Annotated in this window: 95 protein-coding genes and 1 pseudogene (1 of these 96 running past the window's edge); 48 read left to right on the forward strand and 48 right to left on the reverse strand. The window is 72.2% G+C overall.

The features are described 5' to 3' along the window. The 4 genes from ASC99_RS39410 to ASC99_RS15465 form a co-directional block, all read right to left on the reverse strand. Positions 1–1,033: hypothetical protein (locus ASC99_RS39410; protein ID WP_057232391.1), on the reverse strand; the 1,033-nt coding region annotated here is incomplete at its 3' end. Positions 1,034–1,036: 3 nt separating this feature from the next. Continuing rightward, positions 1,037–3,823 (reverse strand): HAD hydrolase family protein, encoded by a 2,787-nt coding sequence (locus ASC99_RS15455; RefSeq protein ID WP_057232393.1) that lies wholly within the window; start codon positions 3,821–3,823, stop codon positions 1,037–1,039. A 195-nt stretch (positions 3,824–4,018) separates the two neighbouring features. Continuing rightward, a complete protein-coding gene (locus tag ASC99_RS15460; protein ID WP_057232396.1) occupies positions 4,019–4,876 on the reverse strand; it encodes an alkaline phosphatase family protein in 858 nt (285 codons plus the stop codon). 243 nt (positions 4,877–5,119) lie between these two features. Further along, the gene (locus ASC99_RS15465; protein ID WP_057232398.1) at positions 5,120–6,073 is read right to left on the reverse strand and encodes an NmrA/HSCARG family protein; all 954 of its coding nucleotides are present in this window, start codon (positions 6,071–6,073) and stop codon (positions 5,120–5,122) included. 212 nt (positions 6,074–6,285) lie between these two features. Between ASC99_RS15465 and ASC99_RS15470 the strand changes: the two genes are divergently transcribed. Continuing rightward, positions 6,286–6,657, forward strand: coding sequence for a hypothetical protein (locus ASC99_RS15470; RefSeq protein WP_057232400.1), 372 nt, complete (start codon positions 6,286–6,288; stop codon positions 6,655–6,657). 489 nt (positions 6,658–7,146) lie between these two features. On the opposite strand, the gene ASC99_RS38560 is transcribed toward ASC99_RS15470, so the two are convergent. Further along, positions 7,147–7,368 carry a hypothetical protein gene (locus ASC99_RS38560; protein ID WP_057232402.1) on the reverse strand — a complete coding sequence of 74 codons (222 nt, stop codon included), beginning with the start codon at positions 7,366–7,368 and terminating at the stop codon, positions 7,147–7,149. A gap of 267 nt (positions 7,369–7,635) precedes the next feature. Here ASC99_RS38560 and ASC99_RS15480 point away from each other — a divergent pair, with 267 nt between their 5' ends. Further along, positions 7,636–8,094, forward strand: coding sequence for an SRPBCC family protein (locus ASC99_RS15480; RefSeq protein WP_057232404.1), 459 nt, complete (start codon positions 7,636–7,638; stop codon positions 8,092–8,094). 79 nt (positions 8,095–8,173) lie between these two features. Here the strand turns inward: ASC99_RS15480 and ASC99_RS15485 are convergent, their stop codons facing one another. The 7 genes and pseudogenes from ASC99_RS15485 to ASC99_RS38565 form a co-directional block, all read right to left on the reverse strand. Then, complete coding sequence (locus tag ASC99_RS15485) at positions 8,174–10,024, reverse strand: complex I subunit 5 family protein (protein WP_057232406.1); 1,851 nt, start codon at positions 10,022–10,024, stop codon at positions 8,174–8,176. 9 nt (positions 10,025–10,033) lie between these two features. Further along, positions 10,034–10,353: pseudogene (locus ASC99_RS15490) on the reverse strand (NADH-quinone oxidoreductase subunit K). Then, positions 10,350–11,117: an MnhB domain-containing protein gene (locus ASC99_RS15495; protein WP_057232407.1), complete on the reverse strand. Its 768-nt coding sequence runs from the start codon at positions 11,115–11,117 to the stop codon at positions 10,350–10,352. Before ASC99_RS15495 ends, ASC99_RS15490 begins: the two are co-directional and overlap by 4 nt. Beyond that, on the reverse strand, positions 11,114–11,371 hold the full coding sequence (locus tag ASC99_RS40490) for a DUF4040 domain-containing protein (protein WP_235502681.1): 258 nt from the start codon (positions 11,369–11,371) through the stop codon (positions 11,114–11,116). The genes ASC99_RS15495 and ASC99_RS40490 overlap by 4 nt, the downstream gene beginning before the upstream one ends. A gap of 44 nt (positions 11,372–11,415) precedes the next feature. Further along, a complete protein-coding gene (locus ASC99_RS40495) occupies positions 11,416–11,724 on the reverse strand; it encodes a monovalent cation/H(+) antiporter subunit G (protein WP_057232409.1) in 309 nt (102 codons plus the stop codon). Continuing rightward, positions 11,721–12,011: a monovalent cation/H+ antiporter complex subunit F gene (locus ASC99_RS15510; RefSeq protein WP_057232411.1), complete on the reverse strand. Its 291-nt coding sequence runs from the start codon at positions 12,009–12,011 to the stop codon at positions 11,721–11,723. Before ASC99_RS15510 ends, ASC99_RS40495 begins: the two co-directional genes overlap by 4 nt. Next, on the reverse strand, positions 12,008–12,481 hold the full coding sequence (locus ASC99_RS38565) for a hypothetical protein (protein ID WP_057232412.1): 474 nt from the start codon (positions 12,479–12,481) through the stop codon (positions 12,008–12,010). Before ASC99_RS38565 ends, ASC99_RS15510 begins: the two co-directional genes overlap by 4 nt. A gap of 212 nt (positions 12,482–12,693) precedes the next feature. Here ASC99_RS38565 and ASC99_RS15520 point away from each other — a divergent pair, with 212 nt between their 5' ends. From ASC99_RS15520 to ASC99_RS40500, 5 genes are all read left to right on the forward strand, one after another. After that, positions 12,694–14,484 (forward strand): thiamine pyrophosphate-requiring protein, encoded by a 1,791-nt coding sequence (locus ASC99_RS15520; RefSeq protein ID WP_057232414.1) that lies wholly within the window; start codon positions 12,694–12,696, stop codon positions 14,482–14,484. An 8-nt stretch (positions 14,485–14,492) separates the two neighbouring features. After that, the gene (locus ASC99_RS15525; protein ID WP_235583037.1) at positions 14,493–14,891 is read left to right on the forward strand and encodes a hypothetical protein; all 399 of its coding nucleotides are present in this window, start codon (positions 14,493–14,495) and stop codon (positions 14,889–14,891) included. Between the two features lie 2 nt (positions 14,892–14,893). Beyond that, positions 14,894–17,245: a GMC family oxidoreductase gene (locus ASC99_RS15530; RefSeq protein ID WP_082598356.1), complete on the forward strand. Its 2,352-nt coding sequence runs from the start codon at positions 14,894–14,896 to the stop codon at positions 17,243–17,245. Beyond that, the gene (locus ASC99_RS15535; RefSeq protein ID WP_057232418.1) at positions 17,242–18,201 is read left to right on the forward strand and encodes an enolase C-terminal domain-like protein; all 960 of its coding nucleotides are present in this window, start codon (positions 17,242–17,244) and stop codon (positions 18,199–18,201) included. Before ASC99_RS15530 ends, ASC99_RS15535 begins: the two co-directional genes overlap by 4 nt. Positions 18,202–18,267: 66 nt before the next feature. After that, positions 18,268–18,660, forward strand: a complete 393-nt coding sequence (locus tag ASC99_RS40500) for a hypothetical protein (RefSeq protein ID WP_057232420.1) — start codon at positions 18,268–18,270, stop codon at positions 18,658–18,660. 90 nt (positions 18,661–18,750) lie between these two features. On the opposite strand, the gene ASC99_RS15545 is transcribed toward ASC99_RS40500, so the two are convergent. Further along, the gene (locus ASC99_RS15545; protein ID WP_057232422.1) at positions 18,751–19,371 is read right to left on the reverse strand and encodes a hypothetical protein; all 621 of its coding nucleotides are present in this window, start codon (positions 19,369–19,371) and stop codon (positions 18,751–18,753) included. A gap of 799 nt (positions 19,372–20,170) precedes the next feature. Between ASC99_RS15545 and ASC99_RS42125 the strand changes: the two genes are divergently transcribed. After that, positions 20,171–20,929, forward strand: coding sequence for a glycoside hydrolase family 15 protein (locus ASC99_RS42125; protein ID WP_057232423.1), 759 nt, complete (start codon positions 20,171–20,173; stop codon positions 20,927–20,929). Positions 20,930–20,958: 29 nt separating this feature from the next. On the opposite strand, the gene ASC99_RS15555 is transcribed toward ASC99_RS42125, so the two are convergent. After that, positions 20,959–22,044 (reverse strand): DUF5937 family protein, encoded by a 1,086-nt coding sequence (locus ASC99_RS15555; RefSeq protein WP_057232425.1) that lies wholly within the window; start codon positions 22,042–22,044, stop codon positions 20,959–20,961. A 97-nt stretch (positions 22,045–22,141) separates the two neighbouring features. On the opposite strand from ASC99_RS15555, the gene ASC99_RS15560 reads away from it, so the two are divergent. Further along, positions 22,142–23,353: an MFS transporter gene (locus tag ASC99_RS15560; RefSeq protein WP_057232427.1), complete on the forward strand. Its 1,212-nt coding sequence runs from the start codon at positions 22,142–22,144 to the stop codon at positions 23,351–23,353. 20 nt (positions 23,354–23,373) lie between these two features. On the opposite strand, the gene ASC99_RS37235 is transcribed toward ASC99_RS15560, so the two are convergent. Next, complete coding sequence (locus tag ASC99_RS37235) at positions 23,374–24,003, reverse strand: AAA family ATPase (protein ID WP_082598357.1); 630 nt, start codon at positions 24,001–24,003, stop codon at positions 23,374–23,376. Positions 24,004–24,295: 292 nt separating this feature from the next. On the opposite strand from ASC99_RS37235, the gene ASC99_RS15570 reads away from it, so the two are divergent. Continuing rightward, positions 24,296–25,654 (forward strand): hemolysin family protein, encoded by a 1,359-nt coding sequence (locus tag ASC99_RS15570; protein ID WP_057232432.1) that lies wholly within the window; start codon positions 24,296–24,298, stop codon positions 25,652–25,654. Further along, the gene (locus ASC99_RS15575) at positions 25,651–26,676 is read left to right on the forward strand and encodes a hemolysin family protein (protein WP_057232434.1); all 1,026 of its coding nucleotides are present in this window, start codon (positions 25,651–25,653) and stop codon (positions 26,674–26,676) included. Before ASC99_RS15570 ends, ASC99_RS15575 begins: the two co-directional genes overlap by 4 nt. Before the next feature lie 21 nt (positions 26,677–26,697). On the opposite strand, the gene ASC99_RS15580 is transcribed toward ASC99_RS15575, so the two are convergent. Beyond that, on the reverse strand, positions 26,698–28,251 hold the full coding sequence (locus ASC99_RS15580) for a nitrilase-related carbon-nitrogen hydrolase (protein WP_082598358.1): 1,554 nt from the start codon (positions 28,249–28,251) through the stop codon (positions 26,698–26,700). A gap of 160 nt (positions 28,252–28,411) precedes the next feature. On the opposite strand from ASC99_RS15580, the gene ASC99_RS15585 reads away from it, so the two are divergent. From ASC99_RS15585 to ASC99_RS15600, 4 genes are all read left to right on the forward strand, one after another. Continuing rightward, positions 28,412–29,605 carry a sensor histidine kinase gene (locus ASC99_RS15585; protein ID WP_235583038.1) on the forward strand — a complete coding sequence of 398 codons (1,194 nt, stop codon included), beginning with the start codon at positions 28,412–28,414 and terminating at the stop codon, positions 29,603–29,605. Further along, positions 29,602–30,291: a response regulator transcription factor gene (locus ASC99_RS15590; RefSeq protein WP_057232438.1), complete on the forward strand. Its 690-nt coding sequence runs from the start codon at positions 29,602–29,604 to the stop codon at positions 30,289–30,291. Before ASC99_RS15585 ends, ASC99_RS15590 begins: the two co-directional genes overlap by 4 nt. A gap of 115 nt (positions 30,292–30,406) precedes the next feature. Continuing rightward, complete coding sequence (locus ASC99_RS15595; protein ID WP_057232440.1) at positions 30,407–30,763, forward strand: helix-turn-helix transcriptional regulator; 357 nt, start codon at positions 30,407–30,409, stop codon at positions 30,761–30,763. A gap of 115 nt (positions 30,764–30,878) precedes the next feature. Then, complete coding sequence (locus tag ASC99_RS15600) at positions 30,879–32,222, forward strand: MFS transporter (RefSeq protein WP_057232442.1); 1,344 nt, start codon at positions 30,879–30,881, stop codon at positions 32,220–32,222. Between the two features lie 171 nt (positions 32,223–32,393). Here ASC99_RS15600 and ASC99_RS15605 read toward each other — a convergent pair whose 3' ends face one another. Both ASC99_RS15605 and ASC99_RS15610 read right to left on the reverse strand, forming a co-directional pair. Further along, positions 32,394–32,699 (reverse strand): GNAT family N-acetyltransferase, encoded by a 306-nt coding sequence (locus ASC99_RS15605; RefSeq protein ID WP_057232444.1) that lies wholly within the window; start codon positions 32,697–32,699, stop codon positions 32,394–32,396. Between the two features lie 183 nt (positions 32,700–32,882). Next, positions 32,883–33,977 (reverse strand): LLM class flavin-dependent oxidoreductase, encoded by a 1,095-nt coding sequence (locus tag ASC99_RS15610; RefSeq protein ID WP_057232446.1) that lies wholly within the window; start codon positions 33,975–33,977, stop codon positions 32,883–32,885. A 298-nt stretch (positions 33,978–34,275) separates the two neighbouring features. Here ASC99_RS15610 and ASC99_RS15615 point away from each other — a divergent pair, with 298 nt between their 5' ends. Beyond that, entirely contained in the window at positions 34,276–34,443 is a 168-nt protein-coding gene (locus ASC99_RS15615; protein ID WP_369824246.1) for a hydrophobic protein, read from the forward strand. 245 nt (positions 34,444–34,688) lie between these two features. Here ASC99_RS15615 and ASC99_RS15620 read toward each other — a convergent pair whose 3' ends face one another. Further along, positions 34,689–35,189 carry a hemerythrin domain-containing protein gene (locus ASC99_RS15620; protein ID WP_057232448.1) on the reverse strand — a complete coding sequence of 167 codons (501 nt, stop codon included), beginning with the start codon at positions 35,187–35,189 and terminating at the stop codon, positions 34,689–34,691. 317 nt (positions 35,190–35,506) lie between these two features. Beyond that, a complete protein-coding gene (locus ASC99_RS15625; RefSeq protein WP_082598372.1) occupies positions 35,507–37,582 on the reverse strand; it encodes a bifunctional polysaccharide deacetylase/glycosyltransferase family 2 protein in 2,076 nt (691 codons plus the stop codon). On the opposite strand from ASC99_RS15625, the gene ASC99_RS15630 reads away from it, so the two are divergent. Together ASC99_RS15630 and ASC99_RS15635 are read left to right on the forward strand one after the other, a co-directional pair. Continuing rightward, positions 37,581–38,162 carry a hypothetical protein gene (locus tag ASC99_RS15630; protein ID WP_057232452.1) on the forward strand — a complete coding sequence of 194 codons (582 nt, stop codon included), beginning with the start codon at positions 37,581–37,583 and terminating at the stop codon, positions 38,160–38,162. The genes ASC99_RS15625 and ASC99_RS15630 overlap by 2 nt on opposite strands. Positions 38,163–38,430: 268 nt before the next feature. Beyond that, the gene (locus ASC99_RS15635) at positions 38,431–39,399 is read left to right on the forward strand and encodes a glycoside hydrolase family 16 protein (RefSeq protein ID WP_057232454.1); all 969 of its coding nucleotides are present in this window, start codon (positions 38,431–38,433) and stop codon (positions 39,397–39,399) included. Positions 39,400–39,452: 53 nt separating this feature from the next. On the opposite strand, the gene ASC99_RS15640 is transcribed toward ASC99_RS15635, so the two are convergent. After that, positions 39,453–40,634, reverse strand: coding sequence for an alanine--tRNA ligase-related protein (locus ASC99_RS15640; protein ID WP_057232456.1), 1,182 nt, complete (start codon positions 40,632–40,634; stop codon positions 39,453–39,455). A 243-nt stretch (positions 40,635–40,877) separates the two neighbouring features. Here ASC99_RS15640 and ASC99_RS38575 point away from each other — a divergent pair, with 243 nt between their 5' ends. Continuing rightward, positions 40,878–41,021 carry a hypothetical protein gene (locus tag ASC99_RS38575; protein ID WP_157531559.1) on the forward strand — a complete coding sequence of 48 codons (144 nt, stop codon included), beginning with the start codon at positions 40,878–40,880 and terminating at the stop codon, positions 41,019–41,021. A gap of 98 nt (positions 41,022–41,119) precedes the next feature. Here the strand turns inward: ASC99_RS38575 and ASC99_RS15645 are convergent, their stop codons facing one another. From ASC99_RS15645 to ASC99_RS38580, 7 genes are all read right to left on the reverse strand, one after another. After that, the gene (locus ASC99_RS15645) at positions 41,120–42,469 is read right to left on the reverse strand and encodes a helix-turn-helix domain-containing protein (protein ID WP_057232459.1); all 1,350 of its coding nucleotides are present in this window, start codon (positions 42,467–42,469) and stop codon (positions 41,120–41,122) included. Positions 42,470–42,585: 116 nt separating this feature from the next. Further along, positions 42,586–43,563, reverse strand: a complete 978-nt coding sequence (locus tag ASC99_RS15650) for a class I SAM-dependent methyltransferase (protein ID WP_057232461.1) — start codon at positions 43,561–43,563, stop codon at positions 42,586–42,588. A gap of 12 nt (positions 43,564–43,575) precedes the next feature. Continuing rightward, positions 43,576–44,370, reverse strand: a complete 795-nt coding sequence (locus tag ASC99_RS15655) for an ABC transporter permease (RefSeq protein ID WP_057232462.1) — start codon at positions 44,368–44,370, stop codon at positions 43,576–43,578. Beyond that, the gene (locus ASC99_RS15660; protein ID WP_057232464.1) at positions 44,357–45,139 is read right to left on the reverse strand and encodes an ABC transporter permease; all 783 of its coding nucleotides are present in this window, start codon (positions 45,137–45,139) and stop codon (positions 44,357–44,359) included. The genes ASC99_RS15655 and ASC99_RS15660 overlap by 14 nt, the downstream gene beginning before the upstream one ends. Further along, complete coding sequence (locus ASC99_RS15665; protein ID WP_057241078.1) at positions 45,136–46,119, reverse strand: ABC transporter ATP-binding protein; 984 nt, start codon at positions 46,117–46,119, stop codon at positions 45,136–45,138. The genes ASC99_RS15660 and ASC99_RS15665 overlap by 4 nt, the downstream gene beginning before the upstream one ends. 305 nt (positions 46,120–46,424) lie before the next feature. Beyond that, entirely contained in the window at positions 46,425–47,243 is an 819-nt protein-coding gene (locus tag ASC99_RS15670; RefSeq protein ID WP_057232468.1) for a phytanoyl-CoA dioxygenase family protein, read from the reverse strand. A gap of 31 nt (positions 47,244–47,274) precedes the next feature. Beyond that, the gene (locus ASC99_RS38580) at positions 47,275–47,436 is read right to left on the reverse strand and encodes a hypothetical protein (protein ID WP_157531560.1); all 162 of its coding nucleotides are present in this window, start codon (positions 47,434–47,436) and stop codon (positions 47,275–47,277) included. A 111-nt stretch (positions 47,437–47,547) separates the two neighbouring features. Between ASC99_RS38580 and ASC99_RS15675 the strand changes: the two genes are divergently transcribed. The 11 genes from ASC99_RS15675 to ASC99_RS15725 all read left to right on the forward strand — a co-directional run bounded on the left by ASC99_RS15675 (position 47,548) and on the right by ASC99_RS15725 (position 61,001). Next, a complete protein-coding gene (locus tag ASC99_RS15675; protein WP_057232470.1) occupies positions 47,548–49,197 on the forward strand; it encodes a hypothetical protein in 1,650 nt (549 codons plus the stop codon). After that, a complete protein-coding gene (locus tag ASC99_RS15680; RefSeq protein ID WP_057232471.1) occupies positions 49,190–49,867 on the forward strand; it encodes a hypothetical protein in 678 nt (225 codons plus the stop codon). The genes ASC99_RS15675 and ASC99_RS15680 overlap by 8 nt, the downstream gene beginning before the upstream one ends. A gap of 17 nt (positions 49,868–49,884) precedes the next feature. Further along, entirely contained in the window at positions 49,885–51,180 is a 1,296-nt protein-coding gene (locus ASC99_RS15685; protein WP_063857094.1) for a YcaO-like family protein, read from the forward strand. After that, positions 51,177–52,277: a TfuA-like protein gene (locus tag ASC99_RS15690; protein WP_063857093.1), complete on the forward strand. Its 1,101-nt coding sequence runs from the start codon at positions 51,177–51,179 to the stop codon at positions 52,275–52,277. Before ASC99_RS15685 ends, ASC99_RS15690 begins: the two co-directional genes overlap by 4 nt. Positions 52,278–52,390: 113 nt before the next feature. Then, positions 52,391–53,602 carry a Rieske 2Fe-2S domain-containing protein gene (locus tag ASC99_RS15695; RefSeq protein ID WP_057232475.1) on the forward strand — a complete coding sequence of 404 codons (1,212 nt, stop codon included), beginning with the start codon at positions 52,391–52,393 and terminating at the stop codon, positions 53,600–53,602. 100 nt (positions 53,603–53,702) lie between these two features. After that, a complete protein-coding gene (locus ASC99_RS15700) occupies positions 53,703–54,905 on the forward strand; it encodes a hypothetical protein (RefSeq protein WP_057232477.1) in 1,203 nt (400 codons plus the stop codon). Further along, complete coding sequence (locus tag ASC99_RS15705) at positions 54,902–55,567, forward strand: hypothetical protein (RefSeq protein WP_057232479.1); 666 nt, start codon at positions 54,902–54,904, stop codon at positions 55,565–55,567. Before ASC99_RS15700 ends, ASC99_RS15705 begins: the two co-directional genes overlap by 4 nt. A gap of 14 nt (positions 55,568–55,581) precedes the next feature. Beyond that, entirely contained in the window at positions 55,582–56,964 is a 1,383-nt protein-coding gene (locus tag ASC99_RS15710; RefSeq protein ID WP_057232481.1) for a phenylacetate--CoA ligase family protein, read from the forward strand. Next, the gene (locus ASC99_RS15715) at positions 56,951–58,513 is read left to right on the forward strand and encodes a hypothetical protein (protein WP_057232483.1); all 1,563 of its coding nucleotides are present in this window, start codon (positions 56,951–56,953) and stop codon (positions 58,511–58,513) included. Before ASC99_RS15710 ends, ASC99_RS15715 begins: the two co-directional genes overlap by 14 nt. After that, positions 58,510–60,240, forward strand: coding sequence for an Ldh family oxidoreductase (locus ASC99_RS15720; protein ID WP_157531561.1), 1,731 nt, complete (start codon positions 58,510–58,512; stop codon positions 60,238–60,240). The genes ASC99_RS15715 and ASC99_RS15720 overlap by 4 nt, the downstream gene beginning before the upstream one ends. Beyond that, positions 60,222–61,001 carry an HpcH/HpaI aldolase/citrate lyase family protein gene (locus ASC99_RS15725; protein ID WP_057232487.1) on the forward strand — a complete coding sequence of 260 codons (780 nt, stop codon included), beginning with the start codon at positions 60,222–60,224 and terminating at the stop codon, positions 60,999–61,001. The genes ASC99_RS15720 and ASC99_RS15725 overlap by 19 nt, the downstream gene beginning before the upstream one ends. Positions 61,002–61,088: 87 nt before the next feature. Here ASC99_RS15725 and ASC99_RS15730 read toward each other — a convergent pair whose 3' ends face one another. After that, positions 61,089–62,459, reverse strand: a complete 1,371-nt coding sequence (locus ASC99_RS15730; protein ID WP_057241075.1) for a hypothetical protein — start codon at positions 62,457–62,459, stop codon at positions 61,089–61,091. A 71-nt stretch (positions 62,460–62,530) separates the two neighbouring features. On the opposite strand from ASC99_RS15730, the gene ASC99_RS15735 reads away from it, so the two are divergent. From ASC99_RS15735 to ASC99_RS15750, 4 genes are all read left to right on the forward strand, one after another. Continuing rightward, on the forward strand, positions 62,531–63,514 hold the full coding sequence (locus ASC99_RS15735; RefSeq protein ID WP_082598360.1) for a JmjC domain-containing protein: 984 nt from the start codon (positions 62,531–62,533) through the stop codon (positions 63,512–63,514). Between the two features lie 121 nt (positions 63,515–63,635). Then, complete coding sequence (locus ASC99_RS15740) at positions 63,636–65,342, forward strand: proline--tRNA ligase (RefSeq protein WP_057232495.1); 1,707 nt, start codon at positions 63,636–63,638, stop codon at positions 65,340–65,342. 221 nt (positions 65,343–65,563) lie between these two features. Then, the gene (locus ASC99_RS15745; RefSeq protein WP_057232497.1) at positions 65,564–66,151 is read left to right on the forward strand and encodes a histidine phosphatase family protein; all 588 of its coding nucleotides are present in this window, start codon (positions 65,564–65,566) and stop codon (positions 66,149–66,151) included. Between the two features lie 567 nt (positions 66,152–66,718). Further along, positions 66,719–67,444 carry a hypothetical protein gene (locus ASC99_RS15750; protein WP_235502678.1) on the forward strand — a complete coding sequence of 242 codons (726 nt, stop codon included), beginning with the start codon at positions 66,719–66,721 and terminating at the stop codon, positions 67,442–67,444. Between the two features lie 735 nt (positions 67,445–68,179). On the opposite strand, the gene ASC99_RS15755 is transcribed toward ASC99_RS15750, so the two are convergent. Both ASC99_RS15755 and ASC99_RS15760 read right to left on the reverse strand, forming a co-directional pair. Continuing rightward, positions 68,180–69,421: an MFS transporter gene (locus ASC99_RS15755; protein WP_057232607.1), complete on the reverse strand. Its 1,242-nt coding sequence runs from the start codon at positions 69,419–69,421 to the stop codon at positions 68,180–68,182. 8 nt (positions 69,422–69,429) lie between these two features. Beyond that, positions 69,430–70,809, reverse strand: coding sequence for an NAD(P)-binding domain-containing protein (locus tag ASC99_RS15760; RefSeq protein ID WP_057232499.1), 1,380 nt, complete (start codon positions 70,807–70,809; stop codon positions 69,430–69,432). A gap of 125 nt (positions 70,810–70,934) precedes the next feature. Between ASC99_RS15760 and ASC99_RS15765 the strand changes: the two genes are divergently transcribed. Next, the gene (locus ASC99_RS15765) at positions 70,935–71,288 is read left to right on the forward strand and encodes a metalloregulator ArsR/SmtB family transcription factor (protein ID WP_057232501.1); all 354 of its coding nucleotides are present in this window, start codon (positions 70,935–70,937) and stop codon (positions 71,286–71,288) included. Positions 71,289–71,335: 47 nt separating this feature from the next. Next, positions 71,336–71,809, forward strand: a complete 474-nt coding sequence (locus tag ASC99_RS15770) for a GNAT family N-acetyltransferase (RefSeq protein WP_057232609.1) — start codon at positions 71,336–71,338, stop codon at positions 71,807–71,809. A gap of 25 nt (positions 71,810–71,834) precedes the next feature. Here the strand turns inward: ASC99_RS15770 and ASC99_RS15775 are convergent, their stop codons facing one another. Genes ASC99_RS15775 through ASC99_RS15785 form a run of 3 tightly spaced genes read right to left on the reverse strand, consistent with a single transcriptional unit; the run spans position 71,835 to position 73,938 of the window. Then, positions 71,835–72,845: an ArsO family NAD(P)H-dependent flavin-containing monooxygenase gene (locus ASC99_RS15775; RefSeq protein WP_057232503.1), complete on the reverse strand. Its 1,011-nt coding sequence runs from the start codon at positions 72,843–72,845 to the stop codon at positions 71,835–71,837. Then, positions 72,842–73,594 carry an aquaporin gene (locus tag ASC99_RS15780; RefSeq protein ID WP_369824245.1) on the reverse strand — a complete coding sequence of 251 codons (753 nt, stop codon included), beginning with the start codon at positions 73,592–73,594 and terminating at the stop codon, positions 72,842–72,844. The genes ASC99_RS15775 and ASC99_RS15780 overlap by 4 nt, the downstream gene beginning before the upstream one ends. A 32-nt stretch (positions 73,595–73,626) precedes the next feature. Beyond that, a complete protein-coding gene (locus ASC99_RS15785) occupies positions 73,627–73,938 on the reverse strand; it encodes a helix-turn-helix transcriptional regulator (RefSeq protein WP_057232615.1) in 312 nt (103 codons plus the stop codon). Positions 73,939–74,048: 110 nt separating this feature from the next. Between ASC99_RS15785 and ASC99_RS15790 the strand changes: the two genes are divergently transcribed. Both ASC99_RS15790 and ASC99_RS15795 read left to right on the forward strand, forming a co-directional pair. Then, positions 74,049–74,474, forward strand: coding sequence for an arsenate reductase ArsC (locus ASC99_RS15790; protein WP_057232505.1), 426 nt, complete (start codon positions 74,049–74,051; stop codon positions 74,472–74,474). Between the two features lie 502 nt (positions 74,475–74,976). Then, positions 74,977–75,960, forward strand: a complete 984-nt coding sequence (locus ASC99_RS15795; protein ID WP_200948336.1) for a hypothetical protein — start codon at positions 74,977–74,979, stop codon at positions 75,958–75,960. A 143-nt stretch (positions 75,961–76,103) separates the two neighbouring features. On the opposite strand, the gene ASC99_RS15800 is transcribed toward ASC99_RS15795, so the two are convergent. The 4 genes from ASC99_RS15800 to ASC99_RS15815 form a co-directional block, all read right to left on the reverse strand. Beyond that, the gene (locus ASC99_RS15800; protein ID WP_057232507.1) at positions 76,104–78,293 is read right to left on the reverse strand and encodes a hypothetical protein; all 2,190 of its coding nucleotides are present in this window, start codon (positions 78,291–78,293) and stop codon (positions 76,104–76,106) included. Positions 78,294–78,354: 61 nt separating this feature from the next. Further along, positions 78,355–78,879 (reverse strand): hypothetical protein, encoded by a 525-nt coding sequence (locus ASC99_RS15805; RefSeq protein ID WP_157531562.1) that lies wholly within the window; start codon positions 78,877–78,879, stop codon positions 78,355–78,357. Positions 78,880–78,951: 72 nt separating this feature from the next. After that, entirely contained in the window at positions 78,952–81,090 is a 2,139-nt protein-coding gene (locus ASC99_RS15810; RefSeq protein ID WP_304440497.1) for a WD40 repeat domain-containing protein, read from the reverse strand. A 59-nt stretch (positions 81,091–81,149) separates the two neighbouring features. Next, positions 81,150–81,749, reverse strand: coding sequence for a GNAT family N-acetyltransferase (locus ASC99_RS15815; protein WP_162257882.1), 600 nt, complete (start codon positions 81,747–81,749; stop codon positions 81,150–81,152). A gap of 574 nt (positions 81,750–82,323) precedes the next feature. Here ASC99_RS15815 and ASC99_RS15820 point away from each other — a divergent pair. From ASC99_RS15820 to ASC99_RS15835, 3 genes are all read left to right on the forward strand, one after another. Then, the gene (locus ASC99_RS15820) at positions 82,324–82,914 is read left to right on the forward strand and encodes a hypothetical protein (RefSeq protein ID WP_057232514.1); all 591 of its coding nucleotides are present in this window, start codon (positions 82,324–82,326) and stop codon (positions 82,912–82,914) included. Between the two features lie 686 nt (positions 82,915–83,600). Further along, a complete protein-coding gene (locus tag ASC99_RS15830; RefSeq protein WP_057232516.1) occupies positions 83,601–92,069 on the forward strand; it encodes a toxin glutamine deamidase domain-containing protein in 8,469 nt (2,822 codons plus the stop codon). 189 nt (positions 92,070–92,258) lie between these two features. Then, complete coding sequence (locus tag ASC99_RS15835; protein ID WP_057232517.1) at positions 92,259–92,981, forward strand: dienelactone hydrolase family protein; 723 nt, start codon at positions 92,259–92,261, stop codon at positions 92,979–92,981. Between the two features lie 68 nt (positions 92,982–93,049). Here ASC99_RS15835 and ASC99_RS15840 read toward each other — a convergent pair whose 3' ends face one another. The 3 genes from ASC99_RS15840 to ASC99_RS15850 are packed head-to-tail and all read right to left on the reverse strand — an operon-like array spanning position 93,050 to position 98,905. Continuing rightward, a complete protein-coding gene (locus ASC99_RS15840) occupies positions 93,050–94,513 on the reverse strand; it encodes a WD40 repeat domain-containing protein (RefSeq protein ID WP_057232518.1) in 1,464 nt (487 codons plus the stop codon). A 16-nt stretch (positions 94,514–94,529) separates the two neighbouring features. Then, on the reverse strand, positions 94,530–98,489 hold the full coding sequence (locus ASC99_RS15845) for a hypothetical protein (RefSeq protein ID WP_057232519.1): 3,960 nt from the start codon (positions 98,487–98,489) through the stop codon (positions 94,530–94,532). After that, positions 98,486–98,905 carry a hypothetical protein gene (locus ASC99_RS15850; protein ID WP_057232521.1) on the reverse strand — a complete coding sequence of 140 codons (420 nt, stop codon included), beginning with the start codon at positions 98,903–98,905 and terminating at the stop codon, positions 98,486–98,488. The genes ASC99_RS15845 and ASC99_RS15850 overlap by 4 nt, the downstream gene beginning before the upstream one ends. Positions 98,906–99,269: 364 nt before the next feature. Between ASC99_RS15850 and ASC99_RS15855 the strand changes: the two genes are divergently transcribed. Together ASC99_RS15855 and ASC99_RS15860 are read left to right on the forward strand one after the other, a co-directional pair. Continuing rightward, entirely contained in the window at positions 99,270–99,977 is a 708-nt protein-coding gene (locus ASC99_RS15855) for a DUF1062 domain-containing protein (protein WP_057232523.1), read from the forward strand. A gap of 131 nt (positions 99,978–100,108) precedes the next feature. After that, positions 100,109–101,158 carry an aldo/keto reductase gene (locus ASC99_RS15860; protein WP_057232525.1) on the forward strand — a complete coding sequence of 350 codons (1,050 nt, stop codon included), beginning with the start codon at positions 100,109–100,111 and terminating at the stop codon, positions 101,156–101,158. Between the two features lie 70 nt (positions 101,159–101,228). Here the strand turns inward: ASC99_RS15860 and ASC99_RS15865 are convergent, their stop codons facing one another. The 4 genes from ASC99_RS15865 to ASC99_RS15880 all read right to left on the reverse strand — a co-directional run bounded on the left by ASC99_RS15865 (position 101,229) and on the right by ASC99_RS15880 (position 106,825). After that, positions 101,229–102,863, reverse strand: coding sequence for a M4 family metallopeptidase (locus ASC99_RS15865; protein ID WP_235502675.1), 1,635 nt, complete (start codon positions 102,861–102,863; stop codon positions 101,229–101,231). Between the two features lie 406 nt (positions 102,864–103,269). Continuing rightward, positions 103,270–105,576 carry a bifunctional polysaccharide deacetylase/glycosyltransferase family 2 protein gene (locus tag ASC99_RS15870; RefSeq protein ID WP_235502674.1) on the reverse strand — a complete coding sequence of 769 codons (2,307 nt, stop codon included), beginning with the start codon at positions 105,574–105,576 and terminating at the stop codon, positions 103,270–103,272. 35 nt (positions 105,577–105,611) lie between these two features. Next, entirely contained in the window at positions 105,612–106,151 is a 540-nt protein-coding gene (locus ASC99_RS15875) for a hypothetical protein (protein ID WP_057232528.1), read from the reverse strand. Beyond that, on the reverse strand, positions 106,148–106,825 hold the full coding sequence (locus ASC99_RS15880) for a hypothetical protein (RefSeq protein ID WP_057232530.1): 678 nt from the start codon (positions 106,823–106,825) through the stop codon (positions 106,148–106,150). Before ASC99_RS15880 ends, ASC99_RS15875 begins: the two co-directional genes overlap by 4 nt. A gap of 125 nt (positions 106,826–106,950) precedes the next feature. Between ASC99_RS15880 and ASC99_RS15885 the strand changes: the two genes are divergently transcribed. From ASC99_RS15885 to ASC99_RS15895, 3 genes are all read left to right on the forward strand, one after another. After that, positions 106,951–107,487, forward strand: a complete 537-nt coding sequence (locus ASC99_RS15885; RefSeq protein ID WP_057232531.1) for a SigE family RNA polymerase sigma factor — start codon at positions 106,951–106,953, stop codon at positions 107,485–107,487. A 44-nt stretch (positions 107,488–107,531) separates the two neighbouring features. Continuing rightward, the gene (locus tag ASC99_RS15890) at positions 107,532–108,695 is read left to right on the forward strand and encodes a hypothetical protein (protein WP_057232532.1); all 1,164 of its coding nucleotides are present in this window, start codon (positions 107,532–107,534) and stop codon (positions 108,693–108,695) included. 154 nt (positions 108,696–108,849) lie between these two features. Next, positions 108,850–110,877: a transglycosylase domain-containing protein gene (locus ASC99_RS15895; protein ID WP_057232533.1), complete on the forward strand. Its 2,028-nt coding sequence runs from the start codon at positions 108,850–108,852 to the stop codon at positions 110,875–110,877. A 48-nt stretch (positions 110,878–110,925) separates the two neighbouring features. Here ASC99_RS15895 and ASC99_RS15900 read toward each other — a convergent pair whose 3' ends face one another. Further along, a complete protein-coding gene (locus ASC99_RS15900; protein ID WP_369824242.1) occupies positions 110,926–112,155 on the reverse strand; it encodes a hypothetical protein in 1,230 nt (409 codons plus the stop codon). A 177-nt stretch (positions 112,156–112,332) separates the two neighbouring features. Here ASC99_RS15900 and ASC99_RS15905 point away from each other — a divergent pair, with 177 nt between their 5' ends. After that, positions 112,333–113,106, forward strand: coding sequence for a DUF2278 family protein (locus ASC99_RS15905; protein ID WP_057232534.1), 774 nt, complete (start codon positions 112,333–112,335; stop codon positions 113,104–113,106). Between the two features lie 45 nt (positions 113,107–113,151). Here the strand turns inward: ASC99_RS15905 and ASC99_RS15910 are convergent, their stop codons facing one another. Next, the gene (locus ASC99_RS15910) at positions 113,152–113,778 is read right to left on the reverse strand and encodes an HAD family acid phosphatase (protein ID WP_057232535.1); all 627 of its coding nucleotides are present in this window, start codon (positions 113,776–113,778) and stop codon (positions 113,152–113,154) included. 163 nt (positions 113,779–113,941) lie between these two features. On the opposite strand from ASC99_RS15910, the gene ASC99_RS15915 reads away from it, so the two are divergent. Beyond that, entirely contained in the window at positions 113,942–114,565 is a 624-nt protein-coding gene (locus ASC99_RS15915; RefSeq protein WP_057232536.1) for a TetR/AcrR family transcriptional regulator C-terminal domain-containing protein, read from the forward strand. 8 nt (positions 114,566–114,573) lie between these two features. Here the strand turns inward: ASC99_RS15915 and ASC99_RS15920 are convergent, their stop codons facing one another. Beyond that, positions 114,574–115,343: the 3' portion of a DEAD/DEAH box helicase gene (locus ASC99_RS15920; RefSeq protein WP_157531565.1), read on the reverse strand. It continues 3,268 nt past the right edge of the window; the window shows 770 of its 4,038 coding nt (coding positions 3,269–4,038); its start codon lies off the right edge, out of view; its stop codon occupies positions 114,574–114,576.

The following is a 115,343-nucleotide window of genomic DNA, read 5'->3' on the forward strand; positions in this document are numbered from 1 at the left end:
GGAGTTCGTCCGCGGGACCGGACCGCCGCCGTCTCACGACCAGCTCGCCGCCTCCTCCAGGACCGGCACCACGACGCTCCTCCAGGACCGGCACCACGACGGACCGCAGCCATGCGCGGTTCCTGGCGAACCGCCACGACTTCCCCAGGTTGGCGGAGACGTGCCAGAGCCAGGCCAGCAGCACGATGTCCGACGGCTGGTCCTCACCGAGCTCCTCGACCCGGAGCGATCCGGTCCGCAGCGCGTTCACGACCTGTCCGCCCCAGCTCCGTCCGTCGAGCAGCCAGCGCAGTCCGAGGGCGAAGGTGCAGGGATCGACCTCCGAGGGACCGGCGGGGCGGCGTACACGGCGGTGCCGAGCAGCGCCCCGACGTAGAGCATCGCGGCCCGGATCAGCAGCTCGATCCAGAGCACCGCCGCGGCGGCACCGGTCCGGCACCGCCGCGCCGGCACCGGTCCGGCACCAGCAGAGCCGGCTGGCCAGGACCGCCGACCGGGGGCCGGTCCAGCCGTCGATCCGGTCACCCACGTCTTCCAACCGCCCGGTGGCCCGGTGGAGTTCGGAGACGGCGGCGAGCGACAGCCGGGTGATCCGGCCGGCGTCCTGCGGGCGCCCCTGCAGCAGGTCTCCTGCGGCGGTACCGGGGAGCCAGCTCTGCAGGAGCATCGGCAGGGGTCCGTCGAGCCGGGATTCGACGGTCTCCGGGAGCAGCCGGTGCCAGCCGCGCAGACGTTCGTCCCCGCCCAGCTGCCGGAGGACGTCCCGCTCCCGGGTCACCGCGGCGAGCGCCCGAGGGGTCCTCGGGTGTTTGACCGCCAGGGACCGACCGTCCGCGCCGTCCCAACGCAGGACCAGAACGTCGGAGAAGCCCAGCGGCGGCCGGTGCAGTACCGGCGGGTCGTGCGGGCCGAGCTGCCGGGCGAGTCGTCGAGCCCTCAGCCCGGCGACCGGTGCGGAGAGCCTTCGGGGCGGGGAGACCAGGAGCCCCGGCAGCGCGTGCCGCACGGTGATCGGATCGCGTCGCTCGCTCATGGCTCATCCTTCACGTGATCCGCGTCTGACGCTCAGCGCCAGCTCCGCACCGGCCAGCCGGAGCAGCCGCCACGGCGCTCCGCGGCGGCCGGCCTCGGGCAGCGCCAGCACGCGCAGGAGCGCGCGGGTATCAGGGGGCAGCCGGGGCGGCCGGCATGCGGGGCAGCCGCCGGGGCGATGACCGATCAGCCGTCCGACCGCCTCGGCCAGACCTCTCTGGTAGGCGCCGCTCGTGACCGCCACTTCGGCCGCCCGCACCTCCGGCGCCGCATTGGCCGGGGCCACGCCGTGGGCGGCCCATCGAAGGAGGCCGAGGTCGGCCGGTCCGTCACCCACGGCCAGGACGGGGACGGCGCCTTCCGCGCCCAGCCGGGCGAGCAGGGTCCGCACGCCGTGGACCTTGTCCGTCCCGTGCGGGACGAAGTCGGTCTGCCGCTCGCCCGGCACCACGTCGTACCGGGCGCCGAGCGCGCCCGTGGCGGAGCCGCCGGCCGGCACCGCGCCGAGCAGGGACGCGACGGCGGCTGCGGGCAGTCCGGTCCGGACGCCGCCGCCCAGCACCGAAGCCCGCACGGCCCACCGGGACAGCGGGTCGACGGTGACATCCGGCATGCGGGCCAGGCGGCGGCGAAGCTCGGCGTCCGGCTCCTCCCAGCCGGCCGGCAGTACGGCCTCGGTGGTCCCGGCGGCCCCGGGCACGGCCCGGTGGAGGGCGGCGCCGTACTCCGCCACGCCGCCGGCCAGGCCGTAGGCGGCACAGCGGTCCTGGAGCTCCGGGAGGGAGCGGCCGGTGGCGAGCAGAGTCCGGCAGCCATGGGCCCGAAGAGCGCGGAGCGCGAGCATGCCGTGGGGTGATCCGGCCGGGAAGCCCAACGGATCCGTCTCCAGCACCCCGTCGACGTCCAGCACGCACCAGGGCCCGTCGGGGTCGGCGTCCAGGCCGGAGAGGTCGGGCAGGTCGGAGAGGAAGGCCCCGGCCAGGAACCGCTGGACCGCCCGGGCCTGGGCGCGCCGGGCCTGCGCGTGGGTCAGGGCGGTGGGGGGCCCGAGGCCGGGGTCCGGCTGGACGATGTTCCGGGCCTGGACCAGCTGGGCGACGCACCAGCGCGCGGGGGAGATCCGCTGCCCACTCGCCTTCCGGTAGCCGGCCAGCAGCTCGTCCGCCCGGCCCTCGAACGAGATCGCGGCACCCGCCAGGTCGTAGGCCGCGTCGTAGCTCGCCAGGTCCAGGTGGCTGAACGCGCCCTCGGCGAAGTCGGTCTTGACCCAGCGGCCGTCCTCACCCGCGACCCAGTTCCGGCCGAGCGTGCGTCCGTCGACCACGTACGGCCGATGAGCGGCCGTCAGGCGACGCATCAGCGGATCGAGCAGTGCGGGCCGCAGCAGTACCTCAGGTCGGCCGAGGAGCGGGGCCAGGGTCCGGGCCGCGATCTCCCACACCGGCCCCCGGCCGGTCAGCCGGAGGCTGCGGTCGGCGTCGGTGGCCAGCCGTCGCTGACGGATCGCCACGTACCGGGCCACCTCGGCCGGATCGACCCGGCCGCTGGTGCGGTCGGGCTGCTCGCCGGGAGCCCGGGCGCGGAGTACTACTCCGCCGGCGAATCCGTGGACCGCCGGGACCAGGCCGTCCAGGGCGTCGGCCACGGTCACCGCGCGCCGGCCGAGATAGCCGAGACCGGCGGACTCGGCGATCATCGGCAGCTCACGGGCGCCCACCCGGGCCGTCACCGGCACCGCGAGATGGACGCCCCGGGTCAGCGGCCCCTGGGGTCCGACCTCGACGGGCGGCCGGCAGTCGGGCAGCAGGCGCGGCACGAGCTCGGCCAGGGCGGCCGGCCGCAGGAGTTTCCGAACGTGCCAGTCCGCGCCGCCGAGGAGTACGCAGGGATACCGGGCGAGCCGTGCGGGCACGGCGGGCTCGTCCTCGCAGACGGCGAGAAGCGGAACGACGGCGGCGGCCGGGAAGCCCGCCCGCTCGGCCCGGGCGGCGACTTCGGCCAGCGACCGGCCGGTCACCGGCGGGTCGTCCAGCAGCAGGACCAGGCCGCCCTCCCGGGCCGACCGCCGGAGCTCGGCCGCCCGGCCCGGCAGCAGCGCGGCGCCCGGCCGGGCCGTGCAGACCGTCACCTGCCGGTGTCCCCGCTGCCGCAGAGCAGCCCCGGCGAGCGGGGCGAGGTAGTTCCCGGAGGTGCGGACACCGACCACCAGCAGCGGACGGTCACGGGCGGGGTACTCGGCGGTGAACCGCCGGACCAGCTCCACGACGTCCTCGGGATGCTGGTCCAGGCTGCAGAAGCAGGAGGGCGGACGGACCACGGCCGGGCCGAACACCTGCCGGACGACCGAGGGGCGGTGGAGGGCGTCGGCCGCCTGAAGCAGTGCACGGCGCAGCTCGGGCGGCGGCCGGCCCGGGTCGCGGGCGTCGAGCACCAGGTCGGCCAGCAGGTCCGTGGCCGTCGCGACCCGGTCCGTCCAGCCGCGCAGCCGACGGGCGGGCGGTAGCCGCAGCAGCGCGCCGCCGGCAGCTCCCGCGACGGCATGGGCCGACTCGACCAGGGCCGCCGACCGCGGGGTCGTGGCCTGGTCGTTCAGGTACTTGAGCAGCCGGTGCGACGGCCGCCAGGTGCCGTACAGGCGGTCCTCGGCGGCCTGGACGATCCCGGCCGCGAGCAGGAAGGCGTCCAGCCACTCGGACAGGTCGACGGTGAGGATCAGCCGCGTCATGAGCTCGCGGACGTCGGCCTGAAGATCGACGGCACATCGGCCCGCGACACTCGGCCCTTGCTCCATGCTGATCTCCACTGATGGGGACGCGTCCCCCCGGACAACCCGGACCGGTCTGCCCAGTCATGCCCCCCAGGGCCCCTGGTGGCTCACTCAGGGAACTTTCTCCCGGGTTCGGTACCCACCGGGAGAGCCAACTCCACCCTCTGCCGTCCGCGCCGATTAGTCAACGCGTGGCCGCGGTGGCGGGGTGCCCTCGCGTCAGTCCCAGATGCCGACGATCCGGGTGGCACCGGCGGCACGGCCCGCGTGGGTGGTGAGGCCGGCCAGCTCCTCCAGGGTTCGCAGCAGGTCGGTGTGGCCGTAGACGGACGCGGACGAACTGCCGGGCCGTACCCCGGCGCCGTAGACGAGCGTCGGAATGTGGTTGCCGGAGTGCGCGTCGTCCTCGTCGAACGTGATCACCAGGAGGCTGTCGTGCTGCCTCGCCCAGGCGGCGTATCCGCCGAGCTTCTCCTTGAGCCAGGTGTCGCCGGTGGAGATCGGACAGTTGTGCATGTCGTTGCACACGTCCGGAATGACGAAGGAGACCTTCGGAAGCTTGCGGTAGTCGCTCGGGAACTCGTCCATGGTGTGCGCGGTGTCGGACGGAACGTTCCGGAAGGCGAACCAGGGATTGTGCCGCCGTACGTATCCGCCGCTCTCGCAGACCGTCGGGTCCTCCCGGGGCATGGCCTCGTTGTAGCTGGCCCAGCTGCGGCGCGCGGCGATCAGCTCGGAGGCGAGGTTGGGCGTGTCGAGGGAACGGGCGGGCACGCAGTCGTCGGTCGTGATGCCCTGCTTGGAACCGGAGAACAGCACGAAGTAGTTCGGCTGGCTGGGGTGGGTCTCCGCGTGGAACTCGGTGAGGTTGGCGCCGCCGTCCTTGATCGTCCCGTTGAGGTACGGCGCGTCGGGGCTCCCGATCACCCGCTCGTAGGCCTTGTTCTCGAAGACCACGACGACCACGTGGTCCGGGGCGGGGTAGTCACGGGAGCCGCCGCACCCCGCCGCGGCGCAGACGCCGACGAGCGCGGCGGCCAGCAGGCATCGGGACCGGAGCCGAGCGACACGGAGCATGAGTCGATTAGGTCACATCCGTCGCGGGTTCGCCCCCAAGGGGACTGCCGTGTCGCGCCGGGGAACCCGCCCCGGCCGTTGCGGGCGACTTCCTCGGCTACCTCGGGTGCGGCGGCACGTTCCGCACCCCGGAGTGGCTCAAGGAGGCCGAGGGGAACTGAGCCCACGCGCCGTCTCGCCAGACCGCCCGGCCGGTGACATCCCAGCCGGTCAAGGCAGGCAAGGGGCCGCGAGACGTCGGGGTCAGGTCCAGGCGGTGCGCAGCGCGTCGCGGTGGGCGGCGAGCCAGGTGCCGAAGTCCTGAAGTTCGGGGTTGAGCTCGCGGACGGCCTCAAGGTCGCGGGCGGCGGTGAACCGCTCCTCACAGTCGGCGTAGTACTGGAACATGTTCCCGGCCTCGTCCGCGCCCGGGAAGCCGAGCGCCCGGAAGGCGTCCGGGGTCAGCGGCAGGTACTGCACGGGTTCTCCGACGGCCTCGGTGATGGCGGCGGCCATGTCGGCGAGACGCAGGTGCTCGCCGGCGATGCTGACGGTCGCCCCGATCAGGTCGGTGCCGCGCTTGAGAACGGCCAGCGCGGTCTTGCCGATGTCCTCGACGGCGATGCCCGACAGGCGACTGCTGCCCATCGGGAAGGAGAGCTGCAGAGCGCCGTCCTCACTGCGCTGCGGAGCGAAGGCGCTGAGCAGGTTCTCCCAGTAGAACGTGGTGCGCAGGAACGTCGTCGGTGCGCCGGCGTCCGTGAAGTAGTGGTCGGCCTCAGCCTTGCCGTCGAAGTGCGGCACCTTGTACGAACCCTGCAGGGTCGGCATCCGGTCGTCGTCCAGCGGGATGCACTCGCGGGTGTCCTCCAGCGTGGACCAGACCGCGTGCTGCACACCGGCATGCCCGGCGGCCCGCGCAAGCGCCGCCGCCTGGGCCTTCTCCCGCTCGGCGGACAGGTGCTCCCAGAAATTGGTCACCAGGAACGCCCCGTACGCCCCCTCGAACACCGGCCCGAGCGTCGAGGCGTCGTCCATGTCAGCCCGTACGACCTCGGCGCCGAGCCCCGCCAGCTCACGGGCCCGGTCCGAATCGGGCCGGCGGGTGACAGCGCGGACCGCGAACTCACCATCCGGGTCCGCGAGAATCGCCCGGGCCAGGGCCCCGCCCTGGGCACCGGTCGCGCCGAACACCGTGATGATCTTCTTCTCGGCCATGACTCCACACCCTTTGATGACGCTCCGTAGCCATATCAGTCCTTCAAGTCCAACCCTGGGCAACGTTCACGGCAAGCCGAGCAGAGCGAGGTGCCGGCAGTGGCGCTGCGCCTGATCCTGGACTTGCCGGTGCTCCGAGGTGCCGGGGACGGCCGACCCGACGGAAGTACCGGCCATGCAGGTGCAACGCCTCAGGAAGGGAAGGTCTGGCCTTGACGGCTGACCAGTACGTGACGGTGGACCTGAACGGCGGCACGAAGGAGACGGCGCTCGACGTCTTCCGGGCCCTGGGCGGCGCCTTCACTCCCCAGCCCAGCACCGACGCCTTTCTCACGTCCGACCCCTCCTCCGAACCGGCCACGAATCCAATCACCTGGGCCCGCAGCTTCCTCGTCGACGGCCCAGGCCGACAGATCGGGGCCGATCACCACCTGATCGGGGAGATCACCGCCGAGATCACCGGCGGCCGCGAGCGCACCGCCTACGTACTCGACGCTCTGCGGGCAATCGCCGACGTGGACGAGCTCTCGACCAACGGCCGCGGCACACAGACCAGGACAACAGTCCACCTACGCCCGGCTTGAGCACAGCGGCCACCTGCCGCCCTCCTGAGCCGCCGGGCCGGTGTCAACCGCCCGGAGCGGGGTAGGCCCGCGGAGTGGGCGGCGAACCGGCTAGCGGTGCCGGGCGTCCGCCCGTTCTGCGGACTCCTTCGCCCGGGGCCCGGCCGGATCGGACGTACTCGCGGAGACCGCGAGGATGTCGTCGTCCAGCTCGGCCAACCGGGCGGCGAACGCCTCCGGGGCGGCCCGCCCCTCCAGTACCAGGCGGCCAGCGACGGGGCCACCCGGCGGAGCAGGGCCGGGTAGCCGCGGATGACCAGGAAGTACCCTCCGCCGTGGAGAGCACCAACGCGCCGCCGATGCGGGCGAGTTGCCCCCAGCCACTCCCCCGGCCACCGAGGTCGTCAGGAACGCTTCGAGGTTCGCAGTCATCGCTCTACTCCTCGCCGACCACGTCGTCCGACCGGACCGGAACGCCCGTCCGGCGCAGACCGGCTCCCGCGCCGGTCCCTACTGCTCCTCGTCCGGATCGGGCGGCGCCCCCTCCCCGGTCATCCTCGCCTGCGGCGACTCGATGGCCTCGTCCTCGGAGGTCCGGGGCGGCTCGGTGGTGGCTCCCGGACTTCGCTGCACGGCGACCGTCCGGCCTCCTTTGACGCTCCGCACCTCCGTGGCCTCGTCGTCGCGGTGCGGTGGCACCGCCTCGGTGCGTTCCTGCCGGGGCTCGTCCATGACTCCTCCTCAGATGTGGACGGGTGATCCGTGACCCGGACGCCGGGTGGTGCGGGCCGAACTGGTCTCTGCGCATGGCATCCTCGCTGGGGTTGCTCACCGTCCGGTCTCTCCGCGCCTGCCCAGTCGGCCGGAATCCATCCCTCCGGCCCTGGTGGACACGGCCGGACCGGTCGCGGCCGGCGATTCCGATTGACCTCGTGTCAGCGGGGCAGGCGTGGATGCGGGATCGGGGAGTCCGGTTCCGTAACGTCCCGAGGAGGACAGATGAGTATGGTCAAGGAGTCGATCGACGTCGACGTCCCCCTGCACACCGCCTACAACCAGTGGACTCAGTTCGAGGAGTTCCCGAAGTTCATGGAGGGGGTCAAGGAGGTCCGGCAGCTCGACGACCGGCACACCCACTGGCGGACCAGCATCGCCGGCGCCGAGCGGGAGTTCGACGCCGAGATCGTGGACCAGCTGCCCGACCAGCGCGTCTCCTGGCGCACCGTGGACGGCGAGGTCCGGCAGATGGGCACGGTGACCTTCCAGCCCCTCGACCCCGACCGCACCAGGGTCAACCTGGCGATGGACTTCGAGCCCGAGGGCATGGCGGAGAAGGCGGGCGACATGCTCGGCATCCTCGACCGCCGGGTGAAGGGGGACCTCAAGCGGTTCAAGGGCTTCATCGAGGAGCGGGGCCGCGAGACCGGCGCCTGGCGAGGCCGCATCTCGCCGGCCTGAACGCCGACCTGAACGCCGGAGACCGGCGCCGTGCGTGACTCTCTCACGCACGGCGCCGTCCCACTCCCGTGACCCGCTGTCAGCTCTGGGCGGCCACCGCGATGATGAGCGCAGCGATGCCCACCGCGAGCCAGGTCACGTAGTCGCCGAGCAGGCCCGAGTGCAGGCGTCGCACGGGCAGCACGACCCTGCGGCTGATCACCGCCGCGAGCCTGCGCGGCCTCCCGGCCCGGCGCTCGGGGGCCAGCACCGCACCGGCTGCCAGAGCTGCGGCCAGCGCGGCGGAGAGCAGGCCGAGCAGCAGACCCGGGACCGTCCATTCGCTCGGCGGCGGGRTGGGCCGCGATGACGGCGCGCCGAGGTCGAGGGCTGCGGCGGCATAGCCCGCCTGGTCGGTGAACAGGACCGCAGCCGCCGCGAGCGACCGGCCGAGCGCCGGTGTCAGGCCGACGGCCAGACAGCCGAGCAGCAGGGCGGCGGGGACCACGACCATCGGTGCGGGCAGCGCGCGGGCAGGGCCGCGGATCTCCGGCTCCTCGCCCTCGCCGGTCGTCTCCGGTTCGCCCTCGCGCTCGGTCGGCCGTGGTCCGAGACCGAGGAAGACCCGCAGGCCGGCCCGCAGGACCGCGCCGCCGGTGACGGCCGAGACCAGGACGTACACGGCGGGCAGCCAGCCCACCTCGTGCCCGACGGCCTCCTCGGAGAGGGCCTTGCCCAGGCCGGTCCCGAACGGTGGGAGTCCGGCCAGCGCCAGACCGCCCACCAGGAACAGGGCGCCGGGGAGGACGAGTTCGCGGGCCCGGCCGTACAGGCCGTGCTCGTCGACCGAGCCGTACCGGTCCAGCAGGACACCGGTGAGACCGAACAGCGCGGCCTTGGCGCCCGCGTGGCCGGCCGCGTAGAGCGCGGTTCCCGACAGCCCCGCCGGGGTGAGGACAGCGACGCCGATCAGGAAGAGCCCGACGTGGCCGACGGTGGAGAACGCCAGCAGCCGTTTCAGGTGCCGCTGTTGCCAGCACATGGTGGCGCCGAGCAGCGCGGTCAGCACGCCGGCGGCCAGCAGTGTGCTGCGGAAGGCGTCCTGCGGGACGCCCCCGGGGCCGGAGAACACCGTCCAGTAGATCCGGGCCACGCCGTAGACGCCGAGCTCGACCATCACACCGGACAGCAGCATGCACACCGGAGTGGGGGCCACCGCGTGCGCGTCGGGGAGCCAGAAGTGGAAGGGCGCCATCGCGGCCTTGACCAGCGGGCCGGTCAGGACCAGGACGAAGGCGCAGACCACCAGGGCGTCCCGGTGCCGGCCGGCCAGCTCGCGGCCGAGCTGGGCCAGCCCGAGCTGCCCGGCGCGGGCGTAGAGCAGGCCGATGCCGAGCAGGGAGCAGTACGCGGCAAGGGAGTTGACGATGCCGAAGGTGAGCGCGCCGTGCAGCGGCCTGGGGTCCTCGATCCGGTAGCCGGTCAGGGCGTAGGCGGTCGCGCCCATCAGCTCGAAGAAGACGAAGGCGTCGAAGAGGTCGCCGGTGAGGGCGAACCCGCACATCCCGGCCTCGAAGAGCAGGATCAGGGCGGGGAACGTCCCGGTGTGCTCTCCTGACGGTTCGTCGAAGTAGCGCCAGGCGTAGACGATCACGGCGAGCACCAGCAGGGCGGCCAGCAGCGCGAGTCCGCCACCGAGGCGGTCGGCGACCAGGACGATGCCGACGCTCTGCGCGTCCAGCGGCTCCCAGCCGCCGAGCCAGGAGACCGCGCGGCCGTCCCCGGTCCGCACCCACAGCAGGGTCAGGCAGAGCACGTCGGCCACCGCGATCGCGGTGGCGAGGACGTCGCAGCCGAGCCTGGGCAGCCACCGGCCGACCACGGCGAGCACCGCCGCGCCGAGCAGCGGGATCGCCACGGCGAGCGGCAGCAGGTCCGCGGTGCTCGGCATGACGGCCGGTCAGCCCTTCAGCTCGGTGAGCTGCTGCGGGTCCACCGTGCCGTGGCGCTTGCGGAGTTGGATGACCAGCGCGAGCAGCAGGGCGGTGACGGCGGCGCCGACCACCACGTCGGTCAGCGCCAGGGCCTGCACCACCGGGTCGACCACGGGCGAGCCGACCGGCAGGTCGGCGAAGACCGGCGGGCGAGCAGCAGGACGTAGGTGGAGGACTGGGCGACGGCCAGGCAGCCGACCGCGTGGATCAGGTTGCGGCTGGTGACCAGCCCGTACACGCCCACCAGCAGGATCCACCCGGCGGTGAGGAAGGGCAGCAGGTTCATTCGTCCTCCTGGGGGTCGAAGACCGTCCGGGCCGAGGGCGCGTCGCTGATCTCGACGGCCTGGTCGAGGAACTGGGCGAGCAGGACGATCACGCCCGAGGCGACCTCGATGCCGACGGCCGCGTTGACCACGGGCACCAGTCCGCCGGAGGAGAGCTGGTTGAAGGTGCCCAGTGGGAGGAAGTTCGCCAGGAAGGCGGTGCTGACCAGCAGTCCGGCCAGGCCCAGCGCGGTGAACGCTCCGGCGGCCACCGCGTCCGTGGCGTCCAGGACGGCCAGCGGGCGCACCTGACGGAGGACCAGGTAGTCGGCCGCGACGTACGCCAGGTGCAGGCCGGTGGCGAGCACCACACCGCCTTGGAATCCGCCGCCGGGGCTGAGCTGCCCGTGCGCCACCAGGTAGCCGCCGGTCAGCAGCGTGACCGGCAGCAGGGTGGCTCCGAACAGCCGGGTGGCGGGCAGCACCCGCTCGGGCTCGGGCCGGTCCCGGTGCTCGTCGCGGGCCAGGCGCAGCAACAGCGTCGCGCCCAGGACCGCGCCGAAGAGGACGGACTCCTCGCCGAGGGTGTCGAAGGCGCGCAGGTCGAAGTTGACCGAGGAGACGGTGTTGGCGGTGTGCTGCCGGATCGCCGCCGCGACGGCCCGGTCGCCGTACGGGTGGACGTCCGTGCCGAAGTCCGGCAGGCCGGTGCAGGCGGCGGTGAAGGCCACCGCGATCACCACGGCGGCCGCGGCGAACAGCCACATCCGGACTCGCCCGCTCATTCGCGCTGCCGGTCTCCGGGCTCGGAGTGCCCGGGCGGCGGCTGCCCGTCCGTACCGCCACGCCGGACCTTGCGCACGGTGAGCAGGATCAGCAGCGGGGTGACGGCAGTGCCCACGCCGAGCTGGGAGAGCGCCACGTCCGGCGCCTGGACGACGGTGAAGAGCAATGCGAGCGTCAGGCCGAGCATGGCCAGCGCGGCGGCCTGCCGGACCGGGTCGCGGGTGAGGGCCGCGGCGGTTGCGGCGGTCCCCACCGCCAGCAGGGCGATGGCGATCAGGACGTCGGTGAGGGTGGCGTTCAGTGTCCGGACTCCTTCGGCTGTGCTTCCTCCAGCAGGACGGTCGCCCGTCCGATCGCCATCGTGGTGACCGTCCCGCCCGCTGCCAGCAGGGCGCCGATCACCAGCAGCTTCGCGGCCGCGCGGCCGGGTCCGGTCTCCACGGCGAGGGCGAGCACGACCAGCGGTGCGCCCAGCGAGGTGGCGCAGGACAGCGCGTGCAGACGGAGGTAGGGGGCGGGCAGCACGACCAGGGCGAGTGCGGTGAGCACCAGCACGGCCACGCCGGCCACCAGCAGCACCAGGGCGGCCAGATGACGGGGCGTCACTCCGGCTCCGGCGTGCCGGAAGGGCCTGGACGGTGCGGATCTCCGGCCAGGAAGCGGGTGAACACCAGGGTCCCGGCGGGGGCCAGCACGCCCAGGACCAGGGCGAGGTCCTGGTAGGAACTGCGGCCGAAGCCCTGCGCGAGCACCAGGAAGGCCACCGCGACCAGGGTGCCGGCGAGGTTGACCCCCACCAGCCGGAGGTGCGGCGCACCGCGGGCGGACACCCACATGCACGGGGCGAGCCCGGCGCCGGACAGGACCACGCCCGCGAGCAGCCAGGCGTTCACGGGCGCCCACCACCGGTCAGGGCCCGCTCCAGCGCACCGGCGTCGTCCGTGAGGGCGTGCACGGTCATCCGGCGCGGCCCGTCCGGCCGGGCGGCGGGACGGACATCGACCACGTACGCACCCGGCGTCGCCGACAGCAGGGCCCCGGCCCAGGCAGGCCCGGTCCCGGCCGGCAGTTCGATCTCCCGGAAGCCGCCGCCGCGACGCCCGGGCCGCAGAACCACGGCCGCGAGCCGGCCGGTGTCGGCGAGCAGCGTCCACGGCCAGGCCCACAGAGCCGGTCCCAGCCGCCCCAGGCCGCCGGGCGAGGCGTCCGCCGCCCGGCGCATGGCCCGCGCCCCGGCCGCACCGAGCAGCGCCAGTCCCGCGCCGACAGCCGCCTCCAGGGTGGAGACCGTGCTGATCAGGACGGTGTTGAGCGCCATCAGGACTCCCCACCACAGGAGGGTCTCCGCCGCCGCGCGTCGCATGGGCGCCTCTCCTGGGTGCGGTGCGGCGGATTCCGCACCCGCCAGATGTACCGCTGCCGCACTGCCGCACCGCGCCCGCACGCCGTGGAACGGGCAGCCGGCCCGTCACGATCACCCGTCTGCCGCAATCGCCGCCGCCCGGCAGGTTTTCCGTCGGCCGGGAGCGGCAAGCCGCTCCACCGGAGACCGAACCACGCGAGGGAGGAACAGCCGTGTCCACCAAGGTGTCCGACCACATCCTCGAGCGCCTGCGCGAGTGGGACGTCGAGTACGTCTTCGCCTACCCGGGCGACGGCATCAACGGTCTGCTCTCGGCCTGGGGCCGGGCCGACGACCGGCCGAGGTTCATCCAGGCCCGGCACGAGGAGATGGCCGCGTTCGAGGCCGTCGGGTACGCCAAGTTCTCCGGCCGCGTCGGTGTCTGCGCCGCGACCTCGGGGCCCGGCGCGATCCACCTGCTGAACGGGCTGTACGACGCGAAGCTGGACCACGTTCCGGTGGTGGCGGTCGTCGGCCAGACCGACCGCAGCGCGATGGGCGGCTCGTACCAGCAGGAGGTCGACCTGCTGAGCCTCTACAAGGACGTCGCCGCCGAGTACTGCCAGATGGTGACCGTGCCGGAGCAACTGCCCAACGTCCTGGACCGGGCGGTCCGCACCGCGTACGCGCGCCGCACCGTCACCGCCGTCATCGTGCCCGCCGACGTCCAGGAGCTCGACTACACACCGCCGTCCCACGCCTTCAAGATGGTCCCCTCCAGCCTCGGTCTGCCGCACTACGCGCCGGTCCCCGACCGGGACGAGCTGGAGCGGGCCGCCGAGGTGCTCAACGCCGGGGAGCGGGTCGCGATCCTGGTCGGCCAGGGTGCCCGGGCTGCCCGCGGCCAGGTCGAGCAGGTGGCCGAGCAGCTGGGGGCCGGGGTGGCGAAGGCCCTGCTGGGCAAGGACGTGCTCCCGGACACCCTGCCCTACGTCACCGGCTCGATCGGCCTGCTCGGCACCCGTCCCTCCTACGAGCTGATGCGGGACTGCGACACCCTGCTGACGGTCGGGTCGAGCTTCCCGTACACCCAGTTCCTGCCGGAGTTCGGCCAGGCCCGCGCGGTGCAGATCGACATCGACCCGTTCATGGTCGGCCTCCGCTACCCCTTCGAGGTCAACCTCGTCGGCGACAGTGCGAAGGTGCTGGACGCACTGCTGCCGATGCTGGTCCGCAAGGAGGACCGCAGCTGGCAGCAGACGGTGTGTGACAACACCGAGCGGTGGTGGGAGGTGATGGAGCGTCGGGCCGCCGTCGAGGCCGACCCGATCAACCCGGAGTACGCCGTGCACGCCCTGGACCGGCTGCTCCCGGACGACGCGATGATCAGCGCCGACTCCGGTTCGGCCGCCAACTGGTACGCCCGGCACCTGCGGATGCGCGGTGTCATGCGCGGCTCGCTCTCCGGCACGCTGGCCACCATGGGACCGGGTGTGCCGTACGCGATCGGTGCCAAGTTCGCGCACCCCGGGCGGCCCGCCATCGCGCTGGTGGGCGACGGCGCGATGCAGATGAACGGCCTGGCGGAGCTGATCACGATCGCCAAGTACTGGCAGGAGTGGAGCGACCCCAGGCTGGTCGTCGCCGTGCTCAACAACCGCGACCTGAACCAGGTCAGCTGGGAGATGCGGGCCATGCAGGGCGCCCCGCAGTTCCTGCCCTCCCAACAGCTTCCGGACGTCGACTACGCGGGCTTCGCCGAGTCGATCGGGCTGCGCGGTCTCAAGGCCGAGCAGCCGGCGGACGTGGAGCCGGGCTGGGAGCAGGCCCTCGCGGCGGACCGGCCCTGCCTGCTGGAGCTGCGCACCGATCCGGCCGTGCCGCCGATCCCGCCGCACGCGACCTGGGAGCAGTTCCGGGCGGCGGCCGCCGCCGTGCTGCGCGGTGACAGCGACCGGTCCGGGATGGTGAAGCAGGGTGTGAAGGCGAAGATCCAGGAGTTCCTGCCCGGCGGCCCGAAATGAGCGGCCCGGTGACGCGCCTGCTGGACAACGTCCGTAACGGCCGGTTCCAGCGAAGCCTGGCGCTGGTCACGGCGGGCGGCTCGGTGGTCACGGCGGCCGAGATCTACCTGGAGCACGACCGGGCTGGCTTCGGGAACCGGATGATGTGGTGGCCGGTGGTGCTCGGGCCGGTCGGCGCGGTGGCCGGGGTCGCCGGGGCGTGCAGCGAACGGGCCGCCCACACCCTGCTGCCGGTCGCCTCACTCCAGGGCACCTACCTGCACGTGCGCGGCATCGCGCACAAACCGGGCGGCTGGGCGATGGCCCGCTACAACATCGAGATGGGGCCGCCGCTGTTCGCGCCGCTGCTGATGAGCATGGTCGGCGGGATGGGGTTGGTGGCCGCCGTACTGCGACGGGAGGCCTGAGGATGGCCGCCCGCCCCGAGCGCTTCCCCGGGTACGACGTCCTGGCGCAGCAGCGGAACTGGGACCCGGCGACGGCAGCCGTCGTACTGGCCAGGACCGGACCGCCGAAGCCGCTGCGCTTCTTCACCCCGGCGGAGGAAACCACCGCCCGGGCCCTGCTCGACGCGCTGCTGGACCGGCCCGAGGTGCCGGTGCTGCCGATGATCGACACCCGGCTCGCCGAGCGCGAGACGGACGGCTGGCGCTACGCGGACATGCCGTCCGACGACCGGGCCTGGCCGCGCACCCTGCGGGCCCTGGACACCGCCGCCCGGGAGCGGCACAGCGCCGGGAGCTTCGCCGGCCTCACCCCCGGGCAGCGGGCCGGACTGGTCCAGGCGGTCCAGGACCTCGACGGTGAGCTCTGGCACGGAATGCCGGCCCGGCACGTCTGGAGCCTGTGGACCCGCTACGCCTGCACCGCGTACTACGCGCACCCCACCGCCTGGAACGAGATCGGCTTCGGCGGCCCCGCCTATCCGCGCGGCTACCTGCGCCTGGGCGTCGGGCAGCGGGAGCCGTGGGAGGTCCGCGACCACCACCCCGTGCCGCCCGAGGCGCCGGAGATCCACCCGCCCCGCCCCGCGCCGCCGGCCACCGACGCGGGCCGGCACTCGCGCACCCGGGCCGCAGCCGAGACGCTGCGTGCCACGACCCGCTCCGAGCGGGAGGTCCGCGAGCGCAACGCCTCGGCCTGGCTGCTGCGCCCCGACGGCAGCCCCGATCCCCAACTCGTCCAGCACATGCGCCACTTCGCCGACACCGACGAGGTCGACCTGCTGATCGTCGGCTGCGGAGCCGGCGGCAGCGTGCTCGCCCAGCGGATGGCCCGGGCCGGGTGGTCGGTGGTCGTCCTGGAGGCCGGCCCGTTCTGGGATCCGGGGACGGACTGGGTCAGCGACGAGGCCGGCTCCCACCACCTCTACTGGACCGAGCCCCGGGTCGTCTCCGGCACCGACCCCGTGCCGATGGGCGCCAACAACTCCGGCCGTGGGGTGGGTGGTTCGATGGTGCACTTCGCCGGGTACGTGCCGCGCTTCCACCCCTCGGACTTCGCCACCCGCAGCACCGACGGGGTGGGCGCCGACTGGCCCCTGGCGTACCCGGACCTGCGCCCGTACTACGAGCGTCTGGAGCGCGAGCTCCCGGTCGCCGGGCAGTACTGGCCCTGGGGCGAACCGCACGCCTACCCGCACCCGCCGCACCCGCTGGGCGGCAACGGCGAGATCTTCCTGCGCGGGGCCGCGGCGCTCGGCATCCAGGCCAGGATCGGCCCGGTGGCGATCACCAACGGCCGCTTCGGCAACCGGCCGCACTGCCTCTACCGGGGGTTCTGTCTGCAGGGCTGCAAGGTCAACGCCAAGGCCTCCCCGCTGGTCACCCATGTCCCGGACGCGCTCGCGCACGGCGCCGAGATCCGGGCCGGGGCGATGGCCGCCCGGATCGAACTCGGCCCGGACGGCCTGGCCACCGGGGTCCGCTACTTCCGCGAGGGCCGCGAACACCTGCAACGGGCCAGGACGGTGGCCGTCGCGGGGTACGCGATCGAGACCCCGCGCCTGCTGCTCAACTCCGCGAACGACCGCTTCCCGCAGGGGCTGTGCAACGACCACGACCTGGTCGGACGCTACGTCATGGTGCAGGGAGCGCCGCAGACCTCCGGCCGGTTCGAGGAGGAGATCCGCGCCTACAAGGCCCCACCGCCCGAGGTCTCCACCGAGCAGTACTACGAGACCGACCCCGGCAAGCCCTACCGGCGCGGCTTCACCATCCAGAACATCTCCCCCCTGCCCATCACCTGGGCCGAACACGTCGTCGCCCAGGGGCACTGGGGCGCCGACCTGCGCCACTACCTGAGCGACTACACCCACTGGGCCACCCTCGGCGCGATGGCCGAGCTGCTGCCGCAGGCCGGCAACCGGGTCACGCTCGCCGACGAGCGCGACCGGCACGGGCTGCCGGTCGCCGACTTCTCCTTCTCGCAGTGCGAGAACGACCGTCAACTCGTCTGCGCCGCCCGCGAGGTGATGGAGGACATCCTCGCCGCCGCCGGGGCGAGCGAGGTGATCACCATCGACCGCTACGCCCACCTGGTCGGCGGCTGCCGGATGGCCCGCGACGAACGGCACGGCGTGGTCGGCCACGACCTGCGGAGCTTCGCCGTACCGAACCTGCTGGTCACCGACGGCAGCGTCTTCCCCACCCAGGGCAGCGCCAACCCGGCCCTCACCGTCATGGCCGTCGTCGACCGGGCCGCCGGCCTGCTGGCGGCCGGCGCCCGCAGCGGGCTACGGACTCCCGGGGGCCCGCCATGATCGACCGGCTCGACGTCAGCGTCTACACCGTGCCCACCGACGGCCCCGAGGCCGACGGCACCCTGGCCTGGGACCGCACCACGCTGATCCTGGTCGAGGCGGCCGACGGACCTACTGGCGGGCTCGGCTGGACCTACGGCGCCCCCGCCACGGCGGCGGTGGTCATCGCCCTGTGGGACCTCAAGGCACGGCTGCTCGACCTGCCGCTGGCCCGGCTGCTCGGCGGCTCCGCCCGGGAGGTCCCCGTCTACGGGAGCGGCGGATTCACCAGCTACGACGCCGAACGGACGGAGCGTCAGCTGTGCGACTGGACGGAGCAGCAGGGCATCCCACGCGTGAAGATCAAGATCGGCGAGTCCTGGGGCCACCACGAGCGGCGCGACCTGGAGCGCATCGCCGCCGCCCGCGCGGTGATCGGCCAGGACGTCGAGCTCTACGTGGACGCGAACGGCGGCTACACCCGCAAGCAGGCCGTCCGGGTGGCCCACGCCTTCGCCGGACAGGGCGTCAGCTGGTTCGAGGAGCCGGTCTCCTCCGACGACCCGGCCGGACTGCGCGAGGTCAGGAACGCCGTCCTGGCGGACGTCGCGGCCGGTGAGTACGGCTACGACCTGGTCGACTTCACCCGGCTCGCCGCCGCCGGCGCGGTCGACTGCCTGCAAGCCGACGCCACCCGGTGCGGCGGGCTGACCGGCTGGCTGCGGGCCGCCGCCGTCGCGGAGGGCTTCGGGCTGCAGCTGTCGGCGCACTGCGCCCCGCACGTGCACGCCCACGTGGCGGCCGCAGTCCCCAACTGCCGCCATCTGGAGTGGTTCCACGCTCACGTACGGGTCGAGAACCTGCTCTTCGACGGCACCCTCGACCCGACCGGCGGCACCGTGACCCCCGGCCGCTCCGGCGCGCCCGGGCTCGGGCTGACGCTCGCCGCCCGGGCCGCCTCCCACCGGGTGGGCTGAGCCTGTTACCGCCCGACGGCTCCGGGCAGACGCACCGACGGGGGTCGACCACGGAAGGAGTGGATCATGATTCTGCTGGGAGTCCTGCTGTTGGCGGCTGCCGGGGCGTTCACCGGACTGCTCATCGCCGACAACCTCTCCGGCGGCCCGGACTACACCGTCACGGTGCTCGGCAACCAGATCGCCACCATGAACAGCCTGGCGATCTTCCTGTCCGGCATCGCCCTGGCCCTGATCTTCGGTCTGGGTGTGCTCCTGGCCGCAGGCGGCGGGGCCCGCATCCGCCGCCGTAGCGGCCAACGGCGCGAGGCCCGCGCCGAGGCCGGGCAGGCCACGGCGGCACGGGACGCCGCGCTCCAGGAGCGTGTGGTGACGGAGGGTCCGCCGCCCACGGCTGGGGACGCCGCTCCGACGCCGACCCTGCAGCAGCACCGCAGCCGTCACCTGTTCGGGCACTGAGCCGCCGCAGCGGCCGGTGGGGCCGCCGTCACCGCCGCGTCCAGACCGGCCCGTCCCCGGGCGACCGGCACCGGTCGCCCCGCGCCGGTCTCAGCTCTCCGGACCGGCCCGGACCAGCGCGGCGGCCAGCCTCGGCAGGTCGTCCGGCGCCACCAGCCCGGCCAGGCCGTTGGCGGTTGCCGGCAGGTGCAACGACGCGGCGGCGGCCAGCGCCCGTTCGTCGAAGTACGGCCGCAGTTCGGGCCACAGGCCCTGCACCTCACGGCAGAAGATGTCGGCGCCGACCGGACCGATCCGCGGCACGTCCTGGAGCAGCTCCCGCACCTGCGCCGGGTCCCCGTCCGCCTCATCGCGCAGTCGGCGCAGGTCGCCGCGCCAGCGCCGCAGGAGCAGCTCGGCGCCGTCGAGCAGGGCCGTCGCGGTGCTCTCGTCGTAGCGGCGGTAGTGGGCGCGGCCGAGGGCGTCGACGATGGTCTGCCAGTCGGTCGCGGCCGTCGTGCGGGCGGTCCGCAGGCCGGCCCGGAACAGCTCGTGGGCGGCGTCGACCGCGATGTCCGCCCTGATCCGGGTCGAGCACAGGACCGTCAGCACCAGCAGCCGGTAGAGCGGCGACGGCTTGTCCCGCAGCGTGATGCCCGCTTCGTCGGCGTAGGTGCGGCCGTGTTCGGTCAACAGTGCGGAGATCCGCTCCGCTCGGGTGGGCTCAGCCATGACCGCCTCCGCCGGGTGTGGAAGGTCCGCCACCGTCGCGGCTACCCCGATGACGGACGGCCAGGCCTGCCCGCCGCACACCGGCCGGGCTACTTGCCCGCAACCGGGGCACCCTGGAGGTACGCCACGTCGTGCGGCCGACCGGTCCGCACGACGGTGACGACACGAACCGCCGCTCACCGGACAGCCGCCGGGTCGACCCCGGCGCCGGTCCCAACGGCCCCGTCCCAGGCAGGCGCGCAGTGGCTCATCAGATGCTCCGTCAGGACGACTTCCCACCCACACCCTGCGGGACTTCGCGCTGCTTGCGGACGGCGAGCGCGGCGCGCTCGTGGGGCCTTGGGGTGACCTCGTCTGGATGTGCGCCCGCACTGGGAGTCCGAGGCCGTTTTCTCCCGGCTGATCGGGGGTGACGGCGTCTACGCCGTCACCCCGTGCGGACGGTTCGTCCAGGGCGGCTGTTACGACGAGGGCACCCTGATCTGGCGCAGCCGGTGGGTGACCGGCAGCGGAATCGTCGAGTGCCGCGATGCGCTCGCCTTCCCTGGCCGCCAGGACACGGCGGTGATCCTCCGGCGCGTCGAGGCGGTGGAGGGCCCGGCCCGGGTCCGGGTCGTCCTGCATCCCTGTGCCGGATTCGGCTCCCGGCCGCTGCGCGGACTGCGCCGCCACCCCTCAGGAGTCTGGACCGCCCGGACCGGAGACCTGAGCGTGCGGTGGACCGGCGGCGGCGGCGCCCGCGCCGAGGGCGAGGGTACGGGGCGGCGGCTGACCATGGAGCTGGCCGTGGAAGCCGGCCGTGGAAGCCGGCAGCTCACACGATCTCGTCCTCGAGGTCTCGACGGCCCGGCTCGGCCCGCCCGTCGGTCCGGACCAGACCTGGGCCGCGACCGAACGGGCCTGGAAACGCACGGTGCCGAGCCTGGCCGACACCCTGGCCCCCCGCGACGCCCGCCAGGCGTACACCGTGCTGCGCGGGCTGACCGGCACCGGTGGCGGCACCGTGGCGGCCGCGACCATGAGCCTGCCGGAGCGGGCCGAGGCGGGACGCAACTACGACTACCGCTACGTGTGGATCCGCGACCAGTGCTACATCGGCCAGGGCGCCGCCGCCGCAGGTGCCCACTCGCTGCTGGACGACTCCGTCCGCTTCGTCGTCGCCGCCCTGCTAGACCACGGTTCCGCGCTCGCCCCCGCGTACCCGCGCTCCCGCGAGACCCTGCGCGCCTACGCCGCCGAACTCACCGACGACTACTACGCCTACCGGTTCCGGCACGACGAACGGCCGTTGGAGCAGGCCGAGGGCGCCTTCCTGCTGTGCGGCTTCGTCATGGCGCTCGCCCACCACCAGCAGGGCCACCAGGGCGAGGCACTCCGCTGGTTCGAACGGAACCGCGCCTCCTGTGCCACCTCCGGCCTGTTCGCCGAGGAGTACGACATCCGGCCACGCGAGCTGCGCGGCAACCTGCCCCAGGCGTTCGTGCACGGCCTGCTCCTGGAGTGCGCCGCCCGCCTGCCCGTCCCCGGAGCGAACGGCGAACGCTCCGGGCATTGGTGACGGCCGCTCAGCCAGCCGCTGAGGGCCCGTCAGCGCAGGACGGCGGCGAGCAGGTCGGTGCCGAGGGCGGCGGTGGCGGTCAGGTCGAGGGCGTGGTGGACGTGGCGGCCCCGGCGGTGGGCGGCGAGCAGGCCGGCCCGGCGCAGGACGGTGAGGTGGCGGGAGACCTCGGGCGGGGTGAGCTCCCAGGCGCGGGCGAGTTCGCCGGTGGTGTGCGGTCCACGGGCCAGGGTACGGACCAGGCGGAGCCGGACCGGGTGCGCCAGGGCCTCCAGCCGGAGGCGGACGGTCTCCAGCGGGACGGTCTCCGGCCGCTCCCCGCCCGCCGCCGGGTACTGGACGACGGGCTGCCAACCGGGGGCGTACACGGCGACCAGGTGCGGGTGGCCGAACACGCTGGGCAGCAGGGTGACCCCGGCCGGGCCGGCCTGCGCGGTGGAGTCCTGGAGCTTGTCGAGGACCAGTGAGCCGCCGTCCGGGGTGAGCGCGATCGCCGCCGACACCTCCGCCAGCGCGGCGGGCAGCCCCTGACGGCGGCTCAGTTCCGTCTTGTCGCGGACGTCCCGGCCCAGGCGGGCGGCCAGCGCCGGCCACTCAGCGTCGAAGAACGCCTCCGCGCACTGCTCCAGGGTCTCCCGCACCCGGGCTCGGACGGCCGGCGGATCGGCCAGCAGGCGCTCCGCGAACGCCTCCTGGGCGGGGCCGCGGGCCTGCGCGCGGTCCAGCGCCTCCGCCCGCGCGGCCGGGTCGTGCAGCGAGGAGCGGTCGGCGAAGGTGCGCCGGTTCGAGCCGCAGGTGGTGACCAGTGCCGAGTGCGCGTACCACTCGTCGTCGATCCGGTCGACCTCGTCGAGTTCGGCCCCCAGGGTGGCCCGGGGCCGGGCCGGCACCAGGAAGTCCGCCCGGGAGGACCGCCACAGGAACTCCGCCTCCCGCAGCCGCTCCGCCAACTCCGGACGCAGCCCGGCCCACACCCCCGCCGCCCACCCGGCCAGCTGCGGATGGTGCTCGGGCGAGGCCAGCACGTGCAGCATCGCGGTGAGTTCGGCGAGCGGCGAGACCCCGAACCGGATCCGCTCCGGCGGCGTCCCGGCGAGGTCGATGCGCAGGGTCACCCCGACATTCTCGCTGCTCGCGGGCACACCGCCGCCGATTGACGGAAACCGTCAATCCACGTGACCGCCCCGCTGCCCAGCCCGCACCTTGGGCGCCATGACCACCACCGTGCCGCCCCGCCCGGAGCCCCGCCCGACGCTCCGTCAACTCGTCCGGGTCGGCGGCGGCCCGCGCTACGCCGCCGCGCTGCTCGTCGACGCGCTCGGGACCGGCCTGCTGCGGCCGTTCCTGCTGCTGTACGGGATCACGGTGCTCGAACTGGACGCCGCCACCACCGGGCTGGCGATGACCGGCGGGATCGTCGCGGGACTGGCCTGCATGCCGCCGCTCGGGCGCTGGCTGGACCGCGGCGCGCGCAGTGCGGCGGTGTCGGCGTCGATGCTGGTCCGGGTGGCGGGCGTGGCCGCGCTGCTGGCCGCGCCGACCGGCGGCGTCGCGCTGTTCACGCTCGCCGCACTGTTCCTCGGCATCGGCAACCAGGCCTGGCCGGCCGCCCACGCCGCCCTGGTCGCCACCCTCGCCGAGGACCGCCTGCGGGACACCGTCCTCGCGGCGGCCCGCGCCGTCCGCAACGCCGGGCTCGGCGTCGGCGCCCTGCTCGCCACCGTCTGCCTGACCGGCGGCCCGCCGGCGCTGCGAGCGCTGGCCGCGGCGTCCGGGCTCGGCTTCCTGACGGCGGCCGCGCTGGCCCGCTCGGTGCGGGTCACGGCCGGGCCGGCGGCCGGACGGGCAGGCAGGGCCGGGGAGGCGCCCCGGCTCGGGGCGGTGCTGCTCGCCAACGTGGTGTACGTGTTCTGCCTGAACGTGCCCGAAGTGGCGCTGCCGCTGGTCCTGGTGACGGTCCTGCACGCCTCGCCGGCCTGGCCCGCCGCGATATTCGTCGCCAACACGGTCCTGGTGGTCACCCTCCAGGTGCCCGTCACCGCCTGGGCGGCGGCCCGCTGGTCACGCAGCCGGGTGCTGGTGCTGGCCGGGGCGGTGCTCGCCGCGAGCTACCTCGGCTTCCTGCTGGCCACCCCGTTCGGCCCGCTCGCCCTGGCCCTGGTGACCGTGCCCTGCACCCTCGGCGAGATCCTCTACGCCGGCAGCGCCACCGCCCTCGTCACCGCCCTCGCCCCGCCACCCCACCTGGGCCGCGCCCTCTCCCGCCTCCAACTCTCCACCGGCCTGAGCCTCGCCGTCTCCCCCGCCGTCATCACCGCCCTCACCCCCCTCGTCCTCTGGCCCGCCCTCGCCACCACCACCCTCACCGCCGCCGCCCTCATCCACCGCACAGCCCCACCCCACACCGACCGCCCGCCGTCCTGACCCACAGCCGACCCCGCCGGCTATGGCTCGAAGGTCAGCCGGGGCAGGTGTTCGCGGGAGGTCCGGTCGAGCAGGAGGACGGAGTCGGCTTCCGGTACGGCGGCCGGGCCAAGGCGGTCGAGTTCGCGCAGCAGCACCCGAAGGCCGCGCTGGTGGCGGGCGAAGACCCTGCGAGGGGCCCAACGGCCGCGCGCCTGCTGGCCGGTGAGAGCTTCGTCGGGGCCGACGTCCAGGAGAACGAGGTGCAGTTCACGGCCCTGCCGGTGAACGGTGCGGGCAAGATGACGGCGTATCCAGGGCCGGCTCCCGCAGTCATGGACCAGGAGGTGCTGACCTGAGCGGGCCGCGCGCTGCTGCCGCCGGAAGTGGCGGAGGCGGGCCCATGGCCGGTACAGGGCGTACGGGAGCCAGCCGGGCATGACGGCTTCGCAGGCGAGGTGGGTGGTGCGGGGGTCGACAACCGCTGCGGCGGTGGACCAGTGGCGCAGCGCGGTGCTCTTGCCGCTGCCCGGCAGGCCGGAGACGACTACCACCGCGCCGGGCGGGTAGCGGAGAGCGTCCGGTGTGCGGACCCCCCCCCTCAGGTCGACCAGACCTCGGGGGCGCAGGTCGACCGCGTTGCGGGGCACGGCCGGGCTCGGCGTGTACACGATTCTCCGGTTCTGGCCGGTGGTGGCGGCAGGGGCGGATGCTCCCTGTGTCTCCGGCGGTTGTGCAGGTGCCGCTCAGTGGGAGCAGCAGATGCGGTCGGGTCGAAGGGTACCCACCGGCCTGGGCTGCCTCGGCGCAGGGCCCTCGTACAATTCTTCGGGACAGCCCACCCGGGCTGCCCGATCCGATGAGAGTCGAAGGAGCCGCGGTCCCCGCGATGGACGAACCTCCCAGTTCCTGCCGTGCCACATCTGTCCTGACGAGCGCTCAGCCCGGGGCGGGGGTGGCACGGTGACCGAGGTCCTGTTGCTCCTGCTGGCACTGGCGTTGACCGCCGCGTGTGCGGTGTTCGTCGCCGCCGAGTTCTCGTTGACCACCGTGGAGCGCGGTGAGGTGGAGCGGGCCGCCGCGGCGGGTGAGCGCGGCGCGGCGAGCGCCCTGCGTGCCGTCAAGCGCCTGACCTTCCAGCTCTCCGGTGCCCAGCTGGGCATCACCGTCACCAGTCTGGTGATCGGCATGCTCGCCGAGCCGTCGGTGTCCGCACTGCTGCACGGACCGCTGACCGCGACCGGCCTGCCGAGCGGGGCGGCGGAGAGCATCGCGCTCTTCCTCGGCGTCCTGCTGTCCACCGTGGTGCTGATGGTCGCGGGTGAGCTGGTCCCGAAGAACTGGGCGATCTCCCGGCCGCTGGCCGTCGCCAAGGTCGTCGCCGCCCCGCAGTACGCCTTCTCGTCCGCGTTCTCCCCGCTGATCGGCCACCTCAACAACACCGCCAACCGGGTGGTGCGCCGGATGGGCCTGGAACCGGCCGAGGAGCTGGCCTCCGCCCGGACGCCGCAGGAACTGATCGCGCTGGCCCGGCACTCCGCCCGTGCGGGCGCGATGGAGCCGGACACCGCCGACCTGTTCGTGCGGGCGCTGCGCCTGCGGGAACTGACGGCAGAGAACGTGATGACCCCTCGGGTGGACGTCCGGGCGCTGGAGGAGCACGCCACGGCGGCCGATGTCGCCAACCTGACCCGGGCCACCGGGCTCTCGCGCTTCCCGGTCTACCGCGACAGCCTCGACCAGGTGGTCGGCACCGTGCACATCCGCCACGCCCTCGCCGTCCCCGCCGAGCAGCGGACCACCCGGACGGTCAGTACGTTGATGACCCCGGCCCTGATGGTGCCCGAGACCCTCACCGTCGACCGGCTGCTCGACCAGCTGCGCGGCGACGACAGTCTCGCGGTGGTGATCGACGAGTACGGCGGCACCGCCGGCATCGCCACCCTGGAGGACATCGTCGAGGAGGTGGTCGGCGAGGTCCGCGACGAGCACGACCCCACCGAGCTCCCCGACCTGGCCTTCCTCGGCTCCCTGGCCGACGGCCGCACCCAGTGGGACGCCGACGGCATCACCCGCGACGACCAGCTGGAGGCGATCGGCCTCACCCTGCCCGAGGGACCGTACGAGACGCTGGCGGGCCTGATCGCCCATCAGCTCGGCCGGATCCCCGTCCCCGGCGACACACTGCAGGTGGACGGCTGGACGCTCGAGGTGGAGAGCGTCGACCACCACGTCGCCGAACGGGTGCGCATCTCAGCCCCTGAACCGCTGCCCGAGGAGGACGGCGACAGTGCCGACCGCCGCCAGGAGGATGTCCGATGACCGCCGTGCAGTTGATCATCGGTCTGCTCACCCTGGTGACCAACGCCTTCTTCGTCGGCGGCGAGTTCGCGCTGATCTCGGTGCGCCGCAGCCAGATCGACCCGAAGGCGGAGGCGGGCGACCGCCGCGCCCGGACCGTCATATGGGGTCTGGAGCACGTCTCGGCGATGCTTGCCACCGCCCAGCTGGGCATCACCATCTCCTCGCTGGTACTGGGCGCGGTCGCCGAGCCGGCCATCGCCCACCTGCTGGAACCGCTGTTCCACTCCGCCGGGGTACCGGTCGCGTTCACCCATGTCATCGCGTTCACCATCGCCCTGACCGTCGCGACGTACCTGCACATGCTGCTCGGCGAGATGATCCCCAAGAACATCGCGCTCGCCGCCCCCGAGAAGGCCGCGATGCTGCTGGTGCCACCGCTGGTGGCCACCACCCGGGCGCTGCGCCCGCTGGTGTTCTCCATCAACGCCTTCGCCAACACCCTGCTGCGGCTGATGAAGGTCGAACCGAAGGACGAGGTCGGCTCGGTCTTCACCGAGGACGAGCTGTCCCGGATGGTCAAGGACTCCTCGGACGCCGACCTGCTCAGCGAGCGTGACACCGAACTGCTCCAGGACGCCCTGGAGTTGGGCAGCCGCCCGGTGTCCGAGGTCGTCACCCCCAGCGCCGAGGTCGTCTTCGCCGGGCCCAGCACCACCCCGGCCGAACTGGAGGAGCTGGCCGCCCGCACCGGGTTCTCCCGCTTCCCGCTGCTGCGCGCGGACGGCACGGTCTCCGGCTACCTGCACATCAAGGACGCATTGGAGCAGGACGAGGCCCGGCATCTTCCGTTCCCGGCCCGGGTGCTGCACCCGATCGCCCGGGTCGCGGACGACACACCGCTGGACGACGTGCTCACCGCGATGCGCCGCTCCGGCACCCACCTGGCCGCCGCCGTCGCCCCCGACGGCACCGCGACCGGCCTGGTCACCCTTGAGGACGTCCTCAAGGAGCTGGTCGGCCCGGCCCCCGCCGCCGGCTGACCGCGCGGGCCGGGCAGCGCGTCACCTGGGCCGCCCGGCACGCCGACGGACAAGGCCCCGTGCGGAGCGTTGCGGGCGGACCAGGGCGGTACCGGCCAGGGCGGCGAGGGCGGCCAGGCAGAGCCAGGCGAAGGTGTCGCCGATGCGGTCGTAGAGCGTGGTGGCGCCGTGCGTGGGGACGTAGGCCACCATGGTCTGCTGGTCGGTTGTGAAGTAGTCGGTGGTGGCGAGGACGTGGCCCTTGTCGTCGAAGGCGGCCGAGACGCCCGCCGAGTCCTGGCGCACCAGCGAGTAGCCGTTCTCGATGGCACGGAGGCTCGCCTTCTGGGTGTGCGCGCTTCCGTAGGCCTTCCAGTCGTGGGCGGGGACGAGCATGATGTCCGCGCGGGTTCGCATCATGGCCGGGAAGTCTGCGTCGTAGCAGATGACGTTGGCGATCCGGCCGTAGGGAGTGTCGGCGACGGGCACCCGGCCGTCACCGGGCCGGAACTTCTCGGAGCCGGGGATGGGGTGGGCTTTCCGGTAGGTCCAGAGCACGTCCCCGTTCGGGTCGATCAGGATCGCCTCGTCCCGGTCGTTGGCAGGTCCGCGCGTGCTGTGGACGCCGAGTCCTATCTCCAGGTAGATGCCCGACCGGCGGGCTTGGTCCCGGGCCGCCCCAATGACGGCGGCCTCGTTGGACTCCTGCGTCCTGACGGCCTGTTCGGGCCAGATGACGATCTTCGCTCCGGCTTCGGCCTCACGTCGGGTGGACGCCAGCAGGTCGTTCGTCACGGCGGTCGTGATGGGTTCCACCTCGGAGGCGGGTGCGGTGGCGATGCCCGCGCGCCCGCCCGGGATCCGTCCGAGCGCGGCCTGCTGTGCGTCGGCCACGGTCCGCGTCGGGGCGACTGCGGCGATCCGCACGGTCGGGCTCGTGGAGGAGGTGAAGGCGAGGCGGGCACCGCCGCCGAGCAGGACGGTCAACAGGACGGCGCCGTACGGCACACCCCTTCGCCAGCCGGGCCGCTCCAGGATCGCGTTGACCGTGCTGGCGAACCACGCGATCAGGAAGCCGATGCCGTACAGGCCCGTGATCGAGACGACCTGCAGCAGCGGGAGGTCGCCGTACTGGGTGACCGCAAGTGAGCCGTAGGCCGTGCCGAACGGGGACAGCAGGGTGATCAGGAACTCGGTGGCGGCGACGCCTGCGGGAAGAGTCAGGGCGGCCGCCCAGGGGCGCAACCGACGGACGAGCAGCCGGTCGGCCAGGAACGGCAGCGTCTGCAGGGCGGCAATGGCCACCCCGCCCAGGAGGACCACGGGGGCGAAGCCCATCTCCGACTCCTGAACCCACCAGGCGGCTGCGAGGCTGTGGGCCAGCCAGACCCACAGTGCGCCGGACACCGCAGGGCTGAGGCGGGTGAATCGGAGCAGGAGCACCGGGAAGATCCAGGCCGCGGCCGCGATGTCCCAGCGCCCTCCCACCGCGAAGAGCATCGCCGCAGTGCCGAGCACCAGCAGGGCACACCGGCCCGCTCGCCCCGAACGGCCGGGCCTGCCAAGGAAGTTCCTGCGTGTCTGATGGTTCGTCATGGACGACCACGCTAGGAGCGTGCGGTCCCGCGTACCTCGGCCCGGACGGTGATCTCCCGCGCCCCGGCGCAACTATGGATGCGCACCCTGGGGAGGATCCGCCGGCCGCCGTCGCTGGTCTAGCCTGACGCCGGAGATGAAGACGAGGACTGCTGCGGCGATGCGAGCCGCTCACCAACGGATCGCCGACCGACCACGACCGGTGGATGTCGCGCTCGGCTGCGGGCTGACGCTGTTCGACATGGCCACCTTGCTGGGCCACCGACCCGCCCCACCCGGCTGGGGCCTGGCCCTGTGGGGAGCGCAGACGGTGCCCCTGCTGTGGAGACGGACACATCCCCGCGCCGCCCTGGCGGCCATGACCGGCCTGTACGTGGTCTTCCAAGTGCTCGACCCCGTCCCGGGGAAGGTACCCGGGCCGTTCCTGCTCGTGATCGGGATCTACGCCGTAGCCCGCTACGCACCGGTCTCCGCGAGTCTGCCCGGCACGCTGCTCTGCCTGGCGGTGGCCACGACGACCGATGCGCTCACCGGACACTGGCAGCCGCCGAAGCTCGGTTCGATCGAGCCGATCAGCGCCACGACGTTCTGCGTCTTCTTCGCGCTGGCCTGGACCCTGGGGTACGGCCGGCGGCGGATCGGCGCCGACGCCCTCCGGTTGCGTCTCCTGAACCAACAGCTCCGGGCCGAGCAGGAGTTCAACGCCCGGCAGGCGGTGATCACCGAGCGGGCCCGCATCGCCCGCGACCTGCACGACGTGGTCGCCCACCACGTGAGCGCCATCGCCTTGCAGGCACGGGCCGCCGAGGACGTCCTGCAGGACGATCCGATCCTCGCGGTGGAGGGCATCGGGCTCATCGCGCGGACCGCGGACACCGCACTCGTCGAGATGCGGCGCATCCTCGGACTGCTGTCCCCCCGGGAGCAGGAACTCGCGCCCGAGCCGTCCCTCGCCCATCTCGACCGTCTCATCGGGGCAGCCGCTGCGGCGGGATGCCGGGTGACCTCCGAGATGGAGACTCCGGCGCCGGCCGCGCTCGCCGCAGGAGTACAGGTGACGGCCTACCGGATCGTCCAGGAAGCGCTGACGAACGTGCTCAAGCACGCGGGTCGGGCCGACGTGCGGATCGCCGTGCGCGCCGACGAGTGGTCCCTCGCGATCGAGGTGGAGAACGGCCCTGCCGCGCCCGGCCACCGTCCCGTCCCCGGATCCGGGCGCGGGCTGATCGGCCTGCGCGAACGAGCGGCGGCCTTCGACGGCGTACTGGAAGCCGGACCACGTACCGGCGGCGGCTGGCGGCTGCACGCCACCCTGCCCACCAGGACAGTCATGCCGGTGGAGACGACCCCATGACCGTACGAGTTCTTCTCGCCGACGACCAGGAGATCGTCCGGACCGCGCTCCGCCTGATCATCGACCGCCGGGCCGGCCTCTCGGTCATCGGTGAGGCCTCCGACGGGGAACAGTCCGTAGCCCTGGCGATCGAACTTCGACCCGACGTCGTCCTGATGGACGTCCGCATGCCCGGCATCACCGGGGTCGAAGCCGCTCGGCGCATCACCACCTCCTGGCCCGGTCCCGGACCGGCCCCGCGCATCCTCATGCTGACCACCTTCGACCTGGACGAGTACGTGTACGCGGCCCTGCGCGCGGGCGCCGACGGCTTCCTGCTCAAGACCAGCACTCCGGACCAACTGGCCCACGCCATCCGCGCCGCCGCCGACGGCGAGTCCGTGCTGGCCCCGAGCGTCACGCGTCGGCTCGTCAGCACCGTCACCGCACTGCCGCCGGCGCTCCTGCCCGCCCTCTCCGCCCCCGCACCGGACGACCGCTCGCCGACCGACCTGCTCTCCGAGCGTGAACTCCAGGTACTGGTACTGATCGCCCAGGGCCTGTCCAACTCCCGGATCGCCGCCGCCCTCGACCTGACCGAGGCGAACGTGAAAAGCCGCGTCAACCGCATCCTCACCCGCCTCGGCCTCGAGAACCGCGTCCAGGCCGCTCTGCTGGCCCACCGGACGGGTCTGCACCGACCCTGACCCCTGCCGACCACACCCCCGGCTGGGCCCTGCTCGGGGACGCCGCCTCGACAACGATTCACGGACCGTCACCTTGCGCGCCAGGGGCACCGCCCGGGCCGCCTACGATGTGCCCATGAGCAAGGGCGGACAACCCGTAGGTGCACATCAGTCGCACCCGCAGACCAACGGCGAACGCCTCGACGTCGCCGCCTCCGTGCTGGCCCTGCTCGCGGACCGCACCCGCCTCGCGCTGCTCCAGCAGCTCGGCGAGGGCGAGGCCGACGTCACCACCCTCACCGAAGCCTGCGGCGCCGCCCGGCCCGCCGTCAGCCAACACCTCGCCAAGCTCCGCCTGGCCGGCCTGGTCACCACCCGCAAGGACGGCCGACGCGTCGTCTACTCCCTGCGCCACGGCCACCTGCGCCGCCTGGTGAACGAGGCCCTCAACGTCGCCGACCACCAGATCAGCGCCCTGCCCCCGCACGACTGACCTCCTGCCTGCGGTCACAGCGTGGGGTGTTCGCGGCGCCCTGGAACATGTGCGTATCTGCGCACCTGTGCACTATTCTGATGGTGCCACGCAGCCGACCAGGGGGTGCCCCCGCATGCTGTCCGTCCTGCGCAACCGCACCTACCGACGCCTCTTCACCGCCCAGGTCGTCGCCCTGGCCGGCACGGGTCTGGCGACCGTCGCGCTCAGCCTGCTCGCGTACGACCTCGCCGGTGACGGTGCGTCAGCCGTGCTGGGCACCGCACTGGCGATCAAGATGGTCACCTACGTCGCCATCGCACCCGTGATCGGCGCCAGCGCGGATCGGATACCCCGCCGGGTCCTGATGGCCGCCATGGACCTCACCCGAGCCGCCGTCGCGCTGGCCCTGCCGTTCGTCACCCAGGTCTGGCAGATCTACCTGACGGTCTTCCTCCTCCAGGCTGCCTCCGCCGCGTTCACCCCGACCTTCCAGGCCACCATCCCCCAGGTGCTGCCGGCCGAACGCGACTACACCCAGGCGCTGTCGATGTCCCGCCTCGCCTACGACCTGGAGTCCCTGCTCAGCCCGGCTCTCGCCGCCGTGCTGCTGAGCGTGGTCTCCTACAACTGGCTGTTCGCCGGTACCACCCTCGGCTTCGTCGCCTCCGCCGCGCTCGTCCTCTCCGCCGTCCTGCCCCGGCCCAGCCCCGCCGAACGCACCGGCGGCATCCACACCAAGGCCACCTACGGCATCCGCCTCTTCTGGCACACCCCGCGCCTGCGCGCCCTGCTCGCCCTCGACCTCGCGGTCGCCTCCGCCGGCGCCGTCGTCTTCGTCAACACCGTTGTCGTGGTCCAGGGCCACTTCGGCCGCCCCGCCACAGCCGTCTCCCTTGCCCTCGCCGCGTTCGGCACCGGCTCCATCCTCACCGCCCTCGCCCTGCCCCCACTCCTGCGCAAGGTCTCCGACCGGGCGGTGATGCTGCCCGCCGCCTACGCACTCGCCCCCGTCCTCGCCTTCGTTGCCGCCGTCACCGCCGCAGCCCCCAGCGCCCCGTCCTGGCTCGGACTGCTCGCCGCCTGGGCCGCCATCGGCGCCGCCACCTCCGCCGTCCTCACCCCCGGCGGCAGAATCGTCCGACGCTCCGTCAGCGACCCGGACCTGCCCGCCGCCTTCGCCGCCCAGTTCTCCCTCTCCCACAGCTGCTGGCTGCTCACCTACCCCCTCGCCGGCCGGCTCGCCGCAGGAGCCGGCCTCCCTGTCACCGCCGGCCTCCTCGCCGCCATCGCCCTGGCCGCCACCGTCACCGCGAGCCTTACCTGGCCCGCCGGCGAGCCCGCTGCCGTCGAGCACCTCCACCCCGACCTCGCCATCGGCCACCCCCACCTCGCCGACGCCCAACCCACTCCGAGCGGCTGGCGCCACAGCCACGTCCTCGACCAGCACCGCCGCCACCGGCCCCGCGCCGCCGCCTGATCCGGCCTGACCGGTGATGGCGCCACTCGGCCGACGAGCATCTCCTCGGAGGGCTCTACGCCGAGCAGCCGCAGCGAGCCGTCGGCCGGTGCCTGCAGTGGCACTTCGCGGCGCCCGATTCCGAGACCGCGCACCGAGCCCGGCTCTCGCCCGCCGCGGACGGTGGGGCGGTCACAGCCCGAAGCGGGTGCGCTGGGCCTCGGGCACCAGGTCGACGTAGTCGGGGTGCTTGGTCAGCCAGCCCCGGATGAACGGGCAGTACGGCAGCACGTCCGCACCCTGCTCGCGCGCGGCGTCGAGGGCGGCCCGGGCCAGCACCCCGGCCAGGCCGCGACCCGCGAACGCGGGGTCGATCTCGGTGTGGATGAAGGCGATCTCGTTCTCGTGCCGGAAGTACTCGGCGAAGCCGGCGAGTTCACCGTCCTCCGTGATCTCGAACCGCGAGCGTTCCGGGCTGTCCGTCACGGTGGTCGTCATCGTTCCTCCTGGGTCCGGCGGCGGGCCGGAAGGCCCTTTATCATTCAACGCCGCCAGTTAATTTATCATTCAACTAGATTGTGATCAAGAAGAGCGCGCTCGGGCACCGGTCGGCCGGCAGCCGGGTCGACGACGGGACGGAGAGCCCCGCGCTGACCACCACGAGTCGCAGCGCGCCGTCGCTCACTTCGCCTCCGTCACCGTCTCGGCGGCCGCGGCGACCCGGGCGGCGTGGGTGGGCCCGTCCGGCACGGTGGCGGGCCGGCCGGCCGCGAACTCCTTGCGCAGGACCGGGATGACCTCCTCGCCGAGCAGATCGAGCTGCTCCAGGACGGTCTTCAGCGGCAGCCCGGCGTGGTCGATCAGGAAGAGCTGGCGCTGGTAGTCGCCGAAGGTCTCCCGGAAGGTCAGGGTCTTCTCGATGACCTCCTGCGGGCTGCCGACGGTCAGCGGCGTCTGCTCGGTGAACTCCTCCAGCGACGGCCCGTTCCCGTACACCGGCGCGTTGTCGAAGTACGGCCTGAACTCCCGTACGGCGTCCTGTGAGTTCCGGCGCAGGAACACCTGACCGCCGAGGCCGACCATGGCCTGCTCGGGCGTGCCGTGGCCGTAGTGGGCGTAGCGCTCGCGGTAGAGGCCGACCAGCTGCTGAAAGTGCTCCTTGGGCCAGAAGATGTGGTTGGCGAAGAAGCCGTCGCCGTAGTACGCGGCCTGCTCGGCGATCTCGGGCGAGCGGATCGAGCCGTGCCAGACGAACGGCGGGACGTCGTCCAGCGGGCGCGGGGTGGCGGTGAAGGACTGCAGCGGGGTGCGGAAGCGGCCCTGCCAGTCCACCGTGTCCTCGCGCCAGAGCTTGTGCAGCAGTGCGTAGTTCTCGATCGCGAGCGGGATGCCCTGGCGGATGTCCTGGCCGAACCACGGGTACACCGGGCCGGTGTTGCCGCGGCCCATCATCAGGTCCACCCGGCCGTCCGCGAGGTGCTGGAGCATCGCGTAGTCCTCGGCGATCTTCACCGGGTCGTTGGTGGTGATCAGCGTGGTGGCGGTGGAGAGGATGATCCGCTCGGTTCGGGCAGCGATCCAGCCGAGCATGGTGGTCGGCGAGGACGGCACGAACGGCGGGTTGTGGTGCTCACCCGTCGCGAAGACGTCCAGGCCGACCTCCTCCGCCTTGAGCGCGATGGCGACCATGGCCTTGATCCGCTCGTGCTCGCTCGGCGTTCGCCCGGTGGTGGGGTCGGTGGTCACGTCCCCGACGCTGAAAATTCCGAACTGCACTGTCATCACCCTCTGTGCCGTGTCTCTGCGGGCCCCGTCCCTGCCGACTGTAGGGCCGGCCCGGGTCCTGCCCGGCCCTGCCCCTTCCCAGTCCGTGAACGCCCTGCTCAGATGCCCGTGGATCACGAGCCAGGCGCCGGGCGCCGTGCCGGCCAGCATCGCCGGCACGGCGTAACCCCGCCGTCCCAGGCGGAGGTTGGTGCCGCCGGCCGACGAGGAGTCACGTCGGCCTGATGCTCCGCCAGGAGTGAGATCGGCGATGCCGGGCAGACGGTCGTACGGAGGTGTGGATGCCGTGATGCTACTGATCGTGGTTCTGCTGATAGCCCTGATCCTGGGCGGTGCCGGATTCGCCTGGCACGTCCTGTGGTGGATCGCGCTGGCGGTGCTGGTCGTCTGGCTGCTGGGTTTCGTCCTCAGCAGCGGTTCCGCGGCCGGCGGCCGGCGGGGCTGGTACCGCTGGTGAAGCACGCCGCCCGCCGTCCGGGGGGCGGCGGGTGCCATGAGAGACGGTTCGTCGTGGCCCGGCACACAGCCGTCCTGTTCGACGTGGACGGCACCCTGGTCGGCACCAACTACCTGCACACCGTCACCTGGTGGCAGGCTCTCCGGCAGTACGGGCACCACATCGCGATGGCCGACCTTGCCTGCCGCGAAGACCAGACTGACCGCAGCCTCCGGACCGCGCGAGCCTGTCGGACCGACCGTGCGTCAGCTGAAGATCGCGTCGGCGGCCTTGCGGATCGCGCCGGGCTGGTGCGGACGGCGGGGTGCGGTAGCGCGGACCTCGATCATCCGGGCGCCGATCTCCTGGAGCTCCTTGCGGCCCAGTTCGGCCCGGACCCGAGGGAACCAGTCGCCCTCCTCCTCGTCGATGTGGTGGCTGACGGACTCGATCAGCACGGTGGTCTTGGCGTCGAAGCGTTCGTCGTCGGGGCCCATCGCGTCCAGCTCCTGGCACAGCACGTCGGCGACGTGGTGCTCCTCGTAGGACTCGAGGATGTCTCCCTCCAACTGGGGGAGCAGCTTCCGGATTCGGGGGTACATGACCTCGTTCTCCAGGTAGGTGTGGACGGTCAGCGCCTCCACGATCTTGTCGACGAGGTTGTGCCTGGTCGCCTTGGCGTCCGGCTCGGTGGCTTCGAACGCGCGGAAGAGCCGGCGGATCTCCTTGTGGTCCTCCCTGAGGAGAACGATGGCGTCGGTGGACACAGCTACCTCCCGAGATTCGGATCGGCTGCCGCGCCCACCCGGCGCGGCCGCCCGCGGATGACCTTCCACAGCCGGGAGCGGAGTCCGAGCGCCAGCCTGCGCCACATCGTGTTCACGGCCCGCCACCTCGTCTCCTCCGCTCGTGCGGCCCCGTGCGCGTCTGCCCGGCCGGCCCCACTTCACACGCTCCGTGCACATACCCCGGCAACGGCCCTGGCGGCGCGGGCCTGCGCGATTCGGGTGGTCAGGACGGTCAGGAGTTCGGCGTTCTCATCGGCCGGAACTGACGCTCGATCAGCCGGGCTGCTGCTCCCCGGTCACGCCTCCACCGGTACGGAGACCTCGCCGGTGCGCCGGAGCTTCTGCCAGCGCAGTCGGCCACCGGTCATCGCGGTGATCGCGGACTGCAACAGGACGATGTACATCAGCTGTCGGTAGACCAGCTGCTGGGTCGGCAGGCTGATCAGGTGCCAGGGCTTCTCGTGGTCGAGCCGGAAGGCGTACCAGGACAGCAAGGCCTGGATCGCCAGGAAGCCGCCGAAGCTGACGAGGGTCATCCCGGCGTCCGCGAACAGCAAGCCGTAGATCAGGAAGATGTCGATCAGCGGCGCCAGCAGCGGGGCGACCACGCCGAACATCACGACGAGCGGCAGCCCCCGGCGGCCGAAGCGCCCGGCCGGCCCGCGGGCGGTGACGGCGCGGCGGTGCTTCCACATCGCCTGCATCGAGCCGTAGCTCCAGCGGTACCGCTGGGACCAGAGCTGCTGGAGGCTGGCGGGGGCCTCCGTCCAGGCACGGGCGCGCTCGGCGTAGACGACCCGCCAGCCTTCGCAGAGCACCGCCATGGTGACGTCGGTGTCCTCGGCGAGGGTGTCGTCGCTCATCCCGCCGACCGCCTGCAGGGCCTCCTTGCGGAAGGCGCCGACCGCGCCGGGGATGGTCGGGATGATGCCGAGCATGTCGTACATCCGGCGGTCCAGGTTGTGGCCGAGGACGTACTCGATGTGCTGCCAGGCCCCGATCAGGGTGTCGCGGTTGCCGACCTTGGCGTTGCCCGAGACCGCGCCGATCCCAGGGTCACCGAAGGGCTGGACCAGTTCGCGCACGGTGGAGGGCTCGAAGACCGTGTCGCCGTCCATCATCACGACGATGTCGTGCGAGGCGGCCGCGATGCCCACGTTGAGGGCGCTCGACTTGCCGCCGTTGACCTTGCGGATCAGCCGGACGAACGGCAGGCCCATCTCCTCGACGATGTCCGCGGTGCCGTCCGAGGAGCCGTCGTCGATGACGATGACCTCGATCGGGTAGTCACTGGCGGCCAGCGAGTTGAGGGTGTTGGCGATGCACTCGCGCTCGTTGTAGGCCGGGACCAGCACGGTGACCGGACGGGTGACGGGCTCGCCCCAGGCGTCCTGCCGCCTGCCGCGGCGGGCGTGGATCGGAGCGAGCACCAGCATCAGCGCGAACCGGCCGAAGTTCAGGAAGCCGACCACGGCCAACAGCCCGATCAGCGCCGGCAGGGTGCGCATGGACAGCTGGGTGGCCCAGATGTAGCCCTTGCCCGCCCACAGCTGGTAGCCGTGCACCGGCGTGGTGGCACTGGAGGCGCCGAACGCCTCGGAGATGGTGGTGAAGCGGTAGCCGTCGGCCTGCAGCTTGTCGATGAGCACGCCGAGCGCCTCGACGGTCTGGGAGCGGTCGCCACCGGCGTCGTGCAGCAGGATCAGCTCGCCCGCGCCGGGCGTGGCCGGCAACGCCTCCTTGACGATGGCGTCCACGCCCGGACGCTTCCAGTCGTCGGTGTCGTGGTCGATGAAGGCGGTGACGTAGCCGCGGGCACCCAGGTACTTGATCACCGGGTAGTTCCAGTCGTCCAGGGCGGCCGAGTCGGAGGAGTACGGCGGGCGGAACAGCGAGCTGTGCACCCCCGCGACGCCGGCCAGCGCCAGCTGTGTCTGGGCCATCTCCCAGCTGATCCGGGCGTGCGACTGGAAGGCCAGGTCGGGGTGGGTGAAGGTGTGCAGGCCGATCTCGTGGCCACCCGCCACGATCTCCCGGATCAGGTCCGGGTTGCGGGCGGTCATGGCACCGGTCACGAAGAAGTCCGCGCGGACGTTGCGGGACGCGAGGATCTCCAGGATCTTCGGGGTCCAGTCCTTCGAGGGGCCGTCGTCGAAGCTCAGGACCACGGTGCGGTCCGGGATGCTGTAGCTCACCGGATGGTCGTTCCTGCTGCCGCGCGCGTCGATGATCGGGCCGCCCGTGAGCAGGTTCTCCGGCACGGTCGTCTTGTCGACCGACGGGGCGATCCGGGTGTCGTGGAACACCTCGTTGGTGCCCAGACCGCGCAGGACGATGAGCGCGAGCAGGCACGCCAGCAGGGACAGCGGCATGAAGAAGCGCAAGGGCGGCGCGGCCAGTCGGCGCGGCCTGCGCGGGGACTGCCGGCGGCGCTGGTGGCGGGACAAAATGGCGCTCCTGGAGATGGGTGGTGCGGCGGTTCAGGGGTGCTTGGTCGACTGGCCCGAGGGCGTCGCGCCACGCAGTGTGGTGGTGGTCGGCTTCGACGTGGTCTTCGTCGAGGGGGTCGCGGAGCGCGAAGGCGTCCTGGGCGACGACGTCGACGGTGACGGTGACGGAGTGGGTGACGGGATGGGTGACGGCGACGTCACGGATGTGGGCGACTGGGCGGGCGGCTGCACGGGTATCCCCATCGCCGGGGCGTCCGCCTGCATGCCGACCAGGCTGCCGGCCATGACGACCGCCAGGATCGCGCCGACCACCGAGACCGGCCAGCCGAAGCCCCGCAGCAGCCGACCGCGCAGACCGGACTGGGAGACGAACACCGGTGCGGGAGCGTCCTCTTCGAAGTCTGGTTCGTACACGTCGGACTGTGGCGGGTGTGCCGATTCGGGTTCGATGGAGGTGATGACTGGGCGCACCTTGCGACGCCTTTCAGTGCAGGGTACGTAGACCGCCGGAGCGTAGAGCGAACGCTAGTGCACCGCCTGAATCGAATTGGACTCGATGGGTGGATTTGGCCTGATCCGGCGGGGGGTTGTAATCGGATCGGAATACCGGACGACACGTACCGGACGGTAGACATGCGCATGCCGTTGACCTCGGACTCCGTCCCTCCGGATCAGGACGGGGCGCACCGGAGGGGCCTGCACGCCCCGTTAGGATGACCCCCTCATCTGATCAGTGCGCACGTGTGATCGGTACGCCCCAAGGAGACCGCGTGAGTCAGCCCCGCCGTACCCGTCGTCACCGCGCGTGGAGCGTCCTCGCCCTCCCGGCCCTGCTGGGCGTGCTCACCGCCTGTTCGAGCGGTCCGGCGTCCGGTGGCGGCGACGGCGCCACCGCGACGGCGAAGGCCGGGTCCGCGGCCAGCACCTCGCCGACCCCGACCGGCCCGCCGGGAACCCTGTTCGACAGCTTCCACTACACCGGTCCCACCGACCCCGCGCTCACCGCCCACGGCTGGGAGATACGCACCGGCGAGGGCGGCCCCGGGATCAAGGACACGTGGTCCGACACCGGTGCGAGCTTCCCCGCCGACACCACTGCCCAGGGCGGCCGGACCCTGCAGCTGCAGGCGTCCACCGACGGCACCCAGAAGGGCACCAAGCAGGTCGAGATCCAGAGCACCGGCAGCAAGCTCTTCAACGGCACCTTCGCCGCCCGGGTCTACCTCAGCGACAAGCCGGCCGGCGGCAAGAACGGCGACCACGTCGTCCAGTCCTACTTCCCGATCTCCGCCTCGGACGACTCGGCGAACTACAGCGAGCTCGACTACGAGTACATGCCGAACGGCGGCTGGGGCACGCCGGGTCCGCAGCTCGACACCACCAGCTGGTTCAAGGCCGATCCGCCCGACCGGGTCACCAAGCCGCACAAGCAGCGCTTCGAGGGCTGGCACATCATGATGGTCACCGCCGTGGACGGGAAGGCCACCTACTCCATGGACGGCAAGGAGCTGTTCACCAGCACCGGCAAGTACGTGCCGCACGAGAAGATGGATGTCCACTTCAGCAACTGGTTCGTCGACCTGCTGCCGTCCCTCGGTGGACAGCGCACCTGGAACCTGAAGATCAACTGGTTCTACTACAAGGACGCCGCGGCCGTCCCCTACGCGGACGTCCAGAAGACGGTGGACGGCTTCTACAGCGCCGGCACCGACTTCGTGGACACCCTGGCGAAGCCCTGAGCCCGGCCCGACCGGGTCAGACGCGCGACATGCCGTAGGCGCCCTTGCCGGGTTCACGCATCCCGTACGTCGGCTGCGGCGATCAACGGCAGCGGGACGGAAATCCCCTGCTGCCGACACCAGTTGAGGGTGAGGGCGAGCGGCACGCCGCGCTCCGAGCGCAGCCGGGCCAGCTCGGCCGCCAGCTCGTCGGGGGTCGGGCGTCGGGCCAGGCAGCGCAGGAAGTGCCGATGGCCCGCCGCGACCGCGCGGTCGAAGGCGGCGGTCTCGCGCTCCACCAGGTGGCGGGCGGCCACCGAGAGGGCGGGGAAGCCGTGGGCACTGCCCGCCAGCGCCACCAGGTCGGCCATCCCGGCGGCGGGCGCGCCGGCCAGCACCACGCTGCCGGCCGCCCGGCGCAACAGCCGCCGGGTGGTGTGCGCCGGACCGCGCGGGCCGGGGACGGAGCCCGTGGCCAGCAGTAGCGCCACCGCGCGGATGTGGTCGACGACCAGACGCAGGGCCTGCCCGGGCGCGGGCAGGCTGAGGAGTTCAGGCAGCCGGGCACCGACCGACTCCAGCAGGCCGCGCAAGGGCGGCAGGTCGAAGGGGTCACCCAGCTGGGCGGAGCCGCAGGAGATCGCGTCCTCGGCGGCGAGGAACTCGAAGACCGGCAGGCCGGCTGCCCGCGCCGGCCCGGTGAACCGGCCGTCGCCCAGGTGGAGGTACCGGCCACAGAGGCAGCCGGGCGCGCAGGCCGCCGAGCAGGCCGGGCCGATCTGGCAGTCCAGCGACAGCAGGACGCCGTGCGTCCCGCGCATCCGGCGGGGCGCGCAGGGCGGTGCCTCGATGTCCGGGCCTTCCCCCGTCTGCGGGATGCCCAGGCGGGCCAGCGCGGCCCGGACCGGGTCGCCCGCCCGGGCCTGGTCCGCCATCCGGCAGACCACCATGTCCCGACCCAGGCCGCAGGCTCCCAGCGCCTCGAACATGTCGCCCAGGACGTCCTGGGGTGCGCGCGGGCCGACCCAGGCCGCACTGACCGTCCGCCGGGCGGTCAGCGGCACGGCCTCGGGCAGAGCCCCCAGCCGACCCGTGTGGACGCCCCACTGCAGCGCGACGGAACCGCCCTCGCGGCGCACGGCTCCGAACAGCAGCCCCCCGTCGGCGTGCGGGCTGCGCGGGTGGCGCCACCGATACCCGGCGTTGGTCAGGGACTCGACGAACAGCTGAGCCGGCTCAGCCGTGTGCGCAATCATTCACATCACTCATGACTCGATTATTGACCGCCCAATACTCGAATCTTAACAGGGGCCTTTGGCGATGCATATGCTTTTCCATGGCGACCAAAGTCGGACACGCCGGACACTATGGGACGAATCGCCCGGGATGGAGATCATTGACAACCCGGGTCATGATTGTCATTATTTCGAGTGAAGTTCCAGTCGGAACGATTCTCAGATCCATGAACGGGGCCTTTAATGATTCAGAAGCTCATAGCGATGTCCGTCTTTCTGCTCGTCGCCGCCGTGCTGACCCTGGCCCCCGTGCAGAGCGGAAGCGCACAGCTCGACAACGGCCGGGGCGCGCACACCGTGACCGCCCTCGGGTCGCCGACGGGCATAGACATCCCGCTCTGCTGTTGACGGGCAACCGCGTCAGTACCATGCACGGGTCGGGCCCCGACGCGTCGATGGGCGGCCCCGTCCACAGGAGCCGCCCATCGCGTCCGACGTCACACCGGTCAGGGTCGGGGGAGCCCGGGCACCGACTTCGCGACATTGCCGACCAGAGTCCCGCGCCGGCCCATGCAGCGCATGCCCTGGCGATACGCCCACACCGCGCGTTCCTCCTGACCTGAGCGCTCCAGCACCTCTGCCAGCTCCGCCCAGGCGAAAGCCGCCTGGCGCCCCGCCTCGGAAGCCTCCAGGGTCAGTGCGGCCCGCTCGTAGGCGCTCCGGGCAGCCTCCTCCTCGCCCTGCTCCAGGTAGGCGGCAGCCAGCACCAGCAGTGTCCGAGCCGTCTCCAGCCGGTGCTTGGAACCCAGCAGGTCGAGCGCGCGGCGGGCGTGACCGACGGCGGTCTCCGGGTGGCCCGAGAGCAGGTGGGCGCGGGCCATCGCCGTCTCGCAGTAGGCGATGTCGACGCTGCTGCCCTGGCTGGCCAGCACGTCGGCGCTCTGCTGCAGCAGCCCCTTCGCCGTGTCCACGTCCGGCGCGTCGGTCTGCAGCAGGACCGCCGCGTAGGCGTTACGCAGTCGGGCCAGCGCCCGGTGGTTGTCGCCCTCGGAGTAGATCGCCAGCGCCCGCCGGATCAGCATCAGTGCGTCACCGGAACGGCCGTTGCTGTGCGCGGCCACGCTGGCGTTCCAGTAAACGGCGCCGAGCGCCCTCGGGTCGCTCACCTCCTTGGCCTGCTCGATGCCGACGGAGGCGAGATAGGCCGCGCGGTGCAGGTCACCGCGCTCGTAGTGCAGCCCGACCAGGGTGGCGACCAGCTCCATGCCGACCACGGTGGGCGCCAGATTGAGGTCCTGCACCTGGGTCAGCGTGGTCTCGGCCAGGTCGATGGCGTACGAGAGGTCGCCCAGTTCGCGGTAGCAGCGGCAGAGCGCCACGACCACGGCGAGCTGGGAGCTGCGGCTGTTCGCCTGCCGGGCCGCCGTCCGCAGCGCCTCGTAGCGCACCACGGCCTCCTCGAGCCGGCCGCTGTGCTCCAGCGCCTTGGCCACGCCCAGTTCGGCGGCCTCCGCGATCTCCTGCTCCCCCGCCGCGGCGGCCTTGCCCTGCAATTCCTGGTACGCCCGCAGCGCGCCGGCGGCGTCGCCGGTGCGGAGCGTCATCTCCGCGTAATGCATTTCCACTTCGAGGTCGCCGGTCTGGGCGCGCTCGACGAAACTCAGCAGATTCGCCGGATCGCAGGACAGCCGTTCGGCCAGCTGTTCCAGCACGGCGCCGGACGGATTGCGCTTGCCGGCTTCGAGCAGGGAAATGTAGCTGGACGACAGATCGTCTCCCGCCAGGTCTGCCTGCGACATCCCGGCTGCTCGGCGCAGTTGCCGGATACGGGACCCGAGGCCCTGAAGATCTACCATGACCACCCTCCTTGACTCTGCATGAAGATTAGCAGTTGACATCACCTGTCAAGGCCGGGCTCAACCTCCGGTGGGATGGCCCGGACCGTTCTCATCCCGATTGGGTGGGGCGACGGTCAGCCCTCTTTGACCGCGTGCAGCCGCAGGTAGCCGAAGCGTCCGCTGCGCAGGTTCCGGCCGGAGTCGCGACAGAGCCGCTGGTGGAAGAAGCGGCGGTAGACCTCCCGCTCCGGGCCCTCCGGCAGCCGCGACACCAGTTCCTGGGCGCGTTCGGGCAGACGGTCCAGGGCGCGGACGACACCCTCGGTGATGTCGAGGTGCGCGACCACCCCCAGGCCGGCCGCCGCCACCCGTGACAGCGGCCGGTCCACGGCCGGCCACTCGTCCGCGAGGAGCAGGTGCCCGCCGGGGCGCAGGACCCGGGCCACCTCGCGGAGGAAGCGGTCGGCGTCGGCCAGGCAGTGCATCGTCTCGACGGTCAGGACGGCGTCGAAGCTCCGGTCGGGAAACGGCAGGCGCTCGGCGTCGCCGCACTGGAAGGCCAGGCCCGGCGCCCGGTGCACGCGCCGGGAGAACGCGGTGCCGGCCCGCGTGTGGTCCAGGCCGAGGATCGAACGCGGCCGGTGCGTGCGGGCGATGAACGCCGTGCCGCCGCCCCGGCCCGAACCGACGTCGAGCACCTCGGCGCCCGCGAGATCGATCTGACCGGCCGTCAACTCGTAGTGCCGGGCGGCGAACTGCCACACCGGATCGCCGTATCCCGACGGCCGGTCGGGTACGGGCGGGTCGTCGCAGTACCCGAGGTTCATGAAGGTGAACCAGTCGTCCGGGTAGAGCGCGGTCATCACCTCGTACTTCGCGCGGTAGAGCGCGGTGGCGTCCGGGGCGGCCCCGGCCAGCACCCGGGCGGCCACCGCGCGGCAGTCCCGCGGCGCCGGCCGGGGCGCGTGGGTGGCGTGGGAGCCGACGTGGTCGGCCGCCCGCTGCCACACGTCGGCCCGGTCGGTGGGGAACCAGGTGAGCGCGTCGAACAGGTGCAGAGTCTGCTGCGCGTCCAGTGGCGCGAAGGAGTCCCGGCCGAGGAACGCGGTCATCGGGGCCCCTTCTCAGTTCAGGAAGTCGTTGCCGGAGCGGCGCAGGCGGTAGGCCTGGATCCGCAGACCCAGCACGGCGGCCAGCGCCCAGCCGAGCCCGACCAGGGCCTCCGTCGCTGCGAGCCGCAGCACCAGGCCGGCGTCGGCACCGTGCTGGACGGCGCGCAGCGCGGCGATGCCGTGGCTGATCGGCAGTACCGCGCCCGCCAGGGCCCGCGGGCCGTCGGTGGGCAGGGCGGCCAGTACGCCGCTGAAGGCCAGCACCAGATAGGAGCCGAAGTTGGTCAGGAACACGTCGGCACGGCGGCCCACCGCGACCACGGCGAGGGCCAGACCGAAGCTGCTGGCGGTGAGCGCCATCAGCAGGTAGAGCGGCAGGGTGCTGGGCAGGTCTGTCAGCGGGTCGGTGCGGCCGGTGAGCAGCGCGACGACGGGGACCGCGAGCAGCGCGGTGATCAGCCCCTCGGCCGCGTACACCACCCAGCGGGCGGCGACCAGGGCCGCCAGCGGGATTTCGGTCATCCGCAGCCGGTAAAGGGTGCCCTGGACCCGATCCTCGATCAGCACGTCGGGGCCCTTGATCACGGTCGCCGACACGATGTTGAAGGCGGAGGCACCAAGTCCCGCGGCGAGCGCGCCGTCCGCTCCACCGACGGCGCGTCCCAGCATGGTGAGGAAGACGACCTGCAGCAGGGCGCGCGGCAGCACCGCGCCGAGCAGGATCCCGGACGGGTACTCGACCAGGTACTCACGGGCGCTGAGGCGGCCGGCTCTGGCCAGCGCGGGGAGGAGGTCAGAAGATCTCAAGGCTGCCCTCCTTGCGGGCACGGTGCAGGACACGGCCGAAGGCGACCCGGGCCGCGAGGGCGTAGAGCAGTCCGGTGACCGGCAGCGCGCACCAGGGCAGCAGCCCGGCCGGGCGGCCGGCCGCCGCGTCGGTGAGCAGGACGCTCAACCAGTGCAGGCTCAGGCCGCTGGACACCGGACGGGCCCAACCCGGCAGCGCAGCGAGCGGGATGATCAGGCCGCCGACGATGAAGACGGGGTAGATGAGCGCCTCCGCCACTCGCAGGGCAGCCCGGGTCAGCAGGAAGAGACAGGCGACCAGCAGGCCCAGTGGCAGGGTGGCCGCGAAGCCGAGCACCAGCGCGGCGGCGAACTGCACGGGCCTGGCGACGGTCAGCGGGTGACCGCTCAGCGCGGCGGACAGGCTCACCGAGAGCATGATGACAGCGACCGAGAGGGTGGCCGAGGCGACCGCCTTGCCGGTCAGCGTCGGGCCGAGACCGCCCGGTCGTGAGCAGATGGCGGGCAGTGTGCCGGCCCACAGCTCGCGGCGCAGCACCATGCCGGCGTGCCACAGGGTGGCTGTCCAGGCGGAGAGCACGGCGCTGCCGAGCACCACCGCGTCGGGGTCCAGCCCGCCCCGGTCGTTCGCAGCCAGTGTGATGGTGACGTAGGTGGCGGGCTGGATGGCCGCGCCGACCAGCACGTTGAGCCAGGAGATCCCACGGAACTGGAGGCGGAAGGCAGCTGCGGCCACCCGCCACCAGGGCGCGGTCACAAGGTGGTTCACGCGGCGCTCTTCACGTCGTCGGCGAGTTCCTTGAAGACCTGTTGCAGGCCGGAAGGCGCGACCCGGACGTCGGTGAGCTGCTCGTCCGGCCAGAGGTCGGCGAGGTGACGCAGCGACTCGGGGGTCCAGGCGCGCACGTGCAGTTCCAACGACCAGCTGGTGGCGTGCTGTTGGAGCGCACCGACGGAGGCGAGGCCGTCCAGAGCGGTCGGCGGGTGCGGTGGCGCTGTGCCGCGGCCGGTGAGGGTGACCACGGCGGCGGCCTTGGCGCGCTCCAGCAGGCGGGGCAGCGGGAGGTCGTGCAGGACCCGTCCGTCGTGCAGGACGACGACGCGCTCGGCCAGTTGCTCGATGTCATTGAGGTAATGACTGGTGAGCAGGATGGTGGTGCCCTGGTCCCGCATCCTGGAGACCGCGGTGCGGATGTTCTCCGCCTCGGCCGGATCCAGCCCGACCGTCGGCTCGTCGAGCAACAGCAGTTCGGGGCGGGTGACCATGCCGATCGCCAGGTGCAGGCGCTGGCGCATGCCCTTGGAGTACGTCTCGACCGGGCGGTCCGCGGCGGGGCCGAGGCCGACGAACTCCACCGCCTGCTCGCAGCGGCGCCCGAGGTCGGGGCCCTTCAGACCGGTGAGGGTCGCGAAGAAGCGCAGGTTGTCGCGGGCCGACAGGCGCAGGTAGAGGCCGCGCTCGCCGCCGAGCACCAGGGAGAGCTTGCGCTGTACCTCCCGGGGGCGGCGGGCCACGTCGTGGCCGCAGACCCGGACCGTACCGGCGGTGGGCAGCAGCAGGGTCGAGATGATCTTCAACAGAGTGCTCTTGCCCGCGCCGTTCAGACCCAGCAGGCCGACGAGTTCACCCGGTCCGACCGTCAGATCCACGCCCTTGAGCGCCTGGACGGTGCCGTGCCGGGTCCGAAAGGAGCGCATCACCCCGGCGACCTCTAGGACCGGCGTGGCCTGGTCAGTTCCGGATGCCATCAGATTCCTTAGTTCTGGGGAATGCTGGAGCCGATCGCCTGCCGGGCTGTCGGCGGGAATTCCCGCCGACAGCCCGGACTGACTAGGAAAGTCAGATGGTCTCGGCACCCATGGCCGCACCCAGAACGATGTCGAGCTCGTCGTTGGTGAGCAGCTCGGTGATCTCGCGGGAGATGTTCATCTCTCTACCTCTTTCGTTTGGGAAGCCGGTCGGCCTCCATGACCAGAACTCTAAGCTTTGACGTCAGTTTTAGTCAATAAAGCGAGTCAACTTCTCTGCGGGAAGTTGACCGGGCCGGATCCGGTCAGACCGGCGGGGCCGCCAGGGCGTTCAGGCCAGCGGTGTCCCGGCCGGAGGCGAGAACCACGGCGTGCCCGGGAAAGTGCGGGCGCACCCGCACGGCGGGCACCGTGAAGCGGACGGCCAGACCGACCCGCTCGGCTCCCGACACATTGGGCCCCGATGCGTGCAGCGCCCGGTCGGTGAAGACCACGCACTGCCCCGGCCGCAGCGGGACTGCCACGGCACCGGCCGTGTCCACCGCGTCGTCGCCCACCAGCAGGGTGGCCCGCCGCCCTGCGCCCGAGGGCGCGGCCGGCAGCACCGTCCCGGCCCCGGGCACGAATCGCAGACACCCGCTCTCCTCCGGCACCTCGCTGATCGCGATCCAGAACGTGAAGGCCAGCGGTGGCTCCAGCCCGTAGGCCTCTCCCGGTGCGAAGACCCCGCCCCAGTCCTGGTGCCAGCCGAAGGCCGGGCCCTCGGAGGCCTTGACGATGAAGGTGGACCGCCACAGCAGCAGGTCCTCCCCGTACAGCGAGCGCGCCAGCGCCAGCAGCGCGGGGTGGGTGCACAGGCGGTGCACCGCCGGAGCGTCCAGGTGGCGTGACTCGACGTACGGGACCGGGGAGCCGCCCTCCCGGGGGGCCATCAGGTCGGCGAGCCGGCCGCTCGACTGCTCGGCATTGGGCGCCGGGGCCAGGCCGGGGGTCGCCAGCACCGCGTCGAGTTCGGCGCGCAGCCCGGCCATCTCCGCCGGGGTCATCAGGGTGAGCGGACCGAGGAATCCCTGGTCGCGGAACAGGTCGCGCTGCTGGGCGTCCAGCGGCTGGTAAATCGTCAAGATTCATCCTCCTGCGTATACGGGCGATCTGTCACCAAGGGGTGATGACACCTTCGAGGATGCTGTCCTTGACGGCAGCGAGCTGCTCGAAATACGCCTGCTCGTCGCGCTCCTCGGTGGCCTGGCGGGACTCCTCCGGCTCCGCGACGGTGTCGTCCACGGACCCGGCCGGAAGCTTTTCTTCGCGTGTCATCCACTACTCCTCGTGCGCGCTGAACAGGGACCGCGCGGGCACGCGGCTTGGCGAAGCTACCCCATGACTCGAATAGTGACAAGCTTGACTGCCTATGATATCAACTTAGTCATGAATGAGTTGAAGCTCCGTTCCGCCACCGGGCGCACGGGGGGTCTGGTCATCGGGCAGGGCAGTGCCGGGGAGCTTGCCCGCGGCTACGCCGAAGCGCTCAGGCGGCCCTTCCTCGCCGTGGAAGAGCCGGATCAGGCGCTGCGAGCCCTCGACCTGGCGGCGGCGCGGGACGGCTCGGCCTTCGTGCTGCCGGCGGAGCGAGAGCTCGGCTTTCGCGAGGTCAACGCGCTGATGGGGCGTGGCCGCGAGCTCAACCTCCCGGTCGGCGTGCTGCCACTGCCGGCCGACCCGGCCGATGCCGCCGCACTGGTGGACCGGGCGGTGGCCCTGCACGCTCCCACCCCTCGCCACCGCCACCGGTCGCTCTACTACACCGACTTCCGCCGTACCCCGCCCGCTGAGCGGCCCGGCGTCTACGGCTCGGCGCAGTCCGGCGAGTTCATCGAGCAACTGCGCTCCGGCGCCGAGGCCGTGGTGCTGCACAGCCACGGGAACGGCGCCGACTTCCGGGTCGGCGAGCACGTGCTCTGCCTCCAGGTCGACGGGCTCAAGCCCGCCCCGGCGCAGGCCGGCGAGCACTTCCTGCCCTGTCAGGGCGGCGGGCCGTGCCGGCTGGACCACAAGAGTGGCTTCCAGGCCTTCCACGGCGCGCGGGCCGTGCGCGCCCGGCTGCTCGTACTGCTCTCCTGCTCCGCCTACCAACCGCACGACGGTCTGCTCGGTGCGCGGTTCCAGCTCTCCCAACAGCTGCTGCGCGGTGCGCATGTGGCCGGCGTCGTCGCCTCCACCCGGATCAACCACGGCACCCCGCAACTGGGTGTGGCAGTGGCCCAGTTGCTGCAGGAGGGGGCCTCGCTGGGCGAGGTCGCGCTGCGGGTGAACCGGCTGTCCGCGCAGGGGCCGGCCTCGTACGTCTGCCTGGGCGACCCGGACCTCGTGCTGCCGCCGGCCGGTGCCACCGAGCGACCGGCCCGGGCCCCGGTCGCTGCCGCCGCCCCGGTGCGCACGGCCACCACCCCCGCGCCCGCCGCCGCCCGCCCGTGGCAGTCCACCCTCGACCTGCTGTTCGCGGCCGAGTTCGCCGCCGCGACCGGCTCGGCCCGGCTGAGCGGCCGGTTGGCCGAGGCGGCCGTGGCCGCGATGCGGGCGCCCACCAACGCGACCCGACTGGACACCGCGCAGTTGCGGATCCTGGCCGCCGCGCCGGAGGAGGCCTGGCAGCAGCTCTGCCTGCCGACCGGCTCGCGGCCCGACGGCCGGTGTCCCGGGTGCGGGGGCCAGGCCACCGAGACCGCGTACGCCGCCGTACTGCACCCCGCCTACCGGCGCACCGTTCGCCGCTGCGCGGTGCACGGCCTGCTCAGCGACACCCCCGCCGGTGCGGCGAACGTCCCGCGCGGTGTCCGCCACGACCGCGCCGACGGGCTGGTCCGCTGGGACACCGGGCAGCTGTCCGGGTGGTGCACCGTGGTGGGCGAGGGCGGGGACAGCGGTCGGCGCCCTTCCCCGGTTCCGGCCGGTGCAGGCAGCCAGCGCGTGCCGGGGCCGACCGGCGAGAGCGTGACGCTCTGCCACACCGCGGCCGGCGCCTTCTCGCGCATTCGGGTCTTCACCGGCGCCCCGGGGCCGGGCGGCCGGCATGGCTGACGGGAACCTGGACCGGGCCGCCCGGCATGTGCTGCAGGCAGTCATGGTGCGAGCCGCCGTCGCCGCCGGCGACTATCCGGCGATGATCGGACGTCGACTCGCCGGCCAACTCGACCTGCGGGCAAGGGCGGAGTCCACCGGCAGCCCGGTCGAGCGGGCCGGCGCCGGTGACCGCGCACTGTGCGCCTTTCTCGCCACGATCCTCAGCCGCCGCGGCCCGGACGTGCACGACTACCTCACCGGCGCCTTCGGTTATCGCCCCGAACGCGCCACCGGACTCCGACACCACTGCGGCAGAGAGCTGTTGGGGATCGAGCTGGTGCCGCACTGGGCCCCGGCCCGGCCTCGCGAGCTCTACATCTGCGAGCGTTGCGGCCCGGCCTACAGCCTCCCGCACGGCTTCGCCCCGCCGAGCCGACTGCGGGTCGACCCGGCCGCGCTCCGGGTGGAGTTCAACGCACCACTGGTGCACGCCGGTTGGTTCGCCGCCAGTCGCCAGCCGATCGGCGGCCACCGTGAACGCCCACTGCTCCCCCGCGCCCTGGCGCCCGGCGCCGAGGCGCTGGAGGTCCCGATCCCCACCGGCGCAGGCCCGGGCCTGCGCCGCTTCGCCGCCGCCCTGGTCGTCGACGGCGACTACGCGATCTTCCAAGTCCCGGACACGACATGAAGGGTGGCGCCGACGCCATGGAAGAACTGAAGCACCGCCATCCCAAGGAGCACCGGGACGGCACCCACCGCGCCCGCCCCCCGGCCGAGACGCTGGCCGACTTCGGTTCCCGGATGGGGCAGTTCGGCATCACCCGACTGGCCAACATGACCGGCCTGGACTGGCTCGGCATCCCGGTCTACAACGCCATCCGGCCCAACTCCCGTTCGCTGTCGGTCTCCCAGGGCAAGGGCGTGGACCACGCGGCGGCCGCCGTCTCGGCCCTGATGGAATCGATCGAGTGCTGGCACGCCGAGTTCTTCGACGGACCGCTGCGCCACGACTCGTACCAGAACCTGCGCCGCCGGCTTCCTGTCCTGGACATCCACCAACTGCCGCTGCGCGGCGGGCTGGACACCACCGGCACGGGTTCGCGCGAGACGCCCGCCCGCTCGACGCTGCGCACCGACCTGCCGCTGCTGTGGACCGAAGGCCACGAGCTGATGGGCGGCGAGCCGATCTGGCTGCCGCACGAGAGCGTGCTGCTGAACAAGGTCGGCCTGGACTACGCCTCGACCACCTTCCGAGTCAGCTCCAACGGCCTGGCCTCGGGCAACAACCTGGTCGAGGCCACCATCCACGGCATCTGCGAGCTGGCCGAGCGCGACGCGCTGACCATGTGGTGGCAGGGCCTGCGCGAACGCTCCGATGTCGAGGCCGCCAAGCTCGACCTGGGCACCATCGACGACCCCGGCTGCCGGGGCCTGCTGGACGCCTTCGCGGAAGGCGGCCTGGAGGTCGCCGTCTGGGATGTCACCTGCGACACCGGCATCCCGGCCTTCCAGGCCTGCGCGGTGGAGAGCGCCGACCGGGTGGCCTGGCGCTCGTTCGGCGCCTGCTGGGGCTACGGCGCGCACACCTCCCCCGCCGTGGCGCTCTCCCGCGCGCTGACCGAGGTGGCGCAGAGCCGGGTCACCGTCATCGCGGCAAGCCGGGACGAGAACTTCCGCACCATGTACAACGCGCAGAACAGCGCCAAGAGCCTGGCCCGCACCCGCGAGGTCTTCTTCGCCCACCCCGGCACCCGGCCGTTCGACCCGACCACCGGGATCGACAACCCGACCCTCGACGAGGACCTGGACGCGGTGCTCGAGCGGCTGCGCAAGGTCGGCGTCGAGCAGGTGATCGCGGTCGACCTCAGCAAGCCGGAGGTCGGCATCCCCACCGTCAAGGTCGTCGTGCCGGGTCTGGAGCACTACTCCCTGTTCATCGGCTACACCCCCGGTCCGCGCGCCACCGCGCGCCGGGCCCGCGCCCAGAAGGGATCCGCATGAGCGTGTACGTCTTCCTCGGTCCGAGCCTGCCGGTCGAGCAGGCCCGCGCGGTGCTGGACGCCCACTACCTGCCGCCGGTCAGCTGCGGAGACGTGACCGAGCTGGTCCTGGACCGTGAACCGCCCACCGTGATCGGCATCGTGGACGGGCTCTTCGAGCAGGTCCCGGCGGTGTGGCACAAGGAGATCCTCTTCGCGATGAGCCGGGGGGTGCGGGTGGTGGGCGCATCCAGCATGGGAGCGCTGCGCGCCGCCGAGTTGCACGCCTTCGGCATGGACGGCGTCGGCAGCGTCTTCGAGGACTTCAGGGACGGCCGGCTCACCGACGACGACGAGGTGACCATCGTCCACGCACCCGGCGAGGACGGCTACCGTCCGTTGTCGGAGGCGATGGTCAACCTGCGGGCGGGCCTGGCCGGCGCCCGACAGGCGGGGGCGATCAGCGCGGCCACCCACGACGCCCTGCTGGCGGCGGCCAAGCGCACCTTCTACCCCGACCGCTCCTGGGGCCAGGTGTACGCGGACGGCCGCGAGGCAGGCCTGCCGCAGGACGAACTCGACGCCCTGCGCGGCCATGTGCGCACGACCCGGCCGGACGCCAAGCGGGACGACGCGCTCGCACTGCTGGCCAGGATCCACGACATGGTCGCCGAGGGCGTCCAACCACCGGTCTGTGCCTTCGACTTCGAGCCGACCTACTACTGGGAGAAGTTGCTGCGCACGGTCCGTCAGCAACGCGGCGAGCGGGCGATGGAACAGGCGCTGGGCGTCCCGGCCGCCACCGCGCTGGCCCAACTGGCCGAGCAGCGGCCGGAGGTGACCTCGGCCGCACTGCTGGACACGCTGGTGCGGCGGGAGGCCGAGCATCTCGGCGTGCTGGTCCCGGAGGAGATCAGGGCCAAGCACTCCGAGGAGGGCGGTGCCCTGCGAGAGGTGATCTCCGGCCACCTGCGCGGGGATCTCACCGATCCGGTGCTGCGGAAGCTGGAGCAGCTCGGGCTGCTGGCGTCGGCCCGGGCCGCACTGGCGGCCGGCCGGGACACCCCGGAGGGTGACCCGCAGCAGGCGGTTCCGCTGCCTTCCGGGCGACGCGAATGATTCTTGACAATGAAATATGACAACCATAAACTCAAAATATGACTAGGCCTTAGCGGTCTTTCCTCTTCCGTGACGTCCGCCGGAATCCACACCACTCCCCCGAAAGGGCTCGCATGACGCTCAGCATCGACGAAAACCGCCGGCTCACCGAAGTCGGCCCGGGTACACCGATGGGCGACCTGCTGAGCCACTACTGGATGCCCGTGGCCGTCTCGGTCGGCTGGGAGCCCGGCCAGGTCCGCCCGGTCGAACTGCTCGGTCGGCGCTTCGCGCTCTTCCGCCGACCGGACGGCACCTGGTCGATGCTCGACGAGCGCTGCCCGCATCGCGGCACCTCGCTGGCGTTCGGCATGGTCGAGGAGCGCGGCCTGCGCTGCCCGTACCACGGCTGGCTCTTCGACGGCTCGGGCGCCTGCCTCGACCAGCCGAACGAGGACCCGGCACTGGGCTTCAAGCATCGGATCACCCAACCTGCCTACCCCGTACGTGAGTTGGGCGGCCTGGTGTTCGCCTACCTGGCCCCCGGAACGCCGCCCGAGCTGCCCAGGTTCGATCTTCTGGTGGAGAGCGACGTCGAGGTCTCCATCCGCACCGCGGTGATCGACTGCAACTGGCTGCAGATCGTGGAGAACGGCCTGGACCCCGTCCACCTGGAGTGGCTGCACGGCCACTTCGCCAACCACCAGAACCGGCAGTCCGGCAACGTGGACCTGTACGAGGTCGCCCACCACGAGGAAATCGGCTTCGACACCCACGACTTGGGCATCATCAAGCGCCGCCTGCTGGAGCAGCAGGACCGGGCCGAGGAGGACTGGTCGGTCGGGCAGCTGGTGCTCTTCCCGGCCGCGATGTACGTCAGCAACCGCCACTTCCGCTCCATGCAGTTCCGGGTACCGCTGGACGACGTCCGCACCTGGCACGTCTGGTACGAGGTGCGCGGCCGGGGCGCGGCGGCACCGGCCCCCGGCGCCGAGATCCGCTTCCCGGGGCGGCCGGGCGCCGGGCGCAGTTCGGACGACACCGCCGCGGGCACCCGGTACCACGTCTCCGAGGCCGAGATCACGCACGCCGACGGCTCGTTCAACCTCGACACCATCGACGGCCAGGACGTGATGGCCTGGGTCACCCAAGGCCCGATCGCCGACCGCACCCGCGAGCGGCTCGGCGGCGCCGACCGGGGCATCACCCTGCTGCGCCGGTTGCTCTTCGAGCAGCTGACCGCTGTCGAGCAGGGCTTGCGCCCGCGCTGGTCCGACCTGGGCGCGGACGTCATCACGATGCCCCGCCGTACACACAGCCGCCCGATTCTCAGCGAACTCACCTGAGACCGACCGGTCCCACCTACCTGTCCAGCCCCTGTCCCGCAGACCCGAGGAGTCCCGCCGTGACTCAGCTGTTCCATCCCGTCATGGAGGTGCTGTCCAAGTGAGCGCCCTCCCACTGCCCGCCCCCGACGGCCCGGCCCACCTGCCACTGCGCTGGGACGGCGGCGAAACCCCGTTCGTCCTGTGGCACTTCGACTTCGGCGGAGGCAACCGCTGGGTGGCGGCCTACACCGGCGAGCTGCACAGCGGCGAGCCGATGCCGCTGCGCATCGAGTCCGCCTGCATCTTCGGCCATGTGCTGCGCTCGGCCCAGTGCGACTGCGGCTACCAGCTGGACCAGGCCATGGAAAGCTTCGCCCGCAGCGGCCGCGGCCTGCTGCTCTACGGCGTCGACCAGGACGCCCGCGGCCTGGGCATCGCCGCGCACTTCGCGATCTACGCGATGCGCCAGCAGGAGAACCTCGACACCGATGCCGTCTACGCGCGCCTGAACGCCCCGGTGGACGCCCGCAGTTACGAGCCCGTGGTGGCGATCCTGCGCCATCTCGGCGTCCCTTCGGTGCAGTTGCTCAGCAACAATCCGCGCCGCGAGGCGTTCCTGCGCGAGGCCGGCTTCGAGGTCGAACTCGCCGCGCTGGAAGCCCCGTTGGACATCCACAACATGAGCACCCTGATGCTGGAGAAGGAGGACCTGGGCTACCGCTGGTCCTTCGAGACGCACGCGGACTGGCTGCAGCCGCTGCAGGACGCGGTGGCCGGCGAGCCCGAGCGCTCGGTGGCCTGCCTGGCGGTGCCCGGCGGCGGCAGCGCCGGGACCCCGCTGGCCCAGGTCGACAGCGCCGACTGGGACCTCGCCCGGCGCCTCGCGGCCGCCGCCCCTCCGGTGCCCCCGGCCGGCACCCCGGTGGTCTACCTCACCGACCTGCCCCGCGCGGACGACCTCGCGGTGTACGCGGGCCTCGGCGCCGCCGCCGTCGTGGTGCCCTTCGCCGACCTGCCCGAGCCGCTGCGTGAGGCGGCCGCCGCCGCCGGTCTGCGGCTGGTCGACTGGGAACGCCGCAACGCCTACCGTGCGCCGCGACCGCAGTGGCGCCTGGAGCACCGGCTGCCCGGCCTGGACGTCTACGGCCGCGAGGGGCACCTGCGCCTGGTCGCCACCGGCTCCGCCGCGGCGCATCAGGCGGTGCGCGCCGACTTCGAACGCGAGCCCGCCCGGTACGGCACCCTGACCCGCACCGGCGACGGCTGGTTCGAGCTGGACCCGGCCCCCGGCACGCTCGACGCCGTCCTGACGGCACGATGACCGGCACCACCCGCGCGGTCAGCCGTGCCGAGGGGATCGCGCTGACCGACCGGGACGCGCTGCCGGTCGACACCGCCCTTGCGGCGCCGGACGGCATGCGCCGCTTCGTCACGCTGAACCCCTTCCACTTCGACCCGCACTGGCGCATCCCGGTCCCCGGCCTGGATGCCGTCTCCTGTTCGGTCGAGAGCGTCTGGCAGGCGCTCAAGCTGGTCGACGGCGCCACCGACCTCACCCTGCTGCCGCGCCCGGCCGTCAAACGCCCCGCCGAGGACCAGCGCGGCGCCGGGTTCGACTACCCGGCCTCCACGCTCAGCTACGCGGGCACCACGATCGACCTGGTGACCGCCCGGTACGCCGTCTACCTGCCCACGTACCTGCACCTGCTCGACCGGCTGGTGCCGGACTCGGTGCTGGACGAGCTGCGCACGGCCCTGGACCAGGGCCGGGACATCGTCTTCTACGACTGGGACGACAACACCGACATCGAGGACGCCCGGACCTCCTTCAGCCACTCCGCCGTGCTGGCCGCCTGGTTCGGCGGCCGGATCGAGGAGATCACCGGCCGGCTGGCCCGGTGGCGGGCGCTGCACCCGGACTCGGCGCACTGCCTGCGCGCGGACCTCCCCCTCGACCGCTACCTGCGGTTCCACCAGCACTGAAAGGTGTGCGGGCCATGCATCTCCCCCGACGACTTGCCGGATCCCTGTACTGGCAGGAGCAGCGGCTGCGCGGCAGAGCAGGCGTCAAGGACCGCCTCCAGTGGCTGCGCGCCAACCAGGAGCGGACGCCCGCCGAGATCGCGGAGCTGCAGTTCGACAAGCTCCGCGCCACCGTCCGGCACGCCTACCGCACCGTCCCGTACTACCGCCGGGTGATGGACGAGCGCGGTGTCCGGGACCTGGAGTCGGTGGCAGACCTGCGCAAGCTGCCGCTGCTCACCCGTGATGTGCTGATCAGGGAGCAGGAGCAGCTGGTCTCCTCGGAGGCCGACCGCGCCACCCTGCAGACCAACTTCTCCTCCGGCTCGACCGGCCGGCGCGCCCAGTTCCAGCAGGACGCCGACTTCCGGATGTGGATGCGCGCCCACCAGCTGCGCACCTACGAGTGGTGCAGCGGCTGGCAGTTGGGGGACCCCTTCGTGCTGCTGTGGGGCTCGGAGATCTACTGGTCGCTCAAGCAGCTGGTGGACCGGAGCGAGAACCTGCTCTCCAACCGCCGGGAGTTCAACACCTTCCGCCTCTCCCCGCAGCTGGTCACCTCGGTCACCGACGAACTGGTGCGCTTCCAGCCCGCGTTGGTCAGCACCTACTCCAACGCGATGCACCTGATCGCCAAGGAGGCCGAACGGCGCTCGCTGCGGATCCCGGGCCTGCGCGCCGTCCAGGGCACCTCCGAGCCGCTGCCGCCCGCACTGCGCGCCACCATCGCGCGGGTGCTGGAGTGCGACGTGTACGACAAGTACGGCATGCGCGAGACCAATATCGTCTCGCACGAGCAGCCCGGCGGCGGGGCGATGCTGATCCAGGCAGAGAACGTCTTCGTGGAGTTCCTGGACGAGAACGACGAGCCCTGCGCGGACGGGCAGACCGGTCGCATGGTGCTCACCACCCTGAACAACAGCTCGATGCCGCTGGTGCGTTACGAGACCAGCGACCTCGCGGCGCCGCTGCCGGCGAGCGCCGCCACCAGCCTGCCCTACCCCGCGATGACCTCGGTCGCCGGACGGCTGCAGGACCTGATCGTCACCCCGAGCGGCGACCACGTGGACGCGTACCTCTTCTCGTACCTGTTCATGCGCTTCCCCGAGGTGCACTGGTTCCAGGTCGTGCAGAGCGAGCCGCACCGGCTCTCGGTGAAGGTCTACACGCCGCAGGGGCTGAGCCGGCAGACCACCGAGACGCTGACCGAGCGCATCCACCACCACACCGGTTTCCCCTTTGCGATCGACTTCGAGTCGCTGGACCGGATGCCGGAGTCCTCCACAGGCAAGTTCCGGCTCTGCGTCTCCGAGCTCGGCGCCGCCGCCACTGCTGGGAGTCCCCATGCCCGAGCTTGACCCCGCCGGGGTACTGCCCTGGGACGACGACGCGCTGCCCTCGCCGCCCGCGCCCGCCGCGCCGACCCTCCCCTGGGAGCCCGCGCGCGGCGGCGCCAAGGTGGTGGCACTGACGGACGCGGCCGCACCGCACCGCGAGGGCTTCGACCTCGGCCGCTTCGCCACCTGGCTGCGCGAGGCGGACGTGCTGGACCAGGGGCCGATCGAGCTGCCCGGCGCGACCGTCACCCTGCCCTACGGCATGCGGATCATGCGCCGCTTCAACGACGTCGTCGCGGGCGCCTGCGAACAGGCCGGCTTCGAGGAGTTCGACTACCCGATGCTGGTACCCGACTCGGTGCTGGAGCCGACCCGGGAGATCATGCCGCTGAAGGGCTCGCTGCTCTACGCCGGCAGCGACGAGGACTGGGCGGCCGGGCGCAAGCGGATGGTGCTGACGCCCACCGGCGAGGGCGCGGTCTACACGCACTGGGCGGGGATGGTCCGCAGTCGCCGCGACCTGCCGATCCGCGCCTACCGCAAGGCGCGGTACTTCCGGCCCGCGCGCGCCGGGCGCAGCGTGTTCCGGGCGATCGAGGCCCAGGACATCTACGAGTTCCAGGCCTGCTACGCCGACCGGTCCGGTGCCGTCGAAGGCTTCGAGCAGGCGACAGCGATGGCCCGTCAGGTCGGCGGGCGGCTGCACGTCCCGGTGCTGTGGTCCACCCGCCCGCCGTGGACCAACAACACCCAGGTCTCCGACCGGACCATCGGCGGCGACGTCGCGCTGCCGCACGGCGCGACCCTGCAGGTGGGCTGCCTGTACGACCAGGCCCAGCGGTTCTCCCGGCTCTACGGGGTCGGCTTCCGCGAGGGCGCCGAGCAGGTGTACACCCACCACGTGACCGGCGCGCTCACCCGGCGGCTGGTGCTCACCCACCTGATGCTCGGCATGGACAGTGAGGGCGAGCTGCTGCTCCACCCCGACCTGGCACCCGTCCAGGTCGCTCTCACGCTCACCAGCGACGATGCCCAGGAGCTGGCTGACGCACGGGAGTTGGTCACCCGGCTGGCCGCTCGCGGGGTGCGCTGCGAGCTGCGGACCGAGGCGGACCGGCGCGCTGTCGGGCGGCTGCACAAACGCTGGCGGCGCCAGGGCGTGCCGCTGCGGGTCTACCTGCAGGCCCGTCGCGGCGCCGGTGACCGCACCCGGGCCGTGGTGGTGCGCGCGGACACCCGGGAGGAGGCCGTGCTGCTGCCGGCGGAACTGTCCGCGCTGGCGGAGGTGCTGCCCGGCGCGCTGGCGGAGGTCGGCAACGGATACCTGCGGCGTTCCTGGGGCTTCGCCCAGCGCCAGTGCCGGACCGCCGACAGCGCGAGCGTGCGGCAGATCCTGACCGAACGCGCCGTCGCCGTGGCGCCGTTGGAAGCGAGCGAGGAAGCGGTGGGCGCGGTGTCGCAGTGGCGGCTCGGCGAGGTGCTGGGGTTCCGCCGGGCGCCGGGGCCGGCGCCGTGCGTCGTCACCGGCCGCATCGTGACGACCGTCGCCTACCTCTCCCCGCGCACATGAGCGTGTTGGGGGGCGCCGAGGTCGGCGTCGGCGCGGATGCGGATGTGAAGACGGAGACGGCCCGGGTGCGGGTGGTGGTGTTGACCGGCGCGCCGGGTGCGGGCAAGACCGAGGCCGGACGGCGTCTGGTCCGCCGCTACCAGGTCCCGGCCGCGCTGATCGACACCGACGCCGTCGCCGACGTCTACCCCTGGCAGGCCGACGAACGGCTCTACGCCGTGCTCGGGCGCAACCTGCGGGCCTGCCTGGACTCCTACCTGGAGTGGGGCGCACGGGTCGTGGTGCTGAGCGGCGTCATGCTGCCCGGCCGGACACTGGACCAGTTCGCCGACCTGCTCGCCGATCCCCGCCTGGAGTGGGTCTTCTACGGGCTGCGGGCGCGGCCCGAAGAGTTGGCCGCGCGGATCCTGGCCGACACCAAGGTGCAGGAGGCGGACGGGCGGCTGTCCTGGAGCCACCTGGACGAGGAGGTCGCCACCGTGCCCGGCATTCGGCAGCTGGAGACCGGCGCCCTGACGGCGGCTCAGGTGGTCGACCTGATCGCCGCGGCCGAGGCCGCCGACCTGCCACCGGGCGCCCTCACGGCGACCACACCACCCGGACCGCTGCCGGTGACGCCGACGGGCACGACGGGCACGACAGAGAACGCAGCGGCAGGCGCGCGGTCCGTGACACCGGTCAGCGCCGCGGACGCGCGGTCGGCGTGCGCGGACGCGCTCGGCCGGGCCGGCTTTCCGCCGCCCGTCGCCGAGCAGGCCGCCGCCGAGCTGGTCGCGGCCGAGACGGACGGCCAGCCCTCGCACGGCCTGCTTCGCGTCCCCGAGTACGTCGCCGCGGTGGCAGCGGGCGAGCTCTGCCCGACCGCCCGCCCCCGGGTTCACCGCACCGGCGAGCGCGCGGTGCTGGTGGACGGCGGCCGGGCGCCGGGCGTCCTGGTGCGCCGGCTGCTGGCCACCGAGCTGGGCCGCGCCGCGCAGGGCGGGCCGGTGGTGGTGGGACTGCGTGACTCCGGGCACCTGGGACGGCTGGCGCCGCTGGGCCGCGAGGTCGCCGGGCAGGGGCTGGTGCTGCTCGGCTTCGTCAACTTCTGCGGCGCGGGCCGCAAGGTCGCGCCGGCCGGCGGCACCGACGGCCGGTGGGCGACCAACCCGCTGCTGCTGGCCTGTCCGGCGCCGCCGGGCGCACCGCTGGTGCTGGACATGAGCACCAGCGCGGCCGCCGAGGGCGTCGTCCGCGCGGCACTGCTGGCCGGCACCGAAGTGCCGCCCGGCCTGCTGATCGGCACCGACGGAGCGCCCGTCACCGACCCCCGGCTGCTCTACACCGAGCCGCCGCGCGCCGCGCTGGCACCGCTGGGCGGTATCGCCGAGCACAAGGGCCACGCGCTGGCCGCCCTGGTCGAGACGCTGGCGGGCGCGGTGGCCGGCGCCGGGCACGCGGCCGCGCCGCAGGGGCCGGGTAACGGCGGCCTGTTCGTCGCCTTCCGGGTCGACGCGCTGGGACGCTCCGGTGCCGCGGTCGGCACGGCGGTCAGCGCCCTCGAGCAGCACCTGCTGGCCGGCCCCCGGCTGGACGACCAGCGGGCGCCGCGGCTGCCCGGCCGGGCGGTCCGCCCACCGCACACTCCCGACCTGCTCACGCCGCCGACCGCACTGTGGCAGCGGATCCGGCAACTTGCCTCCACCGACCTGACGAAAGGGATCGCCCCATGTCCCATCCCCTGCTGAGCCCGGTCCCGAGCCTCGCCGAGGCGGTCGACGCGTCGTCCGGCCCGGCGCTCGGCCTCTTCCTGCTGAGCGGCAGCAGCCTGCTCGCCGAACTGTGCGGCACGCTCCCCCTGCAGTGGGTGGTGCTGGACATGGAGGCGTCGGCCATGTCCAAGCAGGACGCGCTGCACATGCTGCAGGCGCTCACCGGGTCGCCCTGCGTGCCGATCGTGCGCGTCCCCTACCTGAACCACCATCTGATCGAGCACGCGCTCGACCTGGGCGCTGCCGGCGTGATGGTCCCCAAGGTGGACACCCCGCAGGCTGCGGCGGCCGCCGCCGCGGCCTGCCGCTTCCCGCCGGAGGGGCAGCGCGGCATCAACCCGGTACGGGCGTCGGGCTATTTCGCCGACGTCGCGGGCTATCTTTCGCGCGCCAACGCGCGGACCTCCTGCGTGGTGCAGATCGAGTCCGCACTGGCGGTCGAGAACGCCGACGCGATCGCGGCCACCCCCGGTGTCGATGCGCTCTTCCTCGGGATGGGCGATCTGGCCTGCGCGCTCGGGCAGCCCGGGGTGATGACCGGTCCCGCGATGGACGCCGCCCGTGCCGCCGTACTGCGCGCCGCCCGCGCCCACGGCAAGCAGGCCGGGATCTTCGCCTACGCGCCGGAGCTGGCCCGCGCCTACGCCGCCGAGGGCTTCGAGCTGATCGCCTTCGGGAACGAGGTCAAGCTGCTGCGCGACGCGATTCTCTCGGGCATCGACACGCTGGCCTCCTGACAGCCGGACGCAGGATGGTCCCGCCCACGGTCCGGCCGGACCGTGGGCGGGACCATCGGCGTTCCTCCAGTGGTCAGGTGCCCGGACTCAGGCGCCCCGGACGGTGAACGGGTCGGCCGCGCGCGAGTCCGCCGTCAGCTGGACGTGCAGCTCGCACGCGCCGGCCTCGGCCAGCTCGCGCAGCTCGGGCGAACTCTGCAGGACGACGCCGCGCACCCGCTCACGCAACTCCTCGGCCTGGCGCGGGAACAGGTGTGGGGCGAACGCGGTGACAGCCGTCAGCTCCAACCGGGCCGACGCCTCGGGCGTCGCCGGATGGAACTCCGCCCTGGCACGCGGGGCCGACCCGGGCAACACGTCGTAGGGGGCGATGGCGGCGTGCATCGGCCCGCGCTGCAACTCCGGCAACGACTCCAGCGCTCCCCGCAGGGCGATCGGACGGAACGCCGGCAGCCGGGCGCCGGCGTGCTCGACCAGTGGGACGTGCGCGCGCCGGCCGACCAGCATGACGGACACCTCGCCGGGCTCGCACGGGCTCTCGAACACCTCGACCAGATCGCCGGTGTCGTACCGGATGAAGGGCTGGTACTGCGAGAACGGGAACAGCTCGGTGAGCACCAGCCGTCCCACACCGGAGGTCAGCGACTGTTCGCCGTCCAGCGAGACGACCTGCGGCACGACGTGGACGTCGAAGTGGAAGAGGCCGCAGCGCTCGCAGCGGGTGGCTCCGCCCACCACCTCCGAGAGGCTGTAGCGGTGCACGATCCGCGCGTCGGGGAAGCAGCCGGCCAGGAAGTCGCGGTGCCCGTCGGTCAGGTAGTCGGCCAGCGCGGTGACGGTGCGCGGGCGCAGCCGCTCCAGCAGTCCGGCCGCCTGGACCGCGTGTGCCAGCACGACCAGGTCGTCCGGGGTGCCGCTGAGCTGGATCAGCGGATCGACGAGATCCGGGAAGAGCTGGGGGCGGCGCAGCAGGCCGAGCGCCTTGACCAGGTCGCGCTCCGACAGCAGGCCGAGCGTCACGCTGCGCTCCACCGCCAACGCGCCGATGGAGTTGCCGTGATGGCGCTTGGAGATGGTGGACAGGTGCACGATGGGCCGTGCCTCGTTCGTCCGCTCACGGGCCCGGGCGTTGAGGTCCGACAGCAGCGCGGCGAGCTCCTGGATCTCCTCGGCGCTGCGGTAGCGGGTGAACGGGTGGCCGGTGGTGCCGCTGCTGTGCATCAGGACGGACGGCGTGCGGTCCGGGTGCCCGACCACCGACATCCCGCCCGCCGGCTCGTACTTTCCGACGACGGGCAGTGCGGCCAACTCGGCCACCGTGCTGACGGCCGTCGCCTGCGGGCGGTCGGCCCACAGCTCGCGGTAGTACGGAATCGCGTGGGCGTGCTCGATCGTGCCCGGCACCAGCTTGTTGCGTATGCGGGTCTTGGGGCCCACCACCGCTTCGATTATCGACATATGACAATCTTGACAGACCTCACAATGGGGAGTCAATATTAGTTACTATCACTTGTTGTATCCTTTCTCGCATGCTGAATGGGGACCACGTGGCGACCTCGACTCCGAGCGGACTGGCCGAACTGATCGACGACGCGCAGCCCTTCCTCCGGGACCACTGGCGCCGCCGGCCCGCCGTGCTGCGCTCCGGCCCCCTGCCCACCGGATCCCTCACCCTGGACGAGGCGGACGCCGCACTCAGCGCGGGCGCACTGCACTCCCCCTACGTGGAGATGGTGCGCACCGACCGGATCATCCCTCGCGAGGCGTACTGCACCAGTCGCACCGTCAACCGGGTCGACTACCCCGGCTACGCCGACGCCACCCGGATCCGCGCGCTGCTGCAAGCCGGAACCACTCTGGTGCTGCGCTGCGTCGAGCAATGGCACGCCGGCACCGCGGAGTTCACCCACCGACTGGGCGAGGACCTGGGTCGCAAGGTGGAGGCGTTCTTCTTCGTCACCCCGCCCGGCGCCCAGGGTCTGCGCCTGCACCGGGACGACGCGGACGTCTTCGTGGTCCAGCTGAACGGCAGCAAGCAGTGGTACGTCCACCAGGGACCCGACGCCCCCGAGTGGCGCCCGGGCCCGGCTTCCGACAGCGAACCGCCGGTGGCGTCACCGCTGTTGCGGGCCGGCGAAGTGCTCTACATCCCGCGCGGCTTCGCGCACTACGCCACTGGCGACAGCGGACTTTCGGTACACCTGTCGCTCACCGTCCGGGACATCGCCACCACGGACCTCCAACGGGCCGCCCAGCAGCTGCTGTTCGACGCCGCACCGGCCAACCGGCGACCACTGGACGACGGCTCTCTGCTCGCCGACGCCCGCGCCATGCTCGATCAACTCACCGTCCGGCTCCCGACGTTGACTCCTGATCAGCTACTCACCGCCGCACGCACCGCACAGCGCGCCGAGGCCCTGACACAGCGCTCCCCCGGCCTGACCGCTCTCGCCGACTCCCTTGAAACGTCCCCGCACGAGGCCGGGGCCGACTCCGGTCACGGTGGCTCGTAGCACCCGGCCCGTGGCCCCGACCTGGGCTTCCCGTCATGGGCGGGTCGGGCGCGGCTCCGCCACTAGAATAGAGATCCCTGTGATACCCCACAGCTTCACCGAGAGGACGGTCTCCGGTCCTATGCGCTGGTCCCAGCTGTACGTGCCCACTCTCCGCGAGGACCCGGCTGACGCGGATGCGGTGAGCCACCGCCTGCTGGTGAGAGGAGGGTTCGTCCGGCAACTCATGGCCGGTCACTACTCCCTGCTGCCGCTGGCCGTGCGCGTCCGAGCCAAGATCGTGGACATCATCCGCGAGGAGATGACCGCGATCGGCGCCCAGGAGTTCATCCTGCCCGCCATGCATCCGGCCGAGATCTGGCAGCGCAGTGGCCGCTGGGAGGTGATGGGTGAGGAGATGTTCCGGCTCAAGGACCGCAAGGGTGCGGACCTGGCGCTCGGCATGACCCACGAGGAGATCTTCACCGTCCTGTCGCAGGAGCTCAAGTCGTACCGGGACCTGCCGCAGATGTGGTACCAGTTCCAGACCAAGTTCCGCGACGAGGCCCGCCCGAAGAGCGGCCTGCTGCGGGTACGCGAGTTCACGATGAAGGACTCGTACAGCTTCGACATCGAGACCGATGGCCTCGACCGTTCCTTCGACCTGCACAAGGCCGCCTACGAGCGGATCTTCGCCCGCCTGGGCCTGCCCGCGATCCCGGTGCAGGCGTCCAGCGGCAGCATGGGCGGCAGCGCGTCGGTGGAGTTCATGAGCCCTTCGACTGCCGGCGAGGACCTGGTGGTCCGCTGCCCGGGCTGCGACTACGCGGCGAACACCGAGAAGGCGACCTCCGCCCTGCCCGCTGCGGTCGACGGCCCTGGCCTGGAGGCCCCGGAGCGGTTCGACACCCCGAACGCGCGCACGATCGAGGAGCTGTCCGTCCAGCACGGCGTGCCGGCCGAGCGGCAGATCAAGACGCTGCTGTACGTGGTCGACGACCAGCTGACCCTCGTCCTGATCCGCGGCGACCACAGCCTGGTCGAGCAGAAGCTCATCGACACCCTCGCCGCCACTGCCATCCGCCCGGCCACCCCCGAGGAGATCAAGGCGGCGCTCAGCGCCTCCCCCGGCAGCCTGGGCGCGATCGGCGTCACCGAGCTGCCCGTCCTCGCGGACGAGGCCCTGCGCGGCCGTACCGACATGACCACCGGAGCCAACACCGACGGCGTCCACCTGCGCGGGGTATCGGTCGAGCGGGACATCGCAGTGGGCCGTTGGGCGGACCTGCGCGAGGTGAAGGCCGGCGAGCCCTGCCCCCAGTGCGGTACGCCGCTGGAGGTCGTGGTCACGATCGAGGTGGGCCACATCTTCAAGCTCGGCCGCAAGTACACCGAGGTCCTCGGCGTCTCCGTGCTCGGTCGGGACGGCGAGCGCGTCACCCCGATCATGGGCAGCTACGGGATCGGCGTGGAGCGGGCGTTGGCCTCCATCGTGGAGACGCACCACGACGACAAGGGCATCATCTGGCCGATCGCGGTGGCCCCCTTCGAGGTGGCCGTCGTCGTTCTCGGCAACAACGACGAGAAGGTGACCGAGGCTGCCGAGACGCTGTACCGGCAGCTGCAGGACGAGCGGGTCGACGTGCTCCTGGACGACCGTAACGAGCGGCCCGGGGTGAAGTTCCGCGACGTCGAACTGATCGGCATCCCGTACCGGATCACGGTCGGCGCCCGCGGGCTGGCCGACGGCACGGTCGAGGTCACCAGCCGGGCCACCGGCGAGACCCAGGCCGTTCCGGTGGGCGAGGCCGTGGAACACCTCCGCAAGCTGGTGACAGCCGGGGCGTGAGGTACCGGATCCTCAGCTGCGCGTCTGGGTCTCGTACTGACCCAGGCGCGCAGCTTCGCTTCCGGGCCGTCTCGCGCGCGGGGCTTCGGCGTAGTCGCATGATGCCCGGTCTGTGATCACCGGGGGCCGAGGGGGCGACGGACGTCGCGGGCGTTGCGGCGGAGGCCGGCTGCGATGTTGTTCTCTCCGGCTGCCTGCGTGATCGGATATCGTCCGCGGTCATGGGTGAACTGATAGTGATCAGGCACGGCCAGACCGAGTGGAGCCTTTCCGGCCAGCACGCGGGACGGACCGACGTTCCACTGACCGACGCAGGTGAGGCGGCCGCCAAGGCGCTCGCCCCCAGGCTGGCCCGGCGCGAACTGGTCGCCGTGTTCAGCAGTCCGCTGAGCCGGGCCATGCGGACCGCCGAACTGGCGGGCCTGACCGGCGTCAGGCCCGATCCAGACCTGGTCGAATGGGACTACGGCGGCTACGAGGGCCTGACCGCGGCGCAGATCCAGGAGACGAGGCCGGGCTGGGACCTGTGGCGGGACGGCGTCGTTCCCGGTGACGCGGCCCATCCCGGCGAGGAGCTCCAGCAGGTGGCCGCGCGCACGGACGCGGTGCTGGGCCGGGTCCGGCCGCTGCTCGACGAGGGCGATGTCGCCGTCGTCGCCCACGGCCACCTGGCGCGCCTGCTCACCGTGCGCTGGCTCGGCCTCGACGCATCCGCCGGCCGACTGCTCGGCCACCCGCACCCCGGCACCCTCAGCTTCCTGGCCACCGAGGACGGACAGCCCGTCATCTCCGCCTGGAACGTGCCGTAGCGACGGCTGACTTGGCAGTGCCGGTCACGAAGCGGGATTCGGCGAAGTAGCAGGCCGCCGGGTTCGTGACGATCTGTCAACCCGTGACCCGCGCGGAGTGCACCATGCCCTCGTCGCGATCCTGGCGCTGACCGCTTGCGCGGTGCTGGCCGGCGCGACGTCGCTGCCGGCGGCTGGCGTGGATCGCCGACGCCCCGGCGCACGTGCTGGAACAAGTGGGCGTGCGCGTCGACCCGCTGACCCCGCGTCGGAACCTGCTGTTCCCCCACGCCCCGAGCGATGGCCACCTGGCGCAACCTCACCATCGGCGCCCTCCGCCTCGCAGGCGTCCGCGGCATCGCCACCGGTCTGCCGCGACAGGCTCCTCGCCCCCATGCGCGCGATCCCGCGGTTTTCGCGGTCATCGTCAGTTGAGCATCCCATCCTTGACCAGCCCCCTTGACTCGCCAGGTTCACTCAGTCACAATCGTTGTCAGTATTAACCGGCAATGATTAGTCGCCACACATTCCCATGGTCGATTTTCCAGGGATCGACCATGATGAACCGGCTCAACCGGAGGGATCGCCATGACCGAGTCCATGAAGAACATGCCGGACGACGAAAACGAAGTGCACGACGTCCTCAACTTCATCGACCCGGGCCACTGCCGCGTGACGCCGGTCGTCCAACTGTCGCCTGAAGCTGCCCTTGCGGTCACCACAGCCCTCTGCGGGGTGGTTCAGCAGGCCCGGACGGCACCGGCTGCCACCAGCCCTGGACCTGAGGGGATCATACGGTCACAGACCTTCGAGGAAGGCGATGTCTACCTGCTCAGCACCCCTTTCGACGGTTTCTTCGCAGACCGCTACCTCATGGATTTCTATGATGTCAGCGATCGTGACATCTGTGCCCGGATGCATCTCCACACCGGTCTGCGGTTCGTCCGCATGATGACCGGCCCTGGCACTCGGATCCTGGTTTCCAGCCTCTCCCCGATCGAGGTGACGCACATCGACGGCGTGACGCCCTTCCAGCCGGAGACGTTCGAGGACGATGCCCCCGACCTCCCGGAGGGGCACCGGCGCACCCGGTACAACCTCGTCATTCCGGAGAACTCCTGGGCCGACATGCAGATCCCGCGCGCTGTCAGCCACCAGTTCAACGCCCACGGTCCCCATGCCGTCATCGACTCGGTGCATCCGGAGGAGTCGATCGAGACGTTCCGCGAGCGCATGAGCGGTCTCCGGATGATGGCTCAGACCATCTTCCTCGCCGACGAGCAGCCTGCCTCCGAGCTCTGCGGCGTCAAGTAGGGCCGCGGGCGGGCCTACTGCCGTCGAGGCGCGAGCGGGACCCCACGGCCGGGCCGACCTGGTCCTAGCTGTGAGCTCGGTCGCCGGCGATCTGGTCGGGCTGGGCCTCGACCAGGCTGTCCCCAGCCGGCCGGGTCGCTCCTCATGGCCGCCAGGGTTTGCTCCGGGTCGTACACCCAGCCGCCGGGACGGTGCGATCCCCGGGCTGTCGGCCAGGCGACGGCGCACCGCAGCGACATGAGCCGCCAGCGCGGAGTCGGCCGCACGCTTGCGGGTCCACAGCACATCCAGGCGGGTCGGCGCGCCGGACTCGGCAGCCGCCGGCCTGAACATCCGCGCAGCGGAAGTGCCCAGCCCCGTCGGCCCGGCATTGAAGAGCAACACTCCTCGGCCCGCGGCCCGGGCCGGGTCCCGGGCGTGGACGCGCTCTGCCAACGGCTCGAGGACACCCAGGTCACACGCCACTCGATCCAGTGACCGGATCCCCGGCGCCTTCGGGAGACGATCCGAGAGGAACGAGCCGGGATCGCGCCCGTGAACATCGGCCAACCCAGCAGGATGCAGCAGCTCAAAGTGGTGTTTCATACGGCCGACCCTGCCGGAGAGAGCCCCGTCCGCAGGCGCTCCGGGCCGGCGAACCATCAGATCCGGCGAACTCTGTCGGCAACGGCTGACATCGGGCTCCGGATCACCTTCCGTGCCAGAGCCATCTCGGCCCGGGGGTGTCGGTGCTGCTCAGCGCGGCGCGAGCGGGGGTCGGCGAGCAGTCGAGGCCGAACTCCGAGCAGCTGAGAGAGCGAGGCAGGCGGCAGCGAGGGAGAGTCCTGCGAGCAGGAGGAGGAGCTGCGGGTGGCCGCCCAGGACGGGCACGAGGGCGGCGGCTGCCCAGGGGGCAAGGGCGCCGGCGGTGCTGGCGGGGGCAGCGAGGAGGCCGCTGAGGCGACCGTAGGAGGTGGTGCCCCAGCGGTCGGTGACGGCGGTGGCCTGGAGGAGGGTCAGATTGCCCCGGACGACTCCGGCAAGAATCGCGGCGGCGAACAGGAGCGGCGGCGGGCCCGGGGTGACGGCGAGAACCGCGGTGGTGAGGCCGCCTGCGGCGAAGAGGGCCGCGGTGCGGCGGGTGACGTCGGTACGGCGGGCAAGGGCGGCGTAGAGGGTTCGGCCGAAGGTCTGGCCGAGACCGCCGAGGCCGAGAGCCCAGGCCGCGGTGGTGACACTGACGCCGCGTGCGAGGAGGAGGGGAACCAGGGTGAAGACGACCCCGTACATCGCGAACGAGGACAGTGTGAAGGCCGCGGCGAGCAGGACGAACGGCCGACTACGGGCCGGCACCGCGGAGTTGACGGTGGTACCTGGCGGCGTTGCCTCGGGCCAGGGGTGGCGCAGCGTCAGGGCGTGCAGCGGGAGTGCGGTGGTCGCCAGGACGGCGGCGAGCACGAGGTAGGTGGTGCGCCAGCTCAGGTGGTCGGCGAGCTGGGCTGTGACGGGGGCGAAGACGGTGCTGGCCAGGCCGCCGGCCAGGGTGACAGTGGTGAGTGCTCGGACGTGGTCGGGCTGGTGCCAGCGCGTCAGGGCGGCGAAGGCCGGGTGGTAGAAGGAGGCGGACATCGCTGCGCCTGCCAAGAGCCAGGCCGCTGAGAAGATGGCGAGGTTCGGGGCGAGGGCGATGCCCACCAGGGCGGCGACGCCGAGGACGGAGCCGGTGGTCATCACGACGTGCGGGCCGTGCCGGTCGAGGACCCGTCCGATCGGTATACCCACGAGGGCGGAGACCAGCAGCGCGGCGGAGAAGGCTGCGGTGGTCCGAGCCGAGGACCAGCCGGTGGCGGCGGTGATGTGCGGCAGGAGGACGGGGAAGGCGTAGTAGAGGATGCCCCAGCCGATGATCTGGGTGGCGCACAGGGCAGGGAGTACGCCGCGGGGCCGCGACCGGTCCCCCGTTCCGGTCGCGGCCCCGCGGATCTGAGTGGCAGTCACCGGCCTGGTCAGCAGCCGCCGGAGGTGGAGCAGGACGAGTCGGAGCTGCCGCCGACGCCGAGGGTGATGAGCTGGGGTGCGGCGGGGGTCGAGCAGCACCCGGACTCGGCGGTGGACTGTGCGGCGGGCTCCTCGAAGAGGCCGGCGCCGCCGCAGACTCCGGTCTCGGGGAGGGTCAACTCGACGCGGGCGGCGGCCTCGTGGTCACCGGCGAGGTGGGCCGCGATCGAGCGGACCTGCTCGTAGCCGGTCATGGCGAGGAAGGTCGGGGCACGGCCGTAGGACTTCATGCCGACCAGGTGGACGCCCTGCTCCGGGTGGGAGAGTTCGGCGGCGCCGTGCGGGTAGACGGTGCCGCAGGAGTGCTGGTTGGGGTCGATCAGCGGGGCGAGGGCGACCGGGGCCTGGAGGCGCTCGTCGAGGCCGAGGCGCAGTTCGGAGAGGAAGGAGTGGTCGGGTCGCAGGCCGGTGAGGACGATGATCTCGTCCAGGCCCTCGGCTCGGTGCCCCTGGTCGGAGACCAGGGCGAGCTTGCCCTCGGACTCCTCGACGGTCGTGACGCGGAAGCCGGTGAGGGCGCTGGCGTGGCCGTTCTCGACGGCGGCCTTGGCGGCCTGGCCGAGTGCGCCGCGGGCGGGGAGCTGGTCGGCGCTGCCGCCGCCGAAGGTGGATCCGGTGATGCCGCGGCGGAGCACCCAGACGGCGTGGGTGCCGTTCGCCTGCTTCGCGAGGTTGGCGAGCGTGGCGAGGGCGGTGAAGGCGGAGGCGCCGGAGCCGACCACGGCGGTGCGCTTGCCGGCGTACCGGGCGCGGACAGCCGGGTCCTTGAGGTCGGGGACGCGGTAGGAGATGCGGGCCGCGTGGGTCTTCTCGCCGATGGCGGGCAGGCCGTCGGCACCCAGCGGGCTCGGGGTGGACCAGGTGCCGGAGGCGTCGATGACGGCGGAGGCGCTGATCCGCTCCTCGCGGCCGTCCGTGCCGGTGAGGTGGACGGTGAAGGGCTGTTCGGTCCGGCCCGCGTCGACGATGCGGTCACGGCCCGCCCGGGCGACACCGGTGACCGTGGTGTCGTAGCGGACCTTGTCGCCGAGGGTGTCCGCGAGGGGCTGGAGGTACTGCTCGGCCCAGTCGGCGCCGGTCGGGTAGGTGGCCGGGTCGGGCCGGGACCAGCCGGTCTGGGCGAGGAGCTTCTCGGCAGCGGGGTCGATGAGTTCGGCCCAGGTGGAGAACAGCCGAACATGCCCCCACTCGCGCACCGCACTGGCGGCGGAGGCGCCGGACTCGGCGACGATCACGCCGAGGCCGCGCTCGGTGAGGTGGGCGGCGGCGGCCAGGCCGACGGGGCCGGCGCCGATGACGAGGACGGGCAGGTCGGAGCCTTCGGACATGGCGGTGGTCCCCTTCGAGGCGAGCGGACACGAGCGGCGGTGGGCCGCCCGGCTGATTCGACAAACGTCGATGTGCTGACAGGTGCGACCTTGCCACTCGATTAGATGACTGTCAACATAGACACATGTCGAACCTTGAGCTGGTGGTCCTGGAACCCGAGACGGTGCCCTGCTGCGCACCGATCACCTCGGAGGAACTGTCTGCCGAGGACTCGGTGCGGATGGCGGCGATGTTCAAGGCGCTGGCCGATCCGGTACGGCTCCGGCTGTTCTCCAAGGTGGCCTCGCACGAGGGTGGGGAGGCGTGCGTGTGCGACATCCAGGACGTCGGGGTCTCGCAGCCGACCGTCTCGCACCACCTGAAGAAGCTCCGCGAAGCCGGGCTGCTGACGAGCGAACGCCGGGGCACCTGGGTCTACTACAAAGTGGCGCCGTCCGTGGTCGCGGGCATGTCCGCCCTGCTCGACCTGAACCGCTGACCGGCGAGGAGCATCGCGTGCCGCACTCCGCTGTCACCATCGGCCCGATGACGCCCAAGCACGCCGGCCAGGTCCTGACGATCTATCAGGCAGGCATCGACGAAGGCAACGCCACCTTCGAGACCGCCGCGCCCGACTGGGAGGCGTTCGACGCCGCTCGGCTGCCCGGCCATCGGCACGTCGCGCTCGGCCCTGGCGGCGAGGTGCTGGGCTGGGCCGCCGTCAGCGCGGTCTCCGCCCGGCCCGCGTACGCCGGTGTGGTCGAGCACTCGGTCTACGTCCACCCCGACGCGCGCGGGCGGGGCATCGCCGGCACGCTGCTGGACGCGCTCATCGCCTCCACCGAGGCGGCCGGGATCTGGACCATCCAGTCCGGGATCTTCCCCGAGAACACCGCCAGCCTCGCCCTGCACACCAAGGCCGGCTTCCGGGTGATCGGCACTCGCGAGCGCGTCGCCCGCCACCACGGCACCTGGCGCGATGTCCTGCTGGTCGAACGCCGCAGCCCGGTGGTCACCTGACAGGGACAGCGCGAACGAGCGGGTGTCAGCGCAACAGGCCGGTGATCTCCGTGACGGCCGCGCGGGCGGTGCGGCCGACGCCGACGAGGGTGGCGGAGGCGGGGCCGGTCCAGTCGCCGTAGCCGAGCAGGTGGATGCGTTCGTCCTCCACCGCGCGGGTGCCGAGGCCGAGCCGGCCGAGGGCGGTGAGGTCGGGGCGGAAGCCGGTGCACCAGATCACGGCGTCGCAGTCCCAGGTGGTGCCGTCGCTCCAGGCCGGGCCGGTGGAGGTGAGGCGGTCGAACATCGGATGCGCCGTCAGGCCGTCGGCCCGGGCGGCGCGGACGGCTGGGACGGTGACGATGTCGCCGAGCTCGGAGATCCGCGGGCCGTCACCTTGGACCCGGCGGGTGGCGAGGTCGAACAGGGCCCGGCCGTCGATGTCGTCAGGCAGGAAGCGGACCGGGCGCCGGGTGACCCAGCGGACGGTGGCGACGCCGTGCAGGTCGGCGGCGATCTGTGCGCCGGAGTTGCCGCCGCCGACCACCACCACGCGCTGACCCGCGAAGTTGGCCGCGTTGCGGTAGCCGTAGGTGTGGAGCTGACGGCCGGTGAACTCGCGGCGTCCCGGTACGGCGGGGACGAAGGGCCGCTCCCAGTTGCCGGTGGCCAGGATCAGGGCGTCGCTGTGCCAGGTGCCCTGGTCGGTGCGGGTGAGCAGGCCGGCCGTGGTCCGCTCGACGCTCTCGGCCCACACCGGGCGGTGCACGGGGAGTTCGTAGCGCTTCTCGTACTCGCTCAGGTACGCCACGACGTGGGCGGCGTCCGGGTACTCCTGGCCTGCCTGTTGGGGCATCGGGCGGCCGGGCAGTGAGGAGTACGCGGCCGGGGAGAACAGCCGCAGGGTGTCCCAGTAGTGCTGCCAGGCGCCGCCTGGTGCGGTGGCGGCGTCGAGGATCGCGAAGTCGAGTCCGGCGCGCCGGAGGTAGTAACCGGCGGCGAGTCCGGCCTGTCCGCCCCCGAGCACCAGCACCTGGGTGCGCCGGACCTCGCTCACTTCGTACCGGCCGTGCGGCGGCGGCGGTGGTCGAAGATCAGCGCGACCAGCGCGAGCCCCAGTACGCCGCCGACCAGTTGCACGCCGATGAAGCCGGGCACGGAGGCGGGGGCGATCCCGGCGAAGGTGTCGGTGAAGGCGCGGCCGATGGTGACGGCGGGGTTGGCGAAGGAGGTGGAGGAGGTGAACCAGTAGGCGGCACCGATGTAGGAGGCGACCGCGACCGGGGCGAAGCGCAGGTGGTCGGTCTTGGCGAGGCCGAAGATCAGCAGGACCAGGCCGGCGGTGGCGACGACCTCGCCGAGCAGCAGGTGCCCGGCGGAGCGGTCGTGCGTGGACCACTCCACGAGTGCCTGGCCGAACATGGCGTCCGCCAGGATCGCGCCGCCGATCGCGCCGACGGTCTGCGCGACGATGTAGGCGGCGACCTCACGCGGCGTCAGACCTTGGGGGGCCTTGCGGCCGTTCCACCACTCGGCCAGCGTGACGACCGGGTTGAAGTGCGCGCCGGAGACCGGGCCGAGCAGCAGGATCAGCACGCCGAGGCCGAAGACGGTGGCCAGCGAGTTGGCCAGCAGTTGCAGGCCGACGTCCTGGCTCAGCTCGGTGGCCTGGATGCCGGATCCGACCACGACGGCCACCAGGGCGGCGGTGCCGACCAGCTCGGCCGCCACCCGGTTCAGCAGGGGAATGGCGGGCGGCGCGGCTTCGGCGGTCTCGGGTCTGGCCTCGACTATGGCGCTCAACAGGTGCTCCTCGAACAGGGCGGGCAGGGGGTGGGTCAGCAGGAGCGTTTGAAGTTGGCCTCGGCGGTCAGCCGTGCGGCGGAGGCCAGCGCGGCGAACTCCGCCGACAGGGCCTCCACCGCCTCGGGGCGGAGCGAGTAGTACGTGAAACGCCCGCAGGGCTCGGTGTCCACGAGCCCCGCCTCGCGCAGGATCTTCAGGTGGTTCGACAGGTTGGTCTGCTTGGCGCCGGTCTCCTCCACCAGATGCGTCGTGCACAGCGCCTCTCTGGAGAGGAGCGCGATGATCTGCATCCGGAGCGGGTCGGCCAGGGCTTTCAACACATCACTGTCGACTGAGATCACCATGGACTGATACGTTAGCTTGCGTCGGGGAGAAACCCAAGCCCATGACCTCATCGAGGTCGTGCCACGCCGCGCCGCGCCCGTCAACCTCGGGCTTCGACGAAGGAACCATCATGACCACCGCTCCTGCCGCCTCCGTGCTGTTCGTCTGCATCCACAACGCGGGCCGCTCGCAGATGGCCGCGGGCTTCCTGCGTCACCTCGCCGGCGACCGGGTCGAGGTCCGCTCGGCCGGCTCGATTCCGGGCGACCAGATCAACCCCTCGGCAGTGGCCGCGATGGCCGAGCTCGGTATCGACATCTCCGACCAGAAGCCCAAGGTGCTCACCACCGAGGCCGTCCAGGCGTCGGACTACGTGATCACGATGGGCTGCGGGGATGCCTGCCCGTACTTCCCCGGCAAGAAGTACCTCGACTGGAAGCTGGAGGACCCGGCCGGCCAGGGCGTCGAGGCCGTCCGCCCGATCCGGGACGAGATCAAGGGTCTCATCGAGAACCTGATCGCCGAGATCGACGCCAAGTCCGTACAGGAGAGCTGACCGCACGAGAGCCAGTGACGTCCGCGAGGTCATCATCATCGGCTCCGGCTACCGCAAGCTCGGCCTCCCGAACGAGGGCAAGCTGTCCGGCCGCGGGGTGTCCTGGTGCGCGAACTGCGCGAGCAGGCCGCGTCCGGTCTGTTCGTCGCGATCGGCCACGACCCGCGCACCGAACTCATCACCGGCCAGCTGGAGTTGGACGCCGTCACGGTGGAGAAGCAGCCGCTGCGGACCGGGGTGCTGCTGGGCGCTGATGGTGGTTCTGGTGCCGCTCGTAACAACGCGGCGAACGCCTCCCCGAGCGTCGTCCCGATCTCCTCCGCCATGCGAGGATCCTGCGAGCCCAACTGCACTATCAGATCACCAAGTTACCAACCGTCAGCTCCCTCGGGGCGGCCCCGTCCGGATTCGTCGGCCATCGCGTCGGACGGCACTCCTAGACTCACGGGCCACGGAAGAGATCTTCGAGCTGGGCCGGATCACGTGCCCGTCCGGCGACCTGGTGATCGTCGATGGTGGCTACCTCGGCATGTGGAGCGGGGACGGGTCTCCCGCCGGGATCGATCCCGAGCGGTTGGGCATCCACGACCCGACCATTGCTGACGACGTCGTCCGCGCGGTGGACTTCGAGATAGTGGGACCCGACGCGGAGGCCGCCGCCAGGTCCTTGGACCGGCAGCCGGGGACAGCGCTGTACGACATTCCGGCGTCCGGAGTCACGGAGATGGCAGGGCACTTCGAGAAGCACTGCCGTGAACGCGGCCTCGATGCCCGGTTGGAAGCCTGCAACAGCCGGGTGGCTCACCGCGAGCGTGCCCGCCGCTGTGGCGCGGTGGGTGGCGGGAGCTTCCTGGCCTTCGGCGTTCCTGTCGTCGCGCTCGGTGGCCTGTCTCGCGATCGGGCCCTTCCCGTGTTGGCGACCCGCGTCGACGACGGATCGGGGTGGGCGGAGATGTGGGTCCGGGTCACCGACGGGCCGGTGGCGAAGTCGGTCCCGGTGGGAGATATCTGCGTGGACTGGGCGAGAGTGGCTTTTGGCGATGCCGACGCGCTCGGGGCCTGGGAACACACCAGGCCGATGGACGGTCTGGCCGATGTGGCCTTCTGGGGTCGCGAACAGGACGAGGTGGCCCGTGAGTTCGGTGCTCCTCGGCTCGGCACTGTCGGCGAGGAGAGCGCCTACGGCTGGACCGGCCTGGACATCACGGAAGCCGTGGAGAAGGCTGAGGCGTTGCAGTCCTGGAAGGACGCGCATCCCCGACTCGGCCTGGCGTTCGACCTTCGACCGCACTCCCACCACTGGCAGGCGATGCGTGAGGTGCGCGCCTCGGCCCTGGAGGCCGGGACCGTCGAGGTGGGAGGCGCCAAGGTGCTGTTCTCGATGACCAGTTGGGGCGACGGATGGTTCCCCGTCTTCGCCGATCTCGACGGGAGTGGCGGCCTTGTGGCGGTACGGCTCTCATTCACCGACGAAGACGCTGGCTGAGGCGGGTCCGCCGCGTACCCGAGGTGCGGGGCTGAGACGGCACGGGTGCGCGGCTGCCACCTGGGCCGTCAACTGCCCGCCCTCCTCGGTCGGTACGCCGGCCTCCGCCGCCGACGCCTGCTGTTGCTCTTCCAGGACTCTCCTCAGCGTCCCTGTGTTGCCGGACCGGTCTGCCCGGCCGCCGGCTCGCTGCTGCCCTCGGGGAACGCCCCCGTAGTGGCGAGCCGGGCCAGCGCGGACCGCATGAACGGGCTCGGCACCTGGAAGCCCTCCTCCTCGAGGATCGGGGCGGGTTCACCGGGCTGAGCGGCGGGTGCCCCGGCCACCGGCTCGGCGTCGGGGCGGCCCCGGCGTTCGGCCACCGAGCGGGACCGCTCCAGGAAAGCGTCCTCCGCAGCCGGAGCAGCGACCGCCGCGGTCGAACTCGCGGGATCCGTCGGAGCGTTGAGCGTGGTGGCCGTCTCCGGGCCGAGCATCGCCACGGTCAACTGGCTCATCAGATCGGTACCGGCCGGAGCCCCCGGGGCACTTGCCTGCTCCGTTCCGGCCACCACCGTCTGCGGCAGTTCGCCGCTCGGGGCCATCCCCGACTCCTCGACCCAGCGCCGCCGCATCCGCTGCCACTGCTGGTCCTGCGGCTGGTGGTTGACGGCCTGTCCGAGGATTCCGGCGTCCGACCGCACCGTCTCCTCCTCCTCGTCGTCCTCCGCACCGAACCGGGTGGGCCGGACGAACCGCGAGCCACCCGACTTGCCGGCACCGCCACCACCCGCCGCGCCCATACCCGGCATGCCGGGCACACCACCCGTGGCACCGCGCCCGGCGACACCGCCTGCCCCGGCGCCGCCGCTCGCGCCGGTACCGCGCCCGCCGCCTGCTCCCCCGGCCGTCACCGGGCTGCCCGCTCCACCACCGACCCCGCCGCCGACTCCGCCTGCGGAGCGGCCACCGCCCGGGCTGTAGCCGCCGAGGCCCGAGCCGCCGCCACCACCGGACCGCGCACCGATCCCGCCGGCCGAGCGGCCGCCGGGCGCGAACGCACTGCCGGTCTCCCGGCCTGCCGCGCCGCCCAGGCCCCCACCGGCACCTGCACCCCGCCCGGTCAACGTGCCACCCGGCAGACCGCCCGGACGCCCGGCCAGGCCACCGGTGTTACGGCCGCCCACGGCGCCGCCCGGAAGTCCGCCGAGCCCGCCACTGAACCCGCCGAGTGAACCGCCTGATTCGGCACCAACGGGCGTGAACGGCCGGAGCATCACACCGGACCGGGTGAGCCCGAGCTTCGTCTCCTCGGTGGTCTGGTGCCCCGCCAGCTGGAGCCCCGGCGCGACCGCACCCTGCGGCTTGAACGCAGGCACCCCGCCCGCACCCATCGAGGGGGCTCCGAAGGCCGCGGGCGCGGCGGCCGTCGGCATCCGGAACGGCTGCAGCGCCGCCATCGGCCGGGACGCCTGACCACCTGCCACCCCACCGGCCGCACCGCCGGTCCCCCCACCGGGCATCCCACCCAGTGCACCGCCGGGGGCGCCACCCAGCGCACCACCGGGCATCCCGCCGAACGCGCCACCGGCGAGGCCGGTCGGCATTCCACCGGACACACCACCCGGGACACCGCTCGGAAGTACGGCCCCGGAGGTGTCGCCCACCGGGCTGCCCTGGTAGCTCTGAAGGGTCATCGGCCCCGGCGCCGTGACGCCGGACACCGAGTCGAGGGTGGTCGCGGGTGGCGTCACCGGACCGCCGCCCGAGCCACTACCGCCGCCCTGCGCTCCGGGCAGGGCGGCGACCTCGGCGGCGGCGGTCATCTGCCGGAAGTGGCCCGCTCCCTGACGGAGCATCGTGTCCACGTTGCTGCCGACCTGGCCGACGTACGTGGTGTACGTCGTCGCCGCCTCCTTGATGCCCTCGGACTTGGCGATGTCGTCGTTCTTGCCCGCCGGGTTGTCCTCGATGTACTCCTTTGTGTACTGGAGTTCGCGGATCATCTCGGTCTTGGTCTGCGTCACAGCCTCGATCGAACCGCGCAGCGCCTGCGCGATGGCCACCGCCGCCGACACCGTGGTGGCGGCGTGCGAACCGTCACCACCGGAGAACTTCTCCAGGTAGCGCGCGAAGCTGTCGGCGGCATCGCCCTCCATGTTCTCCATGGCGAGCCGGGCGTTGGCGACGATGGCGTTGATCCGCGGTTCCGCCACGGAGTTCCACCGCTCCCAGGCGGTGGCCAGCTCGGCGAGCAGGTCCTCGTTGCTGTCGGGGAAGGTGATGCTCTTCCCGTTCTCGTTGCTCTGGATGACCTTGAGCACTTCGGCCAGGTCGGGGGGCAGCTGGATCACGGCGTCCGCCTTTCTGCGGGAGTCGGTGGGGCAGGGTCAGGTGTGCACCTGTTGGTCTTGCCTAGGCGCTCGGCGGCGCCTCCGGGTCCTGCCAGAAGTTGTAGTCAAGGGTCGGCGCGGTCGTCGTGCCCTCGAAGGAGTCCGCGGCCGGCGGGGGCGGTGTGGCCGCGTCCGGGAGGGCCGGGGCGATCACCACCACCGGCCCCTCGGACCGGTTCTGCGCGGTCGGCAACGGCGCGTCGACGCCCTCGATGGTCTGGAGCGCGGTCATGTTCTCCTCGTCGACGGCCCGGTAGCTCTGGACCATCTGCCGCAGGTTGGCGGCCACCTGGGTGCTGTTGGCGATGAACTGCTTGATGCCGTCCAGTACTTGCTTCTGGTGCTCCCCGAGCCCGCCGACCGAGGCGGTGGCGCCGGTCATCGACTTGCCCAGCGTGTCGGTCCCGTAGACCGTCGGCTGGATCCCCTCGACCACCGACACCAGGTCGGCGGTGGGCCGCTCAAGGTCGTCGAGCATGTTCTCGATCATCTTCGCCGCCGCCTCGACCTGGTCGAGATCGACCCGGAACGACTTCCCTCCGGCCACTTCCACCCCTTGTGCACATCCGTCACCGCGAGCCGCCCTGACCCCCGGCACCTACCACACCCTGACCAGACGTCAGAGCGTCACCGCACCGCCGGGTCCCACCACGTGCAGACCGGTCGCGGTGAACGCGATGGCCAGCGGCGTCCGGTCCAACGGCGCCTCGTTCAGCAGCGTGCCGCTGCCCAGGTGCCAGAGCCGGACGGTGTCCGTCTCGTCCCCGGCCGCGACCAGCGCCTCGCCGTCCATCTCCTGGCAGACCAGGGTGCGCACCCCGGCCGCGCCACCGGCGAGTTCGGTAACCGACCGCCCGTCCGACACATCCCAGGCCCGGACCGTGCCATCGGCCGCGCCGGCCAGCACCACCGGCCGGCCACCGAAGATCCCGAAGGCCAGCGCCGCCGCCGGAGCCGCCAGCCCCGACACCACCGGGCCGGGCGCGCCGCTGACGGCATCCCAGATCCGCACCGTCCGATCCCCACCCGCCGTGGCAATCAGACGCCGCAACTCCACCGACCCCAACGCCAGCGCCGTGACACCCTGCTGATGAGCGGCCAGCCGCAGCTGTACGGCGCCGTCCAGCGCGCCCCGTACCCGGACCGCACCATCCGCGCCACCGGAGACCAGGGTGGTGTCCCCCAAAGCCAGGCAGGTCACGGGGCCGGTGTGCGGGGTCGGCACCGAGAGCGGCGTACCGTCCGCCGCCCGGTGGCAGCGCACCGCGCCGGTGACGGTCCCGCAGACCAGCAACTCCCCCGCCAGCGCCACCGAGGTGGCCGCCCCGCCGTCGGCGGCCAGCCGGTACCGCTCGGCCCCGTCCGCCCAGAGCCGGACCGTACCGTCGCCGTACCCGGCGGCCAGGACCGGCGCCCCGTCCAGCACGCCGGTGGCCAGCGTGTTCACCGGACGCGGCCCGGTGGCCGCCTCGGTCGGCTCCCAACTGGCCAGCTGGGTACCGGATTCCGGCTCCCACAGCCGGATCCTTCCCCGTTCGTCCCCGACCGCCAGGGCCGGGCCGCCTGTCTGCGGGACGACGGCCAGCGCGGTCAGCCAGGCCCCGCCGGTGGCCCAGCCGTTGATGCCGGTGCCCCGGTAGACATCCCAGGTGCGGACGGTGCCGTCCAGCGCACAGGAGGCCAGCACCGGCTCGCCCGCCAACTCGGCGAAGGCCAGACCGGTGACAGTGGCCGAGTGGCCGAGCAGCACGGCCAGCAACTGACCGGTCGCCAGATCCCAGAGCCGGATCTCCCGGTCCACTCCGGCCGAGGCCAGCACCGCCTGGTCGCCCAGCGAGAGCACCGCCAAGGTGGTGACCCGGTCCGAGTGGCCCACCAGCAGGTGCAGTTGGGTACCGGCCGCCGCGTCCCAGACCCGGATCACACCGTCGCCGCCGGCGGCGGCCACCAGGTCGAGACCGGCGCAGTGCGCGTACGCCAGCGCGGCCGCGCCCCGGCCGTTCACCGCCAGCAGCCCGAGGCCCTTGCCGTCCTCGGCCCGCCAGGCCCGCACCTCGCCCTCGCGACCGCCGGAGAACGCCAGCGGGACACCCTTGACCACTCCGGCGGCCACCACCTGGGCGCCTTCGCCGCCGGAAGTCCCGTGCAGCAGCGCACCGGTGACGGCGTCCCAGATCTGGACCGCACCGTCCTCCGCCCCGACCGCGAACAGGTCCCGGCCGTCCACCGTGCCCAGCGCCACGGCGGTGGGCAGCAGACCGGAGTCCTCGTCGGAGCCGCCGAGCGAGGCGCCGTCCGCCGCCAGCTCGGCCAGGCCGAAGCCGTGGCCGACCTCGGCCAGCGCGTACGCCGGCCGGCCGCCGACCGTGCCGATCGCCGCCGCCGGGCCCGCCTCGGCCGGATCCACCGCCGCCAACTGCACCAGAACGGTCGGCAGTTGCGCGGGCAACTGCGGCTGGAGCAGCTGGCCGGCCAGTGCCTCCAACAGCCGGGCCACCCCGGGCACCGGGGTCTCGGTCCCGTCCACCCACTCGGCGTCCCCCGCCACCAGCCGGCGCGCCTCGGCGGCGCCACCGCCCGCGCCCGGCGCGGCGGCCCGCAGCCCGTTCAGCACCCGGGCGGGCACCGCCGGATCGACCGTCGCGGTCCGCACCAGGACGCCACCCGCCGTCCGGTGCTCGACCCGCACCGCTCCGGCCTGATCGAGCGCCAGCTCAAGCCTGCCGCTCGGTAGTTGCTCCCCGCCCACGGAGAACACCAACAACCCTGACATCCCAACCCCCAGCCTGGAAACACACGTCGCACACGTGAAAAAAATCAGCAGAGATCCTCGGGCACCAAGGTCGCGTACACGGCGTCGTGCAGCTCCTGGGTGCGCGAACTACGGAACAGCGCGGGCCGAAACCCCGCCCGGCGGAATCCGATCGACGCACCGACCACCTGCACCGGCATGTTCTCGGCGGCGGCGTACGCGTCGATCCGGCGCAGGCCCAGCTCCTCGAAGCCGAACCGGCAGACCAGCCGCAGTGCGGAGGCGGCCGTCCGCATCTTCCGGAACTCCGGCAGCAGCCAGACCGCGACCTCGGCGGCGCCCTCCTCCGGCCGCTGGTCCACCAACTCGGCCCACCCGATCGCGGGCCCGTCCGGTGGGGCCACCGCGAAGTACGCGGCCCGGTCCGCCTGCCAGAGTCTCGGGGCCACCTCGGTTATCCAGCGCGTGGCGGAGTCACGGTCCGGGTGCGGCAGCACGCCTTGCATGAACTCTCGTACCAGCGGATCCCTCGACCCCGCCAGCAACGTGTCCGCGTCCCGCTCCTCCGGCCGGCGGAGCAGCAGTTCGCCGTCCCGCAGTTCGGAGAGCGCTTCCAACGAGCTCCAGGGAACGCCCACGGCGAGCTCCTCCCCTTGAGTCGTCATGCCATCACCTGGGCCGGTGGTGCATCCTGCGCGCGGACAGATGGGTGTGATCCGGCAATGACTACAGCACTCCGCGCACGGCGGGCACCACCCCGGAAGGTTACGGATATCCGACGGGCGATTGAACGCCCGGACTTCGGCCGCCGACAACACCGAATCCCCGAATCCCTGTCCACCGCCGCAACTCATCCCGACCGGGACTCAAAACCGGCCGCTGGGGTTCTTCATCAACCAGTGGCCTCCAGTTGGCCACGTGGTGGCCATATTGCCGGGGTAATCTCCCTCGCTGGATGCGTACGAAGGAGACGGTGGGAGAGTGGTGAACTTCCAACTGCTCGGCGCGAGTTCGGCGGACGGTGCGGACCGGGAACTGCGGCTCGGACCGGAGAATCGGCGCAGTCCGCACTCGTGCTGCCGCGCCGCAACCGCGCCGTCTCGGTCCGCCGGCTGCGGCAGGGTTCTCCGGCTCCCCTGAGACCGGGCGGCGACGGACCTCCGGCCCTCCGCCTCTGATCCTTCTCCGAGCACCACTGGCCCCAGCCTCCGCACCCCGCACACTTGATGAGGGATCGTCATGGACGAACAGTCGCAGGTCCGACCGGCCGAACAGGTGGGGGCACCCCTGCGACGAGCCGTCATGGAGCCGCAGGCTGCGCCGCTCCGGGACGACGGGGACGAGGTGATCCCGGCGGAGCGGTCGTCGGAGCGGCTGATGCCCCGACAGGTCGTCTCCAGGCAGGCTCAGTCGGTCAGTTCGTCGAGTGGCGGTGCGGGGGCGGGGTTCGTCGCGATCCCCGAGCAGTACCGGGCGGCTGCCGGGCCGGTGTTGGGCGTGGCCGACGATCTCAAGGAGCTGTACACCAGCGGCATGCACGGCAACTCGCCCTGGGGAAACGACGACGACGGCAAGAAGTACGCCGACGGCGAGGACGGCGAGCCGGGCTACCTCGGCAACTCGAAGGACATTCTCGAGGGCCTGAAGCTGCTCCCCGAGATCGTCGAGGTCATCGGCAAACGGCTCAAGGGCATGGCCGACAGCTACGAGAGCTCCGAGCAGTTCGGCCTCGACACGATGGGGAAGCCCGAACTCCCACTTCCCGGAACAGGTCAGCCGGACCTGGTGCTGCGGGACATCGCCAACGGCAAGCTCGACGGAAGGCACTGAACCCACCATGGCTGTCGAACTCCCCGAGCCCCTCCAGTGGGTCCTGCTCCTGCTCGCCGGTTCCCGTTGGCCCGAGGGCCAGGAAGACCTGATGCGGGACATGGGCCGTCGTTGGCGGGCCACTGCCGAGACTCTGGACGAGGCGGGCAGAGCTGCCGACTCGGCGGTGCGGCGGGCGCTGGACGGTCAGCAGGGCGCCGCTGCCGAGGGGTTGGAGAAGGAGTGGGGAAAGCTTGTCCTGCCGGTCGACGGTGACAAGCCGGGCTTCTTTCCCGGGATGGTGAAGTCCTGCAACGCGATGGCCGACAGCCTGGAGGCGATGGCCAACTCCACCGAGACCGCCAAGATCTCGATCGTGGCCCAACTGGGCATCCTGGCCTTCGAGATCGCCACTGCGGAGGCTGCTGCTCCGGTCACGGCGGGTGCTTCGCTGGCCACCATCCCGGCCGCCATCACGGTCAGCAGGACCGTTGTCACGACGATCCTGAAGAAGCTGGCGAAGGAGATCATCGAGTACGCGTTGAAGGAGGCCTTCCAGGAGGTCGCCATCAACCTGCTGGCCCAGAGCATCCAGCTCGCGGCGGGCAACCGCAAGGCACCTGGCCGCCGTCGCGGCGGGCNGATCCTGAAGAAGCTGGCGAAGGAGATCATCGAAGAAGCTGGCGAAGGAGATCATCGAGTACGCGTTGAAGGAGGCCTTCCAGGAGGTCGCCATCAACCTGCTGGCCCAGAGCATCCAGCTCGCGGCGGGCAACCGCAAGGAGCTGGACGGCAAGGAGCTCGGCATGAGCGCCGCCGGCGGCGCGATCGGCGGCGCGGCGGGCGGCGTGATCGGCAAGGGCCTCGGCGCGGCCGGCGGCAAGCTGATCGGCAAGAAGATGGACACCCTCCCGGCCCAGATGGTCGAGGGCGCCCTGACCGATGTCGGGGCGGACGTAGTGACCCAACTTGCCCTCACCGGCGAGGTGGACGGCTCCGGCCTGGGCGGCTCCGCCCTCAGCGGCGCGGGCAGCCCGGCCATCATGCGCGGCGCCTCCGCTCTCAAGGGCAAGTTCAACTCCTCCGACATCCCCGACGCCTCCGACTTCGCGGGCGGCACCGACACTCCGGGCTCGGGCAGCTCCAACTCATCGGATAGTTCCGGTAGTTCCACCGGATCGAGCTCGTCGAGCTCCAACGGCTCAGCCAACCCCGGTCCCGGCTCCGGCGGTGACGCCGACCCGGAAACCCGTATCCGCCGTCCCGACCCGGCCTCGAACGGGGCTGATCAGTCGAGCCACGGTGGTGACGCGGATCCGGAGACTCGCGTCCGTCGACCTGACCCGGCCTCGAACGGGGCGGACACCCCGCCCCGGTTCTCGGGCGGCGACGCCGATCCCGAGACCCGCGTCCGCACACCCGCCGGGGACTCGTCCGACCGCTCCGTCCCGCGCAGTGCCCCGGATCGGAGCGACTCCCCACCCACCTTCGCCACCAGCCGCAGCGCCGGGCACGACGTCACGCCGACCATCGACTCCAGCCCGTACCAAGGTCCGACCGCCGGCCACTCCGACACCTCCACCCCCCGCGGCACCATCGCCCCGTTCGAGGCCCCGACCTCCCGAACGCCGGATGCCGCCCCCTCCCCGATCTGGGGCGACAACACCAACTCCCGCTCCTCGGAGCCGACCTCGACTCCGACTCCGGAGCACGGCCGTGACACCACGTCACACAGTGAGACGTCCGCACCACGTGCCGAGCCCCCCGCACCGCGCCCCGAGGCCACCGCCCCCACGCCGCATCAGTCCGCCTCGACCCCGGACACCCGGTCGGTCCTGCACGAGGGTTCCGGTACGCCGGTTTCGTCCGGGCCGCCCACGGTGGGCGGTGCCCCAGGCACGTCCGGTGCGCCGCAGCTGGACGGCATCCGGCTGGCGAGTGGCCCCGCCGTCACACGTGGGCCATCCCCCGAGGGCACCGCCGGTGCCCCCGACGTGCTGTCGGCCGCGCCCGTCCGGGGAGCCGACAGCCCGCCTCCCGCAGCGAGCAACCCCGGCGGCGGGACCGTCCCGCCAATGACGTCCGCCGGCCCCTTCAGTTCCGGCCCGGTCCACTCCGGCGAATCCCGCCAGGCACGGCCTGCTTCCCCTGGCTCGGCCGCAGGAAAGCCCGCACGCAGCTCCTCGCCCACATCCGACCCGGGCGCCGGCAGCCTGCGGCTGGGCCCGGCCCGCCCGAGTGCCGAGCGCAACGGCACTCGCACGGAGACAGCCGCCGGTACCGGCGGCAAGCGCACCCCCGACCAAGCTGCCCTCACACCCGACACCCCCCGTCACGCTGAAGACACCGTCCCCGCCCCCCGGCCGGAGCCGCACCGGCCGGCCACCGACGGACGCCCGCTGGGTGGTGACGGCGGCCTGGCAGAGCCCACCTCCCGCGACCACGAACGCATCGAACACGCGGTCCCGCGCAACGAGGACGGCACACCCCAGCGCCACCCCGATCCCAACGAGGGAGACTGGCACGCCGCCATCAACGGGGACGGCCCCGGCACGCCCGGCCGCAACAACAACTGCGTCGACACGACCCTGGCCCTCCTCGACACCTTCCACGGCAACCCCACCCCGGCCGCCGCCCGCACCCCCGACCTGGACGCCAACGGCAACCCCTCCGACCTCGGCGAACGCGACGGCCGCGACCGCATCGAGAGGAACCTCGGCGCCCAGTTCTCCGACCTCGGTGACGGCCCCGCCGCCTTTCAGCGCCTGGAGGAAACCCTCCACCGGACCGGCCACGGTTCCGCCGCCGCCATCATCACCACCGACGCCGACGGCCGCTCCCACAGCTGGACCGCCGTCAACCACAACGGCACCATCACCTACGTCGACGGCCAGACCGGCAAACGCAGCAACCAGCCGCTCCACAACGGCGACACCGGCGTCTTCGCCATCCCCCTCACCCCCGACCGCAACCCGGCAACTCCCGTCCCCCACGCCGACCCCGACCACAACCCAGCCAACGACCGCCGCGCCCCCGAACGCCCCAGCGCGGAAACGCCCCCACCGCCGCCGAAGACTCCGGACGACGGCAAAGCCGAAGGCGGCGACGTCCCGTCACCTCCCCACCAGGACGGTACGGAAGTTGACTTCCCGCCACCCGGGCCCCGGGTGGCGGTGGCAGGCGACGGCCTCTGCCTGCTCAACTCGCTCGCCGTGAGCGCACCCGGCCTGGTGGGACCGCAGACGACGAACCCCGGGGACGCCGCCCGGCGGCTGCAGTCCGCGGTCGAGAACCACTTCAGCCAGCTGCCCCCGGAGCAGTGGCCGACCGAGGTCGTGGCCAACTACCGCAATCACCTGCTCCTCCCGACGAACCTGACCGCGGGCCAACTGCTCAACCACCTCCCGGTCGACGTCCGAGAGGGGTACGCGGGGCTGCCACTCGCGGACCTGAGGCAGATCGTCGGCGACCACCTCTCCCAGAACGCACCGCCGCCGTCGGCGCGCGAGCGGGAGGCCCTGCTCCGGACCGTCCGGGACTGGAACAACCGCTGGTTGACCAGCGAAGGGGAGATGCTGCCGGCGGCGGCGGCCCACGCACTGGGCCTCCGACTGCGGGTGCTCGGCCACGACGGCGTCCCCCGGGCGCTCTTCGGCCCCCCGGACGGGCAGCCGGTGACGGTGTATCACCAGGGCAACCACTACGACGGCAGCGAACCGGTGACCACCGCGCCGCCCACCGCCCAAGCGCCTGCCGCCACTCCGGCGGCGCCGAAGAATCCCGTCCCGGAAAAGGCCGCTGAGAAGCCGGCGACACTCAAGGAGCCCGTCCCGGAACCGAAGCTAGAGCCGGAGGCCGAACCGAAGCCAGAATCCGAACCGAAGCTAGAGACGGAACCGGAGGCCGAGCCGAAGCCGAAGGACACCCCCGGCTCCCGGCCGATCGCGGGGACCGACTTGGTGGTCGGCCTGACCGGGAACGAGGCGGCCGTCCGAGAGAAGGTGATCGACGTCCTCGAACGGGCCGTGCCGGGAGACCGGGCGGCGGCCCGGGCCTTCGCCGACGCTCACTTCGGCCCGGCGACCCTGCGCCCGATGCTCAGTGCGCTCTCCCGGGGCGAGGTGTGGACGGCCCCGCTCGACGGCAACGGCTGGAGCGGCAGCGTCAAGCTGCGCGGTCAGGTCACCGAGTCGACGCACCTGCGGACCGAGAAGATCGAGTTCGAGAACGGCGCCGACCGGACGGTGGCCCTCGGGACCGGCCGCGACGCGCAGTGGCAGTACAACATCGGGGTCCAGGCCCGGCAGTCGGGCGCAGGAGCGGAGGCGGCGGAGCTGGCCGGCTACTTCCACGACCGTGGCCAGGGCGAGGTCAACCTGGACCTCGGCGGGATGGTGGCGCGGTCCAAGACCTCCGAGCCCGCCGACATCTTCGGGACGACGATGCGGCTGGAGCTCGACTTCGGCGATCTGCGCCACGACCACCAACCGGTGACCACCGACTCCGGCAAGCGCACCGAGACGGTGGACCTCAGTCTGAACGTCGCCGTGCCGGTGCGTCCTGACGGTGACTCGGTCGGCGAGCCGCGGACACCCCCGCGGCGCCTGCAGGAGGGCCGCGTCGGCGGCCAGGAGATCGTGCTGGACCTGTCGCCGCGCGGTGGGTCAAAGGACCAGCCGCCGGTGGAGGCGCTGCTCGACCAGGTGAAGCAGGCGGCCGAGCAGGAGTTCGGCAAGGACTGGCCCGCGATGCGCGAGAAGGTCCTCGCGGAGGTCGACTTCGCCCGGCTCCAGCGGGACTTGAAGAGCATGACGGCCGGTGAACCGGCCACGGTCACCCTCACCGACCGGCGCGGCAAGACGCTCGGCACCGTCGAGATCAGCGCGCGGGTCGGCGACCTGCGCCAGACGGGCACCACCAAGGAGACCGAGTTCAACATCGGCACCACCGTCCAGCAGGTGCGCAGCAGCGCGACGAACCGTGGCAACGCCGGGCAGTTCGGGCTGGCGGGCGTCCTGAGGCCGGGGGCCGCCCTGTTCGGCGCCGGCGGCGCCGGGCGGCTCGGCCGGGACCGGATCGAGATCACGGGCGACAGCCGGACCTCCCAACTGACCAGCAAGTCCAAGGTGCCGGGCGTCCGTTACGAGGGCGCCGTCCACTTCGACATGAAGTTCAACGGCAAGGCCGCCACGCACGAGGCGGGCACGGCGGACGTCCAGCTGCTGGTGGACCGCGCGGACACGGCCCCCGAGACGGTCAAGCCGGAGCCCGCGCCCAACGCGGACGAGACCGCCGCGCTCCCGGTGCCCGAGGTCACCGGCCCGCCGGACTCGGTCTGGCAGGGCGGCGACGACCGGGGCGGCCTCGGCGAGACCGTCGTGGTCCGGGATCTGGAGAGCACCGCCGCGCTGCGGGCGGCCGTGGACGCCAAGGGGCGCGAGCAGTTCGGCAAGGACTGGGACACCGTCAGGGAGCAGGTCCTGCGCGGGTTCAGCCAGCCGAACCTGGCCGCCAAGCTGACCGGCATGACCCGGGGCGAGCCCCTGGAGGTGAAGATCCCCGGCAAGGAGAACCTGGTCGTCACGGCGGTCGCCAGGGTCGAGTCGATGACCTACCGCCGCGAGGACGGCAAGGCCGAACTCAACACGGTGAACGAGACGGGCGCGTTCAGCGTGAACCGTCAGCTGCTGGCGCGTACCGTCGCCGCCAACGGCCAGTTCGGCGGCACCGTCGCCAAGGCCACGCCCGGCGCCCCTGGTGCCGACCTGTTCGCCAACGTCAACGGACAGCAGCGCGAGCGCGCCGGCGGGCAGGGCCGCCAGGCCGACCGGGTGTACGCCAACGGCAAGTACAGTGCGCCGCAGGTGATCTTCGGTGCCGAGCTGGCGGTGGACGTGCACTTCGGCCCGCCCGGCAGGACGACCGACGGCCAGTCCGGCACCACGGCACAGCTCCGGGTCGAGGTCGGCATGGACGCCCGGGACACCGTCAAGGTCCCGGCGCCCGGCGGCAAGGACGCCGCGATCACCTTCAAGCAGTCGGCCGAACCCGCCGTAGGGACGTCCCCTGACGACCAGTCGGATCCGGCCGGCCGCAAGGCCGTCGAGGTCGACCGGCCCGAGGCGACCCACACCGCGCCGAGCCGGATGCGCGAGCAGCACGAGCTGAACGCCTCCTACGTGGTGCACAGCCTGAGCGGTGCCGACAAGGTGCGCAGCACGGTGGAGGACGCGGTCCGGGCCAAGTACGGCGAGCCGTCGGAGGAGGTCAAGCAGAAGCTCGACGCCACCTTCGACCGGGTCGCGCTCAAGACCCAGCTCTCCCAGCTCACCCGGGGCGGGAAGATCACCGAGACCGTCTCCGGCACCACCTGGAAGGCCGAGGTCACCGTCACGGCCAGGCTGGCGGACGCCACCTACCACTCCACGGCGGGCAAGTACGAGTTCGAGTCCGGCACCCGTACCTCCCGCGGCCAGGGCAACCTGCGGGACAGCCGCGAGCGCCTGGACGGCGGCGGCCTGCTCAGGATGAAGGCCCCGTTCGTGGACGTCGCGGGCGGCTACACCTACCGGATGGACCGCACCTACGGTCACGGCTCGGAGACCGTCGGCTCGGCCTCGAACCGGGGCAAGCACGTCGAGCCGGCCGTGTTCTTCGACGTCGACACGGCGTACGACGTCCAGGTCTCCTTCGAGCGGCTCGGCGTGGACGACGGTTCGCACTCCCAACAGGTCGACACCGTGGCCCGGGTGGCCGTCCCGATGCGCGACGCCGACCCGGTGCCGACGCCGGGGTCGGCTCCGGTCGAGCGGACCACGACGAAGCAGCCGAAGGGCTTCGTGGAGGGCCGGCGGCTGGACTCCTCGGCGATCGTCACCGACGTCCACGCGCTGCCCGGCCCGGCCAGGTCGACGCCGACGGCGGGCCCCCGGAAGACGCTGGGCGAGTCGGTGCTGTCCCAGGTGGAGTCGGGCTGGAAGCCCAGCTCCCTGCTCCCGTCAGTCGGAAAGTCCGACGGGAAGCCGAAGTTGGAGAGCAACCCGTTCGGCAGCGACTGGGACGGCATCCACCGCAAGCTGGACGCGGAGCTCACCCCCGACCGGCTCCAGTCCAGGCTGAAGGGCATGACAGCCGGGGACGAGATCGTCGTGCGGCACGGGCGCACCACCGTCCGGGTCGGCGCGGTGCTCCGTGACCGGATGGAGCACCTGGGCGACTCCGGCACCACCGAGTTCAACACCGGCACGGACGTCCAGCGGTCCTTCGCGGACACCGACGCCACCGGCCACGGCCACCAGGGTCTGCTCGGTGTGACGACCGCGGTCCCGGTGGCGGGAACGCCGGTCTCGGTGACGGCCGGTGTGACGGGCACCGGCGGCCGGGGCCAGGACCACGCGGACGTCCGGAACACCAGCACCTCGGCCGGCTCCGCCACCAAGGCCAAGCTGCCCGGCAGTGCCTACCGTGGCGAGGCCGAGCTCCAATTCACCATCACCAGGCGGCCGTTGGTCGGCGCCTCGGTCCACCAGCGGCGCACGGCGGCGATCGGCTTCGAGACCATCGTGGAGTCGGGTGAGACCGTACCGGTCGTCCCGAAGCGCTCCGACGACGCGGCGGCCCCGGTGCAGCCGCCTCGGACGCTCCCGGCCGAGGCACCCGCGAAGGCCGACGTCCGGATCCCGCCGGAGCGGGTCTGGGAGGACGGGCTGCGCGACACCGACGTGCTGCGCTTCCTCGGCGACGTCGGCGGCGTCCAGGACCTGGTGCGGCTGCGCGGTCCGGAGTTCTTCGGCAAGTCGACCTGGCAGGACATGGAGCCGGTGGTCGGGACGGTCACCTCGCACAGCCACCTCTCGGCGCTGTTCGGCACCGCGAGCCAGGGCACCGAGGTGTCGGCGACCGTCCCGACCAATCGGGTGACGCTCGGCGGCGGCAAGGGAGTCGAGGTCGGCGTGAAGATCGTCTCCCTCGAGCACCGCGACACCGACACCGCAGTCGAGTCGAGCCCGTCCAACTCCACCTCCTCCGGCACCGTCCGCTCGGACCTGGCGGCGAAGAACGCGGGTGTGCAGGGCCAGGTCGGCGCCAGGATCACCGGGGACGTCACCAACAACCCGGCGATCACCGGCGGGGCCCAGCGGTTCTGGCGCGAGGGGGGCACCCAGAGCGATGCGGGCCAGATCATCTCCAACGGCAAGTACCCCACCCCGATGGCCCGTTACTCCGGTGCCGCCGAGGTGGAGGTGACCCTCTTCGACGGGAAGCGCAACCCGGTCAAGGAGAAGGGGATCGTGCCCTTCACCGTCGACATCCCGCTGTCGGAGACCACCGGAGTGGACCTGCCGGGCGACCACTACCTCGCCTTCACCGAGGACAGCAAGGGCGGCGAGCTGCGCTCCGAAGAAGGAGCCAGGCTCCTCGACGACGTCCACCGGACGCTGTCGCAGGGCGACCAGCCGTTCGACCACACCACCGCCACCCCCGCCGAGCTCGAGCAGCTGACGGGCACCGTCCGGGTCGGACGGACGGCCTTCGGCGGGGAGTTCACCGCCGGAACCGAGGCCGGAGACGCCCACATCCGGGCGACCCACCGGCTGGTCGAACTGTCCGGCGGCTCCTCGGCCGCCACCTCCGCCCTGCTCGGGGACCTGCTCGGCACACCGGACGGCGCCCCGCTGAAGGCCGAGGAGGTCCGCCAGGTGATCGACTACGTGGAACGGAAAGCGACCCAGGGGCCCGTCACCCTCGACGACCTCGTCGCCGGGGCGCAGGACGGCTGGCCCGCGCACGAGCCGTACGAGATCGACCGCCAGGCGTGGACGGACGACGGCCCGGCCAACGAGCTGGTCACGGCCGCGATGGCGGAGGCCGCGGCCACGACTCGCCTGCTGCTCCAGGACGGTCAGCCGACGTTCGGGCGGCTCTACCTCACCGTCTCCGGCGAGGGCGCGGAACTGCCGCTGCGCCGGGAGTTCGAGCTGAGCGACGACCCGGAGCAGCAGATCCGGACGATCGAGGAGGCCACCTACCTGAAGCCGGGGACACGGCCGAGTGAGGTCGGCGTCCGGCTGGGCGGTGCGTCCGAGGCGGGCCGCGACTGGGACTTCCGGATCACCGCCCGCGCCGAGGGCAGCCGCGAACTGATGCTCCGTGTCCGTCGGCCCTCGGAGGAGTAGCAGCCGGACGCCCCGGAATTCGCTTGGCGGGCCACGGCGACTGTTGCTACGTTGCCGGAGGCCGTGCGAGAGAACGAGGAGGTGGTACCCGTGAACGCAGTATCGACATGGGTGCTCCCTTCCGGGGTCATGGTCGGGCGGTAGGTCGTCCGGGAGCGCCGTTCCAGCGCACTCCCGAAAGGCACGACCGTGCAATTCACTTCTGAACAGCGTCTCGACGACGGCATCCTCGAGCGCGAATTCACCCTCGGCGAGATCCCCGGCACCCTGTGGACGCCGGAATCCGCCGCACCGGCCCCGCTGATCCTGATGGCCCACAACAACGGCCTGCCCAAGGCGGATCCCCGGCTGGTGGCCCGGGCCCGGCACTCTGCGGCGCGCGGCTACGCGGTGGCCACCATCGACGCCGCCGGCTGTGGTGACCGGCCCCGTTCCGCCGCCGCCGAGCAGGCCCGCGCCGAGCTCCGCCGGGCGATGCAGGCGGGTGAGCCGCTCGACGAGATCTTCGAGTCCCTCGTCGGCCCGCTGGTCGAGCAGGCAGCCCCGGAATGGCGGGCCACCCTGGACGCCCTCCTCTCCCTGCCCGAGATCGGCGGACCGGTCGGATACTCGGGGTGGACCGCCCTCGGCATCCGGCTGGCGGTGGCCGAGCCACGTATCGCGGCCGCCGGATTCTTCGCCGGGGGTTACGTGCCCCACGCCCAGCGCGAGGAGGCCCGGCAGGTCACCGTTCCGCTGCTGTTCCTGCTGCAGTGGGACGACGAAGGAAACCCCCGGCAGCGGGCCCTTGACCTGTTCGACGCCTTCGGCACCAAGGAGAAGACGCTGCACGCCAATCTGGGCGGGCACACCGGTACCCCATGGTTCGAAGTGGAGGACGGCGGCCGGTTCTACGACCGGCACCTGAAGTAAGACCGACCTCGCTACACCGCGGGCCCCTGCCGACCTCTCGGCAGAGGCCCGCGGTGCCACCGCCTGACTCAGCGTCGGGCCAGGACCGCGACCTCGCGGCCGAAGCACACCACCAGCCGGCCCGTCGGCCCCGCACTCACCGCCTGGACCGGCGCGGGGAACACCAGCTCCGCCCCCAGCTGCTGACGGGTGCCCAGGTCCCACACCCGCACCCGCCACCCGCTCGCGGTCACGGCCACCGGGCGGCCGTCGACCACCCCGGTCGCCACGGCGGACACGGCGTAGCCGGTGTGACCGGTCAGCGGCTCGCCGATCTGCCGTCCCGAGGCCAGGTCCCACACCCGCGCCGTCCGGTCGCCGCTGCCGGTGACGGCCACCGGTCGGCCGTCCAGCACTGCGGTGGCCACCGCACCCACCTCGTCGCGGTGACCGGTCAGGGGCTCACCGACCTGCTCGCCCGTGGCCAGGTCCCACAGGTGGACCTTCTCACCCCACTCGAAACTTGCGGTGACGGCCACGGGCCGACCGTCGACCACCGCCGTCGCGGCTGCGCAGTTCGCGCTGAACTCCGGGCTGCCCCGGAAGAGTTCGCGGATCTGCTCGCCTGTGGTCAGGTCCCACAACCGAAACGTGCAGTCGAAGTCGCCGACGACCACCGCCGGGCGGCCGTCGACCACCGCCGTCGCCACCGTGTCCACCCCGCTGTCCTGGCCGGTGACGGTCCGGCCGACCTGTCGCCCGGTGGCCAGGTCCCATACTCGGACGGTCCCGTCCCCGTGGCCGGTGACGGCCACGGGCCGGCCGTCCAGCTCGGTCGTGGCCACCGCACACACCCAGCCCTTGCGGCCGACGAGCGGTCCGCCCACCGGGTTGCCGGTGGTCAGGTCCCGGACCAGCACCGTTGCGTCCCGGTCGCCGGTGACAGCCACCGGTCGGCCGTCGACCACCCCGGTCGCCACCGCGCACACCTCGTCGCGGTGGCCCGCGCCGGTCCCGTCGGCCGGCGAGCCGGTGGCCCAGTGCACCCGCCACCCGGAGCCGGGCTGCCACTCCGCTCGACCGGAACCGCCGTCCAACGGGCGGTCCTGGCGAACGAGTTGCCTGAGGTAGGACTCGAGCAGCGGCAGGTCGAAGCAGGTGAGGTGCGGCCGGACGGGGTGCGGCCGACTCGCGGCCCGGAGGTCGGCCGGGATGCTCTCGGTGGCGAGGACCGTCTCATGGGGACTCCGGTAGAGCGCCCACACCCTGCCGTCGATCTCCTCGAGCGGAAGGTCACCGTTCCACGTGTCCTCGTACCACCGGCCGGAGGACCGGGTGAGGAAGAGAAGGGCGTGTTCCCCCAGAGAGAGGGAGCTCTGGCCCCAGCCGCCCGGCTTGCCGGTGAACTCGAACTCCTCGCCGAGCCCGACGTCGAAGACCCTGGCCGAGTACACCTCCTGCACGACTGCCCTGAACAGCTGCGATCCCGGCGCGGCGGTGATTCTGACCCTGATCAGGTCGTACCGCTCCACCTTTTCCCGCAGGAATTCCATGAGCCCCCGATCACCGTCAACATGTTTCCTGGTAGGGCATACCGGACGCGTACGGCTTCGCCCAGTCGCTCTTCGAGAGGCCGGTGCCGACGATCCGGCAGGCCAGGCCGGTGACGTCGGTGACGGTCGCGGGCAAATCGCCGAGGTGCCACAGCTGGACGGTGCCGCCCTCCTCGGGGAGCAGCGCCAGGGTCCTGCCGTCGGGGCTGAACCGGACGTCTCCCGCCGTCTCCCCCAGGGTCGCCACCAGCGCGGGCAGGGTGGGGTCGGAGACGTCCCAGAGTCGGACTGCGCCGTGTTCCTCGGCGGTGGCGAGCAGGCGGCCGTCGGGGTGGTAGACGACCTGGACGGGCCTCTTCACCGGCATGGTGCCGACCGAATCCGGGCCGAGGCCCGGGCCGACCGGCCACAGCCCGATCGTGCCGTCCGCCGAGTTCTCCGCCGCCAGCCGGCGTCCGTCGGGGCTGAATGCCGCCTGGTCCATCCCCGCCAGCGAGGAGCGCCTCGGGCGGCGGTCGCCGGGCGGGTGTTCGGCCGGGAGGACTCGGGCGGGTGCCGACGGATTCGACACGTCCCAGAGGGATCCCGACAGCGCCAGCAGCCGGCCGTCCGGGCTGAAGACGGTGGGGTGGGCCGCGATGATGTGCCGTGCCGCGAACGAGGGAGGCGGATCGTCGGTCTGGTCGAGCAGCTGGTTGAGCGACTCCTGCAGGTAGGAACGGCTGGGCACCGGGGTGCTGGTGTCCCACAGGGCGACCCACGTGCTGCTGACCATGTTCGTCCTGCCCGAGGCGGCCAGCGTGGCCGTGCGGGGGCTGAAGGCCAGCGAGGTCACACCCGTGAGCGTGGGCAGCACGGCTCGCCGCCGCGGCCGGTCGGGGTCCGACACGTCCCAGAGGACGATCCCACCGCCCTCGGCGTAGGCATCCGCACTCGTGCCCACGGCCAGGGCGGTACCGTCCCGGTTGAAGGCCACGGCCTGCACCGCACCGTCGGACTCGCTTGGCAGTGACGGCAGTTCGCGTGGATGGGCCGGGTCGCCGACGTCCCACCGGTGGACGCCTTTGAAGCCACCCACCGCCAGCCCGCGGCCGTCGGGGCTGAAGGCGGCGGCGGTGAGGCCCACGTCGACGGCCGGGAGAGCGACCGTGAGGCCGGGCGCGGTGCGCGGGGTGACGCGCCAGCGCGAGACCGAGCCGGAACCGAGGCCGGAGTCCTCGGCCATGATGACGTGGCTGCCGTCGCCGCTGAACGCCAACGCGAGGGGCTTGGTCGGGCCGGAGAGCCGGGACGGGCCGACGGGGCGGGCCGGATCCGTGATGTCCCACAGCTGGGTCCACCCTCCGACGGAGGCCGTGAGGACGGTGCGGCCGTCGGGGCTGAAGGCGGCTTCCGTGACCCGGGTCGGATGCTCCAGCACGCTGGTCCTCCTGGGCGAGGCCGGGTCGGTGAAGTCCCACAGGGCGAGCCGGTGCCCGTCGGCTATGGCCAGGACGGGGGCGGTCTGGCTGACGGCGAACCCCTCCTCCCTGAAACCCACTCCGTGGAACACCTCACGTGGCCGGCCCAGGTCCCTGATGTCCCAGAGCTGCCAGCCCGACAAGTGCGTGATGGAGCCAAGACCGGACGCGTTGCCCGTATTGCGCAGGCCGGCGGCGGTCACCAGCGTGCGCCCGTCGGCGCTGAACCGGACGGTGTCGGCCTCGGTCGCGACGGTCGGCTCGGAGAGCCTGCGCGGCAGGGCCGGGTCGCCGATGTCCCACAGGGTCAGCGTGCCGGGCGCTCCGCCGGCGACCACGGCGAGCGTCCTGCCGTCCGGGCTGAAGGCGGCTTCCGTCACGTCCGCGACGCCCGCTCGGAAGGGCAGGCGGCGGGGGTGCTCACGGTCCGTCAGGTCCCACAGTGACAGCTCGCGGACGGAGCTCTCGGCGGGGCCGTCGGTGACCACCGCGAGGCGCCGCCCGTCGGAGCTCAGCGAGACGCTCGACATGTCACCGGGGAAGCCGGTCAGCGTGGAGAGCCGACGCGGGCGCACCGGGTCCGCGGTGTCCCACAACTCGACGGAGTCGGCCCGGTCGTGGCCGGTGGCCAGCAGCGTCCCGCCCTGGAAGAAGGTGACGACGTCGCCAACGGACCCGAGCGCCCCGTCCGGTGACGCCCCGTCGAAACGGGTCTGCTGAAGGGTGGTGACCAGCCCCTGCCGGCCCTCCGGCGTCGGGTCGACCCGCTGGGCCGCGAGGCTGAGCCGAAGGGACGTCCGGGGGGCGCTGTCACGGAGATTCTCGGCCTGGGCCCTGAGCGACCGGCCGACCGCCAGCCGCCGCTCCTTCTCCGCCGCCACGAGCTGTTCGTCGGCGCGACGGCTCTGGAACTGCGCGGTGGCCGCGCCACCGACGGCGAGGAGCGTCAGCACGATCAGCACCGCCACCGCACCGCGGACGAGCACGTCGGCCCGGCGCACCTGGCGGACCGATGCGTCGAGGAAGTCCGAGACCGTACGGCCGAGGCCGTGCTGCCCGGCTCTGGCCGACCAGGCGCGGGCGTTCTCCAGGCGGCTCCCCCGGTAGAGGTGGGCCCGGTCACGGTTCTTCCGGGCCCAGGCGGCCGCGTCCTCCTCGATCTGCTGGCGCAGCAGGTTGTCGGCCCGGTGGGTGTTCACCCAGTCCCGCAGCCGGTCCCAGGCCCGGAGGAGGGCCTCGTGGGTGATCGTGACCGTGTCCTGCCGCCGAGTGTCCTCCAGCCGGGTGTCCTCCAGCCAGGTGAGCAGCCGCCGTTCGGTGAAGCCGGACAGCACAGCCTTGGCCGCCTCCCGGTCCAGCCCCTGCGTCAACTCCTCGGTGGGTACGGTCCGGCGGGTGTCGTCGGCTCCCTCGCCGATCCGGACCAGGCGGCGGAACATCAGCCCGGCGGCTTGCCGGCCGGCCGGGTCCAGCCTGCCGTAGGCGGCTTCGGCGCTCCTGCCGACGGCCTCGTGAATGCCTCCGGTGACCTGGTAGCCCTGCACGGTCATCAGGGAGCCGCTGCGCTGCTGCCAGGTCAGCCGGAGCACGTGGGCCAGGTGCGGCAACCGCCCGGCCTCGTAGCCCGCCTCGGCGCCGAGGTCCTTCAGCAGCAGCTCGACCAGCCCCGCCTCCAGCTCCACGCCGACCGCGTGGGCCGGAAACAGGATGGCCTCGCGCAGCTCCGTGGTGTCCATCGGGCCGACCAGGATCTGGCGCTGCTCCAGGGCTTCGCGCAGCGGCCGGTACCGGGCACAGTGGCCGTAGAAGTCCGCCCGCAGGCCGTACACCACCAGCGCGGGCCCTCCCGCCCGCGCCAGCCGGTCGAGTGCGTCGACGAACCGGCGCCGTTCCTGCTCGTCGGCGACGAGGGTGAACAGTTCCTCGGCCTGGTCGACCACGACCACCAGTCGGCCGGCCTCCCGCTCGGCCAGCGCGGTGCGTAGTCGGGCGGCCAGCTGGTCCGGACTGTCGGCGAGTTCGCGCGCGATGTCCGCAGGATCGGTGTCGGTCAGCCCGGCGAGGTGCGTCGTCAGCGCGGCCATGGGGTGGGCGGTCGGGGTGAGGACCAGGCAGGGCCAGTGCCGCGAGCCGGGCAGCGCGCCCCGGGCCAGGTCCGGCACGAGACCGGCCCGGAGCAGTGAGGACTTCCCCGCGCCGGAGGCGGCCACCACGGCCAGCGCGCCGCCCTCACGGAGGCAGTCGTCAAGACCGGCCGTCAGCCGGGCGCACAGCGCATCCCGGCCGAAGAACCACCGTGACTGTTCGAGGCCGAAGGCGCTCATGCCGGGGTAGGGGCACTCGTCGCCGGCCTGCTGCCCCGGCCGTACGCGGTCCACCCGGTGGGTGCCGTCCCAGTAGTGCAGGTGCAGGTCCCGGCCGGCGATGTACTGGCTCTCGGCCGCCAGGTAGACGGTGCCGGACCCGGAGGCGTACGCCTCCATCCGCACCTCGCGCCCGGCCGCCTCGTCGGTCACTGACCGGTGATGTGCATATCGCCGCCGGACATGTAGAGCCTGGCGTTGTCAGACGCAGTGCCGTGCATCTCCACCCGGCCGGCCGGGTCGGCCTCGGGCGTCAACGGGCGTAGCTCCTCGAGCAGTTCACGCAGATCGCGCTCGAGTGCCGGATCAGCCGCCAGCAGACGGCGCAGCCGGGAGCGCCACTCGGCCGTCAGGTCCACTTCGGCCCCTTCGTCGCCCGCCTGACGGGCGGTCAGGAGTTGGGCACGGGCCTCGCCCAGTTCGGCCTCGACCGTCTCGGCCTCCTCGGGGCGGGACCGCCGCCACAGCGCGGCCACCGCTCGCTTGGTCTGCTCCCAGCCGTCCGTCGCCATCAGCCCGACCACTGTGGTCGCGGTCGACGTCGCCAGCGCCACCAGCTCCGCATCCATCCCCAAGCCTCCTTGGCAGTCCGCCCCGACTCTCCTGTTGGATCGACACCCACCCTACGATGCCTGCGGAGAGCCCGAGTTACGTTACCCCGAGGACCGATCGGGGCGATCGCCGGATCGGGCCGGACGCCCCCGGACACCGCAAAAATGAGTTGCCGGCCGACCGTTGCCTCGATCACGATCTCTCGCATGGACCTGTAAGACCTGCCACGTAGCAACAGCCGACCTGTCGCGCGGTCGACCTCGGAGCCTGACGTCCCGGCCCCGAGGCGATGACTCGCGCCCTCGTGAGCATCCGTCAGATCCCGGGAGCCGCAGCCTGACCTGCGAGAGCTCCTGCTGAGTCCTGAAAGCCGATACATCCATGAATACCAACCGCAAGGCCCGGTGGGCCGTGCGTCAGTCCGCCCTGCCCACCGTCGTGCGCCCCTGCCCGGACTGCTCCAGCACGCGCCACCGCGCCTCGGGCAAGATCCGCGTCAACGCGAACGGCAAGCTCCTCGACGTCTGGCTCCTGCTGAGCTGTGCAGCGTGCGACCGGACCTCGAAGGTCCCCGTCCACGAACGCGTCCACGTCTCGTCGCTGGATCCCGCTCGCCGGGTGGCGTACGAGACCAACAGCCCGGCAGTGGTACGGGAGTTGACGATGAGTGCAGCACTCGCCGCGAAGAACGGCTACCGCCTCGACTGGACCGGAACCTGGGAACTGGAGACCCGCACGCCCCTCTACGCACTCGATGACCCGACACCGCTCAGGGTGCTGGTCAGCTTCGAGCTACCCGCGCCGGTCCGGGTCGAACGACTGCTCATGCTCGGGCTCGGGCTCAGCCGCACCGAGACACGACGCATGGTCGGGGACGGGCGGATCCAGGTGCCGCTGGCTCTGGACGCCAAGGCGCACCAGGACTTCGAGCTCACCATCCACGGACCCGGTTCCGTCGATGCCGCGAAACACTCGAAGCTCCTCGGCGCTCCGGCCGACGTACGCACCGACGTACACACCGAGCTGAGCCACATCGGGTGGCCCGACAACCCGCAGCAGCTGTCGCGCTCGGCGACGGCGGGGGCGTAGGGGAGAGACAGTGGGGCCTCTTGGCAGACACCTTCGAGCCGCCAAGAGGCCCCGCCCTGAGCACCGGCGCACCCCGGACAACTGAGCTTGCCTTCGAGTGCACTCCAACACCTAGGTTCAGCCGCATGACTATGCGCTACCGCAGCCTCGGCCGTACCGGTATCGAGGTGAGCGTGCACTGCCTCGGCACCATGATGTTCGGGGCCGTCGGAAACCCGGACCACGACGACTGCGCACGTATCGTGCACGCCGCGCTCGATCAGGGCATCAACTTCGTCGACACCGCGGACATGTACTCCGCCGGGGAGTCGGAGGAGATCGTCGGCAAGGCGCTCAAGGGCCGCCGCGACGACGTGGTCCTGGCCACCAAGGTGCACTTCCAGATGGGCGAGGGCCGCAACCGCAGCGGCAACTCGAGGCGCTGGATCACGCAGGCGGTGGAGGAGAGCCTGCGGCGGCTGGGGACCGACTGGATCGATCTCTACCAGGTTCACCGCCCCGACCACTCGACGGACATCGAGGAGACGCTCGCCGTTCTGGACGACCTGGTACGGGCGGGGAAGATCAGGACCTTCGGCTGCTCGACCTTTCCCGCAGAGGAGATCGTCGAGGCTCACCACGCTGCCGAGCGGCGCGGGCTGGCCCGGTTCCGGACCGAGCAGCCGCCGTACTCGATCCTGGCGCGCGGCATCGAAGCCGACGTGCTGCCGGTGGCCCGGAGGTACGGGATGGGCGTGCTCACCTGGAGCCCGCTCGCCTCGGGCTTCCTCAGCGGAAAGTACCGGCTGGGCCGGCCGGTCGACATGACCTCGGGACGGGCCGCACTGACGCCCGCGCGCTTCGACCCGACGATCCCCGGCAACGTGGCGAAGCTCGAGGCGGTCGAGCAACTGCTCGCGCTCGCCGAGTCGATCGGGTGCACGCTGCCGGAGCTGGCGGTCGCCTTCGCCGCAGCGCACCCTGCCGTCACCTCGGTGATCATCGGGCCGCGCACCATGGAGCAGTTCCAGTCGCTCAACCAGGGCGCCGCCCTGACCCTCGACGACGGGACGCTCGACCGGATCGACGAGATCGTGCGGCCCGGTACGAATCTCTACCACCCGGACGGCGTCTGGCAACCGCCTTCGCTGACCGACGTCACGCAGCGGCGGCGCCCGCGCGAGGACCGGTCGGCGGGCTAGGGACGCCCTCCGGATGACGAGCCTGTCGGCAGGGCCCTGGACCCCGGCCCTGCCGACAGCCCCTCGATGGTCAGTTGACGTTGACGGCGCTCCAGGTGGCGGCGACCTGGGTGTACTCGGCGGAGCCGCTGCCGTAGAGGTCGGCGGCCGCGTTCAGGGTCGCGGTCCTGGCCTGCGCGTAGTTGGTGGTGGAGGTCATGTAGACGGTCAGCGCCCGGTACCAGACCTGCTGGGCCTTGGCCCGGCCGATGCCGGCCAGGGTCGAGCCGTTGCTGGTCGGGCTGTTGTAGCTGACGCCGTTGACGGTCTTGGCGCCGCTGCCCTCGGCGAGCAGGTAGAAGAAGTGGTTGGCGACGCCCGAGGAGTAGTGGACGTCGAGGCTGCCCACACCGGAGGACCAGGAGTCGGCGGAGCGGCCGTCCTTGGAGGGCTTGTCCATGTAGCGCAGCGGCGTGCCGTTGCCGTTGATGTCGATCAGCTCGCCGATGAGGTAGTCCGGGTTGTCCTTGGCCAGGCCGGCGCTGAACTCCACCATGGAGCCGAAGATGTCGCTGGTGGCCTCGTTGAGGCCGCCGGACTCGCCGGAGTAGTTGAGCCCGGCCGTGTTGGCGGTCACGCCGTGGGTCATCTCGTGGCCCGCGACGTCGAGTTCGGTCAGCGGGTGGGTGTTGGAGGCACCGTCGCCGTACGTCATGCAGAAGCAGGAGTCGGACCAGAACGCGTTGACGTAGTTACGGCCGTAGTGCACGCGGCTGTAGGCGCCGACACCGTCGTTACGGATGCCGCTGCGGCCGAAGGTGTTCTTGTAGAAGTCCCAGGTGGCGGCGGCGCCGTACTGGGCGTCGACGGCGGCGGACGCGCCGTCGGAGACGGTGCCGCTCCCCCAGGCGTTGTCGGCATCGGTGTAGAGGGTGCCGCTGCCGCCCTGCTTGTTCTTGAGGGTGACCGTGTACTGGCCGCCGCGGGTGTTGTCCTTCAACTCGTAAGTGGAGCCGGTGTAGTTGGTGGTCAGCGGGACCGAACCGACGAAGACCCCGTTGCCGGTGCCGGCCGCGTTGGAGGTCTGCACCTGCTCGTGGGTGGAGAGCACGGCCCCCGTGGCGGCGTCGGTGACCACCAGCTGGCTGCTGGGCGTACCGTCGGCGCGGGTGCCCTCGACGGTGGTGCGGTACGCGAGGCGGGGGCTGCCGGAGGCGGCCCAGACGACCAGCTGGGCGGCGCCGGTCGAGTCGACGGAGGTGAGCGCGGGCCCGTCGGAGTCGTGTGCGGTGCCGAGGGTGCTGCGCACCGAGGCGCTCGCCTGCGCGGCGGCCTGGGCAGCGGAGAGCTTGGGGGCCAGGCCGGAGAGCGCGAGCGTGCCGGGTATCGCACGGTCGACGGACTTCACGGCGCCCTTGCCGTCCTGATGGACGATCAGGTCGCCACCCAGGACCGGCAGCCCGCCGTAGGTGCGCTCGTAGCGCAGGTGCCGGCTGCCGTCGGCGTCCGCCACCACGTCCTTGACGACGAGCCTCTCCTGGCTGCCCAGGCCCAGGGCGCGGGCGGCGGCCGGAGCCGCGCCGTCGGCCTGGGCGAGCAGGGCGGCGCGCTGCTGGCCCACGACGGGGGCCGGGGCGGCCTGGGCCATACCGGTGCTGACCTGGATCGCGCCGGCCAGCAGGGCCGAGGCGGAGAGAGCAGCTCCGAATGCGAGCTTTCGCTTCACGGGGGTAATTCCTTCCGGGTCCAACCGCGTGTGCGCGGCCGCGCCTTGTTCCGGGGCACCGGGGTGAGTGCCTGAGGGGCGGAACGGGCGCTGACGTGCTGCTCCGTGCGGTCGTGCGGCACCTGCCGGAAAAGGGGTGGCCGGCGGGTGCTCTACGGGGCTGGGCAGAAGCATGACGACCCGTGGGACGGAATGAACAGACCGGCGTTCGGTATTGGCAGGACCTCGCCACAGCGGCCGATATCCGCAGTGATCAGCGGAAAGGTGGCGGGATCCCGCCGTTACCGAGCGCTTGTCCGCGCATTCGCCCTCTGTTAGCCCGGCCTGTTTCCTCAAATGAATTTCGGCGCAGGAAAATGGCGGCACCGCCACCCTTTGGTGATGCCGTCGGCCAGTTGACGAAAAGTCAGCGGGCGTCCCCCTGTCCGGGGTCGTGGTACTGACTCCAGGGCGTCTCCGGAATAGCGGAGTGATATCCCTGGTACTGCATGGCGGGAACCGCGCTGCGGGCTTCCTCGACCCATGAATCGGCGAGTGCGAGGCTCTGCGGCGTCGGCGCGGTAGTGGCCTGGAGCGGGGATCCCGCAGGGACGGTGAGGCTGCCGTAGCGTTCCATCCGCTGCCAGCGCAGGCGGGAGCCGGCGATGGCGGTGAAGACGGACTGGATGACCACCAGGTACATCAGCTGCCGGTAGACGAACTGCTGGAGCGGCAGGCTCCACAGTGCCCCGGGCCGCTCCTTGTCCAGGCGGAACGCGTACAGGCCCATGGCGACCTGGAGGAGCAGGAAGGCGCTCCACAGGCCGATGATGCGCACCGGGTCGAGGAAGACCAGGCCGTAGACGGCGAACACGTCGACGACGGGCGCCAGGAGCGGCAGCAGGACCTGGAACATCAGCAGGTAGAGCAGGCCGCGGCGACCAAGCTTTCCGGCCTGGCCGCGCTGGGTGAGGGCGCCGCGGTGCTTCCACATCGCCTGGAGGGTGCCGTAGCACCAGCGGTAGCGCTGCTTCCACAGGGCGCCGAGCGAGGCGGGTGCCTCCGTCCAGGCCTTGGCGCGCTCCTCGTAGACGACCCGCCAACCGTCCCGGCACAGCGCCATCGTGAGGTCGGTGTCCTCGGCCAGGGTGGTGTCGCTGACTCCGCCGATCCGCAGCAGGGCTTCGCGGCGGAAGGCGCCGACGGCGCCGGGGACGGTGGGCATGCACTCGGCGAGGTCGAACAGGCGGCGGTCGAGGTTGAAGCCGACGACGTACTCGATGTGCTGCCAACGCCCCAGCAGGCCACCGCGGTTGACCACCTTGGCGTTGCCGGACACGGCTCCGACCCGGCGGTTGGCGAACGGCTGGACGATCATGCGGACGGCGTCCGGTTCGAAGACGGTGTCGCCGTCGACCATCACCAGCAGGTTGCAGGAGGCGGCAGCGATACCGGTGTTGAGGGCTGCGGGCTTGCCGGCGTTCTGCTGGCGGATGACCCGGACGCCCGGCAGGCGCAGGGCCTCGACCAGGTCGGCGGTGCCGTCGGTGGATCCGTCGTCGACGACGATGATCTCCACCGGGTGGTCGGAGGCCAGCAGGGAGCGGACGGCCGCTTCGATGCCGGCGCTCTCGTTGTAGGCGGGAACGATGACGGTGACCGGTTCGGTGACCGGCTTCCCCCAGGCCTTGCCGCGGCCACGCATCCGCTTGTGGCGGCGGGCGGCGACGAGCACCGCGACGGCGCGCAGCACGCTGATCGCACCCGCTGCCCACAGCAGCCAGGACAGGGCGGCCAGCACCCAGTCGCTGGTGCGCAGCGCGGTGATCAGGGCCAGGCCCTGCCAGTGGTCGGCGGCGCTCGCCCGCTGGACCGGATCGGGCAGTGCGGTGGCTTCGCTGACCGTGCCGAAGCGGAACCCGGCTGCCTTGAGCTTGGGGATGAGCTGTTCAAGGGCGGTGACGGTCTGCGAGCGGTCACCGCCGGCGTCGTGCATCAGCACGATCTGCCCGGCCTGGTCCTTCGGGGTGGAGTTGGCGACGATCTGGGCGACGCCCGGGCGACGCCAGTCCTCACTGTCCTGCGTGGTGAGAACGGTGAGGTAGCCGTGCTCGCCCGCGCTCTGGACGGCGCTCCAGTCGGCGTCGGTGAGGGCGTCACTCGTGGAGGAGTACGGCGGGCGCAGCAGTGGGGAGGTGACACCGGTCGCGCCGGCCACGGCGAGCTGGCTCTCGCGCAGCTCCAGGGAGCGGCGCCAGCCGGGCGCGGTCCCGAGGTTGGTGTGGGTGAACGTGTGCAGGCCGATCTGGTGGCCGTCGGCGACGATTCGCCGCGCCAGCTCGGGGTGGGCGGCGACCTGGGTCCCGACGGCGAAGAAGGTGGCGTGCACGCCGTTGCGGCGCAGCACGTCCAGGATCTGCGGTGTCCAGAGCGGATCGGGGCCGTCGTCGAAGGTCAGCGCGATGGTCCGGGCCTGCGGACCAGCGGTCCGTCCCGCGGCGCCTTCGATCACCGGGCCGCCCGAGCTGATCTGCGCGGGCACCGCCTGGGCCGGGCCCTGTTCGCGCTCGGCGCCGTCCGCCGTGCTGTCGAACATGTGCTGGGTGTAGCCCTGGAGCAGCAGTGCGGCGGACAGCGTCAGGACGAGGGTGGTGAGCAGCAGCCAGTGGGTGCGCAGCGGGACGTTGCGCACGCTGCCCCGGCGGCCTCGGGCTCTGCGGCGGTTCTTGGACAAGGGGTGTGCTTCCTACCTGCTGCGGAGGGGGCGGGTCACGGTTTGGTGCTGGGCTTGTTGCTCTGGCCCGGGGCGGAGCTCGGCTTGCCGTGGCCGGCGACGGGGGTCGCTGCGGCGGTCGGACCGGCCGACGTGCTCGAAGCAGACCCTGCCGTCGGGGTCGCGGGGGCTGCGGCGCCGGTCGGGTTCGGGGTGGTCCTGGCGGCGTTGGCGGGGGCGGTCCGGGTCGCGGAGGGTGTGCCGCTGGCCGTGGAGGGTTCTGGCGCGGGGTCGGGATCAGCAGCCGGGGGGCTGGGCATGGCGGCGGCCGGCTGCTGGTCGGGGAGCAGCGGGGAGTGGACGGTCGGGCCGCCGAGCAGGGTGCTCAGCAGCAGCAGTACGTAGGCGGCGGCGGGAACGACAAGTACCCAGCCGAGCCGGCGTACCCGACGCTGGCGGCGGCCGGAGGTGTCGACGAAGACCGGACTCGGATCACCGTGGTGCTCGAGGCCCGGTGCACCGGCATCCGGCGGGCCCTGGGGCAGGCCTGGGATCGGCCTGGTGTCCTCGTGGACGGTGCCGGAGTGTCGGGTCATCGGGACAGCCTCTGTGGTGTCGGTTCGGCGGGCGGGGTGCTGGGACGGCCGCTCGGGTGCTCGCTCGGCTCCGGCGGGTGGGTGGCGCCCGGGTTCGACTGCCGGTTGTCGGGCGTCTGCCTGCCGGGGTGCGTCGGGGTGGCGCCGCGCGAGTGCTCCGCGGGCCGGCCGGTGGGTCCGCCCGACTGGGCAGGGTCGGACGGCAGGGCGGCTGCGGAGGGGTGCCCGGTCGCTCCCGGGGATGCCTCGGCGGGGCCGAACGCACTGTCCCCGGAAGCCGGGGAGGACACCGGAGCGGATGCCGGGGCGGGCACCGGGGTGCGGGAGACCGGGTCCGGGTCGAGAACGGACGGCAGCAGCCCGGTGCCCGCCGCGACGGCCACGCCGCCGAGCACTGCGGCCAGCCCGACGGCGGCCTTGACGCCGAGCAGCTGGGCAAGCACGGACGCGGTCATCCTTCGCTTCCGGGACGCAGGGACGGGTGCGAGGCGGGCAGCCCGAAACGCGGCCAGGACCGCCTGCTCGCCGGGCTGCCCGCCGCTCGCAGCGAGGACGGCTGCGGCGGCGAGCAGCTCGGCGAGTGCGTCATGACCGCCCGCGATCTCGCCCTCGGCGCCGCCGAGCAGCAGCTCGGCGGTGATCTGGTCGATCCGGCGGAACCTTTTGGTGCTCATCTCAAGTTCTTCAGCGTCGGAGCCGCCGCCGGTGTCACGCCGGGACCGGAAATTTCTTCGGACGCCCTCTCCGGCATCTCCGGCCGGGGTGCGACATGACCGGGGGGTCACGGCGTTAAGTGAGCATGGACCGCATATCGAAGACGAGCCCGGCGCCCGGTGGGCCGCTGGACTTCATGGAGTTCGCTGCGGTGAGGGGGCGTCATCTGGTCAGAACGGCCTACCTGCTGACGGGCGGTGACGCCCACCTCGCCGAGGACCTGACCCAGGAGGCTCTCGCCCGGCTGTTCTCGCGGTGGCGCAAGGTGTCCCGGCTGGAGAATCCGGCCGGGTACGCACAGACCGTTCTGGTCAACACGTTCCTGTCGTACCGACGCCGTCGCAGCAGCTCGGAGCAGGTGACCGACAGCGGGGCCTTCGCCGAGAGCGGGGTCAGTGAGCCCGATCTCTCGTTGCGGGTGACCATGCTGCAGGCGCTGGGCCGGCTGGCCCCGCAGGACCGGGCCGTGCTGGTGCTCAGGTTCTGGGAGGACCGCAGCGTGGAGGAGACCGCTGCGGCGCTCCGGGTCAGTTCGAGCGCCGTCCGTTCGCGCAGTGGCCGGGCGCTGACCCGGCTGCGCGCCCTGCTGGGTGACGAGCTCGCCGAGCTGCTCGTCCGCTGATCGACAGTCCCCCCGTCCCCCTTGTCACCGAGGAAGGCTCTGCCATGCCCTTTGAGGAAGACTTCACCCGCACGCTGCGGCAAGCGGCCGACCTGGCGCCCGATCCGCAGATGAGCCAACTGGCCATCGGCGCGGCCGGCCGGGGCCGGCAGCTCAGGTACCGTCGCCGGGCCCGACTGCTCGGCGGCACCGCCGCCCTGGCGGCGGTCGGACTGGCCGCCACCAGCTTCCTGCCGGGCGGCGTCACCCTGCAGCCGAGCGCGCTCCCGTCGGAGAACATCTCCGGCGCCTTCATGGAACGGACCGTCGCTTCCCTGCTGCCGCCGGGACAGGTCACCGAGCTGAAGGGCTTCGGGACCAACGACATGTCGCACGGCGGGCCGGGCGTCTCCTTCCTGTTCGACGACGGCAAGGGCACGGGCCAGGTCAGCCTGAGCACCGACCGGATGGCCCTGCCGATCGACCAGGACACCATGGGGACCGAGTGCCTCGCCCTGGACCTGTCCGAGGGGTGCACCCGCACGGTGCTCCCGGACGGCAGCATCCTGGTGGTGATGAAGGCGCGCGAGCAGCAGCCGAAGGGTGCCAGGAAGTCGATCGTGATCGCCACCGCCCCCACCGGCCGGCAGGTCCGGCTCGACGCGTTCAACACCGTGCACGGCAGCCTGCCCCTGCGGGACGAACCGTCGCTCACCGTCGAGCAGTCGACAGCGGTGGTGACCAGCGAGGCCTGGGCTCCGCTGTTCGACCAGCTGACCGTCCCGGGCTCCGGCAGGCCCACCGCACCCGGCCCGGCACCCGCGAAGATCCTGACCACCATCGAGGCCCTGCTGCCCTCGGGCGCCAGGCTCGAACGCCCTGCGGTCGAGCAGCGCCCGAGTGGCAGGGCCGACTTCAAGGTCACCCTGGACGGGCACACCAGCGGGCTGGTCGTCATCGTCATGCCGAAGTGGGAGGGGCAGCGGGAGATGTTCGAGACGACCACCCCGGACGGCTTCAGCATCACGACCGGTGAGCGCGGGATGACCAAGGGCGGTAGCGGCCCGGCGGTCTTCTGGGACGTGGACGTCCTCCACCCCGACGGGACCCGGGTGCTGATCTCCGAGAGCAACATCGATGCCAACGGACCACAGCCGCTGGCAGGCGCGGAGGCCCTGACCATGGATCAGCTCCAGGCCATCGCCGCCAACCCGGCCTGGCGGAACTGACGGGCCGACACTCTGCTCACGGGTGGGCCACCAGGCCGCCCGTGAGCAGCCACTGTGACGGTGATCACGCTCGGATTGCCCAACCCGCAGCGCATCTGAACGCGTGTTCCCCAAGGGAACAGTGTGACGATCGACCACGAAGCGGGGGCAGACTGTGCGGATCCGACCGAGCGGGCCGAGGGCGGCAGCGGCATTCGGGCGGATCCGTCGGTGGGCCAGAGGCCGCGCCCGGCCGCGGCTGGTCCAGCTACGCCCGGACTACCCGCGCCGGGGCCGGCGCGGGTTACGCCGCTGGCTGCCGTCCTGGCGGCAGCTGCTCACGACGGCGCTGCTCGGCGCGGCCGCCCTCACCGGCACTGCCGCCTGGATGTACGCGCACACCGTGATCCCGAGCGACCTGAACGCCTTCGCCACCCAGCAGAACAACGTCTACTTCTGGGCCGACGGCACCGAGTTGGCCCGCACCGGTCTGGTGAACCGTCAGGAGATCCCGCTGACGGAGGTGCCCGAGCCGGTCCGGTGGGCGGTGCTGTCCGCCGAGAACGCGGACTTCTACTCGGACCCGGGCATCTCGGCGAAGGGCATCGGCCGGGCCCTGGTCCAGCTGGGCACCGGGGGCGACACCCAGGGCGGCTCCACCATCACCCAGCAGTACGTCAAGAACATCTACCTACGGCAGGACCGGACCTTCGCGCGCAAGATCGACGAGGTCTTCCTGGCCGTCAAACTGGACCGGCAGCTGAGCAAGGACGACATCCTGGCCGGCTACCTGAACACCAGCTGGTTCGGCCGGGGCAGCTACGGGATCGAGCGCGGCGCGAGCGCCTACTACGGCAAGCACGCCTCCGAGTTGAACGCCAGCGAGGGTGCCTTCCTGGCCGCCGCGCTGAAGGGCGCAGGCCTGTACGACCCGGCGATCAGCGCCGAGAACCACCGGCGGGCCGTCGAGCGCTGGTCCTGGACGCTCGACCGGATGGTGGAGACCGGCCACCTGTCCGCCGAGGAACGCGGCCGGTACACCGAGTTCCCCGAGCCGCAGAGCCCGCCGAAGCCGACCGGCCTGAGCGGCCAGACCGGCTACCTGGTGGAGCTGGCCAGGGCGTACGTCGAGAGCAACAGCGACCTGACGGCAGCCCAACTCGACCTGGGCGGCCACCAGATCCACACCACCTTCGAGCGGTCGAGGACGGCCGCGCTCGGCCGGGCCGTCGAACAGGAGGGCCGACGGCTGGACGCCGAGCACCGCCCGGCCGACAAGGACGTCCGGGTGGGCGCGGCCAGCGTCGCCTCCGACGGGCGGATCCTCGCCCTCTACGGCGGCCCGGACTACCTCAAGCAGGGCTTCAACAACGCCAACACCTCCAACGTGCCGGCCGGTTCGGCCTTCACCCCGTTCGTCTACGCCGCCGGACTCGACCACGGCGTGCAGCTCCGGCGGGGCGCCGCCCGCGTCCCGGTCTCCCCGACCACCTCCTACGACGGCAACGACGGCATCAGCGTGATGACGCCCGAAGGGCCGTACTGGGGGCGGAACGGCCGGATCGTGACCGCCGTCAACGACGGCAGGCGCTCGTACGGGAAGATCGGCCTGCGCACCGCTGTCGAGCAGTCCGTCAACGGGCCGCTGACCCAGCTCGGCATGGACGTCGGCCTGGACGTGGTGCGTCGCACCGCCCTCGATCTCGGCCTGCTGCCCGCCAGCCTCGGCGAGGCCGTGCCGGCCTTCGCCCTGGGCAACTCCAGGCCGAGCGCGATCCGGATGGCCGCCGCGTACACCGCCTTCGCCGACGACGGCCGCCGTACCGACCCGTACTCGGTGACCCGGGTCACCCGTGGCGGAGCGCCGGTGAAGCTGCGGCTGCCCGCCTCCGCACAGGCGCTGCGCCCGGAGGTGGCCCGCCAGGTCGACGAGGCGCTCGAAGGGGCGGTCAAGGGCGGCACCGCCGGTGCGGCCCGCGCGGCCGGGCCACAGGCGGCGGCGAAGACCGGTACCACCCCGGACCGCACGGCCGGCTGGTTCGTCGGCTACTCGGGCCGGGTGTCCACGGCCGTCGCGGTGTTCCGGATGGACCCGAAGACGATGGAGCTCTCCCCACTGGAGGGCCTGGCCGGAGCGGAGCCGGCCACGCCGGACTGGTCCTACCCGGCCGAGATCTGGAAGACGTACGCGGCCTCGCGGTGAACCGGGTTGCCGTGAACCGGGTTGCCGTGAACCAGGTTGCCAGGATGCCTACTTGAGGAAGGTCGCCCAGTCCGGAGACTGCGCCGGGTCCAGCTGTCGCAGCTGCTCGAGCACCTTCGGGTCCTGGGCGTCCAGCCACTCCGCCAGCTGGCGGAAGGACACGCAGCGCACACCGTCGCGCCGGCACACGGACTTCACCACGTCCTCGACGGCCTGCATGTAGATGCCGCCGTTCCAGGTCTCGAAGTGGTTGCCGATGAACATCGGGGCCCGGCTGCCGTTGTAGACCCGCTCGAAGCCGTTGAGGTAGCCGTCGCGGGTCTCCTTCAGCCAGCCGGGGTACTTGCGCGGGTCACCCTCGGTGGAGCCGCCGGACTGGTTGGCAAGGAAGTTGAAGTCCATGGACAGCACCTGGACCGGGCGCCCCGGATAGGGCAGCAGTTGCAGCGGGAAGTTCCAGATGCCGTCCTTGCGGCCCGGCCAGACCTGGAACTCGCCGGGCGAGCTGGCGTCGTAGCGCCAGCCGTACGCCTTGGCGGCGGCCAGCAGGTTCTTCTGCCCCTCCAGGCACGGGGCGCGGCCGCCGGCCAGCTCCTTGCGGAAGTCGAAGGGCAGCGGCGGGAGATCCTTGAAGCCGGTGTTGGTCTTCCAGTCCGCCACGAAGGCGTACGCCTGGTCGATCTCGGACCGCCACTCCTCGACGCTCCAGTCGCCGCCGCCCTTGGTCTCGCAGAAGTGCCCGTTGAAGTGGGTGCCGATCTCGTGGCCCTCCCGCCAGGCCTCGCCGACCTCGTGCAGCGTCTCCTTGACGTGGTCGTCCGTGGGGAAGGAGATGGCGGCGGCGCCCTGGGCGTGCTGCGGAGGACGGTAGAGCGCGCGCTTGGCATTGGGCACCAGGTAGATACTGGTCAGGAAGAAGGTCATCTGCGCGTTGTTCTCCCGGGCCACCCGGCGGAAGCGGGAGAACAGGTGGTCGTCGTTCTCCAGCGCGCCGTCCCAGGAGAACACCACGAACTGCGGCGGCTTCTGACCGGGCGCCAACTTCTCCGCCGGAGCCTGTCCCGGCTGCGGTCCGGTGTCGGACATCGAACCGTCACCGATCACCCGGACCTGGCCGTCCCAGGAGGGTTTCGGGCTCGGCGTGGGTCCGGCGGGTGGCGGTGCCTGCGGACTCCCGGTGGTGGCCGTCCCCGCGGTCGCCGTTCCTGTGGTCTGCGTTCCTGCGGTCCGCTCCGGTGCGGTGCAGCCGACCGTGACCGCGGTGAGCACAACGGCCACCGCCCCCGCCGTGAGCCGGCCCCCCTGCCCGCCACGCCTGATCCCCGTCATCGCCATCGGCCCCGCCCCCGGAACATGTCGCTCGTGAACTGACGATCATTCAGTATGCCAGTCCGAACGTATGCGGAATTCCTCGCTCCCCCTGCGGGTCGGCCGGGTGGGGCGGACAGTGGAGGTATGGCTCTTCCGAACTACGGGGTCGCGATCGGTAGCTTGCACGACTTCACCCGCGACCCGATACACGACTTCGGCCAGTGGTACCACGGGCACCTGTTCCTGCAGACCCCCGTCGGCGTCTACCAGTCCGCGCTCGACGTGGACGCGCCCGGCAGCGTGGGGGTCAGCTACCGGCTCGTGGACGACCTGCGCAGCGCCGACATCGCCGCCCTCCGGGTCCGCCCGGACGGCTTCCACCCACTCCTGTCCACGCCCACCTCCGGGGCCCTCGACTACGTCCGCAGCCCGCTGCTGCGCAACCGCCTCTGGTTCGAGTGGCTCTCCGCCGCGACCGTACGGGCCCACCGGGTGATCGCCCCGCACCCACCCGGCAGCCCGATGTTCGGCCCCGATCTGGCCGACAGCCTGGCCGAGTTGACGCTACGGCTGCGCCGCCGGATCACCGGCGTCGAACGGCTCGACTGGCTCCGGCCGCACCTGCGGTTCTTCCCCTGGGTCTCCAGCGACGGCGACAACGCCCTGGACGTGCTGGTCCCGCACCTCGAGGCCGCCTCCCGGATCTACGTGTTCGGCCAGAGCTTCACCACCGGCCTGGGCGTGCACGACGTCCACCTCAACCAGGGCGACCCGCCGGGCAGCCAGTGGTACCTCACCAACGGCACCTGGCAGGACGGCGCGGTGATCTGCGAGCGCCCCGACGGCCAAGTCGTGGTCTGGCAGATCAAGTTCAACACCCAGAGCCTCAACACCGACACGGCCGGGCACCCCCGCTGACCGAGCGCAGCGCCGCGGCCCCGCTACGTGACCGGACGAGTGGGGTCAGGAGAGCAGGCCGTCGTAGTCCGGCAGCTTGAAGGTCTGCTCGGCGTGGCCGCCGTTCAGGTCGGTCCAGTTGTTGCCGACGCTGGCGATGACCGTGTAGCCCTCGCCCTCGACCTTGATCCGCTGCTCGGTCTTGTACTGCTGGACCGGCTTGAAGAGGTCGCACAGGTCGCGCCCGCGCAGCTCGTCCACGGTGTAGCCGGCCTTCTCCAGGCTGTACCGGGTGACCGGCGCGATGAAGTCCACCCTCGCGGTGACGAAGATGACCGCGACCCCGTGCGCGTGTGCGTACTGCGCCAGCTCCACGACCGGCGCCATGCCCGGCATCGTGAACGGGTGGAAGTGCGTGGCGAGGGTGGTGTTGTCGATGTCGAACACGATCGCGGGCTTCTCGCCCGTGGACCGCTCCGTGCGCTGTTCGACGTACGCGCGGGCCGGCGCGATCGCGGCGCTGACATCGGCCAGCCACTGCGCCTCGGTCACCGCAGCGCCGATCGCCGGGGTGGTGGCCGGGACCTGTGCCGGGATGGCGGTCGCGGGGGCGGCAACCGCCGGGACGGCGAGGCCGGTGGAGATCGCGGCCGTCAGGGCCGCGGCGGCAACGATCTTTACCCTGGTACTCATATCGGGGACGTGGCCTTTCGTCTGATGGACCGTCAGTCACAGACCGCGCCCGCACCGGCCTAAAACTAGAGTCCGTAGTTTTACCTGGGCGAGAACGTACACTAGTTGACACCGTCGACCAATACCCGGGGGTAACAAGAAGCAGGCGAGAGGACGAATTCAGATGGGCAGGCCGCCACGGCCACTGCTGACCCGGGACCGGATCATGCGAGCCGCGCTCGCACTGGTCGACGAGGAGGGCACCAGCTCACTCGCCGCCACCCGGATCGCCGCCCGACTGGGCGTCAAGGGACCGTCGCTCTACAACCACGTCTCCAGCCGGGACGAGATCATCGACGGCATCGGCGACCTGATCGTGGCCGAGATGGACCTCGACCCGACCGTCCGCCCGTGGACCGCCGCCCTGGACAGCTGGGCCCGCTCGTACCGCTCCGCACTCGCCGCCCACCCGAACATGGTGCCGCTGCTGGCCGGCCGGCCGACCCGGTCCGTCGCCGCCCTGCAGGGTTACGCCTGCACGTTCGCCGTACTGCGGGAGGCCGGCTGGCCGGAGGAGCTCGTGCTCCCGGTCGTCCAGGCCGTCGAGTACCTCCTGATCGGCTCGGCGCTCCACCTCGACCGCCCGCACGCCGCGAGCTGGACGCCCGAAACCCTGCCGCCCGGGCTCGAACCGCTGCTCAACGCCCCGTCCGACTTCCGCGAGCAGGCCTTCGAAACCGGCCTCGCCGCCCTGATCCGCAGCTTCCAGGAGACCCTGAACGACATCCAGGGCCGTCACGGCACCTGACCCGGAGGTCACGGTCGCTGATCGTCCTCCTGGTCCGGATCCGATGGCCGGGGTGGCCAGGTGTCGCCGTCGCGGCGGTGGTCGAACACCTCGAGTTCGGTGGCCAGCACATCGAAGTGCAGCAGCGGTGCCCACAGCCGGCGTTCGCCGATGACGTAGAGGCGGCGCTTGGCACGACTGGCGGCGACGTTGAGCAGGTGCGGGGTGCGGGCAGCCCACTCCCGTGCTCCGGGCCGCCCGCCACCGAGGAGCAGGATGACCACGTCCGCTTCCTTGCCCTGCGCCTTGTGGACGGTGGCGCAGCGTTCGTCCAGGAGGGTGTCGGTCCAGCCGCCCCGGGTGCGGCAGATGCTTCTGGCCTCGGCGACGAGGGCGCGGAACGGAGCGATGATCCGCAGGCGTTCGAGGTCGACCCCCTGGCGGTCGAGCTGGTCGAGGACGAACCCGAAGGCGCCGCGGTCCCGGTCGCCCCAAGGCGCGTCGGACGGGCGGGCGGCGTCCTCGGTGTCGAGCCAGCGGCTGGGCAGCAGTCCGTCGCGTTCGGCGTCGGGGAACGGCTGTGGGTGGGTGCCGTAGACCATCAGGCCGTCGTACGCGACTTCGTTGCTGACGGTGAACATCGGTTCCTGGCAGCGGCGGTGGACACGAAGCGGTGAGCCGACCCAGACGTACTCGTCGCCGCCACCGCCGGGTGCGGGCAGGTAGGTGCCGTAGCGGTTGACCCGGTCGGCGACGGCCTGGGCGGAGGTGGCGGAGGGCAGCCACTCCTCGTCGACTC

The organism is Kitasatospora sp. Root107, assembly GCF_001424875.1.
In the GTDB taxonomy this organism is placed as follows: domain Bacteria; phylum Actinomycetota; class Actinomycetes; order Streptomycetales; family Streptomycetaceae; genus Kitasatospora.

What these genes read in the sequence shown, in the direction of transcription:
- ASC99_RS15575 (WP_057232434.1), top strand. Translation starts at nt 25,651, where the DNA reads ATGACCGCCGTGCAGTTGATCATCGGTCTGCTCACCCTGGTGACCAAC.
- ASC99_RS15675 (WP_057232470.1), top strand. Translation starts at nt 47,548, where the DNA reads ATGAATGAGTTGAAGCTCCGTTCCGCCACCGGGCGCACGGGGGGTCTG.
- ASC99_RS38575 (WP_157531559.1), top strand. Translation starts at nt 40,878, where the DNA reads ATGTCCGTCTTTCTGCTCGTCGCCGCCGTGCTGACCCTGGCCCCCGTG.
- ASC99_RS15745 (WP_057232497.1), top strand. Translation starts at nt 65,564, where the DNA reads ATGGGTGAACTGATAGTGATCAGGCACGGCCAGACCGAGTGGAGCCTT.
- ASC99_RS15530 (WP_082598356.1), top strand. Translation starts at nt 14,894, where the DNA reads ATGGCCGCCCGCCCCGAGCGCTTCCCCGGGTACGACGTCCTGGCGCAG.
- ASC99_RS38565 (WP_057232412.1), bottom strand. Translation starts at nt 12,481, where the DNA reads ATGCGACGCGCGGCGGCGGAGACCCTCCTGTGGTGGGGAGTCCTGATG.
- ASC99_RS15630 (WP_057232452.1), top strand. Translation starts at nt 37,581, where the DNA reads ATGAAGAAGCGCAAGGGCGGCGCGGCCAGTCGGCGCGGCCTGCGCGGG.
- ASC99_RS15905 (WP_057232534.1), top strand. Translation starts at nt 112,333, where the DNA reads ATGGCTCTTCCGAACTACGGGGTCGCGATCGGTAGCTTGCACGACTTC.
- ASC99_RS15580 (WP_082598358.1), bottom strand. Translation starts at nt 28,251, where the DNA reads ATGACGAACCATCAGACACGCAGGAACTTCCTTGGCAGGCCCGGCCGT.
- ASC99_RS15590 (WP_057232438.1), top strand. Translation starts at nt 29,602, where the DNA reads ATGACCGTACGAGTTCTTCTCGCCGACGACCAGGAGATCGTCCGGACC.
- ASC99_RS15495 (WP_057232407.1), bottom strand. Translation starts at nt 11,117, where the DNA reads ATGAGCGGGCGAGTCCGGATGTGGCTGTTCGCCGCGGCCGCCGTGGTG.
- ASC99_RS15455 (WP_057232393.1), bottom strand. Translation starts at nt 3,823, where the DNA reads ATGGAGCAAGGGCCGAGTGTCGCGGGCCGATGTGCCGTCGATCTTCAG.
- ASC99_RS15770 (WP_057232609.1), top strand. Translation starts at nt 71,336, where the DNA reads ATGACGCCCAAGCACGCCGGCCAGGTCCTGACGATCTATCAGGCAGGC.
- ASC99_RS15735 (WP_082598360.1), top strand. Translation starts at nt 62,531, where the DNA reads ATGCTGAATGGGGACCACGTGGCGACCTCGACTCCGAGCGGACTGGCC.
- ASC99_RS15625 (WP_082598372.1), bottom strand. Translation starts at nt 37,582, where the DNA reads ATGCCGCTGTCCCTGCTGGCGTGCCTGCTCGCGCTCATCGTCCTGCGC.
- ASC99_RS15760 (WP_057232499.1), bottom strand. Translation starts at nt 70,809, where the DNA reads ATGTCCGAAGGCTCCGACCTGCCCGTCCTCGTCATCGGCGCCGGCCCC.
- ASC99_RS15850 (WP_057232521.1), bottom strand. Translation starts at nt 98,905, where the DNA reads ATGGATGCGGAGCTGGTGGCGCTGGCGACGTCGACCGCGACCACAGTG.
- ASC99_RS15680 (WP_057232471.1), top strand. Translation starts at nt 49,190, where the DNA reads ATGGCTGACGGGAACCTGGACCGGGCCGCCCGGCATGTGCTGCAGGCA.
- ASC99_RS15685 (WP_063857094.1), top strand. Translation starts at nt 49,885, where the DNA reads ATGGAAGAACTGAAGCACCGCCATCCCAAGGAGCACCGGGACGGCACC.
- ASC99_RS15705 (WP_057232479.1), top strand. Translation starts at nt 54,902, where the DNA reads ATGACCGGCACCACCCGCGCGGTCAGCCGTGCCGAGGGGATCGCGCTG.
- ASC99_RS15785 (WP_057232615.1), bottom strand. Translation starts at nt 73,938, where the DNA reads ATGGTGATCTCAGTCGACAGTGATGTGTTGAAAGCCCTGGCCGACCCG.
- ASC99_RS15595 (WP_057232440.1), top strand. Translation starts at nt 30,407, where the DNA reads ATGAGCAAGGGCGGACAACCCGTAGGTGCACATCAGTCGCACCCGCAG.
- ASC99_RS15820 (WP_057232514.1), top strand. Translation starts at nt 82,324, where the DNA reads ATGGACGAACAGTCGCAGGTCCGACCGGCCGAACAGGTGGGGGCACCC.
- ASC99_RS15740 (WP_057232495.1), top strand. Translation starts at nt 63,636, where the DNA reads ATGCGCTGGTCCCAGCTGTACGTGCCCACTCTCCGCGAGGACCCGGCT.
- ASC99_RS15665 (WP_057241078.1), bottom strand. Translation starts at nt 46,119, where the DNA reads ATGGCATCCGGAACTGACCAGGCCACGCCGGTCCTAGAGGTCGCCGGG.
- ASC99_RS15790 (WP_057232505.1), top strand. Translation starts at nt 74,049, where the DNA reads ATGACCACCGCTCCTGCCGCCTCCGTGCTGTTCGTCTGCATCCACAAC.
- ASC99_RS15460 (WP_057232396.1), bottom strand. Translation starts at nt 4,876, where the DNA reads ATGCTCCGTGTCGCTCGGCTCCGGTCCCGATGCCTGCTGGCCGCCGCG.
- ASC99_RS15465 (WP_057232398.1), bottom strand. Translation starts at nt 6,073, where the DNA reads ATGGCCGAGAAGAAGATCATCACGGTGTTCGGCGCGACCGGTGCCCAG.
- ASC99_RS15650 (WP_057232461.1), bottom strand. Translation starts at nt 43,563, where the DNA reads ATGACCGCGTTCCTCGGCCGGGACTCCTTCGCGCCACTGGACGCGCAG.
- ASC99_RS15860 (WP_057232525.1), top strand. Translation starts at nt 100,109, where the DNA reads ATGCGCTACCGCAGCCTCGGCCGTACCGGTATCGAGGTGAGCGTGCAC.
- ASC99_RS15715 (WP_057232483.1), top strand. Translation starts at nt 56,951, where the DNA reads ATGCCCGAGCTTGACCCCGCCGGGGTACTGCCCTGGGACGACGACGCG.
- ASC99_RS15480 (WP_057232404.1), top strand. Translation starts at nt 7,636, where the DNA reads ATGAGTATGGTCAAGGAGTCGATCGACGTCGACGTCCCCCTGCACACC.
- ASC99_RS15585 (WP_235583038.1), top strand. Translation starts at nt 28,412, where the DNA reads ATGCGAGCCGCTCACCAACGGATCGCCGACCGACCACGACCGGTGGAT.
- ASC99_RS15765 (WP_057232501.1), top strand. Translation starts at nt 70,935, where the DNA reads ATGTCGAACCTTGAGCTGGTGGTCCTGGAACCCGAGACGGTGCCCTGC.
- ASC99_RS15535 (WP_057232418.1), top strand. Translation starts at nt 17,242, where the DNA reads ATGATCGACCGGCTCGACGTCAGCGTCTACACCGTGCCCACCGACGGC.
- ASC99_RS15720 (WP_157531561.1), top strand. Translation starts at nt 58,510, where the DNA reads ATGAGCGTGTTGGGGGGCGCCGAGGTCGGCGTCGGCGCGGATGCGGAT.
- ASC99_RS15640 (WP_057232456.1), bottom strand. Translation starts at nt 40,634, where the DNA reads ATGATTGCGCACACGGCTGAGCCGGCTCAGCTGTTCGTCGAGTCCCTG.
- ASC99_RS15885 (WP_057232531.1), top strand. Translation starts at nt 106,951, where the DNA reads ATGGACCGCATATCGAAGACGAGCCCGGCGCCCGGTGGGCCGCTGGAC.
- ASC99_RS15880 (WP_057232530.1), bottom strand. Translation starts at nt 106,825, where the DNA reads ATGAGCACCAAAAGGTTCCGCCGGATCGACCAGATCACCGCCGAGCTG.
- ASC99_RS15710 (WP_057232481.1), top strand. Translation starts at nt 55,582, where the DNA reads ATGCATCTCCCCCGACGACTTGCCGGATCCCTGTACTGGCAGGAGCAG.
- ASC99_RS15855 (WP_057232523.1), top strand. Translation starts at nt 99,270, where the DNA reads ATGAATACCAACCGCAAGGCCCGGTGGGCCGTGCGTCAGTCCGCCCTG.
- ASC99_RS15750 (WP_235502678.1), top strand. Translation starts at nt 66,719, where the DNA reads ATGACCGAGTCCATGAAGAACATGCCGGACGACGAAAACGAAGTGCAC.
- ASC99_RS15725 (WP_057232487.1), top strand. Translation starts at nt 60,222, where the DNA reads ATGTCCCATCCCCTGCTGAGCCCGGTCCCGAGCCTCGCCGAGGCGGTC.
- ASC99_RS15915 (WP_057232536.1), top strand. Translation starts at nt 113,942, where the DNA reads ATGGGCAGGCCGCCACGGCCACTGCTGACCCGGGACCGGATCATGCGA.
- ASC99_RS15815 (WP_162257882.1), bottom strand. Translation starts at nt 81,749, where the DNA reads ATGACGACTCAAGGGGAGGAGCTCGCCGTGGGCGTTCCCTGGAGCTCG.
- ASC99_RS15890 (WP_057232532.1), top strand. Translation starts at nt 107,532, where the DNA reads ATGCCCTTTGAGGAAGACTTCACCCGCACGCTGCGGCAAGCGGCCGAC.
- ASC99_RS15605 (WP_057232444.1), bottom strand. Translation starts at nt 32,699, where the DNA reads ATGACGACCACCGTGACGGACAGCCCGGAACGCTCGCGGTTCGAGATC.
- ASC99_RS15690 (WP_063857093.1), top strand. Translation starts at nt 51,177, where the DNA reads ATGAGCGTGTACGTCTTCCTCGGTCCGAGCCTGCCGGTCGAGCAGGCC.
- ASC99_RS15560 (WP_057232427.1), top strand. Translation starts at nt 22,142, where the DNA reads ATGACCACCACCGTGCCGCCCCGCCCGGAGCCCCGCCCGACGCTCCGT.
- ASC99_RS15600 (WP_057232442.1), top strand. Translation starts at nt 30,879, where the DNA reads ATGCTGTCCGTCCTGCGCAACCGCACCTACCGACGCCTCTTCACCGCC.
- ASC99_RS15645 (WP_057232459.1), bottom strand. Translation starts at nt 42,469, where the DNA reads ATGGTAGATCTTCAGGGCCTCGGGTCCCGTATCCGGCAACTGCGCCGA.
- ASC99_RS15545 (WP_057232422.1), bottom strand. Translation starts at nt 19,371, where the DNA reads ATGGCTGAGCCCACCCGAGCGGAGCGGATCTCCGCACTGTTGACCGAA.
- ASC99_RS15840 (WP_057232518.1), bottom strand. Translation starts at nt 94,513, where the DNA reads ATGGAATTCCTGCGGGAAAAGGTGGAGCGGTACGACCTGATCAGGGTC.
- ASC99_RS38580 (WP_157531560.1), bottom strand. Translation starts at nt 47,436, where the DNA reads ATGACACGCGAAGAAAAGCTTCCGGCCGGGTCCGTGGACGACACCGTC.
- ASC99_RS15695 (WP_057232475.1), top strand. Translation starts at nt 52,391, where the DNA reads ATGACGCTCAGCATCGACGAAAACCGCCGGCTCACCGAAGTCGGCCCG.
- ASC99_RS15615 (WP_369824246.1), top strand. Translation starts at nt 34,276, where the DNA reads ATGCTACTGATCGTGGTTCTGCTGATAGCCCTGATCCTGGGCGGTGCC.
- ASC99_RS15910 (WP_057232535.1), bottom strand. Translation starts at nt 113,778, where the DNA reads ATGAGTACCAGGGTAAAGATCGTTGCCGCCGCGGCCCTGACGGCCGCG.
- ASC99_RS38560 (WP_057232402.1), bottom strand. Translation starts at nt 7,368, where the DNA reads ATGGACGAGCCCCGGCAGGAACGCACCGAGGCGGTGCCACCGCACCGC.
- ASC99_RS15730 (WP_057241075.1), bottom strand. Translation starts at nt 62,459, where the DNA reads ATGTCGATAATCGAAGCGGTGGTGGGCCCCAAGACCCGCATACGCAAC.
- ASC99_RS40500 (WP_057232420.1), top strand. Translation starts at nt 18,268, where the DNA reads ATGATTCTGCTGGGAGTCCTGCTGTTGGCGGCTGCCGGGGCGTTCACC.
- ASC99_RS15875 (WP_057232528.1), bottom strand. Translation starts at nt 106,151, where the DNA reads ATGACCCGACACTCCGGCACCGTCCACGAGGACACCAGGCCGATCCCA.